This is a genomic window from Rhodococcus sp. 14-2496-1d, assembly GCF_002259365.1.
Taxonomy (GTDB): Bacteria; Actinomycetota; Actinomycetes; order Mycobacteriales; family Mycobacteriaceae; genus Rhodococcoides.
Map to the genome: position 1 here is coordinate 57,672 of NZ_NPFV01000017.1, position 115,343 is coordinate 173,014.

General features: G+C 65.4%; 111 protein-coding genes, 2 tRNA genes and 1 pseudogene (2 of these 114 cut by a window edge). 65 read left to right on the plus strand and 49 right to left on the minus strand.

All coding sequences use genetic code 11. The features are described from left to right. Positions 1–251, plus strand: the 3' portion of a protein-coding gene (locus CH296_RS12435) for a 3-hydroxyacyl-CoA dehydrogenase NAD-binding domain-containing protein (RefSeq protein WP_032395307.1). It extends 1,885 nt beyond the left edge of the window; 251 of the gene's 2,136 nt are visible here — the last part of the coding sequence; its start codon lies beyond the left edge, outside the window; it ends in the stop codon at positions 249–251. A gap of 64 nt (positions 252–315) precedes the next feature. On the opposite strand, the gene CH296_RS12440 is transcribed toward CH296_RS12435, so the two are convergent. From CH296_RS12440 to fadD5, 5 genes are all read right to left on the minus strand, one after another. Then, on the minus strand, positions 316–978 hold the full coding sequence (locus CH296_RS12440; RefSeq protein ID WP_176459422.1) for a GntR family transcriptional regulator: 663 nt from the start codon (positions 976–978) through the stop codon (positions 316–318). Between the two features lie 12 nt (positions 979–990). Continuing rightward, complete coding sequence (locus tag CH296_RS12445; protein WP_094632118.1) at positions 991–2,163, minus strand: cation:proton antiporter; 1,173 nt, start codon at positions 2,161–2,163, stop codon at positions 991–993. Between the two features lie 19 nt (positions 2,164–2,182). Next, on the minus strand, positions 2,183–2,665 hold the full coding sequence (locus CH296_RS12450) for a cation:proton antiporter regulatory subunit (RefSeq protein ID WP_032395305.1): 483 nt from the start codon (positions 2,663–2,665) through the stop codon (positions 2,183–2,185). Positions 2,666–2,733: 68 nt separating this feature from the next. Beyond that, a complete protein-coding gene (mihF, locus tag CH296_RS12455; protein ID WP_008712632.1) occupies positions 2,734–3,048 on the minus strand; it encodes an integration host factor, actinobacterial type in 315 nt (104 codons plus the stop codon). A 246-nt stretch (positions 3,049–3,294) separates the two neighbouring features. After that, positions 3,295–4,851 (minus strand): fatty-acid--CoA ligase FadD5, encoded by a 1,557-nt coding sequence (gene fadD5, locus CH296_RS12460; RefSeq protein WP_094684894.1) that lies wholly within the window; start codon positions 4,849–4,851, stop codon positions 3,295–3,297. A 182-nt stretch (positions 4,852–5,033) separates the two neighbouring features. On the opposite strand from fadD5, the gene CH296_RS12465 reads away from it, so the two are divergent. Then, positions 5,034–6,236: a TetR/AcrR family transcriptional regulator gene (locus tag CH296_RS12465; RefSeq protein ID WP_256980434.1), complete on the plus strand. Its 1,203-nt coding sequence runs from the start codon at positions 5,034–5,036 to the stop codon at positions 6,234–6,236. 11 nt (positions 6,237–6,247) lie between these two features. Here the strand turns inward: CH296_RS12465 and CH296_RS12470 are convergent, their stop codons facing one another. Both CH296_RS12470 and CH296_RS12475 read right to left on the minus strand, forming a co-directional pair. Then, entirely contained in the window at positions 6,248–7,144 is an 897-nt protein-coding gene (locus tag CH296_RS12470) for an oxygenase MpaB family protein (protein WP_094684896.1), read from the minus strand. 2 nt (positions 7,145–7,146) lie between these two features. Continuing rightward, on the minus strand, positions 7,147–8,643 hold the full coding sequence (locus CH296_RS12475) for an aldehyde dehydrogenase family protein (protein WP_094684897.1): 1,497 nt from the start codon (positions 8,641–8,643) through the stop codon (positions 7,147–7,149). 122 nt (positions 8,644–8,765) lie between these two features. Between CH296_RS12475 and CH296_RS12480 the strand changes: the two genes are divergently transcribed. Together CH296_RS12480 and CH296_RS12485 are read left to right on the plus strand one after the other, a co-directional pair. Continuing rightward, positions 8,766–9,908, plus strand: coding sequence for an acyl-CoA dehydrogenase family protein (locus CH296_RS12480; protein WP_094632221.1), 1,143 nt, complete (start codon positions 8,766–8,768; stop codon positions 9,906–9,908). 6 nt (positions 9,909–9,914) lie between these two features. After that, positions 9,915–10,553, plus strand: coding sequence for a GntR family transcriptional regulator (locus CH296_RS12485; RefSeq protein WP_094632128.1), 639 nt, complete (start codon positions 9,915–9,917; stop codon positions 10,551–10,553). Here the strand turns inward: CH296_RS12485 and CH296_RS12490 are convergent. Further along, positions 10,542–11,150 (minus strand): TetR/AcrR family transcriptional regulator, encoded by a 609-nt coding sequence (locus CH296_RS12490; protein WP_094682102.1) that lies wholly within the window; start codon positions 11,148–11,150, stop codon positions 10,542–10,544. The genes CH296_RS12485 and CH296_RS12490 overlap by 12 nt on opposite strands. A 92-nt stretch (positions 11,151–11,242) precedes the next feature. Here CH296_RS12490 and CH296_RS12495 point away from each other — a divergent pair, with 92 nt between their 5' ends. Next, entirely contained in the window at positions 11,243–12,061 is an 819-nt protein-coding gene (locus CH296_RS12495; protein WP_094684898.1) for an oxygenase MpaB family protein, read from the plus strand. Between the two features lie 9 nt (positions 12,062–12,070). On the opposite strand, the gene CH296_RS12500 is transcribed toward CH296_RS12495, so the two are convergent. From CH296_RS12500 to CH296_RS12510, 3 genes are read right to left on the minus strand one after another with little or no spacing between them, the layout of a single operon-like run. Further along, positions 12,071–14,437 carry an FdhF/YdeP family oxidoreductase gene (locus CH296_RS12500; RefSeq protein ID WP_094684899.1) on the minus strand — a complete coding sequence of 789 codons (2,367 nt, stop codon included), beginning with the start codon at positions 14,435–14,437 and terminating at the stop codon, positions 12,071–12,073. A gap of 48 nt (positions 14,438–14,485) precedes the next feature. Continuing rightward, positions 14,486–14,746, minus strand: a complete 261-nt coding sequence (locus CH296_RS12505) for an acyl-CoA-binding protein (protein WP_032395297.1) — start codon at positions 14,744–14,746, stop codon at positions 14,486–14,488. A 16-nt stretch (positions 14,747–14,762) separates the two neighbouring features. After that, on the minus strand, positions 14,763–15,347 hold the full coding sequence (locus tag CH296_RS12510) for a TetR/AcrR family transcriptional regulator (protein ID WP_045198328.1): 585 nt from the start codon (positions 15,345–15,347) through the stop codon (positions 14,763–14,765). Between the two features lie 23 nt (positions 15,348–15,370). Here CH296_RS12510 and CH296_RS12515 point away from each other — a divergent pair, with 23 nt between their 5' ends. Next, on the plus strand, positions 15,371–16,303 hold the full coding sequence (locus CH296_RS12515; RefSeq protein WP_094682080.1) for an oxygenase MpaB family protein: 933 nt from the start codon (positions 15,371–15,373) through the stop codon (positions 16,301–16,303). Positions 16,304–16,332: 29 nt separating this feature from the next. Then, positions 16,333–17,115 carry an alpha/beta fold hydrolase gene (locus CH296_RS12520; RefSeq protein ID WP_094684900.1) on the plus strand — a complete coding sequence of 261 codons (783 nt, stop codon included), beginning with the start codon at positions 16,333–16,335 and terminating at the stop codon, positions 17,113–17,115. A 52-nt stretch (positions 17,116–17,167) separates the two neighbouring features. Here the strand turns inward: CH296_RS12520 and CH296_RS12525 are convergent, their stop codons facing one another. Beyond that, a complete protein-coding gene (locus CH296_RS12525; RefSeq protein WP_094684901.1) occupies positions 17,168–18,484 on the minus strand; it encodes a class I SAM-dependent methyltransferase in 1,317 nt (438 codons plus the stop codon). Further along, entirely contained in the window at positions 18,481–19,926 is a 1,446-nt protein-coding gene (locus CH296_RS12530; RefSeq protein WP_176459423.1) for an FAD-binding oxidoreductase, read from the minus strand. Before CH296_RS12530 ends, CH296_RS12525 begins: the two co-directional genes overlap by 4 nt. A gap of 256 nt (positions 19,927–20,182) precedes the next feature. Between CH296_RS12530 and CH296_RS12535 the strand changes: the two genes are divergently transcribed. Further along, positions 20,183–20,617, plus strand: coding sequence for an SRPBCC family protein (locus CH296_RS12535; protein WP_032395571.1), 435 nt, complete (start codon positions 20,183–20,185; stop codon positions 20,615–20,617). Here CH296_RS12535 and CH296_RS12540 read toward each other — a convergent pair. Then, positions 20,614–21,276: a hypothetical protein gene (locus tag CH296_RS12540; RefSeq protein WP_256980435.1), complete on the minus strand. Its 663-nt coding sequence runs from the start codon at positions 21,274–21,276 to the stop codon at positions 20,614–20,616. The genes CH296_RS12535 and CH296_RS12540 overlap by 4 nt on opposite strands. Before the next feature lie 63 nt (positions 21,277–21,339). On the opposite strand from CH296_RS12540, the gene CH296_RS12545 reads away from it, so the two are divergent. The 4 genes from CH296_RS12545 (at position 21,340) to CH296_RS12560 (ending at position 24,071) form a co-directional block, all read left to right on the plus strand. Next, entirely contained in the window at positions 21,340–21,771 is a 432-nt protein-coding gene (locus CH296_RS12545) for a hypothetical protein (RefSeq protein ID WP_218828365.1), read from the plus strand. A 209-nt stretch (positions 21,772–21,980) separates the two neighbouring features. Further along, on the plus strand, positions 21,981–22,319 hold the full coding sequence (locus tag CH296_RS12550) for a YbaB/EbfC family nucleoid-associated protein (protein ID WP_094684902.1): 339 nt from the start codon (positions 21,981–21,983) through the stop codon (positions 22,317–22,319). A 9-nt stretch (positions 22,320–22,328) separates the two neighbouring features. After that, on the plus strand, positions 22,329–22,937 hold the full coding sequence (gene recR, locus CH296_RS12555; RefSeq protein WP_045198346.1) for a recombination mediator RecR: 609 nt from the start codon (positions 22,329–22,331) through the stop codon (positions 22,935–22,937). A 126-nt stretch (positions 22,938–23,063) separates the two neighbouring features. After that, positions 23,064–24,071: a type IV toxin-antitoxin system AbiEi family antitoxin domain-containing protein gene (locus tag CH296_RS12560; RefSeq protein ID WP_094632145.1), complete on the plus strand. Its 1,008-nt coding sequence runs from the start codon at positions 23,064–23,066 to the stop codon at positions 24,069–24,071. Positions 24,072–24,103: 32 nt separating this feature from the next. On the opposite strand, the gene CH296_RS12565 is transcribed toward CH296_RS12560, so the two are convergent. The 3 genes from CH296_RS12565 to CH296_RS12575 all read right to left on the minus strand — a co-directional run bounded on the left by CH296_RS12565 (position 24,104) and on the right by CH296_RS12575 (position 27,050). Next, the gene (locus tag CH296_RS12565; protein WP_094632147.1) at positions 24,104–24,814 is read right to left on the minus strand and encodes a type 1 glutamine amidotransferase; all 711 of its coding nucleotides are present in this window, start codon (positions 24,812–24,814) and stop codon (positions 24,104–24,106) included. Further along, positions 24,807–26,069, minus strand: coding sequence for a Mur ligase family protein (locus CH296_RS12570; RefSeq protein WP_094684968.1), 1,263 nt, complete (start codon positions 26,067–26,069; stop codon positions 24,807–24,809). The genes CH296_RS12565 and CH296_RS12570 overlap by 8 nt, the downstream gene beginning before the upstream one ends. Positions 26,070–26,153: 84 nt before the next feature. Then, positions 26,154–27,050, minus strand: coding sequence for an EamA family transporter (locus tag CH296_RS12575; RefSeq protein ID WP_045200837.1), 897 nt, complete (start codon positions 27,048–27,050; stop codon positions 26,154–26,156). Between the two features lie 72 nt (positions 27,051–27,122). Here CH296_RS12575 and CH296_RS12580 point away from each other — a divergent pair, with 72 nt between their 5' ends. After that, positions 27,123–28,034: a LysR family transcriptional regulator gene (locus CH296_RS12580; RefSeq protein WP_094646635.1), complete on the plus strand. Its 912-nt coding sequence runs from the start codon at positions 27,123–27,125 to the stop codon at positions 28,032–28,034. Here CH296_RS12580 and CH296_RS12585 read toward each other — a convergent pair. From CH296_RS12585 to CH296_RS12595, 3 genes are all read right to left on the minus strand, one after another. Beyond that, a complete protein-coding gene (locus tag CH296_RS12585; protein ID WP_032395289.1) occupies positions 28,003–28,380 on the minus strand; it encodes an SHOCT domain-containing protein in 378 nt (125 codons plus the stop codon). The two genes, CH296_RS12580 and CH296_RS12585, sit on opposite strands and share 32 nt — an antisense overlap. A 134-nt stretch (positions 28,381–28,514) precedes the next feature. Further along, the gene (leuA, locus tag CH296_RS12590) at positions 28,515–30,326 is read right to left on the minus strand and encodes a 2-isopropylmalate synthase (protein ID WP_032395288.1); all 1,812 of its coding nucleotides are present in this window, start codon (positions 30,324–30,326) and stop codon (positions 28,515–28,517) included. A gap of 151 nt (positions 30,327–30,477) precedes the next feature. Then, positions 30,478–32,154: an FUSC family protein gene (locus tag CH296_RS12595; RefSeq protein ID WP_143546358.1), complete on the minus strand. Its 1,677-nt coding sequence runs from the start codon at positions 32,152–32,154 to the stop codon at positions 30,478–30,480. 149 nt (positions 32,155–32,303) lie between these two features. Between CH296_RS12595 and CH296_RS12600 the strand changes: the two genes are divergently transcribed. Further along, positions 32,304–33,569, plus strand: a complete 1,266-nt coding sequence (locus CH296_RS12600) for an aspartate kinase (RefSeq protein WP_032395287.1) — start codon at positions 32,304–32,306, stop codon at positions 33,567–33,569. A gap of 3 nt (positions 33,570–33,572) precedes the next feature. After that, complete coding sequence (locus tag CH296_RS12605) at positions 33,573–34,595, plus strand: aspartate-semialdehyde dehydrogenase (RefSeq protein ID WP_094684904.1); 1,023 nt, start codon at positions 33,573–33,575, stop codon at positions 34,593–34,595. Positions 34,596–34,649: 54 nt separating this feature from the next. On the opposite strand, the gene CH296_RS12610 is transcribed toward CH296_RS12605, so the two are convergent. Then, on the minus strand, positions 34,650–35,720 hold the full coding sequence (locus CH296_RS12610; protein WP_032395285.1) for an ABC transporter ATP-binding protein: 1,071 nt from the start codon (positions 35,718–35,720) through the stop codon (positions 34,650–34,652). A 117-nt stretch (positions 35,721–35,837) separates the two neighbouring features. On the opposite strand from CH296_RS12610, the gene CH296_RS12615 reads away from it, so the two are divergent. From CH296_RS12615 to CH296_RS29545, 3 genes are all read left to right on the plus strand, one after another. Next, a complete protein-coding gene (locus tag CH296_RS12615; protein ID WP_094684905.1) occupies positions 35,838–37,649 on the plus strand; it encodes a multicopper oxidase family protein in 1,812 nt (603 codons plus the stop codon). A gap of 107 nt (positions 37,650–37,756) precedes the next feature. Then, entirely contained in the window at positions 37,757–38,158 is a 402-nt protein-coding gene (locus CH296_RS12620) for a DUF6855 family protein (RefSeq protein WP_094684969.1), read from the plus strand. A 47-nt stretch (positions 38,159–38,205) separates the two neighbouring features. Then, the gene (locus CH296_RS29545) at positions 38,206–39,921 is read left to right on the plus strand and encodes an HNH endonuclease signature motif containing protein (protein ID WP_256980436.1); all 1,716 of its coding nucleotides are present in this window, start codon (positions 38,206–38,208) and stop codon (positions 39,919–39,921) included. A gap of 30 nt (positions 39,922–39,951) precedes the next feature. Here CH296_RS29545 and CH296_RS12635 read toward each other — a convergent pair whose 3' ends face one another. Both CH296_RS12635 and CH296_RS12640 read right to left on the minus strand, forming a co-directional pair. Next, positions 39,952–40,872 (minus strand): polysaccharide deacetylase family protein, encoded by a 921-nt coding sequence (locus CH296_RS12635; RefSeq protein ID WP_256980437.1) that lies wholly within the window; start codon positions 40,870–40,872, stop codon positions 39,952–39,954. Positions 40,873–41,082: 210 nt separating this feature from the next. Beyond that, positions 41,083–41,649: an ABATE domain-containing protein gene (locus CH296_RS12640; RefSeq protein ID WP_094684971.1), complete on the minus strand. Its 567-nt coding sequence runs from the start codon at positions 41,647–41,649 to the stop codon at positions 41,083–41,085. Positions 41,650–41,728: 79 nt separating this feature from the next. Here CH296_RS12640 and CH296_RS12645 point away from each other — a divergent pair, with 79 nt between their 5' ends. The 12 genes from CH296_RS12645 (at position 41,729) to CH296_RS12700 (ending at position 54,588) form a co-directional block, all read left to right on the plus strand. Then, positions 41,729–42,916, plus strand: a complete 1,188-nt coding sequence (locus CH296_RS12645) for an epoxide hydrolase family protein (RefSeq protein WP_094684906.1) — start codon at positions 41,729–41,731, stop codon at positions 42,914–42,916. A 114-nt stretch (positions 42,917–43,030) separates the two neighbouring features. Further along, positions 43,031–43,636, plus strand: a complete 606-nt coding sequence (locus CH296_RS12650) for a TetR/AcrR family transcriptional regulator (protein WP_373453941.1) — start codon at positions 43,031–43,033, stop codon at positions 43,634–43,636. Further along, a complete protein-coding gene (locus CH296_RS12655; protein WP_094646650.1) occupies positions 43,633–45,141 on the plus strand; it encodes an NAD(P)/FAD-dependent oxidoreductase in 1,509 nt (502 codons plus the stop codon). The genes CH296_RS12650 and CH296_RS12655 overlap by 4 nt, the downstream gene beginning before the upstream one ends. Further along, positions 45,138–46,829, plus strand: coding sequence for a GMC oxidoreductase (locus CH296_RS12660; protein ID WP_094684907.1), 1,692 nt, complete (start codon positions 45,138–45,140; stop codon positions 46,827–46,829). Before CH296_RS12655 ends, CH296_RS12660 begins: the two co-directional genes overlap by 4 nt. Further along, positions 46,829–47,464, plus strand: coding sequence for an acetoacetate decarboxylase family protein (locus CH296_RS12665; protein WP_094646652.1), 636 nt, complete (start codon positions 46,829–46,831; stop codon positions 47,462–47,464). The genes CH296_RS12660 and CH296_RS12665 overlap by 1 nt, the downstream gene beginning before the upstream one ends. A 52-nt stretch (positions 47,465–47,516) precedes the next feature. Next, on the plus strand, positions 47,517–47,951 hold the full coding sequence (locus CH296_RS12670; RefSeq protein ID WP_094628492.1) for a Fur family transcriptional regulator: 435 nt from the start codon (positions 47,517–47,519) through the stop codon (positions 47,949–47,951). 91 nt (positions 47,952–48,042) lie between these two features. Further along, the gene (locus CH296_RS12675; RefSeq protein WP_176459424.1) at positions 48,043–49,575 is read left to right on the plus strand and encodes a catalase; all 1,533 of its coding nucleotides are present in this window, start codon (positions 48,043–48,045) and stop codon (positions 49,573–49,575) included. 144 nt (positions 49,576–49,719) lie between these two features. After that, on the plus strand, positions 49,720–50,193 hold the full coding sequence (locus tag CH296_RS12680; protein ID WP_032380678.1) for a Dps family protein: 474 nt from the start codon (positions 49,720–49,722) through the stop codon (positions 50,191–50,193). Positions 50,194–50,291: 98 nt separating this feature from the next. Beyond that, positions 50,292–50,981 carry an HAD family hydrolase gene (locus CH296_RS12685; protein ID WP_032395277.1) on the plus strand — a complete coding sequence of 230 codons (690 nt, stop codon included), beginning with the start codon at positions 50,292–50,294 and terminating at the stop codon, positions 50,979–50,981. Continuing rightward, complete coding sequence (locus tag CH296_RS12690) at positions 50,978–52,777, plus strand: glycoside hydrolase family 15 protein (protein ID WP_179277713.1); 1,800 nt, start codon at positions 50,978–50,980, stop codon at positions 52,775–52,777. The genes CH296_RS12685 and CH296_RS12690 overlap by 4 nt, the downstream gene beginning before the upstream one ends. 29 nt (positions 52,778–52,806) lie before the next feature. Next, entirely contained in the window at positions 52,807–53,607 is an 801-nt protein-coding gene (locus CH296_RS12695) for an SDR family NAD(P)-dependent oxidoreductase (protein ID WP_032395275.1), read from the plus strand. A 9-nt stretch (positions 53,608–53,616) separates the two neighbouring features. Then, positions 53,617–54,588, plus strand: coding sequence for an LLM class F420-dependent oxidoreductase (locus CH296_RS12700; protein WP_032395274.1), 972 nt, complete (start codon positions 53,617–53,619; stop codon positions 54,586–54,588). 50 nt (positions 54,589–54,638) lie between these two features. Here the strand turns inward: CH296_RS12700 and CH296_RS12705 are convergent, their stop codons facing one another. The 6 genes from CH296_RS12705 to CH296_RS12730 form a co-directional block, all read right to left on the minus strand. After that, on the minus strand, positions 54,639–55,394 hold the full coding sequence (locus tag CH296_RS12705) for an ABC transporter permease (RefSeq protein WP_094684908.1): 756 nt from the start codon (positions 55,392–55,394) through the stop codon (positions 54,639–54,641). Continuing rightward, positions 55,391–56,137, minus strand: coding sequence for an ABC transporter permease (locus CH296_RS12710; RefSeq protein WP_094684909.1), 747 nt, complete (start codon positions 56,135–56,137; stop codon positions 55,391–55,393). Before CH296_RS12710 ends, CH296_RS12705 begins: the two co-directional genes overlap by 4 nt. Next, entirely contained in the window at positions 56,134–57,036 is a 903-nt protein-coding gene (locus CH296_RS12715) for an ABC transporter ATP-binding protein (RefSeq protein WP_094684910.1), read from the minus strand. The genes CH296_RS12710 and CH296_RS12715 overlap by 4 nt, the downstream gene beginning before the upstream one ends. Before the next feature lie 86 nt (positions 57,037–57,122). Next, positions 57,123–57,548 carry an SRPBCC family protein gene (locus CH296_RS12720; protein WP_094684973.1) on the minus strand — a complete coding sequence of 142 codons (426 nt, stop codon included), beginning with the start codon at positions 57,546–57,548 and terminating at the stop codon, positions 57,123–57,125. A 105-nt stretch (positions 57,549–57,653) separates the two neighbouring features. Beyond that, a tRNA-Pro gene (locus tag CH296_RS12725) sits at positions 57,654–57,727 on the minus strand. A 17-nt stretch (positions 57,728–57,744) separates the two neighbouring features. After that, complete coding sequence (locus tag CH296_RS12730; protein WP_032395561.1) at positions 57,745–58,713, minus strand: metallophosphoesterase; 969 nt, start codon at positions 58,711–58,713, stop codon at positions 57,745–57,747. A 155-nt stretch (positions 58,714–58,868) separates the two neighbouring features. Here CH296_RS12730 and CH296_RS12735 point away from each other — a divergent pair, with 155 nt between their 5' ends. Then, a complete protein-coding gene (locus CH296_RS12735) occupies positions 58,869–59,333 on the plus strand; it encodes a GatB/YqeY domain-containing protein (RefSeq protein WP_032395267.1) in 465 nt (154 codons plus the stop codon). 66 nt (positions 59,334–59,399) lie between these two features. Here the strand turns inward: CH296_RS12735 and CH296_RS12740 are convergent, their stop codons facing one another. Further along, a complete protein-coding gene (locus CH296_RS12740) occupies positions 59,400–61,748 on the minus strand; it encodes a penicillin-binding protein (protein ID WP_032395266.1) in 2,349 nt (782 codons plus the stop codon). Between the two features lie 294 nt (positions 61,749–62,042). Between CH296_RS12740 and CH296_RS12745 the strand changes: the two genes are divergently transcribed. After that, on the plus strand, positions 62,043–62,366 hold the full coding sequence (locus CH296_RS12745; protein ID WP_008712729.1) for a WhiB family transcriptional regulator: 324 nt from the start codon (positions 62,043–62,045) through the stop codon (positions 62,364–62,366). Positions 62,367–62,410: 44 nt separating this feature from the next. Here the strand turns inward: CH296_RS12745 and CH296_RS12750 are convergent, their stop codons facing one another. Genes CH296_RS12750 through CH296_RS12760 form a run of 3 tightly spaced genes read right to left on the minus strand, consistent with a single transcriptional unit; the run spans position 62,411 to position 65,946 of the window. Then, a complete protein-coding gene (locus tag CH296_RS12750) occupies positions 62,411–63,541 on the minus strand; it encodes an ArsA family ATPase (protein ID WP_032395265.1) in 1,131 nt (376 codons plus the stop codon). Beyond that, positions 63,538–64,545, minus strand: coding sequence for an ArsA-related P-loop ATPase (locus CH296_RS12755; RefSeq protein ID WP_094684911.1), 1,008 nt, complete (start codon positions 64,543–64,545; stop codon positions 63,538–63,540). The genes CH296_RS12750 and CH296_RS12755 overlap by 4 nt, the downstream gene beginning before the upstream one ends. Positions 64,546–64,590: 45 nt before the next feature. Further along, the gene (locus CH296_RS12760; protein ID WP_094684912.1) at positions 64,591–65,946 is read right to left on the minus strand and encodes a wax ester/triacylglycerol synthase domain-containing protein; all 1,356 of its coding nucleotides are present in this window, start codon (positions 65,944–65,946) and stop codon (positions 64,591–64,593) included. Between the two features lie 47 nt (positions 65,947–65,993). On the opposite strand from CH296_RS12760, the gene CH296_RS12765 reads away from it, so the two are divergent. Both CH296_RS12765 and CH296_RS12770 read left to right on the plus strand, forming a co-directional pair. Further along, positions 65,994–66,161 (plus strand): DUF4177 domain-containing protein, encoded by a 168-nt coding sequence (locus CH296_RS12765; protein ID WP_094609297.1) that lies wholly within the window; start codon positions 65,994–65,996, stop codon positions 66,159–66,161. Between the two features lie 4 nt (positions 66,162–66,165). Further along, positions 66,166–66,624, plus strand: coding sequence for a RidA family protein (locus tag CH296_RS12770; RefSeq protein WP_032395261.1), 459 nt, complete (start codon positions 66,166–66,168; stop codon positions 66,622–66,624). 136 nt (positions 66,625–66,760) lie between these two features. On the opposite strand, the gene CH296_RS12775 is transcribed toward CH296_RS12770, so the two are convergent. Further along, a complete protein-coding gene (locus CH296_RS12775; protein WP_094684913.1) occupies positions 66,761–67,615 on the minus strand; it encodes a Gfo/Idh/MocA family protein in 855 nt (284 codons plus the stop codon). 58 nt (positions 67,616–67,673) lie between these two features. On the opposite strand from CH296_RS12775, the gene CH296_RS12780 reads away from it, so the two are divergent. Next, a complete protein-coding gene (locus CH296_RS12780) occupies positions 67,674–68,465 on the plus strand; it encodes an MBL fold metallo-hydrolase (protein WP_094684914.1) in 792 nt (263 codons plus the stop codon). On the opposite strand, the gene CH296_RS12785 is transcribed toward CH296_RS12780, so the two are convergent. Next, complete coding sequence (locus CH296_RS12785) at positions 68,462–69,136, minus strand: Crp/Fnr family transcriptional regulator (RefSeq protein WP_027494494.1); 675 nt, start codon at positions 69,134–69,136, stop codon at positions 68,462–68,464. The genes CH296_RS12780 and CH296_RS12785 overlap by 4 nt on opposite strands. A 267-nt stretch (positions 69,137–69,403) precedes the next feature. Further along, positions 69,404–69,673 (minus strand): hypothetical protein, encoded by a 270-nt coding sequence (locus tag CH296_RS12790; RefSeq protein WP_032395258.1) that lies wholly within the window; start codon positions 69,671–69,673, stop codon positions 69,404–69,406. 173 nt (positions 69,674–69,846) lie between these two features. Between CH296_RS12790 and nth the strand changes: the two genes are divergently transcribed. The 4 genes from nth to marP are packed head-to-tail and all read left to right on the plus strand — an operon-like array spanning position 69,847 to position 73,089. Continuing rightward, positions 69,847–70,533, plus strand: coding sequence for an endonuclease III (gene nth, locus CH296_RS12795; protein ID WP_256980443.1), 687 nt, complete (start codon positions 69,847–69,849; stop codon positions 70,531–70,533). A 50-nt stretch (positions 70,534–70,583) separates the two neighbouring features. After that, complete coding sequence (locus CH296_RS12800) at positions 70,584–71,192, plus strand: TlpA disulfide reductase family protein (protein ID WP_179277721.1); 609 nt, start codon at positions 70,584–70,586, stop codon at positions 71,190–71,192. Positions 71,193–71,215: 23 nt separating this feature from the next. Next, positions 71,216–71,902 (plus strand): CoA pyrophosphatase, encoded by a 687-nt coding sequence (locus tag CH296_RS12805; protein WP_094684974.1) that lies wholly within the window; start codon positions 71,216–71,218, stop codon positions 71,900–71,902. Next, positions 71,899–73,089 carry an acid resistance serine protease MarP gene (gene marP, locus CH296_RS12810; RefSeq protein WP_094628516.1) on the plus strand — a complete coding sequence of 397 codons (1,191 nt, stop codon included), beginning with the start codon at positions 71,899–71,901 and terminating at the stop codon, positions 73,087–73,089. The genes CH296_RS12805 and marP overlap by 4 nt, the downstream gene beginning before the upstream one ends. Here the strand turns inward: marP and CH296_RS12815 are convergent. Then, positions 73,086–74,018, minus strand: coding sequence for an alpha/beta fold hydrolase (locus CH296_RS12815; RefSeq protein WP_094646660.1), 933 nt, complete (start codon positions 74,016–74,018; stop codon positions 73,086–73,088). The two genes, marP and CH296_RS12815, sit on opposite strands and share 4 nt — an antisense overlap. A 21-nt stretch (positions 74,019–74,039) precedes the next feature. Continuing rightward, positions 74,040–74,534, minus strand: a complete 495-nt coding sequence (locus CH296_RS12820; RefSeq protein WP_032395253.1) for a phage holin family protein — start codon at positions 74,532–74,534, stop codon at positions 74,040–74,042. A gap of 247 nt (positions 74,535–74,781) precedes the next feature. Here CH296_RS12820 and CH296_RS12825 point away from each other — a divergent pair, with 247 nt between their 5' ends. Further along, positions 74,782–76,152 carry an MFS transporter gene (locus tag CH296_RS12825; RefSeq protein WP_176459427.1) on the plus strand — a complete coding sequence of 457 codons (1,371 nt, stop codon included), beginning with the start codon at positions 74,782–74,784 and terminating at the stop codon, positions 76,150–76,152. A gap of 152 nt (positions 76,153–76,304) precedes the next feature. Next, positions 76,305–78,149 carry a glycosyltransferase family 39 protein gene (locus CH296_RS12830; RefSeq protein ID WP_256980438.1) on the plus strand — a complete coding sequence of 615 codons (1,845 nt, stop codon included), beginning with the start codon at positions 76,305–76,307 and terminating at the stop codon, positions 78,147–78,149. Positions 78,150–78,190: 41 nt separating this feature from the next. Here the strand turns inward: CH296_RS12830 and acs are convergent, their stop codons facing one another. Further along, positions 78,191–80,134, minus strand: coding sequence for an acetate--CoA ligase (gene acs, locus CH296_RS12835; protein ID WP_045198427.1), 1,944 nt, complete (start codon positions 80,132–80,134; stop codon positions 78,191–78,193). Positions 80,135–80,578: 444 nt separating this feature from the next. Here acs and CH296_RS12840 point away from each other — a divergent pair, with 444 nt between their 5' ends. The 5 genes from CH296_RS12840 (at position 80,579) to CH296_RS12860 (ending at position 86,665) form a co-directional block, all read left to right on the plus strand. Further along, positions 80,579–82,201 (plus strand): ABC transporter substrate-binding protein, encoded by a 1,623-nt coding sequence (locus CH296_RS12840; protein WP_256980439.1) that lies wholly within the window; start codon positions 80,579–80,581, stop codon positions 82,199–82,201. 147 nt (positions 82,202–82,348) lie between these two features. Beyond that, positions 82,349–83,272, plus strand: coding sequence for an ABC transporter permease (locus CH296_RS12845; protein ID WP_094646661.1), 924 nt, complete (start codon positions 82,349–82,351; stop codon positions 83,270–83,272). After that, positions 83,265–84,203 (plus strand): ABC transporter permease, encoded by a 939-nt coding sequence (locus CH296_RS12850; RefSeq protein WP_094637965.1) that lies wholly within the window; start codon positions 83,265–83,267, stop codon positions 84,201–84,203. Before CH296_RS12845 ends, CH296_RS12850 begins: the two co-directional genes overlap by 8 nt. A gap of 1 nt (position 84,204) precedes the next feature. Further along, the gene (locus CH296_RS12855) at positions 84,205–85,878 is read left to right on the plus strand and encodes an ABC transporter ATP-binding protein (protein ID WP_094684916.1); all 1,674 of its coding nucleotides are present in this window, start codon (positions 84,205–84,207) and stop codon (positions 85,876–85,878) included. Positions 85,879–85,918: 40 nt separating this feature from the next. Next, on the plus strand, positions 85,919–86,665 hold the full coding sequence (locus CH296_RS12860; RefSeq protein WP_032395248.1) for a hypothetical protein: 747 nt from the start codon (positions 85,919–85,921) through the stop codon (positions 86,663–86,665). A 365-nt stretch (positions 86,666–87,030) separates the two neighbouring features. Here the strand turns inward: CH296_RS12860 and CH296_RS12865 are convergent, their stop codons facing one another. Beyond that, positions 87,031–87,876, minus strand: a complete 846-nt coding sequence (locus CH296_RS12865) for an HAD family phosphatase (protein ID WP_230596757.1) — start codon at positions 87,874–87,876, stop codon at positions 87,031–87,033. Positions 87,877–88,210: 334 nt separating this feature from the next. Between CH296_RS12865 and ssd the strand changes: the two genes are divergently transcribed. The 7 genes from ssd (at position 88,211) to CH296_RS12900 (ending at position 92,816) form a co-directional block, all read left to right on the plus strand. Beyond that, on the plus strand, positions 88,211–89,326 hold the full coding sequence (gene ssd, locus CH296_RS12870) for a septum site-determining protein Ssd (protein WP_094684917.1): 1,116 nt from the start codon (positions 88,211–88,213) through the stop codon (positions 89,324–89,326). Continuing rightward, the gene (locus tag CH296_RS12875) at positions 89,323–90,507 is read left to right on the plus strand and encodes a TadA family conjugal transfer-associated ATPase (protein WP_094684918.1); all 1,185 of its coding nucleotides are present in this window, start codon (positions 89,323–89,325) and stop codon (positions 90,505–90,507) included. Before ssd ends, CH296_RS12875 begins: the two co-directional genes overlap by 4 nt. Further along, positions 90,504–91,283 (plus strand): type II secretion system F family protein, encoded by a 780-nt coding sequence (locus tag CH296_RS12880; protein ID WP_094684919.1) that lies wholly within the window; start codon positions 90,504–90,506, stop codon positions 91,281–91,283. Before CH296_RS12875 ends, CH296_RS12880 begins: the two co-directional genes overlap by 4 nt. Continuing rightward, entirely contained in the window at positions 91,280–91,852 is a 573-nt protein-coding gene (locus CH296_RS12885) for a type II secretion system F family protein (protein ID WP_179273254.1), read from the plus strand. Before CH296_RS12880 ends, CH296_RS12885 begins: the two co-directional genes overlap by 4 nt. A 63-nt stretch (positions 91,853–91,915) precedes the next feature. Beyond that, entirely contained in the window at positions 91,916–92,119 is a 204-nt protein-coding gene (locus tag CH296_RS12890) for a DUF4244 domain-containing protein (protein WP_032395244.1), read from the plus strand. Positions 92,120–92,121: 2 nt separating this feature from the next. Further along, on the plus strand, positions 92,122–92,454 hold the full coding sequence (locus CH296_RS12895) for a TadE family type IV pilus minor pilin (protein ID WP_230596755.1): 333 nt from the start codon (positions 92,122–92,124) through the stop codon (positions 92,452–92,454). Further along, a complete protein-coding gene (locus CH296_RS12900) occupies positions 92,451–92,816 on the plus strand; it encodes an Rv3654c family TadE-like protein (RefSeq protein WP_094684920.1) in 366 nt (121 codons plus the stop codon). The genes CH296_RS12895 and CH296_RS12900 overlap by 4 nt, the downstream gene beginning before the upstream one ends. Positions 92,817–93,055: 239 nt before the next feature. Here CH296_RS12900 and CH296_RS12905 read toward each other — a convergent pair whose 3' ends face one another. The 3 genes from CH296_RS12905 to CH296_RS12915 form a co-directional block, all read right to left on the minus strand. Beyond that, positions 93,056–94,318: an alpha-hydroxy acid oxidase gene (locus CH296_RS12905; protein ID WP_094684921.1), complete on the minus strand. Its 1,263-nt coding sequence runs from the start codon at positions 94,316–94,318 to the stop codon at positions 93,056–93,058. An 82-nt stretch (positions 94,319–94,400) separates the two neighbouring features. Next, a complete protein-coding gene (locus CH296_RS12910) occupies positions 94,401–94,937 on the minus strand; it encodes a MaoC family dehydratase N-terminal domain-containing protein (protein ID WP_094646670.1) in 537 nt (178 codons plus the stop codon). 351 nt (positions 94,938–95,288) lie between these two features. Continuing rightward, complete coding sequence (locus tag CH296_RS12915) at positions 95,289–97,658, minus strand: DEAD/DEAH box helicase (RefSeq protein ID WP_179277714.1); 2,370 nt, start codon at positions 97,656–97,658, stop codon at positions 95,289–95,291. 403 nt (positions 97,659–98,061) lie between these two features. On the opposite strand from CH296_RS12915, the gene CH296_RS12920 reads away from it, so the two are divergent. From CH296_RS12920 to CH296_RS12935, 4 genes are all read left to right on the plus strand, one after another. Beyond that, a complete protein-coding gene (locus CH296_RS12920) occupies positions 98,062–98,265 on the plus strand; it encodes a cold-shock protein (RefSeq protein WP_005248460.1) in 204 nt (67 codons plus the stop codon). 147 nt (positions 98,266–98,412) lie between these two features. Continuing rightward, entirely contained in the window at positions 98,413–99,000 is a 588-nt protein-coding gene (locus CH296_RS12925) for a hypothetical protein (RefSeq protein ID WP_032395242.1), read from the plus strand. A 109-nt stretch (positions 99,001–99,109) separates the two neighbouring features. Next, entirely contained in the window at positions 99,110–102,103 is a 2,994-nt protein-coding gene (topA, locus tag CH296_RS12930) for a type I DNA topoisomerase (RefSeq protein WP_032395241.1), read from the plus strand. Between the two features lie 44 nt (positions 102,104–102,147). After that, on the plus strand, positions 102,148–103,335 hold the full coding sequence (locus CH296_RS12935) for a DNA polymerase III subunit delta' (RefSeq protein WP_032395240.1): 1,188 nt from the start codon (positions 102,148–102,150) through the stop codon (positions 103,333–103,335). On the opposite strand, the gene CH296_RS12940 is transcribed toward CH296_RS12935, so the two are convergent. Then, the gene (locus CH296_RS12940) at positions 103,332–103,850 is read right to left on the minus strand and encodes a CGNR zinc finger domain-containing protein (protein ID WP_094684922.1); all 519 of its coding nucleotides are present in this window, start codon (positions 103,848–103,850) and stop codon (positions 103,332–103,334) included. The two genes, CH296_RS12935 and CH296_RS12940, sit on opposite strands and share 4 nt — an antisense overlap. A gap of 88 nt (positions 103,851–103,938) precedes the next feature. Here CH296_RS12940 and CH296_RS12945 point away from each other — a divergent pair. The 4 genes and pseudogenes from CH296_RS12945 (at position 103,939) to CH296_RS12960 (ending at position 106,750) form a co-directional block, all read left to right on the plus strand. After that, a pseudogene (locus tag CH296_RS12945) lies at positions 103,939–104,630 on the plus strand (SDR family oxidoreductase). Between the two features lie 66 nt (positions 104,631–104,696). Next, positions 104,697–104,772 (plus strand) — tRNA-Thr (locus CH296_RS12950). 103 nt (positions 104,773–104,875) lie between these two features. Then, the gene (locus CH296_RS12955) at positions 104,876–105,919 is read left to right on the plus strand and encodes a zinc-binding dehydrogenase (RefSeq protein ID WP_256980440.1); all 1,044 of its coding nucleotides are present in this window, start codon (positions 104,876–104,878) and stop codon (positions 105,917–105,919) included. Positions 105,920–105,940: 21 nt separating this feature from the next. Continuing rightward, entirely contained in the window at positions 105,941–106,750 is an 810-nt protein-coding gene (locus CH296_RS12960) for an alpha/beta fold hydrolase (protein WP_094684923.1), read from the plus strand. On the opposite strand, the gene CH296_RS12965 is transcribed toward CH296_RS12960, so the two are convergent. From CH296_RS12965 to CH296_RS12980, 4 genes are read right to left on the minus strand one after another with little or no spacing between them, the layout of a single operon-like run. Beyond that, entirely contained in the window at positions 106,740–107,552 is an 813-nt protein-coding gene (locus tag CH296_RS12965; RefSeq protein ID WP_032395233.1) for an ABC transporter permease, read from the minus strand. The two genes, CH296_RS12960 and CH296_RS12965, sit on opposite strands and share 11 nt — an antisense overlap. Further along, positions 107,549–108,499 (minus strand): ABC transporter ATP-binding protein, encoded by a 951-nt coding sequence (locus CH296_RS12970; RefSeq protein ID WP_094683084.1) that lies wholly within the window; start codon positions 108,497–108,499, stop codon positions 107,549–107,551. Before CH296_RS12970 ends, CH296_RS12965 begins: the two co-directional genes overlap by 4 nt. Beyond that, a complete protein-coding gene (locus tag CH296_RS12975; RefSeq protein ID WP_094646676.1) occupies positions 108,496–109,623 on the minus strand; it encodes a hypothetical protein in 1,128 nt (375 codons plus the stop codon). Before CH296_RS12975 ends, CH296_RS12970 begins: the two co-directional genes overlap by 4 nt. 21 nt (positions 109,624–109,644) lie before the next feature. After that, the gene (locus tag CH296_RS12980; RefSeq protein ID WP_094684924.1) at positions 109,645–110,742 is read right to left on the minus strand and encodes a DNA alkylation repair protein; all 1,098 of its coding nucleotides are present in this window, start codon (positions 110,740–110,742) and stop codon (positions 109,645–109,647) included. 114 nt (positions 110,743–110,856) lie between these two features. On the opposite strand from CH296_RS12980, the gene CH296_RS12985 reads away from it, so the two are divergent. Then, positions 110,857–111,948, plus strand: a complete 1,092-nt coding sequence (locus CH296_RS12985; protein WP_094684925.1) for a spore photoproduct lyase family protein — start codon at positions 110,857–110,859, stop codon at positions 111,946–111,948. A gap of 55 nt (positions 111,949–112,003) precedes the next feature. On the opposite strand, the gene CH296_RS12990 is transcribed toward CH296_RS12985, so the two are convergent. Continuing rightward, the gene (locus CH296_RS12990; protein ID WP_256980441.1) at positions 112,004–112,357 is read right to left on the minus strand and encodes a manganese catalase family protein; all 354 of its coding nucleotides are present in this window, start codon (positions 112,355–112,357) and stop codon (positions 112,004–112,006) included. 122 nt (positions 112,358–112,479) lie between these two features. Between CH296_RS12990 and CH296_RS12995 the strand changes: the two genes are divergently transcribed. From CH296_RS12995 to CH296_RS13005, 3 genes are all read left to right on the plus strand, one after another. Continuing rightward, complete coding sequence (locus CH296_RS12995) at positions 112,480–113,037, plus strand: dihydrofolate reductase family protein (RefSeq protein ID WP_094684926.1); 558 nt, start codon at positions 112,480–112,482, stop codon at positions 113,035–113,037. Between the two features lie 182 nt (positions 113,038–113,219). Next, complete coding sequence (locus CH296_RS13000; RefSeq protein WP_094684927.1) at positions 113,220–114,950, plus strand: diguanylate cyclase domain-containing protein; 1,731 nt, start codon at positions 113,220–113,222, stop codon at positions 114,948–114,950. A gap of 4 nt (positions 114,951–114,954) precedes the next feature. Continuing rightward, positions 114,955–115,343 carry the start of an AGE family epimerase/isomerase gene (locus tag CH296_RS13005; RefSeq protein WP_094684928.1) on the plus strand. It continues 838 nt past the right edge of the window, so only the first 389 of its 1,227 coding nucleotides appear in the window; it begins with the start codon at positions 114,955–114,957; its stop codon lies off the right edge, out of view.

Sequence of the window (115,343 nt, forward strand, 5' to 3'; positions counted from 1 at the left end):
AGGACCTCAAGGAACGCATGCTGTTCATCGAGGCCATCGAGACGCAGAAGTGCTTCGACGAGGGTGTGCTGAACACCACCGCCGACGCCAACATCGGCTCGATCTTCGGCATCGGCTTCCCCGCCTGGACCGGAGGCGTGCACCAGTACGTCGTCGGCTACCCGGGAGGTCAGGCCGGATTCGTCACTCGTGCAGACGAATTGGCGAAGAAGTACGGCGATCGCTTCCAGGTTCCTGCTTCGCTGCGCTAGTGCCGAGGCAGTGGTGCGATCGAGTGCCCCCGGTGGCACATAACCGCACCACTGCCGAAGGCATCTACCCGCGATGCGCGATCAACCTCTCGGCGCCGTCTGTGAATTGTTGCTTCATCAATTCGCAGGCGGCGTCGATGTCGTTTCGAACGAGTGCCTCGATGAGTTCCTCGTGGTTGCGGACGGCCGCTCGGCCCCAGTCACGATCGGTGGCATAGAGGCGGGTGGGTGTGTAGCGGGTGGCGTTGTTGAGAAACCACGCCAGTTTCGCCGAGTCGGCGAGTCGGTTGAGGACGCGGTGGAACTCGAACTCGCAGTTCTCGACATCCTCCGGCCTGCCGTTCTCGACGGCCGCGGACAGCAGTGCGGTGAGTTCGGCGAGTCGGGCGAGTTCGGCCTCGGTGATCTTCGGTGCTGCGCGGCGCACCAGTTCGACAGCGATTTGGCCCTGCAACCAGAAGATGTCGACGATGTCGTTCGGCGTCAGCGGCGAAACCTTGTAGCCGCGATGCGGGACGAGTTCGACGATGCCCTCACCCCGCAGCGTCAGCAGTGCCTCGCGGACCGGGGTGACGCTGACGCCTAGTTCTGCGGCGGTCTCGTCGAGTCGGATGAAGTCGCCCGGACTCACTTCGCCGGACATGACGAGGTGCCGGACGTGGCTGGCCACCTCCTCCGACAGCTGCGGCCGTCGGCGCAGAACCGATGCTCGACGCTTGTCCACCATTCCGAAAGCCAATCACACGGCGGGCTTCGCGCGAAGGAGGACCTGCGCGACCGGTTCGACGACTCGGGCCGCGATGGGCCCCAGGATTGCCATCAGCAGCACGTATGCCGTCGCCAGAGCCGCGAGTTCGCCCTCCACCGCGCCTGCGGCCACGGCCAGTCCGGCGATGACGATCGAGAACTCGCCCCGCGCCACCAGTGCCGCACCGGTGCGCAACCGGCCAGGTCGTCCGATTCCCTGACGGCCCGCCGCCCACCAGCCGGTCGCGACCTTCGTGGCTGTCGTGGTCACCGCGAGCACGACGGCCCAGCCGAGCACGGGTGGGATGGTCGCCGGGTCGGTGGCGAGTCCGAACACCACGAAGAACATCGCGGCGAAGAGATCGCGCAGTGGCTCGAGCACGCGGGTGGCGTTGTCGGCCGTCGACCCGGATATGGCGATACCGAGCAGGAACGCGCCGACGGCGGCCGAGACCTGCAGTTCCGACGCGATGCCGGCCACCAGCAACGCGGATCCGAGGACCTTGAGCAGCACCACTTCGCGGTCGGGGCTGTCGAGTACTGCGGAGACGAGGTTGCCGTAGCGCAGTGCGACGACCAGCACGACGGTGAGGACGAACAGTGAGATGCCGAGCGCTTCGAGTCCGCCGAGGAAGCTCACGCCGCTGAGGACCGCGGTCAGGATCGGCAGATAGATGGCCATCGCCAGGTCTTCGAACACCAGAATCGACAGCACGACGGGGGTTTCGCGGTTTCCCAGTCGGCCCAGATCGGTGAGGACCTTGGCGATGATGCCCGAGGACGAGATGTACGTGACACCGCCCATCACCAGCGCTCCGACTCCGCCCCAGCCGAGCAGAAACGCGGCCACTGCACCCGGTGCGAAGTTCAGCACGATGTCGACCAGACCGGCCATCCAGGATCGGCGCAGACCGGTGACGAGTTCGGCGGCGGTGTATTCGAGTCCGAGCAGGAGCAGCAGCAGAACGACGCCGATCTCGCTCGCGATCTCGCTGAACTCGTCGATGCCGCTGAGATTGACGATGCCGCCGTTTCCGAACGCGAGACCGCCGAGCAGATAGAACGGGATGGGGGAGACACCTATTCGACCCGCCAGACGAGCGAGTAGTCCGAGAACGAAGAACACTGCACCCAGCTCGGTGAGGGCAAGTGCGCTCTCGGCCACTGTTCAGCCCCGACTGATCTCAGGCATTGCCGAGCAACTTGGCCGCTGCGTCCAGTCCGTCCGCGGTACCGACGGCGACCAGTAGGTCACCTGCGGCCAGCGTGAAGTCGGGGGTGGGGGACGGTTGAACCTGACCGGCGCGCATGACAGCGACGACCGATACCCCGGTTTTGGTGCGCATGGCGGTGTCGCCGAGTGTGCGGCTGACGAACCGTGAGTCGGCGCGAATGGGAAGCCGACGGGTGTTGATTCCGGGAAGGTCACGATGCTCTTCCCCGAGCTGAGCGATGAGTTGCGGCGACCCGAGCAGATTGCCCAGGGCCGCCGCTTCCTCATTGCTCAACGTGATGGATTCCTGCGTCGCATCGGGGTCGTCCTTGCGCGAGACGATCAACTCGTTGACGCCGTCCTTGCGGGTGATGACGCCTATGCGACGCCCGGAAGCGAGTGCGAAATCCTTTCGCACTCCGATTCCCGGCAGCAGGGTCACTTCGACGTTCATGGTCGAAATGCTAGCCCTGCAGGCAGCGCATTATCGAAGGATCGGGCGTGCAGCCCGACCCGTCTCGATCAGGATGCGACGGCAGCCAGGAGGGCTTCGCGCTGGTTTGCGCCGAGGCCACCGATACGGCGGGTATCGGCGATGGACAGCTGCTCGAGCAGCTGTGCGGCGCGCACGGAACCAACACCCGGCAGGGCCTTGATCAGGGCGGACACCTTGGTCTTCTTGACGATCTCGTCGTTCTCCGCCTTGGCGAGAACGTCAGCGACGCTGAGTTCGCCGGACTTGACGGATGCGAGCAGCTTCGACCGCGCAGTGCGTGCCTCGGCCGCCTTGGCCAGCGCCGCGGTGCGCTGTTCCGGTGTCAATACTGGTAAAGCCATGGCCTGTTCTCCTCGATTGTGGTGACCCGTCGCTCGTTGACAGGTCTCGACCCTCTTGCATCGTGCCTGGTGGCTCTTCCAATCTAACCGAACAACACGGCTGTCATTCCGGTCGAGCCACCGAACCTTCCCAGCCAGGCTACGTCCTATCCGATTCGGGGTGTGCCCCGACCAGCACTTCGGCCCCGTGTCGGCTCTCGAAGGGCGTCGTGTACCGGGCATGTCCGACGCCTCCCTGCCGGTCTCTCAGGCAGGTGCAGGCGAGTAGGTCTTCCTGAGTGCGACCTTGACCACCTTGCCGCTCGCGTTGCGCGGGAGGGCGTCGACGACGACCAATTCCTTGGGGTGCTTGAACCGCGCGAGATGGTCGCCGAGCCACACGAGAAGCTCGTCGAGAGTCAGGTCGGGGGTGTCGGGGGAATCGTGCAGTGCCACCACCGCGACGGGCACCTCGCCCCACTTGTCGTCGGGTCGGCCGATCACTGCGGCCTCGAGGATTCGGGGGTGGGAGAACAGGACGTTCTCGACCTCGGCGCAGTAGATGTTCTCACCGCCGGAGATGATCATGTCCTTCTTGCGGTCGACGACGAACACGAAGCCTTCCTCGTCCTGGCGTACGAGGTCGCCGGAGTGGAACCAGCCGCCGTGGAACGCGTCCGCGGTCGCGTCGGGGTTCTCCCAGTATTCGCGCATCAATGTGGGCCCTCGATAGACGATTTCGCCGATCTCGCCCTGCGCCACGTCGTTCATCTCGTCGTCGACGACGCGTGCTGCGACGGTCGGGACGACGCGTCCCACCGAGCCGAGTTTGCGAAGGGCATCGACGCCGTCGAGCACACAGGTGATGGGCGACATCTCGGTCTGCCCGAACACCGCGACGTTCATCGCACCCGGGAACGTGTCCGACATCGCGCGCAGAACGGTGTCCGATGCCGGGGCGGCGCCCCAGGAAATGACCCGCAGGGCAAGTTCTCTCGGGTTGGCCGCCTGCTCGGCGCACATCGCCTGCCACTGCACGGGGACGAGAAACAGATTGGTGACACGTTCGGCGGCGAGTACGTCGAGCAGGGTGCCCGGATCGAATGCCCCGACCGGGTGGACGACGGTGGGAATCCCGAGCAGCAGGCTCGGCGCGAGGCTGCCGAGTGCGGCGATGTGAAACATCGGTGAGGCGCAGAAGCCGACCTCGTCGGTGGCGCTCATCTGCAGTGCCCGGACACAGGTGAACGCCTGCGCCTGCATGTTCGCGTGTGTGAGTACCGCGCCCTTGGGCCTTCCGGTGGTGCCCGAGGTGTACATGATCAGCGCCGGGGCGTCGTCCGGCACGTCGACGGGGTCCGCCGGTTCGGCGGTGGACAGCAGCGCCTCGTACGCGTCTCCGGCGACGATGATTCCGGTCAGTGAATCACTCTGCGCTACAACTGCTTCGGCCAGTGGAGCGAGCGTCTCGTCGGAGATCACCAGGGACGAGCCGCTGTTCTGCGCGAGAAACGTCACCTCAGGCGGAGTCATCCGGAAGTTCACCGGGACAGCGAGTGCGCCGAGCGCGTTGATCGCCAGGACCGCCTCGAGATATTCGGGGCGGTTGAGCATCACGATCAATACCCGGTCACCGAATCCGATTCCGCGGCTCTGCAGCGCGCCCGCGAGCCGCGCGACGCGGTCGTCGAGTTCGCGCCAGCCGATCGATCGCCCCTGAAACCGAAGCGCCACTGCCTCGGGCTGCATGAGGGCGTGCCGTCGAACGTGGTTGTTCCAATTGTTTCGGTTGGACAATCCGGGTTCGTTGGGGTGAGCGGCCATCGCCGGTTCCTCTCGTCAGCCGTATGAGCGGGGATCGAATGTGATGCAGCTTACAGAGTGTTGGCCGCTTTGTCCGGAACTCTGTTGACTGCATTTCGGCAGGTCAGTGACGCATTAAGTTTGTGATCATTCGCATCGATCCCGCTACTATGAGCACTCGAGACGACCGGCGAGGTGAGGCGATGAGCGAGACGAGTGCCACGGAGCCGCGGCGTCGGCCACGGAATCGGAAGTCGCAGATTCTGGTGGCCGCGGCCGAGGCCTTCAGCGAGCGCGGCTATCACCCCGTCGGAATCGAGGACATCGCTGCCACCGTCGGTATTTCCGGGCCCGCGCTGTACCGGCACTTCCCGACCAAGTACTCCCTGTTCGTCGACACCGTCATGCGGATGACCGACTCCTTGGTCGCGGCAACGGATCCGGCCGTCATCGATCCGTCCGTCGACGATGTGGAGGATCCACAGTCCCGGATCGACGCGGTCATCGGTGCCATCATCGCCACCACCATCGACAATCGCCGCACCGGTGGGTTGTATCGATGGGAGGGACGCTATCTCGTCGGTTCGGACCGCGAATACCTACGGCGAGCGTTGCGCACGGTGCACGAGCGAGTGACGGTGCCGTTGCGACAGCTTCGCCCCGATCTGTCCGAGGCGGACGCCGCTCTGCTGGCCACGGCGTCGATCAGTGTGGTCGCCAGCATCACCGCGCACCGATCGGCATTGTCGGCCAAGCAGATCGAGGAGTCGATGCTCGCTGCCGCACGGTCGGTCCTGCGGACCGAACTTCCGCAGCAGGGCAGCGAATCGCCCCACCGCGACTGCGTGCTCGAGCATGCATCGAAACGGGAAGAGCTGCTGCACCATTCGATTCGGCTGTTCTATCTGCACGGGTACCACGAGGTGGGCCTCGACGACATCGGCGCAGCAGCATCCATCACCGCCTCGAGCGTGTACCGCTACTTCCCCAGCAAGGCCGAGCTGCTCGAGGCCGCGTTGCATCGTGCCAACGCCCAGCTCACCGACACCCTCGCCGGCGCGCTGGAGCACTCGAACTCCCCGGTCGATGCGGTGCGGACGTTCGCCAGGCTGTACACCGAATTGACCTTCCGGCAGGGCGAACTGGTGGCCGTGTACTTCGCCGAGATCGGAAATCTACCGGCCGATCGGCGCGCGACACTGCGCCGGATTCAGCGCCACAACGTCGACGGCTGGGCGCAGCTGCTGCGTGAGGCCCGGCCGAACACGAGCGTGGTGGTCTCACGATTTCTGATCCACGCCGCTCTCGGGTTGGTCTTCGACGTGGGTCGGACGGTGCGGTTCGAGCGGTCCGACCGAACAATGGCGCGGGTGCAGCAGACGATGACGGCGGTACTTCTGGGATGAACCCTCCGCGTTCAGGCCGGAGTCGGCACAGCGGAGTACGGGCATGCTTCGGTGCCCAGATCTCGGGGGCGGTAGCCGACGGGATAGCCGGGGTAGGTCCTGTTCGACGCGTCGGCGGTGGCCCGCGATCGCGTTCGCTTGGGCAGGAACCGCTCGACGCGGGCCCTGGCGCGCAGAGCCCGCACGGCCACCCGCTCGACCGTCGGTGAGCCTGCAGGGAACCCGAAGGCACCGGCCATCCGGTCGTCCAACAGTGCGAACACTCCCTGCTTCACTGCGGGGGTCAGTGCAGCGGGGTACCAGGAGCAGTACAGATCCAGGGTGTACGTGCCGATCCGACGATTGTCCTCGGTGAAGCGGAACGTCCGCTCCTCGTAGTCGAGCTTGAACTGCGCGAACTCGGTGTACGACTCGGGAATGTTCTTGATCCCCATTCGCTTTCCCACTTCGCGGTAGAAGTGGAACGTCGCGAGTCGTTCCTTGGGGTGCAGGCGACGCCATCCGTAGGTGTCGATCCATTCGATCGGCTCGTAGACGAACGTCGTCAACACGTAGAGCATGTCGTCGTTGGAGATGTCGTACCGACCGTGCATTCGGTTGACCGTCCGAAGCGATTCACGCCCCCGCTCGGAGTCGTATCCGTGCTCGAGCAGTTCGGCCATCAACAGCGAGGTGTCGTCGTAGCGCTTCTGCGGTCGGTTCTCGAATTCGCCGGTCTCGGCCAACAGTGCCGAGATGGTCGGCACGCAGTAGGTACGGAACAGCGCGAACTCGAGTGAACGCTGGTAGTCCCACGGGAACTCGTAGCCGGCCGTGATGCGGTGGATGGTGTGACAATCCCGCACCGGGTCGAGTTCCTCGATGCGTCGAAGCCAGCCGAAGCGCCCCTTCTTCGGCGTGATGTCCATGGTCAGCCTCTTCCGTGCCGAAGCTTAAGTGCCAGCACGGAGAGCTTCATGTTTCGCGCTTTGCGCTTCATCGTCAGCAGATTGATCGGAGCTGCGAAACTTTGCACGGTCAACGATTTGACGGTGCTGAACTCGCGCAGGCCGTCGGCCCCATGGATGCGGCCGAATCCGGAGTCGCCCGTGCCGCCGAACGGCAGCGCCGGAACGCCGGCGAATCCGAGGACCGAATTGACCGTCACGACACCACAATCGAGCTTCTCGGCGGCGCGTCTGCCCACTGCTCCGTCCTGGGTGAACACCGATGCGCCGAGTCCGTACTTGGACGCGTTGGCCCGCTCGATGGCCTCGTCTAGATCGCGAACCTTGTTGACCACCACGGTCGGACCGAAGGTCTCCTCGGTGATCGCGGTCGAGTCCTCGGGTACGTCGGTGAGAACCACCGGGTCGATGTACGGCCCGTGCAGCGACTCGAGGCCGCCGACGACGGCTTTGCCGCCCTTGGCCAGAGCGTCCTCGATCTGGCCTCGCACGATGTCGCTCTGTTTGCCCAGTGTCATCGGGCCGTAGGACGAGGTCTTCGTTCCTCCGGGCTTCAGCGCTTTCACCGCGGCGGTGAATTCACCGACGAACCGGTCGTACACCGGAGCCGCGACGTAGATGCGTTCGACGCCTGCGCAGGTCTGACCGGCGTTGCCCATCGCCCCGAACGTCGCGAATTCCACTGCGGCAGTGATGTCCGCGTCTGCGTCGACGAGCATCGCGTCCTTGCCGCCGCACTCGGCGACGAGTGGGGTCAGCGACTTCGCGCAGGTTGCCATGACCTTCTTGGCGGTGGCGGTGGAGCCGGTGAACGCGATCTTGTCCACGCCGGATTCGACGAGGGCGGTACCGGTGGATCCGTCGCCGGTGATGGTCTGGAACACCGGGTGCGGAGCGGCCAGTGACTGCCACTTCTCGGCCAACCAGGTGCCGACGCCCGGCGTCAGTTCGCTCGGTTTGAATACGACGGTATTGCCTGCGGCGAGGGCGTACGCGATGGAACCCATCGGTGTGTAGAGCGGGTAGTTCCAGGGGCCGATGACTCCGACGACGCCGAACGGTCGGTATCCGACGTAGGCCTTCTGGTTCACCGCGAGCAGGCCCGATCCGACCTTGCGCTGCCGCAGAATCTTCTCGGCGTTGCGGGCCGCCCAGTCCAGGTGTTCGACGCCGAGCATGACCTCGAGCAGCGAGTCCTCGTCGGGCTTGCCGGTTTCGGCGGCGATGACGGCGGCGAGGCTCGGGGCGTCCCTGGCGATGGCGGACTTGAATTCCAGCAGCCATCGTTTGCGTCCGACGAAGCCCTGTACGTCCCACCAGCGTGCGGCCGACCGGGCTCGAGCGACGGCGATGTCGACCTCTGCGGGGCCCGCGATCGGATACGTGGCGAGTGCGACACCCGTTCGGGGATCGAGGCTTTCGAAGCTGCTCTCGGTCGTTCGTTCGATCTGGTCCGTCATGGGCTCTATCCTCCAGCGGATCGCATCACATATATTTGATGTGATTCAATGTTGTCCAGGACACACTATGCGTCGTGTCCGGTTGCGACAACCCCCGCTGCCTCGACGTGCAGGAGCAATTCATGAGCATCGATCTCACTCGGGAACAGACCGCCTTCGCGCAGGCGGTTGCGTCGTTCTGCGCGAAAGAGGCCGGCACCAGGGCGCAGCGGGACGCGCTCACCGAGCACGGCGCGCACAGTCACAACCAGGCGCTCTACGACAAGATGGCCGAGCTGGGCTGGTTGGGCGCGATCATCTCCGAGGAGCACGGCGGAGCGGGCGGCAGCACCGTCGATCTGTGCATTCTGCTCGAAGAGTCCGCGAAGGCCATGGCGCCCATCGGCGGCATCGGTCCCACCCTGATCACCGGTGCGGCCTACGAGAAGTTCGGCACCCCGGCGCAGAAGGACACAGTTCTCGGTGGCATCGTCGCCGGCCGAAGCTACTCGATCTCCATGTCCGAGCCCGAAGCCGGCTCTGATGTGGGAAATCTGACCTGCCGCGCCGAGAAGACCGACTCCGGCTGGCTGATCAACGGCCAGAAGACCTGGTGTTCCAACGCGCATTTCGCGGACCGAATTCTGCTGGTGGCACGCACCGGCAAAGACGGTGGGAAGCACGACGGGTTGACCATGTTCGACGTCCCGGCCGATATCGAGGGCCTGAACATCGTCGGCATCGACACGATGGGCGGCAAGGAAGTCAACGACCTCTACTTCACCGACTGTGTGCTGCCCGAGGACGCGGTGGTCGGAGTGGAAGGTCAAGGATGGTCGCAGCTGATGACCGGCCTGAACATCGAGCGCCTGATCCTGGCGGCGATGATGCTCGGCACTGCGCAACGAGCGTTCGACGACACACTCGACTTCGTCACCCAGCGAAAGCAATTCGGCAGGCCCGTCGGGACGTTCCAAGCACTGCGACATCGCATCGCCGATCTGGCGACCGAGATCGAATGCGGACGGCTGCTGGTCTACCACGTGGCTCGGTTGGTCGACGAGAACCCGACGAAGCTGTTCCCGCGAGAAGCCTCGATGGCCAAGCTCAAGCTCACCGAGACCGCGAAGAAGGTGGCCCTCGAGGGCATGCAGATGATGGGCGGCTACGGTTACGCCACCGAATTCGACATGGAAAAGCACGTGCGGACGACTCTCGTGTCCTCGATCTACGGCGGTACCAACGAGATTCAGCGTGACATCATCGGCAAGACGTACGGACTCTAGGCAGTCGTGCTGCATCGCCGCCCGCAGCTCTCGGAGGACGTCGCCGCAAGTATTCGCCAGCAGATCGTCACGGGCGTACTGACACCGGGCACCTTCGTGCGCATCGACGATACGGCGGGCGAACTCGGGGTCAGTGCCACTCCCGTGCGAGAAGCATTGGTGGCGTTGCGCGGTGAAGGTCTGGTGGAACTGGTGCCGCGTCGGGGCTACCGGGTCAACGAGTTGACCGAACGCGACATCGAGGACATCTTCTGGTTGCAGGGCACGATCGCGGCAGCGTTGGCCCGCCGCGCCGCGCAGCACATCACGAACGAACAGATCGAGGCGCTTCGCGCCGTGAACGATCGATTATGTGACGCCGTGGCCCGATCCGACTTCGAATCGGTGGAGTCCTGCGAGTTCGAATTCCACAGGTACATCAACAGATTCGCCGGAGGAACCAAGCTGGCCTGGTTTCTCCTCGGTGCCGTGAGATACACACCCTCGCGGCTGTATGCGTCGAACAGGCAGTGGGGTGAGCACGCGGTCCGCCATCACGAACAGTTGATCGAGGCATTCCAGCGGCGAGACGTCGAGCTCGTCGGTGACCTGACGTGCCGGCACTTCCTCTCCGGAGCCGAGCTGGTGACCCGGCTAACGGGGTGATGCGGCCAGTAACAGCTCGGCGCAGCGGACGACCACGGCCTCCTCGTCCATCTCGAGTTCGCCGCCGAGCCACGCAGTGAGCACCTGAGCGAATCCGCCGACGACGAAATAGGTTGTCAGATCGAGATCGTGGTCTCCGGTGGTGCCGTAGAACTCGGTGGCCTGAGTGGCGAGCAGACGGGCGAACATCTTCGTCGACTCGGCCCGTTTCGCCACCACGATGTCGCCGACCGCAGTGGCGGAGAACAGGAGGAACCCACGGCGGGGGTCGTCCGCGACCGCGCGCACGATCGCACGAATTCCGACGTGGACCCGTTCTCGGGCGTCCCTCGGTGCTGCGGCGACCGCGTCGAGCGCGATGGCTGCGACCTCCTCGACGACGTGGTCGTACACGGCCTCCATGAGCGCGCTCCGGTCCGCGAAACTCTCGTAGAAGTAGCGGCTCGCGACGCCGGCCCGGCGGCACACCCCTCGAACCGTCAAGTCGGGCTTGGCAGTTCCGAGCAGATCGAGTCCGGTCTCGATGAGGATGCGTCGACGGTCGGCGACTCGGGCCGAACCGTCCACGCCGCCGTAGGTACGGGGTGAATCGGGCATGAACACATCTTGACACCGCTCGGCACCCGCGCCTAGCTTGATCTGAACACGCACGTACTCAGATTGCCGACAGGGGAGGGCTCGACTGCATCATGACTGTCGACAACGACCTTCTACGCAAGTCCATGACCGGCGTCGGCCTGCTCGCCGGTTCGGCGAACGTCATCATGCAACTCGGGCATCCCGCCGTCGGATACGGGGTTTTCGAAAGCCGCGTGGAATCCGGGCAGATCAACCGGCACCCGATCAAGCGCACCCGAACGACGTTGTCCTACCTGGCGGTTGCGGGTATGGGAGACGATCGGACCAAGGCCGCGTACCGGAAGGCGACCAACAGATCTCATGCCGCTGTGCGCTCGACGGCGGACAGCCCGGTGAAGTACAACGCCTTCGACCCGAACCTGCAGCTGTGGGTCGCGGCGTGCCTCTACCGAGGTTTCGAGGATGTGTATGTCGCCTTGTACGGGCCGCTCGATCCGGACGACGCGGACGAGATGTACCGGTCGTGTCACGTACTCGGATCGACACTGCAGATGCCGCCCGAGATGTGGCCCACCGATCGATCGGCGTTCGAGAAGTACTGGGAAGCAGCACTGGACGACATTCACATCGACCCGACGATCCGGCGCTACCTGCACGGCATTGCCTCGGCAACGTTCGCCCGACCCGCAGTGCTGCACCCGTTGATCGGGCCGTTCTTCCGTTTCGTGACCACTGGATTCTTGCCCCAGCGTTTCCGAGACGAGATGGAACTGCCGTGGGATCCGGTCAAGCAGAGACGGTTTGCGCTTGTTCTGCGCAGCGCGTCCCTGCTCAACCGGATGTTGCCGCCCGCCGTTCGTGCACTCCCGTTCAACCTTCTACTGCACGATGTCCGGCGACGGATGCGCTCGGGCCGGGCGCTGGTCTAGCTCGAGGCCTCAGCTGAGGTGGTGCGGCTGCGGGTGCGACTTGTGCCCCTCGTCCGATCCCTCGTCGTCCTGGTGACCGTTCACCGTGCCTTGCACGCCCGTCCCCGCCGGAACCATCGAGATGATCACAGACTTCGAGGTGGGGCAATTACTCTGCAGCGCAGTCGAATCCAACGGAATCAGCGGATTGGTCTCGGGGTAGTACGCAGCAGCCGACCCACGCGGGGTGTCGTACTCGACGATGCGGAACGACGGCGCACACCGTTCCACGTCGTCGTCGTCCCACTTGGTGACGAGATCGACCATGTCGCCGTTGCGGAAGCCGAGAGACGAGATGTCCTCCCGATGCACGAAGATGACGCGTCGACCGTTCTCGATGCCGCGGTACCGATCGCTGAGGCCGTAGATGGTGGTGTTGAACTGATCGTGGCTGCGCAGCGTCTGCAGGATCAGATGGCGCGGCGGAACCTGCAGCACGTCGATCGGTGAGACCGCGAATTCACCTCGGCCGCTCTTGGTTTCGAACGTCCGACTGTCGCGCGGGGGGTGCGGAAGAACGAAGCCACCGGGGCGTCGAACATTGACCTCGTAGCCCTCGCAACCGGCGACGACGCGGGAGATGTGCTTGCGGATGTTGCGGTAGTCGTCGCGGAAGCCCTTCCAGTCGAGACCGTATCGGTCACCGAGGGTCGCCTCGGCGATACCGCTGACGATGGCGACCTCGGAACGAAGGAATTCGCTCGCGGGCTTCAGCGGTCCGCGTGAGGAGTGCACCGAGCAGGTGGAGTCCTCGACCGAGATCCACTGCTCGCCACTGGCTTGCACGTCCTTCTCGGTGCGGCCCAGGGTCGGCAGAATCAGTGCGGTCTCGCCGCAGACCAGGTGCGAACGGTTGATCTTGGTGGAGATCTGCACCGTCATCCGCATCTTGCGCAGCGCCTCGAAGGTGACGTCACTGTCCGGAGTTGCCTGGACGAAGTTTCCGCCGAGTCCGAGGAAGAAGTGCGCCTTGCCGTCGCGCATGGCCCGGATGGAATCGACGGTGTCCAAGCCGTGCTCGCGCGGCGGCTCGAAGTCGAACTCCGCGGCCATCGCGTCGAGAAACTTCACCGGAGGGCGTTCCCAGATGCCCATCGTGCGGTCGCCCTGCACGTTCGAGTGGCCACGAACCGGCAGCAGACCCGCACCTGCCTTTCCGATGTTGCCTTGCGCGAACGCGAGATTGGTGACTTCCTTGATGGTGGCGACGGCGTTGCGGTGCTGCGTCAGGCCCATCGCCCAGCAGAAGACGGTGGCCTTGGAGTCGCGCAGCATCTCGGCGGCCTCGGTGATCTGCGCTACCGACAATCCGGTCACCTCGGTGACGAGATCCCAGTCGACCTCGGCGACGTGCGCCTTCCACGCGTCGAAACCGACGGTGTAGGTGTCGAGGAACTCGTGATCGAGCGCGTCCCACTTCACCAGCAGCGAGCCGATGGCCTGGAAGAGTGCGAGGTCGCCGTTGAGCTTGATCGGCAGATGCAGATTCGACAGGTCCGTTCCCGGTCCCACCATGCCGCGCGGAGTCTGTGGATTCTTGAAGTTGAGCAGACCCGCTTCGCGAAGTGGGTTGATGGACAGAATCTTTGCGCCGTTCTGCTTCGCCAGCTCGAGGGCCGAGAGCATACGCGGGTGATTGGTGCCGGGGTTCTGGCCCGCCAGGATGATCAGCTCGGCGTTGTGGACGTCGTCGAGCGTGACGCTGGCCTTGCCGATACCGATGGACTCCTGCAGCGCGATGGACGTCGACTCGTGACACATGTTGGAGCAGTCGGGCATGTTGTTGGTGCCGAATGCCCTGGCGAACAGTTGGTAGGTGAACGCGGACTCGTTGGAGGCGCGGCCTGAGGTGTAGAAGATGGCTTCGTCCGGGCTGGCAAGTGACTTCAGCTCGTCGCCGATCAGGCGGAACGCGTCGTCCCACTCGATCGGTTCGTAGTGCGTGCCACCGGGCCGCTTGATCATCGGATGCGTGATCCGGCCCTGCTGGCCGAGCCAGTGCTCAGTGTGACCGTCGAGCTCGGCAATGCTGTGCTGCGCGAAGAACTCCGGGGTTGCCCGGGTCGTCGTCGCCTCCTCGGCAACGGCCTTGGCTCCGTTCTCGCAGAACTCCGCTGCGTGCCGATGGCCCGGATCCGGGTCCGGCCACGCGCAGCTCATGCAGTCGAAACCCTCGGCCTGGTTCAGCTTGAGGAGCGTCTGCGCGGTGCGCTTGGGCCCCATGTGCCCGAGTGCTCGCTTCATCGACACCGCGACAGCGGTGGCACCTGCGGCATGGGTCTTCGGCTTCTCGATATCGAGCTCGGCCTCGTCGACGTCGCTGTCGGTGCGTCTCATGCGGGTCCCTTCGTTGCGTTACCCCCGCACTCGACCATAGCCTTCGGCTCAGCCGGCGAGGAGTTCGGTCACTAGATCCACGTACTGCTGCTTCGCCGAATCCTGGCTCGTGCCTTCGAGCTTCGCCCAGGCATCGAACTTCGCACGGTTCACCATGTCCAGTCGTCCCGGCCGCTTACCCGAGACGTCACCGATCGAACCCTGCTTGTAGAGCGAGTACAGGCGCAGGAGGTCGTCGTTGCTCGGCTTGGACGTGAGCTTCTTGACGTCCACCTGCGCGTCGGCGAACGACTGGTCGAGATCGGACATGGAAGAACTCCTTCTGCTAGAGGTGGTGCCATCCTTGCACGGCAGCATCGGAAACAAGCCGAATGCAGTGCGCCACGAGGGCTTCGCCGGTGACGGCGAGCGTGCCGTCGAGACAGCCGATGAACAGGGCAGTCAGCGCCCCGACGGTTCCGACGGCGATCAGCTGTCGGTCGGCGGAGTCGGGCAGTTGGGCGTGCACCAGTTCGACGAAGCCCGGCAGCAGGTCGAGTCCGCGTCGGCTGAGCGCAGGCTCGGCCAACGGTGCGATGAGCAGAACCCGTCCCGTTCGTGGTTCGTCGATGATCAGTTCGACGAATGCGCGCACGGGCGCGGCGATGGTGTCCTCGGGGGTGGTTGCCGTCGCGACGGCGTCGATCAACGTCTTCTGGGCTCTCGATCCCACCCAGGCGTACACGGCCCGGACGAACGCGTCGCGATCGGAAAAGCTCTCGTAGAAGTACCGCTCGGTCAGCCCGGCGGTACGGCAGACGGCTCGCACGTTCACTGCCGGTCCGTCGGGCGCGCCGAGGAGCTCGACCCCTGCGGCGAGCAGTGCGTCGTACCGCTTGGATCTGCGTTCCTCCAACTGTTGACTACGCATGTTGTCAACTCTAGTGTGACAACATGCGTAGTCAGTCCGATCGACCCGTTCCGCTCGGTCCCGACTCACTCACCTGGAAGTACTTCGGCGACTGGCGGGGCATGCTGCAGGGCATCTGGGCAGGGTCGATGCAGAACATGCACCCAGGCCTCGGTGCCGGGGTGGAGCAGCATTCGACGTTCTTCGACGAGCGTTGGCAGCGTCTCTACCGATCCCTGTATCCCATCGGTGGGGTGGTGTTCGACGGAGACCGCGCCGAGCAGACCGCGCTCGAAGTGCGTGGCTATCACACGAACATCAAGGGAATCGACGCCAAGGGCCGCAAGTACCACGCCCTCGATCCCGACACCTTCTACTGGGCGCACGCCACCTTCTTCATGGGCACGGTGCTCACCGCCGACCACTTCATGGGCGGGCTGACCGAGGAACAGAAAGTGCAACTGTTCGACGAGCACGTGCAGTGGTACCGCCTGTACGGCATGAGCATGCGTCCGGTGCCCGCAACCTGGCCCGAGTTTCAGAAGTACTGGGACCACATGTGCCGAAACGTCCTGGAAGACAACATGGCTGCCCGCGGGGTGCTCGACCTCTCGAAGCTGGGACCACCGCCCTACGCGGCGTGGCTGCCGGAACGAGTGTGGGCGGTGCTGAGGCGTCCGGTCGCGGCGTTGTTCGTGTGGATCACCGTCGGGCTCTACGACCCGCCGGTGCGCGAGCTCCTCGGCTACCGCTGGTCCGCGCGGGACGCGCAACGGTTCGCGTTGTTCGGTAAGGCAGTGAACCTGCTGTTCGGGCTGGTGCCACCGCGCCTCCGCCTGCATCCGCGGGGGCGGGCCGGATGGGATCGCGCCCGGGGTCGGACTCCGGCGACATCACCGCTGGTGCACACGCCGGCCCGAAATCTGCCACCGGTCGAGCGCCGATCGGACCCGTCGCACTACAGCCCCAATGTTTAGATCGACGAGCTCCGGGTACAGCGGGGGGTATGTACAACGTCAGAACCGGAACCGGTAAGCCGCTCGTCCTCGTGCACGGGCTCGGGTCCTCGCACCGTAACTGGGATCCGATCGTCCCCGCCCTGGCCGCACATCGAGAGGTCATCGCCCTCGATCTGCCGGGATTCGGGCAGACCCCGCCGCTGCCCGAGGTCTCCATCGCCTCGCTCACCGACGCTCTGCGCACGTACCTCGACGACGAGGGCCTGTCCGACGCAGATCTCGTCGGCAGCTCGATGGGCGCACGCATGGTCGTCGAGCTCGGCCGCCGTGGTCACCGAGGGTCGATGGTGGCTCTCGATCCCGGTGGGTTCTGGAACGACCGCCAGGTCAAGATCTTCGGAGCCACGATCACCGCGTCGCTGGCCCTGATGAAGAACGTGCAGCCACTGGTGCCGTTCCTGGCCGGCAACCCGGTGACCAGAACGGCTGCGCTGGCTCAGTTCTCGGCTGCGCCGTGGAAGCTGCCGAGTGGATTGGTCGAGCGGGAGCTCAAAGGCTTCTCCACCAAGACATCACCCTCGCTGGACGCCGCCCGGAAAGCCTTGATCAACGGGCCCAAGCAGATCGGTGCGCCGAAGGGGACGTTGCAGGGGTCGCTGCTCATCGGCTGGGGTCGCCAGGACAAGGTGACGCTGCCCAGCCAGGCGAAGGTGGCGCTGGAGCGATTCCCCGACGCCACCCTGCACTGGTTCGAGAAATGCGGACACTTCCCGCACTGGGATCAGCCGACCGAGACAGCGCGGGTCATCCTGCGGGCGACCGGTCGCTAGCTCCCACGTGAGTGGAACTTCGTAGCCTGCTACGAAGTTCCACTCACGAGGCTCAGCCGTTCCACCACGGCCGCAGGGGAACGTTCGCCTGACCCTTCGGCCCGAGTTTGACCGCCAGAACCTGGTGCAGCTGAACCACATTGCGCTCGAATCCCAACCGGGAGCCGGCCATGTACAGGCCCCAGACGCGGGCTGTTCCCTCACCGGCCTCGGCGACGCACGCATCCCAGTTCTCGACGAGGTTCCGGCACCATCCGGCGAGGGTCAGCGCGTAGTGCTCACGTAGGTTCTCCTCGTGACGGACCTCGAGTCCGACGTCCTGGATCTCGGTGATGATGCGGCCCGAGCCGGTGAGCTCGCCGTCGGGAAAGACGTACCGGTCGATGAAGCTGCCGGCCTTGGCATGCGCACGATTGTCCGGACGGGTGATCGAGTGGTTGAGCAGCCGACCGCCGTCCCGCAGCTTGGACTGGATGAACGAGAAATACGACGGGTAGTTGTGCACGCCGATGTGCTCGGTCAGTCCGATCGAAGAGATGGCGTCGAAGTTGGTCTCGGCGACGTCGCGGTAGTCGGAGAAGCGCACCTCGGCCAACTCGGAGAGACCCTCGTCGGCGATGGCCTTCTGTGCCCACGACGCCTGCTCCTGAGAGAGCGTCACGCCGATGACCTTGACGCCCCTGCGCGCGGCGTAGCGCACCATCGAGCCCCAACCGCAGCCGATGTCGAGCAGACGATCACCCGGCTTCAGTCCGAGCTTGTCGAACACCAGACGGTACTTGTTCTCCTGCGCTGCTTCCAACGAGTGATCTGCGCTCTCGAACGCCGCACAGGTGTAGGTCATCGAGGGGCCGAGCACCATCTCGTAGAAGGCATTGGACACGTCGTAGTGGTGGTGGATCGCCTCTGCATCGCGAGTCTTGGAGTGGCGCAGACCTTCCGCGATGCGACGCCACCGCGGAATCGCCTCCTGAGGCGGGGGAGCGATGGGCCGCAACACATCCCAGCCGAGCGAACGGGCGATCGACGTCAGTGTCATCGCCGAGGGGCGACGGAAGTGCAGTTCGTCTCCCATCAGTGCCAGCAACTCGTAGGGATCGCCCGGATGAACGCCCGTTGCTTCCAGATCACCCGAGACGTACGCGCGCGCCATGCCGAGATCGCCGGGAGCGGTTGCGAGATAAGTGGTTCCGCGAGGGCTCTTGAGGTTGAGGCCGATTCTCGCGTCCTCGGGTCCTGCGGTGCTGCCGTCGTATGCGGTGAAACGCAGTGGGATGTTGCCGTCGGAGATCAGTTCCAGAATCTCGGAGATCTTGAGCTTCTGGGCACCGCTCACCGTGCGATTGCCGGAGTCCTTGAACGTCGTCATCTGCGTTGCACCGCCTTCGAGTACAAATCCAACAATCGGGATTCGGGATCGTATTTCTTCTTGAGCTGTGTGTATCTCTCGCCGCCGTACAGCACGGCGAATTCATCCTGGGTGTAGTAAGCATCCGAGTACAGCGATTTATGCCCGTCGAACTCGGTCACCTTCTTCTCGATGGCGCGGTTCGCGGCACCCTCGGGTTCGCCTGCAACGATCGGGACCGACGACCAGAAGCCGATGTTGACGTAGGTGCGTTTCGGTTCGAGTGGATACAGCGGCCACGGCCGGGCCGGATTCGCACCTGGCGCGGCAGGCTCGCGAAGGCGCAACGGGCACAACCACAACGGCTCGATCGGGATGTTGTCGAGGAACCACGCCACGAAGCCGGCGGTGTGTTCGATCGGAACCTCGACGTCCTGTACGACGCGTTCGCGTGGCGGATTTCCCTTGCGCTTCTCGAGTCGATCGGCAATGTCGTACTTGCGATCGAAGCCGATGAGCTTCCAGTAGAAACTACTGCGCCGGTACCTGCGTGGCCAGAAGCGTCGAATTCTCGGGTTCTGTGTTCCGAAGGCCCGGGAGCACCAGAACCAATCGGTGTCCCAGCGCCACAGGTAGTCGTGAACGGTGAGGCGGTCGGTCTTCGGTGTGTCCGACGCGTGCTGGATCGAGCGATAGAAGATGTCGGCACCGGTGTAGTCGCTGACCGGTCCCGGTTCGTCGGTCTGAACGCCGAGGGTGAGGTAGCTTTCGTCGGCGCTGAACACCACACCGTCGAGGTACTGAACCTCGATGCCGTCGTACTCGCGCTGTTCGACGATGGTGTCCATCGTGGACTGGAGGGTGTCGAGATCGTGAAATCTCAGGTGGCGCAACGCGACATACGGCAGCACGGGTTCGAGCTGAATCCGCAGTCGAGTGGAGTAGCCCAGGGTGCCGTACGAGTTGGGAAAGCCCCAGTAGAGATCCGAGTGTTCGCCCTCCGGTGTTGCGGTGACGATCTCGCCGCTGCCGGTGAGTACGTCGATCTCGAGCACCGATTCGTGGGGAAGTCCACTACGAAACGACGTCGACTCGATACCGAGTCCGGTGACGGCTCCACCGAGGGTGATCGTCTTGAGCTGCGGGACGACGAGGGGCGCGAGACCGTAGGGAAGCGTCGCGTCGACCAGGTCCTCGTACGTGCACATGCCGGCGACATCGGCTGTACGCGAGTCGGGATCGACGGAGATGACCTTGCTCAGGCCCGACACGTCGAGCCCCGGCGTGGTGGTGGTCGTCCTGGCCCGGAACAGGTTGGACGTCTTCTTCGCCAGACGCACCGTCGCATCGGTCGGAATCGCGCGGTAGCTGCGAAGCAGCTGCTCGACACCCGACCGGTGCGCTGCGTAACCGCTCTCCCTCGGTTCTGGCCGTCGTCCGAGGAGAGCATTCACTGAAGCCACATTCAGACGCTATATCTCGTACCGCACGGTATCCACCGGCATCGGCGTCCGACCGGTGAAACTTCACGCAACTGTTGCCGAATCCGGGTGAGGAATCGGAGTAAATCGGACAAATGGTTGCGGCATGCATGTGGTTTGCGCGTCCAGAATTGTTCTGTGAAGCGCATCACACATGAGTCGGCGCGATGTCGAACGTGGTCGCGGAGAGAGGCAGGATGGATAGACATCCCGTCCGCTAGAGAAGGAGTACGTCTTCGTGGCTCAGGTCAGTGCATCCAGTTCCGCCACCATCGCTGCCACACCGGATCGGGTGCTCGCCGCGCTCGCCGACTACGAGACGGTGCGCCCACGCATCCTGCCCGAGCAGTACCGCGACTACGAGGTGGTCCAGGGCGGGCAAGGAGACGGAACCGTGGCCACGTGGACCTTGCAGGCCACCGAGAAGCGAGTGCGCAACGTCGCCGCGACAGTCACCGTCGCCGGGTCGACCATCACCGAACGCGACGCCAATTCCTCCATGGTCACCACCTGGTCGGTCGCCCCGGAAGGCGCAGGCACCACGGTCACCACGACGACCGAATGGAAGGGTGCAGGTGGAATCGGCGGATTCTTCGAGAAGACCTTCGCACCTCTGGGACTGAAGAAGATCCAGGCCGCGACGCTGGAGAACCTGCGTCGCGAGTTGATCTAGACCCGCTCGAAGTCGGGAGCCTGGATGAGCGCCAGAGTCCCGACCACGACGGTGCGCATCGACCACAGGAACATCCCGTCGGGCCCACGGTCGACCGTGTCGTAGGCCCCGGGCAGGGTGTCGAGGTCGGTGCGCGCCGCGATCGCGTCGTCGTACTCACGATCGCGTCGGGCATCGTTGTAGACCATCTCCGCCAAGGCCAGAGCGTGCTCGACGACGGTGATGACGGCCCAGGTCGCTTGCTTCGGAGTGAGGTCGTAGCGCAGTCGGTAGCGCGTTTGGACGGCGTCGGCCATACGAAGAGCATCGATCGAGCTGGGAGTCAGGCCGATCAGATACTCCGCGATCCCGGGGTTGGAGTGAACCAACTCGCGCATCGCGGATGCGAGTGTCAGCAACGCGTCGTGCATCGATTCGTCGTCGGCGGGGAGTGGCGGGGACCAGCGGCGCAGAATCTCCTCCGCCACGAGGGCCTTGAGGGCGCAGAGATCGTCGATGTTGTTGTAGATCGCGACGATCGAGACGCCCAGGCTCTCGGCCACGGACTTCACCGTCACCTTGGGCAGAGTCAGCGCAATACCGGCCTCGGCCATGGTCTCGGGCGTCACCCGACGCTTGCGAGGGGACTGGCGTCCTTCGGGGGCCGCCGACTGATCCATTCCACGAGACTACGGGCGCTCAGTACTGACGGATGTTCAGGCGCGGGGCTCTAGAATCGCATCGTGTCCTTCTCGTCCGCACTACCCGCGACTGACGGTGATCGGACGCTGGTCGAACTGGCCAGGCAGACAATCGATTCATCGACGGATGCGGGACCTGATGAGGACGGCATCCACACGATGGGTGCGGCGGTGAGAGTGGCGGACGGCCGAACCTTCGCCGGGGTGAATCTCTATCACTTCACCGGTGGCCCGTGCGCAGAGACCGTCGCGCTTGCAGCGGCTCGGGCCGCCGGTGCGACCGAGCCGACTCACATCGTGGCGGTCGGTAACCACGGGCGCGGAGTGAAGAGCCCGTGCGGCAAGGATCGTCAGATCTTTGCCGACCTCTATCCCCTGATGCGCGTGATCATCGATTCGCCCGACGGCCTCGTCAGCGTTCTCGCCGGCGAACTCCTCCCCGCCGGATACGACCATCGCGCGGAGCAACGCTGATTCTCGTTACCGAGGGCGAACCGTCGTGCGGCATCGCCCGAAGGCACTGCGCTGAGTGTCCACTATTCGTCACCGCAGGCGCGATCCCGTGTCTGCCGCGAAATTGTAGACACTAAGGTCGGTATGTCGATTCGACGCGCAGTGAATCACAGCGATCCACGGTGCGGCTACGCTTGAGTCCGCTTCGACCCACGCGAGAGGACGGCACAGTGCAACCCGGTGAACAGCCCGACATGGCATCGATCCTGCAGCAGGCCCAGCAGATGCAGCAGCAGTTGATGGCGGCGCAGGCCGAGATCGCGGAAACCGAAGTGACCGGCCAGGCGGGCGGCGGACTCGTCGTTGCCACCATCAAGGGAACCGGTGAGGTGGTCGGCCTGACCATCGATCCGAAGGTCGTCGATCCCGACGACGTCGAGACTCTGCAGGATCTGGTGATCGGTGCGATCGCCGATGCGTCGAAGGCAGCTCAGAACGTAGCGAGCGAGAAGCTCGGCCCTCTCGCCGGTGGTCTCGGCGGCGGCTCACTCGGACTACCCGGCTTCTAGGCGAGAAGAGTGTACGAAGGTCCGGTTCAGGATCTGATCGACGAACTCGGCAAGTTCCCCGGGGTCGGTCCGAAAAGCGCTCAGCGCATAGCCTTTCACCTCCTCGGCGTCGAACCTCCCGAGGTGGACCGGTTGATGCGCGCGCTGCAGCGCATTCGTGACGGTGTGCAGTTCTGCGTCGTGTGCGGCACGGTCTCGGACAAGGAACTGTGCCGAATCTGCTCGGACTCGCGGCGTGACCGATCCATGATCTGCGTCGTCGAAGAGCCCAAAGATGTTCAGGCCGTGGAACGTACGCGAGAGTTCAAGGGCCGCTACCACGTGCTCGGTGGGGCGCTCGATCCATTGAACGGAGTGGGACCGGATCAGCTCCGCATCCGAGAATTGTTGACTCGCGTGGGAACGCAGGACGACGGTGTCGACGTCACCGAGGTCATCATCGCCACCGACCCCAACACCGAGGGCGAAGCAACGGCCACGTACCTGGTGCGCATGATGCGTGATTTCCCCGGCCTGGCCATTACCCGCCTCGCCTCGGGCCTGCCGATGGGCGGAGACCTCGAATTTGCCGATGAACTGACGCTGGGCCGCGCTCTGACCGGACGTCGGCGTATGTAGAGCGGCTTCGCCGCACGTGCACGAAACTTCGTAGCAGGGGTCGAATTTCTGCTCACGACCCGGAGTTATGCACAGCCTGTGGATGGATCCTGACGCGGTCATCGCAAACCGGCGATCCTGAGGTCTATGAAGACGAGACCAGCGGGTACCTGGCAACGAATATTGGACGAGCAGCACGGAATCATCACCACGAAGCAGATGTACGAGAACGGCGTCAACAAGGACTCGATCGATCACTGTGTGGAAACAGGTCAGTGGCTGAGGGTGTTTCGTGGAGTCATCTCGGTGACCAACGGGCCGCTGACTCGTGAGATGCAGCTGTCGGCAGCGTTGCTGTACGCGGGCCGCGGCGCACTGCTCAGCCACGCCAGTGCGGCCGAGGAATGGGGGTGGATTCAGCCTGGACCAGGCCCCATTCACGTCACTGTTCCCTACGGATGCTCGGCGACCAGCAGGCCACCGACGATGCGGCACGCGAAGCAGAACTTCACCTCGGAAAGCAATGAACAAATCCATCCCGGGGTCGTCGTCCATCGTTCCCGTGCCATGGGACACATCGGTGTCGAGACGAATCCGGCGCGGACGAGCATCGCCGACACCGTGCTAGACCTGGCCGTCGCAGAGTCATCGTCGAGGCTGGCGACGATCGCGTTGGTCTCGGCCATGTCCTCGGGTGGTGTGAACGTCGCAGCTATGACGCGCAAGATCGAAGCTCGGCGACCGATGCGTTACTCGAAGCCGATTCTGCACACCCTGGCGCTGATGCGCGACGGCGTCCATTCTGCACTCGAGCACCGCTACGTTCTCGACGTCGAGCAGGCGCACGGTCTTCCGGCCGGACAGCGACAAGCTCCGGTATTCGTCGACGGCCGAAAGCTTTTCGAGGACATTCGCTACGAGATCTGCGACCTCATTGTCAGGCTGGACGGCCAGGCCTTCCACTCGGTCAAGCAGCGTCGATTTCGCGATCGCCGACGTGACAATGCAGCGGAGCTACGGAATCTACCCCGCCTGGTATACGGGTGGCACGAAGTGACCCAGGACCCGTGCGGTGTGTACCGGGAGGTTCGTGAGGTGCTGGTCAGAGAGGGGTGGAACGACGCATCATTTCCGTGTGAACGGTGCGCCTTGTGAGTGCAAATTCGTAGTGGGCTACGAATTTTCGTTCACGTGCGGCGGAGCCGCTCCTCGCGCAATCGAGCCACCTCGGGCAACTCGAGTGGAGCGAGAGTCGTACCCAATGCGCGCTCCAGCAGATAGTCCGCCAACTCCGGGTTTCGGGCCAGTACCGGTCCGTGCATGTAGGTGCCGATCACGGACCCTTGCACGACGCCTTCGCGTCCGTCGCCGACACCGTTGCCCACACCGTGGGTGACCTTGGCCAAGGGGGATGCATCCAGGCCGAGAGTCGTTCCGCCGCGATGGTTCTCGAAGCCGGTGAGCTTCTGAGTGAGGCCGTCGAGTGCAGGCTCTGTGACGACCTCACCGATGGACCGAGTTGCCTGCGGTGCTGTGGTCACGTCGAACAGGGAGATACCGTCCACGCGTTCGCCGGCGGAGGTTTCGTACCAGTGACCGAGGACTTGGATCGCGGCACAGATCGCGAGCACCGGCACCCCGCGGGCAGCCGCGTTCTGCAGTCCCGGGTAACGGGTGAGGTGACGGGTCGCGAGGCGTTGGGCCGAATCCTCGGCTCCGCCAAGGGTGTACACGTCGAGTGAATCGGGAACCGGGTCGTTCAACGTGATCTGTACGACCTCGGCGTCGATGTCTCGCATCCGCAGTCGCTGTCGCAGAATGAGCGCGTTGCCGTTGTCGCCGTAGGTGCCCATCACGTCGGGCAGGACGAGGCCGATGCGAACGGTGGACTCAGACATCTTTCACCTCACGTGCCAGCGCTCGCCCGAGATCGCGGAACGCGGTGTAGTTGGCCAGCACTTCGACGCGTCCCGGTGGGCAGGACGCGATGGCCCGCAACGGATCTGCGATGGTGGTGTGCTGCGAACCGGCGTACAGCAGACGCACCCCGAGGTCGGTCGCGCGCTCACCGGCGGCCACGACGGCGACGTTCTCGAAGTGCTCGAAGCGGACGTCCCACAGCCACGACAGGTCTTCGCCGTCGGGTACCTGACCGTTGACGGCGATGACGAGACCGTCACAGGTGGGATCGATCATCGACAGTGCTTCCTGCCAGCCGGCGGGGTTCTTCGCGAGAAGCATTCGGACGGAATGCGATCCGTACTGGACGGTGGAGTAGCGCCCGGCCACCTCGTCGACGCTCGACGCGGCCGCGACCGCATCTTCCGCGCTCGCGCCCAGGGTCACTGCGGCGGCGACGGCTTGGGCTGCGTTGCCGCGGTTGGCTTTTCCGGGCAGAGACAGCTTCATCGGTAGGACGAGTCCATCGGGTCCGTAGAGATTCTCGTCGTCGAGCCACCAATCCGGCGTCGGACGCTTGAGGTCACTACCGGTGCTGTACCAATGCTCGCCGTCCCACACGATGGGTTCGCCGGTACGCGGGCAGCTGACCGAGTCGCCTGCCCATCCACCACCGGCCGCGACCCAGACGACGTTCGGTGCGTCGAACGCGGCGGAGGTGACGAGGACGTCGTCGCAGTTGGCGATGACGACGGTCTCGGGGTGCCGGGACAGGCCCGCGCGCAGTTTGCGTTCGATCATGTTGATCTCGCCCACACGGTCGAGCTGATCGCGACTGAGGTTGAGCAACACGATGGCCGCGGGATCGACGGCGTCGGACACATGGGGGACATGCAGTTCGTCGACCTCGAGAGCGGCCAGCTCGGCATCGAAATTGGCGTGCAGTGCGGCGACGATGCCGGCGTCCATGTTCGCGCCGTCGGCTTGGGTGGCGACGTCACCGAGGGTGGCCAGCGCCGCAGCCGTCATTCGGGTGGTGGTGGACTTGCCGTTGGTTCCGGTGACGATGACGGTGCGTCGACCTCGGCCCAGTCCGCCGAGGATGTCCGGGTCGATCTTGAGTGCGATCAATCCGCCGATCATCGATCCCTTGCCCCGGCCTGCCTTGCGGGACGCCCAGGTCGCCAGCTCCGCCGCACGCAGTGCCACGCGGCCACGCGCGCTGATACGTCTGCGCTCACCCACTTCAACCATCCGCCGAGTCTGGCACAGAAGAGCGTGCAGTTTCACGTCGGCGGTGGCTGCCCCGGGTCGTTCCGCGGGCTCCACTCCTGCCCCTCACACCGGTACTTTCTCCAGCACCTCGACAGGCCGCCGGACGGCCATACCCCAGAGACATCCCCCGATGACGACAACGCCACCGATCAGCGCGAGCACCGATGGGTTCTCGCCCAGGAAGATCCAGGCACCGGCGATGCCGACGACGGGAACGAGCAGCGAGAACGGCGCGACCAGTCCGGCAGGGTTGCGGCTCATCAGAATGCTCCACAGGCCGCTGCCGACGATCGTGGCAGGGATCACGATGTAGGCCAACGCAACCAGGCCGGGCCAACCCTGCGGGCCGAACGAAGCCGCCAACGCCTGCCAGCCGGTGCTCGGACCCTCGACCATCGCCGACAGCGCCAGCATCGGCACCGGCGGCACGACGGTCATCCACAGCATCAGCGTCATCGGCGATTCGGACTTCGCGAGCCGATTCCCCAGGTTGCCGAACGCCCAACCGAGTCCGGCGAGCAGGGTGAGGATCACCGGGAGCAAGGTGGCGTTCTGAGCGCGATCCCACCCGATCAGCACCATGCCGAGCACGGCGATTCCGATACCGATCGCTTGCCTGCGGGTGACGTGTTCGCGGAGCAGGATTGCGCCGAGAACGACCGTGAACGGCGCGGACGACTGCAGCACGAGCGACGCCAATCCGGTGGGCATACCGGCCGCCATCGCCGCGAACAGGAAGGCGAACTGGAGAAACCCGAACCCGAACCCGTAGAGCAGCAACCACTTCAGAGGCACCTTGGGGCGGGGAACGAACAGTACAACGGGGACGGCGATGACCAGGAACCGCAGCGCTGCGAAGAAGAACGGCGGGAAGTGATCGAGTCCGACGCGAATGGCGAGAAAGTTCAGTCCCCACAGCACGACGACGGTCAGTCCGAGGAGGCGGTCGCGGGTGCTCATGCCGTCCATCGTGACGGCGGCAAATGATCAGCACAATCGAATATATCCGCAGTAATAGTTAAGATTCACTATATGAACGTGGAGCGGCTCCGGATCCTCCGAGAACTGGCAGACCGGGGGACCGTCGCTGCCGTCGCCCAGGCGCTGTCCATGACGCCGTCGGCGGTGTCCCAGCAGCTCAAGCTGTTGGTCAAGGAGGCGGGGGTGACGCTCCTCGAACCTGACGGGCGTCGACTTCGGCTCACCGACGCCGGGCGCGCGTTGGTGCTCAGGACAGATGATGTGTTCGCCGCCCTCGCCCGCGCCGCGGCCGAGATGGATCGATACCGGGCGTCCCCGCGGGGACGCGTCCGAGTTGCGCTGTTCCCGTCCGGTGCCGCGCTGCTGCTGCCCGGGTTGCTGACGCGGTTGGCGAACTCGGACGTCGACATCGACGCCCGAGACGAGGACCTGCCCGCGTCCTCGGTGCCGGAACTGTTGGCGGACTACGACGTGGTGCTCACGCACCGCGACGACCGAGCGCCGACGACCGCGGGCCCGCGCATCGAGGTCACGACCCTGATGCGTGAGCCCATCGATCTGGTGTTGCCACCCGGTCATGTTCTCGCGCAACATGAATCGATAGACCTTCGGGATCTGGTCGACGAACGGTGGATCAGTGTTCGCGGCGGATTCCCGGTCGACGACGTACTGCTCTCGGTGGCCGCCGCCACCGGCGTCGAACCGCGAGTGATGCAGCGAGTGAACGACTTCCGCGTCACCGAGACGTTGGTGGCGGCCGGGCACGGCGTCGCGTTGATGCCGCGCTATGCCGTCGTCCATCCGGGTCTGGTACGCCGAGAACTGTCCGGTGTGCGGGCGGGTCGCATCTACGAGCTCGCAACGCGACCCGACGCCCATCGGCTGCCGGCGATCGCGGCTGTGCTCGACGCGTTCAGGGCCGAAGCGACGTTCAGGACAGGGCTTTGGCCTTCAGCGTCCTGAACTCGTCTTGGTCGATGGTTCCGTTGTCCAGCAACACCTTTGCGTGGGCGATCTCTTCCGACGCCGACCTCCCGGCCACTTCCTTGATGTACTCCTCCTGCTGGTCCTTGGCGTGCTGCAGGGCAGCAACTTGCCGCTTGGCCATGTTGCTGCCGTTCACGATGAGATAGACCAGCGCGGTCAGGAACGGCGCAACGATCAGAAAGAACACCCACAGGGCCTTGACGACCCCGGATGTCTTGTGGTCACGGAAAAGGTCTCCGATGATCGAGAACATGACCATCAGGTACGCGACGAACGCGAATCCGACGATGAGAAGCCAAAGAAAATCCCAGAAAGAGTCCATGGCGAAACTTCCATTCCCTCAAGGTGCCCCGACAGCAGAGTTATTGTCCCACGCGCAGTGTCGCCTCGATGCCGATAAACAGCGAAAAGCCGCCCATTCGCAAGGAATGGGCGGCTTTTCGTCGAGCAGGGGATTTATTTCAGCGCGCGGTTCACGGCCGAGACCACGGCGCGCAGTGACGCGGTGGTGATCGACGTCGCGATGCCGACGCCCCATACGGTGGTGGCCACACCGGACGGTGAGGTGACCGAGGCCTCGACGTAGGCCGCGGCCTGAGCGTCGTCGCCGGCGGACATGGCGTGCTCGGAGTAGTCGAGGACGCTGACGTCGTAGCCGATGGTCGACAGCGCATCGACGAACGAGGCGAGTGGACCGTTGCCGGATCCGGAGATCTCCTGCTCGACGCCGTCGACCTTGACCGTTGCGGTGATCGTGTCGGTTCCGCCGTCGACCTCGGCAGCCTGCACCGACTGCTTGATGCGCTCGAGCGGACGGATCGGCGTCAGGTACTCCTCGGCGAAGACGTCCCACATCTCCTTGGGTGAGACCTCGCCGCCCTCACCGTCGGTGATGCGTTGGACGGCCTGGGAGAACTCGATCTGCAGTCGACGCGGCAGGTTCAGTCCGTGATCGGACTTCATGATGTACGCGACGCCGCCCTTGCCGGACTGCGAATTGACACGGATGACGGCCTCGTAGGTGCGACCGACGTCCTTGGGGTCGACGGGCAGGTACGGAACCTGCCAGGTGACGTCACCGATGTCCGAACCCAGTTCGTCCGCAGTGACCTTCATCGCGTCCAGGCCCTTGTTGATGGCGTCCTGGTGGCTGCCGGAGAACGCGGTGTAGACCAGGTCGCCGCCGTAGGGGTGGCGCTCGGCGACGGGAAGTTGGTTGCAGTACTCCACCGTTCGACGGACCTCGTCGATGTTGGAGAAGTCGATCTGCGGATCGACGCCGCGGGTGAACAGGTTCAGGCCCAGCGTCACCAGGCAGACGTTGCCGGTGCGCTCACCGTTGCCGAACAGGCAGCCCTCGATGCGGTCTGCGCCGGCCTGGTAGCCGAGTTCGGCTGCGGCGACACCGGTTCCGCGGTCGTTGTGCGGGTGCAGCGACAGCACGATGCTGTCGCGACGGTCGAGGTTGCGGCTCATCCACTCGATCGAGTCGGCGTAGACGTTGGGTGTCGCCATCTCGACGGTGGCAGGCAGATTCAGGATCAGTGGCTTGTCGGGGGTGGGATCGATGATCGCGGTGACCGCGTCGCACACCTCTTTGGCGTAGGCGAGTTCGGTGCCGGTGTAGGACTCGGGGGAGTACTCGTAGCGCCAGTCGGTATCGGGGAACTTGGCTGCTTCTTCGAGCACCTTGCGGGCACCGTCGGTGGCGATCTTCTTGATGACGTCACGCTCGGCACGGAACACCACGCGGCGCTGCAGGATCGACGTCGAATTGTAGAAGTGAACGATGACGCTGCGCGCGCCCTCGCATGCGACGAACGTGCGCTCGATCAGCTCGGGACGGCACTGCGTGAGTACCTGGATGGTGACGTCGTCGGGGATCGCGCCGTCCTCGATGATCTCGCGGACGAAGTCGAAGTCGGTCTGACTGGCAGACGGGAAGCCGACCTCGATCTGCTTGTAGCCCATGCGCACCAGCAGGTCGAACATGCGGCGCTTGCGGGCCGGGCTCATCGGATCGATCAGCGCCTGGTTGCCGTCGCGCAGATCGACTGCGCACCACTGCGGCGTCCGGTCGATGATCTTGTCCGGCCACGTGCGGTCGGGGAGGGTGATGGGCTCCACTTCCTCGGCGAACGGCCGATAACGGAAGGTGGGCATCGAGGAGTTCTTCTGGGTGTTCCAGGCGGGCTGGTCGCTGGGAGCGGGCCGCGAGGGCGGGGTGATGGTGCGAGATCCCGAGGTGAATGCGTCGGCTGGTGACATGGTCTTCGTCTCTCCGTACAGATCAGAGCAATGTGTTCGACCGGCGCAACGAACCCCGCGACGGGAAGCCAGTCTGGTCTCAGACCCCGTCGCGGCTGTTAAGAAGGAGAGCTCGCAGCATGGGCTGAGTGTACTACCGCCTGCCGACGGCCTACCCCAGGGTTGACGAGTGGAATTCTGTGACCGCCGCGTCGAGTCGACGTTGCCAACGTTCGATGTCATCCGTTCGTCCGACGTCGGTCATCGTCCAGCAGTGCGCGAGGAGTTCGTATCCGAGCCGATCGACCTCGGCATGTTGCGACCACACCCGATGCGTCCAGGTTCGATCGTTGTGCGCGGCCTCGGCCCCGGCCAGAGCGGACCCGACGAGCTCGAACTGGACGTCGCGCCGCATGGCGAGAGCTGCCGGCGCGGCCACGTCCTCGGTCCGCAACACCGTCAGCAGATGCGTGCCGAGCGTCAGAACTCGGCCGTCGGACCACAGCAATGTGCGACGGAATGCCCCGGGGAGCAGCAGCCACAGCGCCGCGAATGCGAAGGCCACGCCCACCGTCGTCTCCACGATCCGGTCGACGACGATGTCCTCCAGCACAGCCCCCGGATGCGTCAGTGTGCCCATCAGCAGAGCGAGCGGGGTGATGAACGTGACGGCCAACCCGTAGTTCCGCGCCACCGACACCTCGATCGCGAACTGCAGCACCATCAACACCAAAATGACGGCCAGGCCGGTCAGCGGTGACAGATAGATAGCCGAGAACAGGGCAACGCCGGCAAGGGTTCCGCCGAGCCGCTGCAGTCCCCGGTAGGTGCCGTGCACCCGATCGGGACCCTGCTGCAGCACCAGGACGGCACCGAGGATCGCCCAGTCCGGTCGGCTCAGGCCCAGTGCGACGCTGACCCCGCCCGCGGCCGCTGCCGCGCAGAACACGCGCACGGCCGTGGACGCCGCATGAGAATCCCGATGCAGCGAGCGCCGCAATCGATACCCGAGGCCGGGCCGAGCCAGCGGCAGCTGATCGGATACGAAGTCGACCGCCCGATCCGGATCCGCCCGCACGGCCGTTGTCGCAGCGAAGGCCCGGTGCGCGTCGAACAATCTTTGAACCAGCGCCGGCCTCGACGACAACCGTGCGGCACCCGCGTCGTACACGGCAGCCCAGGCCGCGTGCAGACGCGCCGCCGCCGCATGACGATCGGCGGCAGACGCCGTCGGCGAACTCGTGTATCTCTCGATCGCGCCCACCGCGGCTCCGACGGCCTCGCGCTCGGGTCCTCGTGGATCCCACAGCACTCCGGACATCGACACCACCAGCGCCGACGCGACACCGACAGCCGCACACACCGCTCCGTGAGCGGCGCTGACGCCGGCTCCGGGAATGTACGACGACACCGCGCACACCAGGACGAAGAAGAACGCCCCCGGCGGTCCCAGTCGCAGCGCGGCGATGACGTAGACCGCGACGAGAGCGAGGAGCGAGAGCAGGGTCACCGGGATCATCCGCGCCCATCCGGTGCTTCCGAGATCGAGCTCCATCTGCCCGGCCGTCGCGCCGAGCCACACCGATGCCACCAGGGCGCCGCCCGCGGTCAGGACGACCCACCATCGTGAACGGTAGGGACGGCCCTCGCCGTAGATGACGGCGAAACTGCCCGAGACCACCAGTAAGGCCTCGGTATGGAACCCGAGAACCCACGCCGCGATCGCGGGGACGCCGAACGCCAGAGCCGAGCGCAGTCCACCCGGCCAGCGACGCCCGACGGCGGGGAGCCCGAAGAGCACCCGCAGACCTCGAGGGGGTGGCGGCGGGCGATGCTCGGGAAGGGTCACCCGACAATGTTAGGACAGGCGTATCCGCAGGCGAGCCCCCCTAAAGTCCCAGCTCGGAGCTACCCGGGCCACCGCTCGGGGTGCCGGATCGGTAGGGTAACCCCGGAACAATCGCCCGATTGTCGGCTATCCAGCGGAGGTAAACACGCGTGGCTCTCATCGTCCAGAAGTACGGTGGATCGTCGGTGGGGACCGCCGAACGCATCCGACGCGTCGCTGAACGGATCGTCGAGACCAAGAAGGCAGGCAACGACGTCGTCGTGGTCGTGTCGGCCATGGGCGACACCACCGACGAACTGCTCGACCTGGCCCAGCAGGTGTGCCCGGCCCCGCCGGCCCGCGAGATGGACATGCTGCTCACCTCGGGTGAACGCATCTCCAACGCGTTGGTCGCGATGGCCATCCACTCACTCGGTGCCGAGGCCCGGTCGTTCACCGGCTCCCAGGCAGGCGTCGTCACCACCAGCGTGCACGGCAACGCCAAGATCATCGACGTCACCCCGGGACGCGTGCGCAGCGCCCTCGACGAGGGTTCGATCGTGCTCGTCGCCGGATTCCAGGGCGTCAGCCAGGACAGCAAGGACGTCACCACGCTCGGTCGCGGAGGTTCGGACACCACCGCCGTTGCGCTCGCCGCAGCCCTGAACGCCGACGTCTGCGAGATCTACACCGACGTCGACGGCATCTTCACCGCAGACCCGAGGATCGTGCCCAACGCCCGGCACCTCGACACCGTCTCGTTCGAGGAGATGCTGGAGATGGCTGCCTGCGGCGCGAAGGTGCTCATGCTGCGCTGCGTCGAATACGCCCGTCGCTACAACGTTCCCGTTCACGTGCGCTCGTCGTACACCACGAAACCCGGAACGATCGTCTCCGGATCTATGGAGGACATTCCAGTGGAAGAAGCAATTCTCACCGGCGTCGCACACGATCGCAGCGAGGCGAAGGTCACCGTCGTCGGCTTGCCCGACACTCCCGGTTACGCCGCCAAGGTCTTTCGCGCCGTGGCGGACTCGGAGATCAACATCGACATGGTGTTGCAGAACGTGTCCAAGATCGACACCGGCAAGACCGACATCACCTTCACCTGCCCCAAGGCCGACGGCCCGACGGCAGTGGAGAAGCTCACCAAGCTGCAGGCCGAGATCGGCTTCGCGCAGGTGCTCTACGACGATCACATCGGCAAGGTCTCCCTCGTCGGTGCCGGCATGAAGAGCCACCCCGGCGTCACCGCGACGTTCTGTGAGGCCCTCGCCGACGCCGGCATCAACATCGACCTGATCAGCACCTCGGAGATCCGTATCTCGGTGCTGTGCAGTGACACTCAGCTCGACGAAGCAGTACGCGCGCTGCACGCCGCCTTCGATCTCGGTGGCGACGAAGAAGCCGTCGTACACGCAGGAACAGGACGATAGAAGATGACCACAGTTGCAGTCGTAGGAGCCACCGGCCAGGTCGGTGCCGTCATGCGAACCCTGTTGGAGGAGCGCAACTTCCCCGCCGACACCGTTCGATTCTTCGCCTCCGCTCGCTCGGCCGGCAAAAAGCTGCCGTTCCGGGGCGAGGAGATCATCGTCGAGGACGCGTCCACCGCCGACCTCACCGGAATCGACATCGCGCTGTTCTCGGCCGGTGCCACGCTCTCTCGCGAGCAGGCCCCGCGATTCGCCGCAGCAGGTGCCACCGTCATCGACAACTCGTCGGCATTCCGCAAGGACTCCGATGTTCCGTTGGTGGTCAGCGAGGTCAACCCCGAGGCAGCGAAGAACCCGCCCCGCGGCATCATCGCCAACCCGAACTGCACCACCATGGCCGCCATGCCGGTGCTCAAGGTCCTGCACGACGAAGCCGGCCTGCAGCGTCTGATCGTCTCGAGCTACCAGGCCGTCTCCGGTAGCGGACTCGCCGGTGTCGAGGAACTCGTCACCCAGGCGCGCGCCGTCATCGGCGACGCCGAGAAGCTGGTGCACGACGGCTCGTCGGTCGAATTCCCGGCCCCGAACAAGTACGTCGCGCCCATCGCCTTCAACGTTCTGCCGCTGGCCGGTGCGCTGGTCGACGACGGATCCGGCGAAACCGACGAGGACCAGAAACTGCGCAACGAATCGCGCAAGATCCTCGGCCTGCCCGACCTGCTCGTCAGCGGCACCTGCGTCCGCGTACCCGTGTTCACCGGACACTCGCTGTCGATCAACGCCGAGTTCGCCAACCCGCTCTCGGTGGAGCGTGCCCGCGAACTGCTCGCATCGGCACCGGGCGTGTCGTTGGTCGACGTGCCGACGCCGCTGCAGGCCGCAGGCAAGGACGACTCTCTGGTGGGTCGTATCCGCCAGGATCCGGGCGTTCCCGACGGCCGCGGACTTGCACTGTTCGTCTCGGGCGACAACCTGCGCAAGGGTGCCGCTCTGAACACCATCCAGATCGCCGAACTGCTGGTCTGACCTCGTGCGCGTCGTGCACAGCCGGAGCTACGCACGACGCGCACGACGGAGTGGTCAGTTCAGGCGACGGCCCTCGGCCGAGGCGTCGAAGATGTGGGCGTGGGCCTCGTCGATGCGGACGTGAACGCGATCGCCCTTCTCGGGCGGGCTGCGCCAATCGGCCCGTGCCACAATGGTTTCGGTCCTACCGTTGATGTCTGCGCGGCCGAACACGAACGCCTCGGAGCCGAGCTCCTCCACCACGTCGATCTCGAGAGCAATTCCGCTGTCGGCAATCTCGATGTGCTCGGGCCGAATACCGAACATCACCTCCGTGGCCGACCCGAGAGTCTGCCGCGGAACCGGAACCACCTGATCGGCCAGGCGGACACCGCCGTCGGTGACCGGAGCGCGGAACAGGTTCATCGACGGCGAGCCCATGAACCCGGCGACGAACGCATTGACCGGGGTTCGGTACAGCTCGCGCGGGGTGGCGCACTGTTGCAGCACACCACCTTTGAGTACCGCGACCCGATCGCCCATCGTCATGGCCTCGACCTGATCGTGGGTGACGTACACCGTCGTCGTCCCGAGCCGGCGCTGCAGCTGAGCGATCTGCGTGCGCGTCTGCACCCGAAGTTTGGCGTCGAGGTTGGACAGCGGCTCGTCCATCAGGAACACCTGGGGTTGGCGAACGATGGCGCGCCCCATGGCAACTCGCTGACGTTGGCCGCCCGAGAGTGCCTTGGGCTTGCGATCGAGGTACGGCTCCAGGTCGAGCAGCTTCGCAGCCTCCTCGACACGAGTACGAATGTCCTCCTTGTTCGCCTTCGCCAGCTTGAGGGCGAACCCCATGTTCTCGGCGACGGTCATATGCGGGTACAGCGCGTAGTTCTGGAACACCATCGCGATGTCGCGATCCTTGGGTTCGGAGTTGGTGACGTCCTTGCCGCCGATGAGGATGCGGCCGGAGTTGACCTCTTCGAGCCCCGCGAGCATCCGGAGCGACGTCGACTTGCCACAGCCGGACGGACCGACCAGAACGAGGAACTCACCGTCCTCGATGTGCAGGTCGAGCTCGTTCACCGCGGGGGCGTCGGAGCCGGGAAACAGCCTGGTCGTACGCTCGAACGTGATAGTTGCCATGACGAAATAGATCCCTCCACCGGCAGGAACGTGCCGGACGATCCGAGTGTGGGGTGACGGCGGGAGCCGACGGGCACATAGTATGGCCCCAATCACAACGAGGAGAGAGGTGGCCGGGTGAGCGGCTCTGTGTCCAGACGAACCGCCCTGCGAGGGCTGGCCGTGGCCGCAGTGGCCGCCGGTGCTGCCGCACTCCCGGTGGCGTCGACGACGCGCCGCGCGCTGGCCGACGACTTCCTCCGGGGCCAGAGCCCCCTGCTGTTCCATTCACCGACGCTGACGCCGTTCCGGGACGAACTACCGCGGTTGCCGCTGATCGGCGGCACGGAGATCTCGCTCGACGCGCACAGCTCCACCCACGCCTTCCACGCCGATCTACGGCCCGCGCCCACCTTCGGATACGGCGAGTGCGACTACCTCGGCCCCACCATCGAGTCGCAGACCGGCCAGCCCTGGACGCTGAAGTACTCCAACACCACCGCAGGTAACCCGCTCGCCGCGGACATCGACACCTCGCTGCACGGGATGAGCGAGATGGACCGCACGATGACGCCGACATCGCTGCACCTGCACGGCAGCATCACCGAACCGGCGAGCGACGGGCACTCCGAGATGCTGGTGCGCCCGGGCGAGTCGATGACGCACAACTTCCCGGGACTCAACGACGCCGCGGGACTGTGGTACCACGACCACGCCATGTCGATGACGCGCATCAACGTCTATGCAGGCCTGCTCGGCATGAACCTCGTCCGGGATCGGTGGGACACCGGCACATCCGACAATGCGCTCGGGCTGCCCTCGGGTGAGTTCGAGCTGCCACTGGTGCTGCAGGAAAAGATCATGAATCCCGACGGCAGCATGAGCATCCGCTCCAATATCACCGTGCCGCAAGGCAAATGGGAAGGCGGCGGCACCGGAGACGTCGGCGTCGTCAACGGCAAGATCTGGCCGACGATGGAAGTCGCCCGGGGTATGTACCGTCTACGCGTCGTCAACGCCGGGTCGTACAGCGTGTGGAACCTGTTCTTCACGAACAGGCTTCGCTTCTGGGTCATCGGAAACGACGGTGGATTGCTCGACGCCCCGGTGGAAGCCACCAGCATCCGGCTCGCGCCTGCCGAGCGCGCCGACATCCTCGTCGACTTCGGTGCCGTCGAACCGGGCGCACTGATCGAGCTGCTCAACGACGAGCCGCCACCGGCGCAGGCCGCGTCCCTCGGAGCGGTGCCGATGCCACTGTTCTGCCAGTTCCGCGTCGCGTCCGCAGCTGGGTTCCGCGGCGGGATGCCGTCGTTGCTGCGCGGCGGGAAGGGACAGCCGGATGTGTTGCCGCCGTTGCCGACCCCCACGTTCACGCGAACGGTCACGGTCAACCAGCCGTCCGGTGGGCTGAACCTGGACATGACGCTGATGAACCTGAACAACCTGCGGTACTCGGACCCGGACATCGAGATGCCCGAGCAGGGGACCGTGGAGATGTGGAACATCGTCAACACGACGGTCGAGCCGCACCCGATTCACCTGCACCTGGCGCACTTTCGGACATTGGGACGCATCCCCATCGACCTCGCCGCGTACCAACGCGACTTCCCCCGGCCGACATTCGGTACGAGATGGGCTCCGCCGGTGGAGAGGTTCCTCACCGGTCCATCGGTGCCGCCGGCGGCGTGGGAAGCCGGGTGGAAGGACACTGTCAATACCTACCCGGGCACCGTCACGCAGATCCTGGTCCGATTCCCGACGGCCGACGAACTCGGCTTCGACCCCGACGCCACCTTCGCGGGACCGGCTGCGCACCACGGCGGTCACGACATGAGCGGTCATGACATGGGTGGGGCGAGCGAGCTTCAGGGCTACATGTGGCACTGCCACATGCTCGATCACGAGGACCACGAAATGATGCTGCGGTACCGCACCGTCGCTCCGTGACGTAGTTTTTCCGAACCTGTCCGGGGCCGGGAGTTGGTTGCGTTCACCGTCCGGTCGGCTCACACTGACCCTGCCGCGCGCACTCGACAATGGAACGGACCTCGGCCATGACCAGCGGAACCAAATCCGAGCCCTGGGCACTCACCACCGCCCCCGGTACTTCCGAATACGCCATGTACCGCGATCCCGACCACGAGCCACCCGCCCTCGTATGTCAGGTGGGGTCGACGACCCTGCGATACCGCATCGAGGCGGTCGAGGATCTGCACGCGTGGCTCACCGAACGTGCCGACTGGGTGTTGCTCGGTGCCGCGGACGAGAAGAAGACGGCTGCTCCTGACACGGTCGAAGCGTGGGGGCGCTCAGAGGACAACCCGGTCGGCGGTTGGTACGGGCTCAGGAACGGATACCGCGGCAGGTTCGGGATGTACCTGCCGCCGCTCTTCGAAGAACTCGGCCTGGCCGAGCTCACCCACAACGCGCGGAACAACAGCATGCGTGCGTTGTAGCGGAGACACCGAGAAACCTGTCGGTGGGTGGGTATAGCTTTCGTGGGATGAAGACATGGGGGGATGTGTTCGAGCTCGGGGATCAGGAATTGGTCTCCGAGCTCGCCGACGTGTCTTCCCACGAAAACGCTTTGGCTGCAGCGAGATTGACGCTGCTCGCCGAGATCGACCGGCGTGGCCTGGCGATGAAACTCGGGCACTCCTCCGTCACCCGCTGGTACGCGAGGTCGGTGCGCATCACCGACGGATCCGCGGCGCGTCAGATGGAACTCGGGCAATGGCTCACCCAGTGGCCGAGCGTGCTCGACGCCCTCGCAGGTGGTGAGATCCATGCTGCGCACGCCTCGGCGATCGCCGACGGCTACGCCACCGTGGTGGTCGCCGACCCCACCCTCGACGAGCAGCGCCGCGACGTCGTCGTCGCGGAACTGCTCGCGCACGCGATGCGCGGCACCGCCGGGCAGGTCAGCTCCCGTGCTCAGGCACTCGCGCATTCTGCGGCGGAGGACGCGCGAGCTCGGCACGAGCAGACCGAGAAGAAACGACTAGAGCAGGAACGAGAGCGCGAGCAAGAGCAGGCGGGCCGAGCCGATGCCGGTGGTTCGAATGATGCCGGTGATGCCGGTGATGCCGGTGGTTCGGGTGGGCCCGAACCTGCTGGGCCCGAGCCTGTTTCGTCGGGTCCGCCGCCGGTACCGATGGCGGAGAACCCGGGCCTGAACCGGTTCGATGTTCACCGGCTGGCCAGTGGCCGCTTCCAGATCGGTGGCGATGTCGACCGGCTCCTCGCCGAGAAGCTGCTCACCGTGTTGTCGCCGTTGACCGCACCGCAACCGGGCCCGGGCGGGGAACGCGACCCGCGGAGTCCGTCGAAACGCCGGGCCGATGCACTCGATCGGATTCTCGACCGGCACCTGCGCGGCAGCACTCGTGGGTCGGCGGGCGGGTCACGGGCGTCGGTGCACTTGATCGTTCCGCTGCGCGACCTGCTCAGCGACCGCGAAGAGAAGCAAAACGACGGCGCAGCAACGGGTTCGGCAACACACAGTGCCGACGGCGCTACCCAATCCGGTGATAACGACGCCGGTGCTGACGGCGGTCGCCGCGTCAGCGAGAGTGCTGTTGGCGACGGTTCACGAACCGATGACACCGACGCCGGTCCCGATCGAGCCACCGGCCGCGGTCAACGCGCCAGAGGGAGTTCTGGTGCCGGCGACCGTTCATGCACCGGTGACTCTCCCGAGAGTCGTGTCGGTCGCAGCACCGACGGTAGTGACGCTGCCGGTGGTAGTGATGCGAGGGAGAAGTCCGTTCCCGAGCCTGGCGATGCGGACTGGCCGTTCCACCTCGACTGGACCGGCCCGATCAGTCGCTCCCTCGCCGAACTTCTCACCTGCGACGCAGACCTCACCCCGGTGATCGTCGACCACCACGGTGTCCCGCTCGCGCTCGGGCGCACCACCAGACTCGCCACCGACGACCAACGCATCGCCCTGACCATCCGCGACCGATGCTGCGTCATGTGCGGCCGCCCCGCACAGTGGTGCCACGCCCACCACGTGAAGTTCTGGGAACACGGCGGCAGAACCGACCTGAACAACCTCGCGCTGGTCTGCGGCGAATGCCACCGCCTCGTCCACCACGGCCACTGGCAACTGCTCATGGGCGACGACGGACACCCCTACGCCATCCCGCCCGAATCCATCGACCCCACACGACAACCCATCCCCAGCTACCACCGACGACAACACCGCGCAGCCTGACCACGCGTCAGCTGCGACCCTTCGACTCGACTATTCGTCTCCGGCCGGCGTCTGCGGGGGTACGAGGCTGCGGTAGTGCGCTGCGATCTCGCCCGGTGTTGTGAACCAGACGCCGTCGCCGTTGTCGGTCATGTGCTGCAGCGCCGCGCGGAACCGTCGAAGTCGATAGGGCTGGCCGGTGAGGAAGGTGTGCAGCGAGACCGCGAGCACCGTTGGTTGGCGCTCCGCGTTCTCCTTCGATTCGTCGAAACTGTCGATGATGTTGCGCTCGAACGTCGTTGCAGTCTGGTGATGGTGGACGAACACCGGTAGGTCGTTCACCTCGTGCGGGTACGGGACACTGAGCAACGGCCCGCCGCGGGTCTTCAGCCACACCGGCTGATCGTCGATGGGCCAGTCCAACGTGTACTCGTAGCCGCGTTCGGCGAGAAGGTCCTCGGTCACGCGGCTGGGGTTGGCACCGGGGCTCATCCAACCCCGAGGCGGGGCACCCTCGTGACGCTCGATCGCGGAGGTGACCTCGTCTATAGAGCGCCGTTCGTCGTCCTCGTTCTGATCGTTGGGCTGTACGGCGTTGGTTCGGCCGTGCGCGACGACCTCGGCATCGAGGGCGCGGAAGGCCTCGATCAGTTGCGGGGCATGCTCGTACACCTCGGTGTTGACGAGCACGGTCGGGCGAATGCCACTCTGCTGCACCGTCTCTGCGATTCGAAACCCACCGACTCGGTTGCCGTACTCACGCCACCCCCAGTTGTAGGTGTTGGGCTGGTCCATCGCGGGCGTGTATCCGAGGCCGGGTTCGCCGTCGTCGTACGGAAAGTGCTCGCAATTGACGGCCACGTACACCGCGAGGCGCGCACCGCCCGGCCAGTCGAACTGTGGTCGATCGCCGATGGGGGAGTAGTCGAAGCGTCCGTGAGAGGCGAGGGGCATGGCCGCAGAATTGCCCACGGTCGTTTCCTGCAAACCAACTGCGTCGATGGCGAATTCGGTGGATGGACATCTCGGGCAGTCCGGTTGCCGCCCGTAGTGGTGCACGTGATTCCAGCGCATCGATCGAACCGCGACGGAGTTCGTTGCCCCGGTTCGGCGTCGTCGAGTGATCGTGCGTTGCCACCGACGCTGCTCGGGTTGCTTGGAGAAGAGCGACTCCGTCGGCGGTCAGTGGGCATGCTTTTGTCGGTTGGCGGCAAATCGGGCTTTCTTCTGACGGTTTCCGCAGGTGTTCATGTCGCACCATTTCCGGCTGCGGCTTTGGCTGGTGTCGAAGAACGCCGCTCGGCAAGTCGGCGATGCGCACAGTGCCAGCTTTCCGTCCCGCTCGCCGGAGATGATGTCGATGGCGTCGTCGGCGATGACGCCCAGGGCGTCTTCGACGGCTGACTCCGAGTTCAACGTCCATCGTCGTGTGCCCTCGGGTGTCAGGACCGCCGACGCATTGCCCCGAACGCTGTGGTCGTTGACGACCTGGACGGCCGACGCGGGCAGAGCCTCGTGGACTGCCGCCGCTGTCGCGGCGAGGTGTATCGCTTCGCGCAGTTCCACGGCCAGGTCCAGTTGTGCCGAGGTGCAGGAATCGACGGAGAGTCCGTTCGATGCCAACCAATCGACGAAACGATGAGGAACCGGAATTCGTTCCACGGGGTCGCCGCGTCGCTCGGTCAACGTCCCGGTGAACGCGGTGCTCAGCACGCTTCCGGGTCGGAACTCGGGGAACTCTGCAGCCATGCGAACCAGCTTAGCCGGTTGCGCATTGATCACCGCGAAAGGTAGAACTGGCTAAGCCGGTTCCATCGAAGGAGATTTCATGACGACACCGAGCTCGACGGATGTGCACGCATTCGAGTTCCGCGCATCGGACGCGGACCTGGACGATCTCCACTCACGGCTGAGGGCCGCACGGCTACCGGAATCGGAGACGGTGTCCCCGAGTGAATCCGGCCGGCGACGATGGAGCCAGGGCGTTCCGTTGGCGGACCTCCAGGAGGTCGTCGGCTATTGGCGTACCGGATACGACTGGCACAAGTTCGAGGACCGTCTCGACGCCGTCGGTCAGTTCCGCACGATCATCGACGGCCTGGGAATTCACTTCATGCACTGTCGATCCGCGCGTGTGGACGCCGTTCCGCTGATCATGACGCACGGCTGGCCGGGCAGTATTGCCGAGTTCGTCGATGTAGTGGACGCTCTGGCGAATCCCGATGACCCCGGCGCGCCTGTGTTCCACGTCGTCGTCCCATCGCTGCCCGGGTTCGGTTTCAGTGGCAGACCGAGCGCCACCGGTTGGGGAACCGAAAAGATCGCGGCCGCGTGGGTCGAGCTGATGCAACGGCTCGGGTACCGAAAGTTCCTGGCCCATGGCGGCGACTGGGGAGGCGTGGTCACCACCATCCTCGGCGGCCGCTTCCCGGAGCATGTCCTCGGGATTCACACCACGCTCGCGCAGGCAACGCCGGGGATGACGACAGAAGGCCTGACCGCTGACGAACGCCGGTGGGCCGAGGACACGAGAGATTTCCGGCTGCATCGCTCGGCATACGCGAAGCAGCAGGCCACCGGTCCGCAGACCGTCGGGTATTCGCTGGTCGACTCCCCGGTCGGTCTGCTTGCCTGGATTCTCGACAAATTCGCGGAGTGGACGGACACCGAGGACAGTCCGTTCGAGACGATCTCGAGGGACCGGCTTCTGGACAATGTCACCCTGTACTGGCTGACCCGCACCGGCGCATCGTCGGCTCGGATCTACTACGAGAGTCACGACTCGCTGGATCCGAATCTGCGGGTCGACGTTCCGGCGGCGATCACGACCTACCCCCACGACATCGAGAAAACTCCTCGCGCGTGGGCTCGGCACCGCTTCCGGCGTATCGCGAGATGGCACGCACCCGAGTCCGGGGGACATTTTCCGTCGCTCGAGAATCCCCAGGGCTTCGTCGGAGATCTGCGGGACGGGCTCGCTGCTGTGATGGCGGAGATCGGAACGCGTAGTACCTGAAAACACGGCTCTGTAGCGCCAGGACCGGCGGGTGGATGCGTTCAGGCACGGCTGCGCCCGCCGATCTCGACCAACTTAAAGTCAGGCTGGACTGTTTGTTGATTTAGCGCTACTGTGCAAAGTGTGACTACCGACACAGGGCTCGACGGCGCAGCGCCTACCGAGCGCCGGACCCAGGCCGAACGCACCGCGGGCACTCGGGCAAAGCTGCTCGACGCCGCGATCGACTGCCTGGTCGAGCTGGGCTTCGCCAAGACCAGCACCCAGGAGATCGCCCGGCGTGCCGGTGTCTCCCGCGGTGCACAGCTGCACCACTTCCCGACCAAGGAATCCCTGCTGATCGCGGCCGTCGAGCACCTGGTCGATCGTCGTCTCTCGGAGATCCTCGAAGCCGAACCGGACCCCGAGCGAGGGCCCGAGATCCTCGCCGACGCATTCTCCGGTCCCCTCTTCCACGCCGCGCTCGAGCTGTGGGTGGCGGCCCGTACCGATCCGGCCCTCCACGAGGCGATGATTCCGCTGGAGCGGCGCGTCGCCGAGGCCATTCAGGGCGGTGCCCAGATCGTCATGGGTAGTCGAATGTCTCCCGAATCCATCGAGCTCAGTGTCGAACTCGCCCGCGGACTGGCCGTCTCGGCGCTGTTCCGCACTCCCGAAGCCGACGCGCAACTGCGCGGGCGGCTCCTTCCGATCTGGTCCGAAAAGGTGATGGACGCGTGAACGCAACACTTCCCGAACAACTCGACGTGTTGGTGGTCGGAGCCGGTTTCGCGGGCTTGGCCGCGGTGGCCAAGATCCTCGCCGCCGACCCGAGCGCCGACGTGACCGTCATCGAACGCGCGTCCGACGTGGGTGGGACGTGGCGCGACAACACCTACCCCGGGTGTGCATGCGACGTGCCGACCTCGCTGTACTCGTTCTCGTTCGCTCCCAGTCCCAAGTGGAGTCACACCTTCGCGCGGCAACCGGAGTTGTTCGACTACCTGCGTTCGGTGGTGGATCGTCTGGACCTCAACGATCGCATCGTCACGAACTGCGAACTTCGGTCCGCGACCTGGGACGAGGCGACCAAGCGATGGTCGGTGCAGACGTCTCGCGGGTCGGCGAGCGCCAGGGTGTTGGTCGCTGCCACCGGGGCACTGTCCACTCCGAAGATCCCGGACGTCCCGGGCATCGACACGTTCGCCGGCACCGTGTTCCACTCCGCCACCTGGAATCACGAGCACGACCTCACCGGTGAGCGGGTCGCCGTGATCGGCACCGGGGCCTCGGCCGTGCAGTTCGTCCCCGAGATCGTCGACCGCGCCGAACGGCTCACCGTCTTCCAGCGCACTCCCGCATGGGTGATTCCGCGCCTGGACCGCACCATCGGCCGGCTCGAAAGAACAGTGTACGAAAAGATTCCCGCGGCCCATCGCGCGGTGCGCGGTGTCATCTACGGCTACCGCGAGGCCTACGTCACGGTGCTGGCGGACAATCCGTGGATGCTGCCCGCGGTGAAGGTGTTCGCCAAGGCCAACTTGAAGCGGCAGGTCAAGGATCCCGCGACGCGGGCCGCTCTCACCCCCGATTACGCACCCGGGTGCAAAAGGCTTCTGCTGTCCAATGATTGGCTGCGGACGTTGGATCGTCCCGATGTCGATCTCGTGACGTCGGGCCTGGCGTCGGTGACCGAGAACGGCGTCGTCGACGCCTCGGGCCGCAACCACGAGGTGGACACGATCATCTTCGCGACCGGGTTCACCCCCACCGAGCCGCCGGTGTCTCATCTGTTGCGCGGCAACGACGGTCGGACGCTGGCGGAGCACTGGGGCGGTAGTCCGCAGGCGCATCTGGGGACCACCGTCGCAGGCTTTCCGAACCTGTTCCTGATGTACGGCCCCAACACCAACCTCGGGCACAGTTCCATCGTCTACATGCTCGAGTCGCAGGCCAATTACGTGGTGTCCGCGCTGAACGAGATGAAGCATCGGAGGGTCGCGGCCGTCGAGGTAAACGAAGCCGCTCAGCGCCAACACAATTCGTGGGTCGACTCCGCGCTCGACGGCACCGTCTGGAATGCCGGTGGCTGCTCGAGCTGGTACCTCGACGCCAACGGCCGCAACTCGACGATGTGGCCCACCTACACGTTCAAGTTTCGCAACAAGACGCGCGAGTTCGACGTCGCGAACTATCGGCTCGCGTCCGACACTCTCGAATCCGACCACGAGGTGGTAACAGCATGAGTGACTACGACGTATTGATCATCGGCTCCGGTTTCGGCGGTAGTGTCGCCGCATTGCGCGCAGTCGAGAAGGGCTACCGGGTGGCGGTTCTCGAGTCCGGTCGCCGATTCGAGGACGACGAACTGCCGAAGACCAGCTGGCGTCTACGAAAGTACCTGTGGGCTCCGGCCCTGGGTTGCTATGGGGTGCAACGCATTCACCTGCTGCCCGATGTGCTGGTGATGGCGGGGGCCGGCGTCGGCGGAGGGTCGCTGAACTACGCGAACACGCTGTACCAACCGCCGGCGAAGTTCTTCGAGGATCCGCAGTGGGGTTCGATCACCGACTGGAAGCGCGAGCTGAACCCGTACTACGACCAGGCCCGCCGGATGCTCGGCGTCGAGACCAACCCGACCATCACCGCCTCGGACAAGGTGATGAAGGAGGTGGCGGAGGACATGGGCGTGGGGGACACGTTCACCTCGACCCCGGTGGGCGTCTACTTCGGTGACCGCGGCAAGACTGCACCCGACCCGTTCTTCGGTGGTGCAGGCCCCGAGCGCACCGGGTGCACCGAGTGCGGAGCGTGCATGACCGGCTGCCGCGTCGGCGCGAAGAACACCCTCGTCAAGAACTACCTGTATCTCGCCGAACACGCAGGCGCTCATGTTCTTCCGTTGACCACGGTCGTGGACGTGCGCCCGAACGGCGCAGGCTACGACGTGGTGACGCGACGGACGGGCGGGAAGCTGCGTCGCAAGGAGAAGACGATCACCGCCGATCAGGTGATCTTCTCGGCCGGGACCTACGGCACCCAGAAGCTGATGCTCGCGGCCAAGGAGAAGGGCTCGTTGCCACGGCTGTCGGAGCGTATCGGCTCGCTCGTGCGCACCAACTCCGAGGCCGTGCTCGCCGCGACCGCCAGGGGCCGCGAGGTCGACTATCACGAGGGTGTTGCGATCACGTCGTCGTTCCATCCCGACGATCACACCCACATCGAGCCGGTGCGATACGGCAAGGGCAGCAACGCCATCGGCCTGCTGCAGACCGTGCTCAGCGACGGCGGCGGCAAGATGCCACGCATCCTCAAGACCCTCGGCGTCGCGTTGCGTCATCCCGGCGCTGCGGCGCGGAGCCTGTCGGTCCATCGGTGGTCGGAGCGCACCGTCATCGCACTGGTGATGCAGACCGACGACAACTCGCTCGAGCTCGGATCCAAGAAGGGGCCGTTCGGGCGGCGCCTCACCAGCAGGCCCGGTGCGGGTGATCCACCGCCGCAGTGGATTCCGCAGGGGCACGAGGCCATTCGTCTGCTCGCGGACAAGATCGGCGGCGACCCGGGCGGATCGATCGCCGAGATCGTCAACATTCCGATGACCGCGCACTTCCTCGGTGGCTGCGCGATCGGTGACTCGCCGCAGACCGGGGTGATCGACGGGTACCAGCGGGTCTACGGCTACGAGGGACTGCACGTGCTCGACGGTTCTGCCGTCAGCGCCAACCTCGGCGTCAATCCGTCCCTGACGATCACGGCCCAGGCCGAGCGCGCAATGGCGTTGTGGCCCAACAAGGGTGAAGCCGATCGGCGACCCGCGGTGGGATCGGGGTATCGGGAGATCGCACCCACGCAGCCGGTGCACCCGGTGGTGCCGGTATCGGCCCCGGGTGCCCTGCGGCTCCCGCTGACCGTCGTGGGGAGGGATCGATGATGTGGAGTGTCACCGAATCCGAGACCGAGCGCACCGATTGGCCGATCAGCCCGGCAGCGCCGTGGCCGGCGAATGTCCGCGCCACCATCTGGTGGCATCGGGCCCGGTCGTCGGAGTTCGCGCCGGCCGGTGCCAAGACTCTGCCGATCACGATGTGCATGATCGTCGACTACACCACCTCGCCGGTCGGCCCGTACCGCGAGATCCTGGCGAGCCCGGCCCTGCGCCGGGACGTCGGACGCGTTCCGCGGATGGCGGTGCCGTTCATCGCCGTGGATTCCGCGACGTCGGTGCACGGCGGCCGGACCAACTGGCACCTGCCCAAGGTGTTGGCCGAATTCGAGGGCGACGTGCTGGGCGAGGCCGGGGCGAGCGGCGACGAATGGTCGGTCCGGACGACGTCCCGCGGCGTCGGACCGCAGTTCCCGATGCTCGGCTCGATCGGTTTCGCGCAGCCGGTGCCCGGCGGATCGGCCGTGGCCGTCGCGAGTCTGAGGGGCAAGGCCAGGGTGGCCCGCGTCGAGGTGGACGCCAAGGGCCCCACGTTGAGTCGCTGGATGCCGTCGGGCACGTATTTCGGGTTGCAGATCGTGTCGGGGTCGATGCGGACCGGTGAAGCGCGCCTGGTCGGATAGCGACGACCCCGCTTTTCTTGACTTAGTCCAGATTAGGGGCATACTGGGGTACATGCAGCTCACCGAACGTGTCGACCCCGCAGCGCAGTTGCGCTCGGTGGGCCTACGCGTCACCGGACCCCGAGTTGCAGTTCTGGATGCGGTCACAGCCCGACCGCATTCGGACGCCGACGACATCGCTGCCGCCGTTCGCGAGAGCGGCGGCTCGGTGTCGACCCAGGCCGTCTACGACGTGCTCAGGGCCTGCGTCGACGTAGGTCTGCTGCGTCGCATCGAACCTGCGGGTTCGGCTGCGCTGTACGAGAGCCGGACGGCGGACAATCATCACCACCTCGTGTGCCGGGAATGCCACGCGGTGGCCGATGTCGACTGCGTTGTCGGAGCAGCGCCGTGTCTCGTACCAGAGGACACGCGCGGATTCGTCGTCGACGAAGCCGAAATCGTCTTCTGGGGTTTGTGCGGCGACTGCACGAGGCATTCCGTCTAGTACTGCGGTCCAGCGTACGGCCGCTCGGTTTCACCGATTTTCGAGAAGCAGCCCCTTCTCGAACCCGATTCAGCCCTTCAGGAGGCTTCGTATGACCAAGCCGATCACCAACAAACCGACTACCAGCAACTCGGGAATCCCCGTGCCCAGCGACGATCAGTCGCTGACCGCCGGAACGCAGGGTCCGATTCTTCTGCACGATCACTACCTCATCGAGAAGATGGCGCAGTTCAATCGTGAGCGGGTCCCGGAGCGCGTCGTGCACGCCAAGGGCGCAGGCGCGTTCGGTGAACTCGAGATCACCGGAGACATCAGCAAGTACACCAAGGCGAAGGCGCTGCAGCCCGGTGCCAAGACCGAGATGCTGGCGCGCTTCTCCACCGTCGCCGGCGAGCAGGGCAGCCCCGACACCTGGCGCGACCCGCGTGGCTTCTCGCTCAAGTTCTACACCGAGGAAGGCAACTGGGACCTGGTCGGCAACAACACCCCGATCTTCTTCGTCAAGGACCCGATCAAGTTCCAGGACTTCATCCGCAGCCAGAAGCGCATGCCCGACTCCGGTCTGCGCGACAACAACATGCAGTGGGACTTCTGGACCCTTTCGCCCGAGTCGGCACACCAGGTGACATGGCTCATGGGTGACCGCGGCATCCCCAAGTCGTTCCGCCACATGGACGGGTTCGGCTCGCACACCTACCAGCTCATCGCCGAGGACGGCACGAAGACCTGGGTGAAGTTCCACTTCAAGACCGACCAGGGGATCGACTACCTGACGCAGGACAAGGCGGACGAGGTTGCGGGCACGTCGCCCGACCATCACCGTCAGGACCTGTTCGGATCCATCAAGAACGGCGACTTCCCCAGCTGGACCCTCAAGGTGCAGCTCATGCCGTACGACGAGGCCGAGAACTACAAGTACAACCCGTTCGACCTCACCAAGGTCTGGTCGCAGAAGGACTACCCGCTGATCGAGGTCGGCAAGATGACCTTGAACCGCAACCCGGAGAACTTCTTCGCGCAGATCGAGCAGAGCTCGTTCGAGCCGTCCAACACCGTGCCCGGCATCGGCTTCAGCCCCGACAAGATGCTGCTCGGACGCGTCTTCTCCTACGCCGACGCGCACCGGTACCGCATCGGAGCGAACTACGCGCAGCTGCCGGTCAACGCCCCGAAGTCCGAGGTCAACTCGTACTCCAAGGACGGCAACATGCGGTACTCGTTCAACTCTCCGGAGACGCCCGTCTACGCGCCGAACTCGTTCGGCGGCCCGTCGGCGGACACGAACAAGTACGGCGACGACGGAGCGTGGGACTTCGAGCCTCGTTTCGTGCGCACCGGGTACATCGAGCACCCCGAAGACGGCGACTTCGTGCAGGCCGGAGCCTTGGTCCGCGAGGTCATGGACGACGCGCAGCGTGAGCGTCTCGTCGGGAACATCGTCGGACACGTCCTCAACGGCGTGAGCGAGCCCGTTCTGAGCCGGGTGTTCGAGTACTGGACCAATGTCGATGCCGACCTCGGCAAGAAGGTCGAGGAAGGCGTTCGGTCGCAGCAGAACGAGACCGCACCGACCACCGGTGCAGGCGCAGTCGACGATCCTGCCGACGAGGCCGCCAAGGTCTGATCCGACCGGTTCTGGGATCGGCGTCACATCGACGGTGGTGCCGATCCGGAACAATGCACGTCGACCTGCCGTTGTGCAGTACAGACGAAAGCACAATAATGGCGTGCGATGCACACCGTCGTCCAACGGCAGGGAGGCCACATCATGACGAACCCCATCACCAGTACCCTCGACGCAGGTCAGCAGAAGATCGCCGGCGACGCACTCCAGGGAACCGTGGTCGATCTCATCGACCTCTCGCTGATCGCGAAGCAGGCGCACTGGAACGTGATCGGTAAGAACTTCCGGTCGGTGCACCTCGAACTCGACGAGTTGGTCACGGCCGCACGTGAATTCACCGATCAGGCCGCCGAGCGCGCCACCGCCATCGGGGTCAGCCCCGACGGCCGTGCAGCCACCGTCTCCTCGACGGCGGGCACCAAGGGCTTCGGTGCCGGGTGGACTCAGGACAGCGAGGTCGTCCCCGCGGTCGTCGACAACATCGCCGCGGTCGTCGAGCGTCTTCGCGGACGCATCGCCGACACCGGCGAAGCCGATCCGGTGACCCAGGACCTGCTCATCGGCATCACAGCTCGGCTCGAGCAGCTGCACTGGATGTGGCAGGCCCAGGCCAGCTGACGTTTCTTCTCCACGACAGGCCCCTCGCGTACTGCGGGGGGCCTGTTGCTTTCGTCCGACGATTGTTTGCCCGCACCACCCCCGGGTATCCGACGCTCATGCCTGTCCCCACACCGACTGTCGGTGCAGTTCTGCTCGACATCGACGGCACCCTCGTCGATTCCAACTACGTACACGTCGACGCCTGGTCGCGTGCGTTTCGTGAGGCGGGCCACGAAGTGCCGTCGTGGCGTGTTCATCGAAGCATCGGCATGGACGGGTCGAAGTTGCTGGAGACACTCGTCGGCTCGTCCGACAGTGCACTGGCGCAGGAAGCGAAGAAGCTGCACGGCGAGTACTACGCCGAGGCCTCGTCCGATCTCGAAGTGCTACCGGGTGCTCGGGAACTGTTGGCGGACTTGAGTACCCGTGGAGTGACCGTCGTGCTCGCAACATCGGCTCCCGAGAGCGAACTGTCGACGTTGCGAGATCTGTTGGACGTCGAGGATTCGGTTGCTGTCGTCACGTCCGGTGAGGACGCAGAGGTCGCCAAGCCGGAGCCCGACATCATCGCGGTGGCTCTGGAACGGGCAGGCGTCGAGGCTGTCGACGCGGTGATGGTTGGCGACAGTGTGTGGGACATCGAGTCGGCCGGGCGCGCGGGCGTACGCGCCATCGGCGTGTTGAGCGGCGGAATCTCGCGCAGCGAATTGCTCGACGCGGGCGCGGCAGCGGTGTTCGACGACCCGGCCGATCTGCTCGAGCACGTCGAGAGCAGCCCGATCTTCGCTGGAAAGGCACGTGCTTGAACGACTTCCGAAAGCCGTACCCCCGGGTGGACGGTTATGTCGCCATCGAAAGTTACGGAGCCATCGGCGACGGCCGAACCGTGGCTATGATCGCCGACGACGGCCGCATCGACTGGTTTCCGGTGCCCAACCTCGACTCGCCGCCGCCGTTCGCAGCCTTGCTCGACGCGCCACACGGCGGCTACATCGAACTGACGCCCGTGGAAGAGTTCACCGTCCAACGCGAGTTCGTCCCAGGGACAAACGTTCTGAGTACCACGTTCCGCACCGACTCCGGTTCCGTGCGCATCACCGACTCGTTGAACACCGGGGTCGCCGGCCGGCTCCCGTGGGTGGAGTTGGCCCGTCGCGTCGAGGGTCTCGACGGCACCGTCGAGCTGAGGTGGTCCGTCGCGCCGGGCACCATGCTCGGCATCGCGTCGCCGTGGGCGTACGACACCGAGCACGGCACCGTCCTGCGGGTCGACGGATTGACCTTGGCGGTGCGGACTCTGGGCATCGAGAACGTGCGCGTGGCCGACCGCGACATCGGTGGGGTCGTCTGCACGCAACCGGGTTCTCGGCATGTGCTGGGTGTGGTGGGCACGGAGAACGAGCCGCTGCCGTTGCCCGATCCGCAGCATCTCGACGAGGGGATCGATCGGACCATCGACAACTGGCGCGTGTGGTCCGACGAGTTCTCGTACGAGGGTCCGTGGGCAAAGCATGTGGCTCGCAGCGCGCTGGCCCTGAAACTGTTGCTGCACAGTCCGTCCGGTGCCATCGCCGCCGCCGCGACAACCTCGCTACCCGAGAACCGGACCGGTGGCAAGAACTGGGACTACCGCTACGCCTGGGTTCGCGACGCCGCGTACACCATTCGCGCTCTGCAACGGTTCGGTCTCCGTGAGGAGATCCACGCCGCGGTGGCGTGGCTGCTGAGGGTCATCCGTGTCAACGATCCGTTGGTCAACGTCTTCTACACCCTCGGCGGTGAATTGCCCGGTGGGACCGAACAACCCGACGTTCCCGGTTGGCGGGGCATCGGGCCGGTGGTCAACGGAAACGCCGCGGCGGACCAGCTGCAGTTGATGATCTTCGGTGACCTGTTCTCGATCATCCGGCAGTACGTCGACGCAGGAAACATCCTCGATGCGCAGACCGGTCGGCTGCTCGCGACCATCGCCGACGAGGCGTGCGATTCGTGGCAGCGCAAGGACGCCGGGATCTGGGAGCTCGAGGACGAGCAGCACTACACCAGTTCCAAACTGGGCTGTTGGCAAGCGCTGGACTGTGCGGTGCACCTGGCCGAAGCCGGGGAGATCCCAGGCATACCCGATCGATGGAAGGCGGAGAGAGAACGCATCCGCCACTACGTCGAATCCGAATGCTGGTCGGACGAGCGCCAGGCCTATCTCGCGTACCCGGGTGCGGACGGGCTCGACGCGTCGGTGCTTCTGGCAGCCGAGATGGATTTCGATCGTGGAGAACGTCTTTCGTTCACCATCGATGCGCTCGTCGAAGAACTCGGTGCCGGACCGCTGATGTATCGATACAGCGGGGTGTCCGAGGAAGAAGTGACCTTCGTGGCCTGCGCCTTCTGGCGGGTGTCGGCGCTCTCCTGCGTCGGTCGAGACGACGAAGCCACAGCCCTGATGGACCAGCTGGTCGAGCTCTCGAACGACGTGGGGTTGTACAGCGAAATGATCGATGCTTCGGATGGATCGTTTCTGGGTAACTTCCCGCAGGGCTTGAGCCACCTGGCCCTGGTGAATGCGGCGCTGACGATCGCGCGCTCGCACGACGCCACAGCCTGACATCAACCTCTAGCGCAAAGTGGGATCGTATGGATCTGGGAATCGACGGCAGAACAGCGCTGGTGACCGGGGCCGACTCCGGCATCGGTTGGCACACGGCGAAAATGCTGTTGGCCGAGGGCGTTCGGGTCGTCATCAGCGACAAGGATCAGGACTCGCTCGACGCCGCCGCGGCCGAACTCGCAGCAGCGGAGGGCCGGTTGTTCGCGTTCGCTGCGGACGTGACCGACACCGAGGCCGTCGAGAAATTGGCAGTACAGACGCAGAAGGCAGTGGGCGACATCGACATTCTCGTTCAGTCCTCGGGCGTGACCGGAGCGCAGGGACTGTTCCACGAGATCGACGAGGAAGGGTGGCGGTCCACCCTCGACATCGACCTGATGGGCCCGGTCCGCCTGCTGCGGGCATTTCTGCCTGCACTACGCCGCGGCGGTTGGGGACGCATCGTGCTGTTGACGTCGGAGGATGCCGTGCAGCCCTACGACGACGAATTACCTTATTGCTCGGCCAAAGCCGGGGTTCTGGCCCTGGCCAAGGGCCTCTCGCGCAGCTACGCGTCGGAGGGACTACTGGTCAACGCCGTCTCTCCCGCGTTCATCCACACCCCGATGACCGACGCGATGATGGACAAACGCGCCGAGGAGAAGGGCACCGACCGCGACGGTGCCGTCGAGAGCTTCCTCGACGAGGAGCGTCCGTACATGGAACTCGGACGTCGAGGCGAGCCCGAGGAAGTCGCCTCGGTGATCACCTTCCTGTGCTCGGACCGCGCCAGCTTCGTCAACGGATCCAACTACCGAGTCGACGCCGGCTCCGTCGCAACTATCTAGGAGACACATATGACCAATTTCGGATACACCTTGATGACCGAGCAGAGCGGCCCGAAAGAGTTGGTGCAGTACGCCGTCGGTGCCGAGAAAGTCGGCTTCGACTTCGAGGTCAGCAGCGATCACTACTCACCGTGGCTCTCGTCCATGGGCCACTCGCCGTACGCCTGGACGACTCTGGGCGCGGTGGCTCAGGCCACCGAACGCGTCGAGCTGATGACGTACGTGACGTGCCCGATCATCCGGTACCACCCCGCCGTCGTCGCGCAGAAGGCTGCGACGTTGCAGATCCTGGCCGACGGACGCTTCACCCTCGGACTCGGCAGTGGTGAGAACCTGAACGAGCACGTCGTCGGCGAGGGTTGGCCGTCCATCGACAAGCGTCAGGACATGTTCGTCGAGGCGCTCGAGATCATCCGCGCATTGCACGCCGGCGGCTTGGTCACGTACGAGGGCAAGCACTTTCGCGTCGACTCCGCCCGGATCTGGGACCTGCCCGAGGGAGGCGTGCCGATCGGTATCGCCGCCGGTGGTGAGAAGGCGGTGGCGCGGTTCGCCGAGTACGGCGATCACCTCATCGCCACCGAGCCGGATGCCGGTCTCGTCAAGGCGTGGTCCGATAACCACGAAGGTCCGGCGCGGTCCATCGGCCAGATCCCCATCTCCTGGGACCCGGACAAGGACGCTGCCATCGATCGCGCACACGATCGATTCCGCTGGTTCGCCGGTGGCTGGGCCGTGAACGCCGATCTTCCGACGACGGCGGGATTCGCCGGAGCCACCAAGTTCGTGCGGAAAGAAGATGTGGCCGACACGATTCCGTGCGGACCGGACCTCGATGCCATCGTCGAGGCCGTGAAGCCGTACTGGGAGGCCGGTTACACCGACATCGCACTCGTGCAGGTCGGCGACGAAACCCAAGAACGGTTCCTCGCCGAGGCCGCAGGCCCACTGTTGGAGAAGCTGCGCGCTGCATCCAGCTGAGCACAAGCGACGAGACCCCGATCGAGACCGTCGATCGGGGTCTCGCGCTGTCACCGAACCTGAATGTCTCTGCGGTCGAGTGCCTTGCCGGACACTGCGACGACTACGACAGTGAGCAGTGCCGTGGCCGTCAGGACCGACAGTGCGGAGCCGGTCGTGAGCGAACCCGAGTCACCGAAAGTGCCGGAGGCCAGTTGGGTTGCGCGAGTTGCCAGGGCATAGGGCAACACGAAGATTGCCTCGGTCACCTCGGCGGTGAGGAGGAACACCGATATACCGGCCCCGACGAGAGCGATGGCAATCGGCACCGCGAACGACCTGATCGCCATCGACAGACCGGATTGCAGAGCCGCCACCGGAAGCGAGCCCACCACGACGAGTGCACTGGTCACGAAGAGCTCGGAAGGAAGCATGCCGTCGAGCGAGAAGACGACCTTGCCGACAACGACGACGGTTGCCAGCATGACGACGTTCATGGCCGCAGTCAGTGTTGCCACCACCGCCGTCTTGGCGATCACGATGCGTAACGACGGTACCGGCCCACTCATCAGGGCATTCCAGTTCCCTCCTCGGTGTTCGGATTTCCACGCCAGCGAGGCCAGTACGGCAACGCCGAGTGCGAGTGGGAACAGGCCGTAGAACACGACTGTGCGCAACCACAACGTGCGCCACCCCTCTGCCAACTCTGTGCCCGACGCGATCGTGTTGAACGTTCCGACCCCCGCGATGATCAGAGGGAGGAGAACGACGACAGCCCATGCCTGCGAGCGCCTGAGCTTGATCATCTCTGCCGAAAACGCATTCATGCTCGTACCTCCTGTCGATCGAGTCGAACGGTCATGAGCCAGAACAACATTGCCCCGACAACTCCGAGGGCGACGATGCTGACGTAGGACGGGCTCAGTGTCACCACCTGCTCGCCTCGGTAGTCGGCGGCGGACGCCGAGGAGTAGTACCCCCACGGCGTCAGGTGTGCTGCCCAGGAGGGGAATCCGGAGGCGCAGATCGCGATGACGGTACCCACGATGCCGATTCCCAGCGCGACCAGTTGGTTGTCCACTCGCGCCGAAATCAGCAGGTGGAGTGCAAGTATTACGATGTTCACCGTCACCGCCGCCGCCGTGTAGCCCAACCACAGACCGGCAGGCAACGGTTGAGTCACCCCGATGGCGGTCCCCAGAAATACACCTGCAGCGCTGGCCGCCACCGTCGCGCCACCGACGACGAGGCCCGTCGAGACGAGCTTCGCCCGCACGAGGGCTCCGCGGTCGGCTCCAGTGGTCTGGTTCAGTAACCAGCCGTTGCACTGGTGCTCGACTTCCACTGTGCGGCTTGCCATCACTGCGATCAGCAGTGGCGACGCGATGGGGACGGCAAGGGACAGCCCGGCCAGTGGCAGTGCCCAGGAGACCGCGGTCGAATCGTTCGACGTCGCCGCGGTGAGAGCGCCGACGAAGGTCAACCCTACGATCGCGGCGACCAACAGTGCGGCGATCGCGCCGATGTGCAGGTGCCTGAGTTTGGCGAATTCGTTGCGTACGGTCGTCACAGTCGGCCGCCCTTCGTCAGGTTCATGAATACGTCCTCGAGCGACTGATCGTCGCGTCGAACGCCGTAGACGCCTGCGTTTGCGCCGACGAGCTCCGCCACCACCTGCGCGATACCACGATCGTCGATGCCGGACAGCCTCAACGTGTGGTCGTCGACCTGCACCGGGATCTTCTGTTGCAGAATCGAACTCGCGCGGCTGGGATCGATCGCGTCGATGAGCACGTCCGGAGTGGAGGCGGCGAACAGCTCGTCGCGGGTGCCTTGGAAAATCAGGCGGCCCTGGCTCAGGATTCCGAGCATGTTCGCCGTCTTGTCGATCTCGCCGAGCAAATGGCTCGAGACCATCACTGTCACACCGTGTTCGGCGAGATGACGGAGCAAACCTCGGATCTCTTCGGTGCCTGCCGGGTCCAAGCCGTTGGTGGGCTCGTCCAGGATCAGAAGTCGTGGTTCGCGCGCGAGTGCCATCGCAATGCCCAGGCGCTGTTTCATTCCCAGCGAGTAGTTCTTCACCTTCTTGTCGAGGTGTTCCTGCAGACGGACGGTGGCTACTGCCCGCTCGATCTGCTCGGCGTGCAGCCCGAGAGAGCGTTGCACGATACGAAGGTTCTCCGCACCCGTGAGATGTCCGTATCCTGGCGGAGCTTCGATCAGTGATCCGATGTGCGAGAGCACTTCGCGGCGGGTGCCGTGATTCATCGGCCTACCCAGGATCTCCACCTCACCCGAGGTCGGTCGAATCAGGGACAGCAGCATTTTCATGGTCGTCGATTTGCCCGATCCGTTCGGACCGAGAAAGCCGTAGACGCAGCCCTCAGGAATGCGAAGGTTCACGTCGTCGACGACGGTATGCGTGTCGTAGCGCTTGCCGAGGCTGTGAGTTCTGACGATGTCCATGCCTCGACTCTGGCGCGTCGATCATGGAGAGTCGTCGCACCGGAGTATCGACATGGTCATACTCGAGGATGATGCCGAGCGCACCCCTACGGAGCCAGGCGCGAGAGGTTCTTCGAGATGGTCGACGTCAGTGCCTTACCGACGATCGCAGCGAGTCCGGGGACCGGCGCGTCGAAACCGATCGTGTAATCGAGTTCGGTGCCGCCGTCGGCGGTGGGGGTGAACTTCTGCACGCCCCAGTGGCCGCGTAGCGGGCCGCCTTTGGTGATGCGGTACTCGATCAGCGAGTTCGGCTCGCAGGTGACCGTCGTTTCCTCGAACGCCGGTAGCGGGCCGAGTTTCAGGCTGCGGGTGGAGCCGACTCCATTGCGCGAGGTGTCACCGTCCCGAACGCGGCCGATTTTGGCCATGAAGAGCGGCCCGAGGCTCTCGTGTTCGGACAGTGCCGCGAACACGACCTCGGGCGGAGAGACGAAACGGTGCTTGACGTGTACGCGGGTGGGTGTCGGCATGTCGAGAAGTCCGTTCGCTGGCTCCGGCAAGGTGGACTCACAGTACGTGAGCACTGCACAACTGAAAATGGACCCGCTCGAGTGAATCGAGCGAGTCCATCTGTGTCGGGGTGGCGGGATTCGAACCCACGACCTCTTCGTCCCGAACGAAGCGCGCTACCAAGCTGCGCCACACCCCGTGTACCGCTGCAGAAGTCTAACTCACGACTGCCTCGGAACGCGAAACGCCCTCGTCGGAGACGTTTTTCGGACCCATTCTCGGGGCCGGAGTCAGGGTGATGAGGGTGGCCTCGGGCCTGCAGCAGAACCGTGCAGGCGCGTACGGTGACGTGCCGATGCCCGCGGAGACGTGCAGTTGGGTGTGTGCGCCCCACTTGGACGGCCCCTTGACGCGCGAACGGTCGATCTCGCAGTTGGTCACCAGGGCACCGTAGAACGGCAGGCACAGCTGGCCGCCGTGGGTGTGACCGGCGAGGACGAGGTCGTAGCCGTCCTGGGCGAACTTGTCCAGCACGCGTGGCTCCGGCGAATGGGTGATGCCCAGGCGCAGGTCTGCCAGCGGGTTCGGCTGGCCGGCGATGGTGTCGTAGCGGTCGCGCTTCAGATGCGGATCGTCGACGCCCGCCGACGCGATCCGCACCCCGGCAACCTCCAGTTCGCGGCGTACGTGCGTCACGTCCAGCCAACCCCGCTCGGAGAACGCGGCGCGCAGATCGCGCCAGGGCAACGAGTCGCCGGTGGTGCGCTTGTGGTTCTTGTCGAAGTACTTGAACGGGTTCTTCGGCTTGGGCGCGAAGTAGTCGTTGCTGCCGAACACGAACAGACCCGGCCGGGCCAGCAGTGGCCCCAGTGCCTGAACGACGCTGGGCACTGCGCGCTGGTGCGAGAGGTTGTCTCCGGTGTTGACGACCAGATCGGGGTCGAGGCGGTCCAGCTCACGCAGCCAGTTCTGCTTCATCCGCTGGCCGGGCATCATGTGCAGATCGCTGATGTGCAGCACGCGCAGCGTCGCCGAACCCGGCTCGAGCACCGCCATGGACGTCTCGCGCAGCGTGAACGCATTGCGCTCGATGAGTGTGGCGTATCCGACCCCGAGCGCGGCGGCTCCTGCCGTCCCGATCACCGAACTCTTCAGCGGTGACGCCCTGACGGCATCTCGCGCCAGCTCTGCGGCAGAGCGCAGTTGTGTGGAGGCACTGCGCAGTTGCGTCGAGGTGCGGAGAAACGAGGGACTGAATTGTGCGGACACCTCATCCACGATACGGCAGCAACCGGATATGGACGTGCGAGCCGACGACTGCGCCGCGTAGCGTTTCCGCCATGTCCGAACTCAAGGCCCGCCTCCGTACCGACCTCACCGCAGCGATGAAGGCGAAGGACAAACTCCGCCTGGCAACGCTGCGCATGATTCTCGCCGCCATCCAGACCGAGGAGGTCTCCGGCAAGGAGGCCCACGACCTGACCGACGACGACGTTCTCAAAGTGCTTGCCAAGGAAGCGAAGAAGCGCGGCGAGTCGGCCGAGATCTACACGCAGAACGGCCGCGGCGAACTCGCTGCGAACGAGCGCGCCGAGGCGCAGATCATCGACGAGTACCTGCCCACGCCGTTGACCGACGAGGAACTGGCGAACATCGTCGACACCGCCATCGCGCAGGTCGCCGAGGATCTCGGGGAGCGACCGGCGATGAAGCAGATGGGTCAGGTCATGAAGATCGCGTCGGGACTCGCCGCGGGCAAGGCCGACGGATCGCGCCTGTCGAAGGCCGTCAAAGACCGCTTGTAGTGCGCTCCGCGCAGTGGTGCGGTTATGTGCCCCAGGGGGCACGCAACCGCACCACTGCCGTAGGCACTACCGAGGAACGGTGATACCGGGGATCGCCGGGATCTGGATTCCCGGCGGCAGATCCGGAATCTGAATGTTCGGCAACGAGGGCGTCGGGGCCGGGGCAGGCCGAACCGAACCGTCACTGACGTAGATCGTGATGTTCGACCCGGGGACCGCCGAGCCCGACGGCGACGTCGACACCACGGTGCCGCGGGCCGCCTGGTCGGCCGTGGTGGCCACCGTCACCTGGAAGCCCGCACCCTGCAGGGTCGCGGTTGCCGACGACTGGCTCTGGCCGGTGACGTCGGGTACCTGGCCGTTGGCCGAGCCGCGGACGTATTTCTGGTCGACGGGTGGCAACGAGACGGGTCCGAAATTGTTGGCGATCGGGCTCATCGCGTCGAACCACGTCCTGGCCGGTTCGTTACCGCCGTACAGGTTTCCGGACCCGCAGGGCCGCAGCGGGAACGAGCAGATCTCGCTGGGTGTCGGCGAGTCGCCGTAGGTGTAGACGGCCGCGGCGTAGTTGTTGGTGAAGCCGAGGAAGCCGGACGACCGGTGCGACTCGGTGGTGCCGGTCTTGCCGGACATCGGCAACGTCCAGCCGACCGATCCTGCGGCGGATGCGGACGTGCCGCCTGCCTGGTCGTCCTTGCTCATCGCGTTGGCGAGAGTGTTGGCCAGTCCGGGCTCGACGACCTGCTCACAGGCCTGCTGGGTGACGGGAACGGGCTTGCCCTCGCGATCGAAGACCGAGTCGATCGGGGTGGGCGGGCACCACTTGCCGCCGGAGGCCAGCGTGGCCGCAACGTTGGAGAGCTCGAGGGGGTTCACCCAGGTGGGTCCGAGGGTGAACGAGCCGAGGTTCTGGTCCTTCTGGAAATCGGCCATGGACTGGTCGGTTCCCGAGGAACCGGGGTTCGTGTACGAGCGCAGGCCGAGGCGGACGGCCATGTCGACCGTCGGGGTGACCCCGACCGACTCGATCAGCTTGACGAACGCCGTGTTGGGGGACTGGGCCAAGGCGTCGGTGATGGAGAGGGCGGGCGGGTAGTTGCCGGCGTTCTCGACGCAGTACGTCGCTGCCGGGCAGTTCCGTGCTCCGCCGTCACCGACGCCCTTGACCTCGACACGACGCGGAACCTGCAGCGTTGCGCTGGTGCCGAGTCCGCGTTCCATCGCCGCGGCGGTGGTGAAGATCTTGAAGATCGAGCCCGCGCCGTTGCCGATCAACGAGTACGGCTGCGGCTGAACGGTTTCGTCGGCATCGGCGTCGAGTCCATAGGTTCGGCTGCTGCCCATCGCGAGGATGCGGTGTTGATCCTGTCCCGGTGCGACGACGTTCATCACCGTGGCGACACCGTCGAGCGAGGGGCTGGTGTTGCCGACCAGGGCGGCCTTGGTGGAGTTCTGCACCGAGGGATCGAGCGTCGTGCGGATGAGGTAGCCGCCCTTGTCGATCTGCTCCCGGCTGATGCCTGCGTCGGCGAGGTACTGCAGTGCGTAGTCGCAGAAGAATCCGCGGTCACCTGCTGCGATGCATCCGCGGGGCAGGGTCTGGGGGACCGGAAGTACACCGAGCGGCTCGGACTTGAGGGCGGCGAGCTCGTCGGCGCGTTCGGGGAGGTTCTGGATCATCGTGTCGAGCACGGTGTTCCGCCGCTCGATCACGCCCTCCTCGTTGGTGTACGGGTTGAGCGCCGAGCTGGACTGCACCATGCCCGCGAGCATCGCGGCCTGGACGGCGCTGAGCTGGCTGGCGTCGATGCCGAAGTAGGTCTGGGCCGCGTCCTGGATGCCGAAGGACGCGTTGCCGAACGGCACCAGATTGAGGTATCGGGTGAGGATCTCGTCCTTGGTCAGTTCCTTGTCGAGCGTCAACGCCATGCGGATCTCGCGGATCTTGCGAGCGGGCGTCGTCTCGATGGCCGCGCGGCGCTCGGCGTCGGTCTTGGCCACCACCAGCAGCTGATAGTTCTTCACGTACTGCTGGTCGATGGTGGATGCGCCCTGCTCGACCTGCCCACTGGTGGTGTTGGTCAGGAACGCTCGGAGCGTGCCCTGCCAGTCCACACCCTGGTGCTCGGCGAAGCGGCGGTCCTCGATCGAGACGATGGCGAGCTTCATCTCGTTGGAGATCTGGTCGCTCGGCACCTCGAATCGACGCTGCTCGTACAGCCAGGCGATGGGCGTGCCGTTGACGTCCGTCATCGTCGAGACGGCAGGCACTGCGCCTTCCACCAACTCGGCCGAGACGTTGTCGACGGTATCGGCGGCGCGGTTGGAGGCGTACCCGAACCCGCCGGCCAAGGGGAACATCACGCCGGCGAGCAATGCACCGGCGAGTGCTGAACATCCGGCGAGCTTCGCCACGGTTTTTCCAACTGACACAGAGCACAGCGTACGTGGGTACCGCTCGGACCGGCAGAGGCCTGCATGCGCTGTGTGCTGCGCCCCTGCTCGGGACGGCCGTACCAGAAATGTGACCTCGCCGTCTTGCATTCGGGGCTCGCGTTACCTAAATTATGAACACGGTGTGATTCGCATAACACTTGATAATGAATGTGGGGCAGCTCCTAGAATTTGTGCTTCGACCGACGAGGTACAAACCGCTTCGAGCCTCCGGGACGTCCAGTGAGGACGTCCGCAACGCAAAGGGGTATCCGCATGCACACGACAACAGCGCCGACGCGACTCGATGTAGAAGAAGCCGAGGCACGCATCGCCTGGGTGTCGCACGCCCGTTGCAAGGGCACTGACCCGGACCAGCTCTTCGTCCGGGGTGCAGCGCAGCGCAAGGCCGCCACCATCTGCCGGCACTGCCCGGTGCTGATGCAGTGCGGTGCGGATGCATTGGACAACCGCGTCGAGTTCGGTGTCTGGGGTGGCATGACCGAACGCCAACGCCGGGCGCTGCTCAAGCAGCACCCCGAGGTCGACTCCTGGTCCGAGTTCTTCGAGACCCAGCGTCAGCAGCAAGCAGCTATCTAGGCAGTGCCGGGCACGGCTGACCCGGCCCGTGCGGGTCAGCCGATCTAGCCCTTGCGGGTCAGCTGATCGGCCACTGCGCGCAGCGCGGCGAGGTCGGAGACCTCGAACGGCAGCGACGGCACACCGACGATGGGCACCCGGGGGTGCGCACCGGTGAAGCGTCGAAGCAACCTCACCTCCCGCGCTGCCGTGACCGCGCGCTGGGCGTGGATTCGGAGGACTGCAGCGGTCAGGTCCGCGCCGGGGTCCTCGATTCGATCGAGCAGATCTGCGGCCGTCGCTGCGTGATCGGCCTGCACCGTCGACAACGTCGGGTGCGTCCGGTTCACCACCAAGCCGGCCAGCGGCATCTTCTCCGCGGACAACCGCTCCACGAAGAACGCTGCCTCGCGAAGTGCATCCGGCTCTGCGGCAGCGACGACGAGGAAGCTGGTGCCGTCCTCGCGTAGCAACTGGTAGGTACGCGTCGCCCGCTCGCGGAAGCCACCGAACATCGAATCAAGCGACTGAACGAAAGCCGATGCGTCGGAAAGCATTTGGCTACCGATCACGGTGGAGACGCCGCGCATGGCCAAGCTCATCGCGCTGGTGACCACGCGGGTGATGCCGCGACCCGGAGCGGTGAGCAGTCGGATGAAACGGCCGTCGAGGAACGAGCCGAGTCGCTGCGGCGCATCGAGGAAGTCCAGTGCGTTGCGCGACGGCGGAGTGTCCACCACGATCAGATCCCACGACGAGTCGAGGGACAGCTGCCCCAACTTCTCCATCGCCATGTACTCCTGCGTGCCCGAAAACGACGACGCCACAGTCTGATAGAACGGATTGGCCAACACCTGCTCGGCCTTCTCCGGCGTCGAGTGCTCGATGACCATCTCGTCGAACGTGCGTCGCATGTTCAGCATCATCGCGTGCAGTTCACCCTTGGCACCGGCACCCAACTTCACCGGCTGTGGGCTGTTGTCGAGATCGCCGAGACCGAGTGCCTGAGCCAAGCGGCGGGCCGGATCGATCGTCAGCACCACCACGCGCCTGCCCTGCTCGGCGGCGCGCAGCGCCATCGCTGCCGCGGTGGTCGTCTTGCCGACACCGCCCGCCCCACAGACGACGACGATTCGTGACGTGGGATCGGTCAGAATGCGGTCGACATCGAGTTCGGTTGCTACTGGTCGCGTCATCGGACACCCTGTTCTGCGAGCTTGGCGGCGAGCTCGTACAAGCCGCCGAGATCGACACCGTCGGCCAACATCGGCAGCGACATCCGCGCGACGTCGAGTTCGTCGAGCGTGGTTGCGCTCTCCACCTGAGCCGAGAGCGTCGCCGCATGCTCGATCGATTCGGTGAGCAGCCCCGCGAAGTCCGCCTCGGACAACGTGATTCCGGTCTTGGCGAGACCGTCCTGGATGGCGACGGCATCGATCTCGCCCCCGGCGATGGCGTCGAGGGACTCGGCAGGCAGGTACGTCGGTTCGGTGCGATTGACGATCACCGTGCCGAGCCGAAGATCGGCCGCCTCCAGCTCACTCACAGCGTCGGCGGTCTCCTGGACCGGCAGCGCCTCGAGCAGCGTCACCAGGTGCACGACGGTGTCGGCCGAGTGCAGCAACCGCACCACGCCCTCGCTCTGTGAACGAACCGGACCGCCCTTGGCGAGATCTGCCATGGCCTTGGTGACGTCCAGAAAGTTTCCGATGCGGCCGGTCGGCGGCGAGTCGACGACGACCTCGTCGTAGATGCGGTTGCCCTTCTTGTCGGTCCGCACCACACATTCCTTGACCTTGCCGGTGAGCAGTACATCGCGCAGACCGGGTGCGATGGTCGTCGCGAACTCGATGGCACCGATCTTGCGCATCGCGCGGCCGGCGAAGCCGAGGTTGTAGAACATCTCGAGGTATTCGAGGAACGCGGTCTCGATGTCGATCGCCAGTGCGTAGACCTCACCGCCGCCGTCTGCCGAGGCGACCCGCGTCTCCTGCGGCGGAAGCTGGGGCACGTCGAAGAGCTGCGCGATGCCCTGTCGGCCCTCGACCTCGACCAGCAACACCCGTCGACCGCCTGCCGCGAGCGCGAGCGCCAATGCGGCAGCGACCGTCGTCTTGCCGGTGCCACCCTTACCGGACACGAAATGCAGCCGCGCGGCATCTGCCTTCGCCGGCCATCCGTCTTCGTTCGCTATACCCACACCCCGACCATATAGAGGTCGTCCCCGGGCGTCCGACCGAAGTCTCTAACTCTGCCCCGAGTGTCGGCGGAGTCGGTCGACCAATTGCCGGGTGTAGCCGTCGAGATCCGGAACTGCGTCGGGACAGGCGACCATGGCAACCGTGACCACGCCGGAGAACCCGAAGAAGCCGTGAGCGAGACATCTGCCGTCTTCGAGAAACCCGAAACCCGCCGAGAAACGCGCGACCGCACCATACAGCTCGAGATCCGCGCGGCCACGGTCGACACTGACCACGGTTGTCTGAGCCCCGACGCGCGACGGAGAGCGGTCGCGTTTTCGGAATCGACGTCCCTGGACGAATCGGACGATCGGCGCGGGCACCCGCTCGTCCGCTCGCGCGATGCGAAGCAGTGGCGCGGCCGTCACTCTGGCTCGTTCGACTGCGAGCGACCGAGTGATCAGCTCGGCCCGCTTCTCGAGATCGGGTTCGCCGACGTGGAGATCGACCGTTCCGACCACCGCGCGATTCGCTGCAGGCCACTCCGTATCGCGAGGCAGGACCATCGGGACGAACGCCGACACGATGCCTCCGGTCTCGGACAGTGCCCCGTGACCGTCACCGAGATACCGATCGAGGCACGGGCCGACGGCGCAGAGAGCGGACACCGTCAACGACGCGGCACCCACGCGGACCTCCGTCGCCTGCATCGGCACTATCCGGACGACTCGATACGGCCCCACGGCCCGGTTGATCGACGTGGCGGGCACCGCAGGCGGACCGGGCGTCGTACCCCGGTAGGCGCGAATCGCACGGCGGGCCTCCCACCGCGATCGCGCGAGATCCACCGGTGCCCGGACCACCGCACTCAACACGCCGGCAAGGGGGTGCTCCCGCTCGGGTTCGGTCTGCGGAGACGGTGCCGCGCCCGCCGAGGACTGTGCCTCGAACAGTGCGCGAACCATCTTCGAGACGCCGAGGCCATCGGTCAGGGCGTGTCCGACCTGCAGTATCACCACCGTGACCGCTCCCTGTATCAGCGGAGCAGAACCGACTCCGCGCACCACGTGCACGTGCCAGGAGTGGTCTCTCGGATCGAGACGGGTGCGGAGCAGGTCGCCCATCAAGGCCTCGAAATCGGCCCAGGGAGCACCGCCGAGATCGTGATCGGACATCCGTTCGGACACCGGGGACGTGTCGGGTACCCATCGCGGGTAGTCCAGGTTCAGCGGCGCCTCCCGAAGCCGTAGCCCCAGGCCGGGAACGAGGGGCACACGGGTCTCCATGTGCGCGACGACCTCCTCGAACGAGGGCGCGGCGCGATCGACCGAGTCGAACACCGTCAGAGAGAACTGGTCTCGAGAATCACCGAGGTTGCGCGCGAAGTGATAGATGGCGTCCTTGATATCGAGCCGATCCATGCGACGACTGTAGTTCCGGCACCGCGTGGGCGATAGGCTCGACAGTCATGAGCGAAAAGATCATCTGGGAGTACTTCACCGCACCGGTTCTGATTCATGCCACCAAGCAGATTCTCGACAACTACGGCTCCGAGGGCTGGGAGCTCGTCACGATCATGGCGGGGCCCAACGGCGGCGACACGTTGGTCGCGTACTTCAAGCGTCCGAAGGCCTGAGCGCGTGGCGAACTGGAGCGAACGACTGTCCGAGCTGGGCATCGAGCTGCCCGACGTCGTCCCGCCGCTGGCCGCCTACGTCCCGGCGGTGCAGGTGGGCTCGCTCGTCCACACCTCCGGCCAGTTGCCGATCGTGGACGGAAACCTGACGTCCGTGGGCAAGGTCGGTGCCGACGTCACCGCTGAGGACGCCACCGCTGCGGCACGCATCTGTGCCCTGAACGCGCTCGCCGCCGTGCACGCGCTCGTCGGCATCGATTCGGTGGCCCGGGTGATCAAGGCGGTCGGGTTCGTCGCGTCCGCGCCGGGATTCACCGGTCAGCCCGGGGTGATCAACGGGGCGTCGAACGTCATCGGTGAGATCTTCGGCGATGCGGGCAAGCACGCGCGCTCGGCTGTGGGTGTCGCCGAACTGCCCCTCGGTGCTTCGGTGGAAGTGGAGCTCATCGTCGAACTGCGCTGACGCGCAGTGGTGTGTTCGTGTGCTCTCTGGGGCACTCGACCACGCCACTGCGGCGTAGCTGCACATGTCACTGCGGCGCAGCCGCACATGTCACTGGGGCGTAGCCGCACATGTCACTGCGGCGTAGCTGCACATGTCACTGGGGCGTAGCCGCACTGATCACCTTCTGTAGGTGCAGGCCGCGGTGTACCGAGCATTCGTGATCGACACCCTTGTCGACCGACTCGAGGAATTCGTCCAGCAGGACGGCGAAGCAGTCGGTCGACGAGGTCGATCGATCGGTGAGTGTCTCGACTCCGTCGGTGCCGCTGAGTTCTATCCGCATCAGAGACGGCATGATCGGCGTCCGCAGGGACAACTGCACCGTGCTGCGGGCTCCGCCTTCGTGTTCGAGCAGCACCGTCCAACTGTCCGACGCCACCTCTCGGTGCGAGTAGGCAACGCGCGCAATGGTTCCCAGCGCTGCATCGAGCAGATCGAACACGTGTGGTCCGATGTCGAGGATTGCCCCGTCGTCGTGTCGCCACTGGGAGTTCGCATACGCCCCGCCGAGGACGGCACCGGAAAACCAGGTTCCCGAGCCCGCGGCCCACGCTCGACCGGCGGCCGCGTCGAGGAATCGCCTTGTCTCCGGGGCGAACCGGAGTGTCAGCGTCACCATCGAGCGCACGCCCGCTGCCGTCACCGCCGAGGCCAGTTCCTCGGCCTCGGCCACTGTTGCGGCAATCGGCTTGTCCAACAACACATGTTTGCCTGCCTGGACCGCGCGGAGCGCGTACCCGGCTTGCACGGCCGGTGGTACCGCGAAGGCCACCGCGTCGACCTCGCCCAGCAGGGCATCGAACGATTCGAAGACCGGTGCCCCCATCTCGGCCGCCGCCTCGGACCGTCGGGCCCACACTCCGGCGAAGTCGACGGCGGGATGAGCGAGCAACGAGGGGGCTTGAGTCTTGCGAGCCCAGGGGCCCGCTCCGACGAGTCCGATCTTCATAGGTGTCGACGGTAGTCCGCGTGGACACGAGCTGGGGTCGGCGACCTACAGTGTTTCAATGGCCGTTTCGAATCCCCAGCATCCCGCGTACGGACTACGCCGTCAGGTGACGCCGACCGCGTCGGTTCTGCTCGCCGACAACCCGGGCAAGATGACCCTCGACGGAACCAACACCTGGATTCTCCAGGCACCGGGGTCCGAGGAATGCATCGTCGTCGATCCGGGGCCGAAGGACCGAGCCCACCTCGACGCCGTCGCCGCGTCGGGCACGGTGGTGCTGACCCTGGTGACCCATCGCCACGCCGATCACACCGGTGGGCTGAAGCGTTTTCACCGAAAGACGGCGGCTCCGGTGCGCGCGGTCGGGGAGAAGTTCCTGCACGGGGACGGTGCTGCTCTGGCCCACGGCGAGGTCATCGAGGCCGCGGGGCTTCGGATCGAGGTTCTGCACACGCCCGGTCACACCGCGGATTCGGTGAGTTTCGTGCTCGACGACGCGGTCCTGACGGGAGATACCGTCCTCGGCCGCGGCACCACGGTGCTCGACCCGAAGGACGGCTCGCTCGCGGATTATCTGCAGTCGTTGGACCGGCTCGAAGCGGCCGGTGCGGGAAAGACCGTGCTTCCCGGTCACGGGCCGGAGTTGCCGGACACCGCCGAGGTGGCGCGGGCGTATCGCGCTCACCGTCGGCAGCGGCTGGATCAGGTTCGCTCGGCGCTCGCCGAACTAGGCGAGAACGCGAAACCGATGCAGGTGGTACGCCACGTCTATGCGGACGTGGACAAGAAGTTGTGGCCTGCTGCGCGGATGTCGGTCAAGACGCAGCTGGCCTACCTCCGCAAGAGCTAGCGAGCTCGGCGTGCCAGACGCTCGGAGTCCGAGATCAGCACGGACTTGCCTTCGAGGCGCAGCCATCCGCGGTGTGCGAAGTCGGCCAGTGCCTTGTTGACGGTCTCGCGAGAGGCACCGACGAGCTGAGCGATCTCTTCCTGCGTCAGGTCGTGGGTGACGCGCAGCGAGCCCGCTTCCTGGGTGCCGAAGCGCTGGGCCAGCTGCAGCAGCGCCTTCGCGACGCGTCCGGGAACGTCGGTGAAGATGAGGTCGGCCAGGTTGTTGTTGGTGCGACGCAACCGGCGGGCCAGCACGCGCAGCAACTGCTCGGCGATCTCGGGGCGCTGATCGATCCAGTCCTTGAGCGCAGCTCGATCCATGCTGACCGCGCGCACCTCGGTGACCGTGGTGGCCGAGGACGTACGGGGGCCGGGGTCGAAGATCGACAGCTCGCCGAACATGTCCGACGGTCCCATGATCGTCAGCAGGTTCTCGCGACCGTCGGGGGAGCGTCGCCCGAGCTTGATCTTGCCGGAGACGATGATGTAGAGCCGGTCTCCGGGCTCGCCCTCGTTGAACACGACGTGTCCGCGGGGGAAATCGACAGGCTGCAGCTGCTTCGTCAGTGCCGCAACCGCAGAGGGTTCGACTCCTTGGAAGATGCCGGCCCGTGCCAGGACGTCGTCCACTTGCGCTCCTTTTGGGATGTCGGTGACGCGGCAACCCGCACCACCGAAAGCGTTTGTACACAGTTCGTGCCATGCACCGAACTGCGGTGCAGTTCAGGCGTCGACGCCGACCAGATGATCAAACACAACAATTACCTCAGGGGAGTCTACTTCGAGTCGGTGGAAACCGAGTGATCGACGCCACCACAGGTTGCCAGAGGTCTCGGGTGTGTGTTCCCGTTCACCTGAAATTCATCCAAATTACGACCAATGGGACGAAACGTGCGCTCAGCTGGCTCGTTGGTCGACCATGCCGTCGCGCGTGTCGACGGTCCGCGGCGGGGTCTGGCGGCGTTTGCGGGTGTTGAATCGGGCCAGTGCGTGCGGGAAGCCCTCGTTCGCCAGAGTGGCGACCTCGGACGTGCTCGCCTGATCGAGGAACTCCTGTACTTCCTGCTCTCGGACGCCGAGCTTGCTGAGCCGGAACTCGACGCGTTCCATCGCGAGTGCGAAGAGCATGAGTAGTACCGGAAAGAGCACCACGGCGAGTCCTTGCATACCGGCCAGTTAACACCGAAAAGGTCTCGATACAAACACAGCCCACTCCTGCCGCGAGGAACGTTACGCATTCTTGTCCGTACAGTTGTGGAGTGGATTCGACAGCTCCGAAACGCCCCGACGTGCGCAAACGTGAGGAGACGCACCTCGGGCTCGTGCGTCGAGCTCGGCGGATGAATCGGACGCTCGGGGTCGCCTTCCCGCATGTGTACTGCGAACTGGACTTCACCACGCCCCTCGAACTCGCCGTCGCGACCATCCTGTCCGCGCAGTGCACCGACAAGCGCGTCAACATGGTCACCCCGGCTCTGTTCGTGAAATACCGCACAGCCCGCGACTACGCCGAGGCGGACCGCACCGAGCTCGAGGAGTACATCCGCACCACGGGGTTCTACCGAAACAAGGCGAACTCACTGATCGGACTCGGACAGAAGTTGCTGGAGAACTTCGACGGCGAGGTGCCCGCGACGTTGAAGGATCTCGTCACGCTTCCCGGGATCGGCCGCAAGACGGCCAACGTCGTGCTCGGCAATGCCTTCGATGTTCCGGGAATCACCGTCGACACCCATTTCGGACGGCTCGTGCGGCGGTGGCAGTGGACCGAGGAGGAGGACCCGGTCAAGGTCGAGCACGCCGTCGGCGCACTCATCGAACGCAAGGAGTGGACGCTGCTCTCGCATCGAGTCATTTTTCACGGTCGACGCGTCTGCCACGCTCGTACACCCGCATGTGGGGTGTGCGTCCTCGCCAAGGACTGCCCGTCCTTCGGCACCGGTCCGACCGACCCCGCCGCTGCGGCCGCGTTGGTGAAGGGCCCGGAAACCGACCACCTCCTCGCCCTTGCCGGAATCGTGCCGTGAACAGATCTGCTCTGCGGTGGTCACTGGTCGCTCTGATCCTGGTGGTCGGGATGGTCTACGCGCTGTGGCCCCGAAGCGACGCGCCGACCGCCCAACCCACGGACTCTCCCGGCCTCGGGCAGCGGGCACCGGGCACGGACGAGCGTCGCGCAGCCGACACCGCCGAGGCCCTCGCCCCGCTGCGGCGCAACGCAGGGCTGGCCGCATGTCCGACGCCGTCGGGTGCTGCATCCGGTCCGCTGACCGGCATCACCCTCGAATGCATCGGCGACGGCTCGTACGTCGACCTCGGCCAGGTACTCGCGGGCCGACCGGCGCTGCTCAACATCTGGGCGTACTGGTGCGGGCCCTGCGCCGAAGAGCTGCCCTACCTGCAGCAGTACGCCGAACGGGCGGGCGAGAAGATCGAGGTCCTGACGGTGCACAACGACGCCAACGAAGCCAACGGCCTGACTCGGCTCACCGACTACGGCGTCACTCTGCCCGGCGTTCAGGACGGTGCGGGCAGAGTCGCCGCCGCCGTCGGAGCGCCCAATGTGCTGCCCGTTTCCGTTTTGATATCTGCGGATGGCACTGTCGCCAAGGTGCTGCCACAACCCTTCCGGAGCGTCGACGACATCGCCGACGCCGTCCGCGTCAACCTCGGAGTCGACTCGTGACCGCACCCGACTGGCTCGGGCGCATGATCGACGTCGCAGGCAGGGCGGGCGGACTCACCGACACCACCGGCACCAACCCCGTGCTGCAGCGTCAAGCGCCGTCGTCCGACCGGCCGCGGTCCGCCGCCGTGCTGGTGCTGTTCGGCGGCACACCCGTCGCCGATCCCGGTGCGCCCGGCGGACTGCCTGCCGACGCCGACGTCCTGCTGACCCAGCGTGCATCGACACTGCGAGATCACAGCGGGCAGATCGCCTTTCCCGGCGGAGCCACCGACCCGGGCGACGACGGCCCGATCGGCACGGCACTGCGGGAGGCGCAGGAGGAGACCGGGCTCGACCCGGCAGGCGTCGTCCCGTTGGCGACGATGCCAGGAATCTACGTTCCGCCCTCGCGCTTCGACGTGGTTCCGGTGCTCTCGTACTGGGAGCGGCCGACCCCGGTTCGCGTCGTCGATCCAGGCGAGACCGAGAGAGTGGTGCGAGTTCCGTTGCGCGAGTTGCTCGATCCGAACAACAGATTCCAGGTACGCCACCCTGCGGGGTACCAGGGTCCCGCGTTCGCTGTGCAGGGCATGCTGGTGTGGGGCTTCACGGGCGGTATCCTGGCGGGTCTGCTGGCTGTATCGGGCTGGGAGCCCGAGTGGGACACGGGGGACATACGCGATCTGGAGGCCAGCTTGACTGCGGTAGGAGCGAGGCTCGATCGGTGACAGGTTCAGGGTGGGTCGATATCGCGGTGGTTGCCATCGCACTGCTGGCGGCGACGTCGGGATGGCGGCAGGGGGCGGTGGCGTCGGCGCTGGCGTTTCTCGGTGTCGTGCTCGGGGCCGTCGCCGGCATTCTGGTGGCACCGCACGTGCTCGAACACGTCGACGGTTCGCGGACGCGGGTGTTCGTCGGAATCGCGCTGATCGTGGTGTTGGTGATCGTCGGTGAGGTGGCCGGCATGGTTCTCGGTCGGGCATTGCGCAGCGGAATCCATTCGCGCGCAGCACGATCGGTCGACAGCACCATCGGTGCCGGGTTGCAGGCCGCAGCCGTTCTCGCGGCCGCGTGGCTGCTCGCCATTCCACTGACGTCGTCCTCGCAGCCCGAGGTCGCCAGCGCTGTACGCGGCTCGACGGTTCTGGGCAAAGTCGACGAGGTGGCTCCAGACTGGTTGCGTCAGGTGCCCAAGGAATTCTCGGCGCTGCTCGATACGTCCGGGCTTCCCGACGTCATCGGACCGTTCGGACGCACTCCGGTCGCGAACGTCGCCGCACCCGATTCCGGGATCGCAGCGGGACCGATTCCGGTGCAACTGCAATCGAGCGTCATCAAGATCAACGGCATCGCGCCGAGCTGCCAAAAGGCGTTGGAAGGTTCGGGTTTCGTCGTCGGATCGGATCTGGTGATGACCAATGCACACGTCGTCGCAGGCACGTCCGAGGTGACGGTCGATTCGCCCAACGGACCGCTCGACGCCGACGTCGTGTTGTTCGACCCGGAAGAAGACGTTGCCGTGCTTCGGGTTTCGGAGCTCGCGGCCCCGGTCTTGCCGTTCGCGCCGGCACCTGCCGAATCCGGAACCGACGCCATCGTGCTCGGCTACCCCGGGGGCGGGCCGTACACGGCGAGCCCGGCGCGCATCCGCGAGATCATCAACCTCAGCGGACCGGACATCTACCGCACCGGCACCGTCCAACGCGAGGTCTACACCGTCCGCGGATCGGTGCGGCAGGGCAATTCCGGTGGACCGCTGGTCAACTCGTCCGGTGAGGTACTCGGTGTGGTGTTCGGCGCAGCGGTCGACGACCCCGACACCGGATTCGTGCTGACCGCATCGGAGATCGCGGACGAGCTCGCGCAGAGTTTCGATGCCCCGGTGCCGGTGGGCACGGGCGACTGCATCGTCTAGCGCTCGCGCACGACCCGCAGGATCTCTTCCGACACCACGTCGGGGGATTCCTGGTGCACGTAATGCCCCACGTCTCGCACTGTTCGACGCGTCAGCCCCGGAGCCCAGTGCCGATCTCTGTCGAGGGTGGTGGGCAGGACGTACGGGTCCAGGTCGCCGCTGATCTGCGCGACGCGAATCGAGGTGCGGACGTCCACGGCGTCCATGAAGCGGCGGCCGTCGGAACGGAACTGACTGCGGAACGCCCAGCGCTGATATTCCAGCGCGCAGTGCGCAGCACCCGGAATACGGATGGCCGACCGCATCTTGGCCGTGGTGTCCGCGAAATCCTCGGTGCGCTGCCACGCGTTCCCGGCGCGGCTGCTCATCAGTTCTTCCACCGCGACACCGCCTCGACGCGTCAGCAGTCTCTCGGGGCGTAGCGGAACCTGGTAGCGAACGAAGTGGGGCAGCAGGGCGGCGCGTTGGGCTGAGTCCTTCAACACGGAGCGACGCAGAGAGATGGGATGCGGCGCGTTGACGAGCACCATCGAGTTCACCAGGCGGGGGTGCAGCGCTGCACTGGCCCAGCAGACGAGACCGCCGTCGGCGTGGCCGACGAAGGTGGCGTTCGGGTAACCGAGTGCTCGAACCAGGCCGACGATGTCGCCTGCCAGGGTCCACCCGTCGTAGCCGCGTGGAGGCTTGTCGGAGTCACCGTATCCGCGCAGGTCGACGGCAATGGCACGAACACCCGACCGCGACAGTGCCTCGAGTTGGTGTCGCCAGGAGTACCAGAAGTCGGCGAAGCCGTGCAGCAGAACCACCAACGGTGCGTCCGGTGCGTGTTCGCCGACCTCCACGACATGGAACCGAATTCCGTTGGCGTGGATGTCGCGGTGAATCCACTGTCCCGGATATCGGACCGTGGACGGATCGGGCTGATTCATACTGCTCGACTCGCCGGGCTACTACTTCTTGTAGCCGGGAACTCCGGGGATGGAATCGTGCTGGTTCGGCAGCACCGTCGACGCCTGCTTGAGCGAGTCGATGGTCTTCTCGGGCTTGCGCAACTTCTTGACCCTGCGGTATCCGAGGAATCCGAACAGCGCCGCCGCCAACACCATGACGGCGAACACGATCAGGAATGCCGCCCAGCGGTAGAGCCACACGTCCAGCAGTTCGGCGGCGAAGAAGAAGAAGAAGAACGAGCTGAACAGCAACACTGTCAACGCGATGATGAAGAAGACGCTGCCCTGCAGTCCCTTCTTGACCTCGCCGGTGACCTCGGCCTTGGCGAGGGCGACTTCGGCGCGTACGAGCGTCGAGACCTGAGTGGTGGCGTCCTTGACGAGGTTTCCGATGCTGGCGCTACCAGGGGTGCGGGCATCGACATCGGTCAGAGGTATCGACGAAATCGTGTTCGGGACGCCGTTGCCGTATCCCTTGTCATTGCTGACGCTCAACTCTCGACCCCTTGTAATTGCTCTGCTCGGTGTTGTGCGGAAGATCGTATCGACAGTAGTGCCTAGGTAGCAGATTAACTGTTTCCCGCTAGTCGAGCGACGCTCGGCTGTCGTGGCCGGGTACCTCCGCGTCCGCGAGGGCAAACACGACAATGTTGCACGAACCGGCAACGAACAGCCCCGGGGCGTGAAATTCTCAGGTGTTCATCAGGTAATTTGCAGGGAACTTCCCCCTTCAGGAGCATTCGTGAGTTCAGCACACGCCGTCACCGCCGACGGCGCCATTCCCGCACCCCAGGTGCCGCGGTCGCGCATCGTGATCGCCTCGATGGTCGGCACGTCCATCGAGTTCTTCGACTTCTACATCTATGCCACCGCCGCAGTGCTCGTCTTCCCGCGTCTGTTCTTCCCCGCGGGCAACGACACCACCGCTCTGCTGGCGTCGTTCGCGACCTTCGGCTTGGCGTTCATCGCGCGGCCCGTCGGGTCGATTCTGTTCGGCCACTTCGGCGATCGCATCGGACGCAAGGCGACGCTCGTCGGCTCCCTGCTGACGATGGGTGTCGCGACGTTCGCGATCGGACTGTTGCCGACGTACGCCGCGGTCGGCCTGTGGGCTCCGGCTCTGCTGGCGATCATGCGCTTCACCCAGGGCGTCGGTCTCGGCGGGGAGTGGAGCGGTGCAGCGTTGCTGGCCACCGAAACCGCCAAGCCGGGCAAGCGAGCGTGGGCGGCGATGTACCCGCAGCTGGGCGCGCCGATCGGCTTCTTCTTCGCCAACGGCATCTTCCTGCTCATCGTCATCGCGACGGGCTACGACTCCGTGAACTCGGGCACCGATCACGCGTTCCTCACGTGGGGTTGGCGAATCCCGTTCCTGCTCAGCGCCGTCATGGTCATCATCGGCCTGTACGTGCGGCTCAAGCTGGAGGAGACGCCGGTGTTCAAGCTGGCCGTCGAGCGTGGCCAGAAGGTCAAGACCCCGCTGGCGCAGGTGTTCAAGAGCAGTTGGCGTCAGCTGATCATCGGAACGTTCGTCATGCTCGCCACCTACACGCTGTTCTACATCATGACCACGTGGGTGGTCAGCTACGGAACGGGCAAGGTGGCCGACGTCAACGGCCCCAAGCTGGCCATCCCGTACACCGACTTCCTCGAGCTTCAGCTGATCGCGGTGCTGTTCTTCGCGGCGCTGATTCCGGTGGCCGGACTGCTGGCCGACAAGTACGGCCGTCGCCCCACTCTGATCGTCATCACGTCGGCGATCGTGCTGTTCGGTCTGTCGTTCCACTGGTTCGCAGATCCGGCGTCCGCCTCGGCAGGCAAGATGCTGGTGTTCATGTGCGTCGGCCTCGGGCTGATGGGCCTGACCTTCGGACCGATGAGTGCCGTTCTGCCCGAACTGTTTCCGACGAACGTTCGGTACACGGGCTCGGGAATCTCGTACAACACCGCGTCGATCCTCGGTGCCGCAGTGGCACCGTTCATCGCCACCTGGCTGGTGAGCAGCTACGGCGTCGGCTGGGTGGGCGTGTACCTCGCCATCGCCGCAGCGTTGACGCTGATCTCGCTGATCATCATGAAGGAAACACGAGATCAGTCGCTCGACAGCGTGTAGAGCGGCTGCGCCGCAGGTGAGCGGAAATTCGTAGCAGGGGTCGAATTTCCGCTCACGTGGGTCCGCTCGTTTTCGTCCGCTGCGACGATTGACGGGCGATTGTCAGCAACTTGATCGCACATCCTCAGGATCGGGGGCAACAGTGATCGACTGTGACCGTCCTCGAACGCGACATCGCTCGCCCGCGCTGGGCAATGCCCACTCTCGCCGCCCTTCTCGTTGCGACCGCAGGGGCCTACGCCCTCGATCTGAACCGCGAGCACTGGGGTAATTCCTTCTACGCAGCTGCCGTTCAAGCCGGCTCGGTGAGCTGGAAGGCCTTCCTCTTCGGTTCGTCCGACGCCGCGAACTCCATCACGGTGGACAAGCCGCCTGCGTCGCTGTGGATCATGGAACTGTCCGTGCGGATCTTCGGTCTCAACTCGTGGTCGCTGCTGCTACCGCAGGTGCTGATGGCGGTGCTGAGCGTGGGAATCATGTACGCGATCGTCGCCCGTCGATTCGGCTACGGGGCCGCATCGATCGCGGGCGCAGTACTGGCGACGACGCCGACCTTCGCCCTGATGTTCCGCTACGACAATCCCGACGCCCTTCTCACCCTCACCCTGTTGGGGGCAGCGTGGGCGATGCTTCACGCGCTCGAGGACGGGCGAATTCGATGGTTGGTGCTCACCGGAGCTGTTGTCGGCCTGGGGTTTCTGACGAAGCAACTCCAGGCGTTCCTCGTCGTGCCGGCTCTTGCCGTGACGTACGCGGCGTTCGGTCCACCGAGGCTCGGCGTTCGACTTCTTCAGCTATTGGCGGCCGGTGCGGCGGTGCTCGTGACGGCCGGGTGGTGGGTCGCGATCGTCCAGTTGGTTCCGGCTGCCGACCGGCCGTGGGTCGGTGGGTCGAAGATCGACAGCATTCTGGACCTGACGTTCGGCTACAACGGCCTGGGCCGACTGACGGGAAACGAACACGGCGGCGTCGCGGAGTCGTTTTCGGGCAGTGCAGGCCCGGCCGGGCACGGCGCGCAGACGGGTATCACCCGCTTGTTCGCGGCCGCCCAGGGCGGTCAGATCTCGTGGCTGATTCCCGCTGCGCTGGTGCTCGTGGTGGCGGGAATCATCATGCGTGGCACAGCTCCTCGACGGGACTTCGCTCGCGCCTGGTTCGTGATGTGGGGATTGTGGCTCGTCGGGTGCTCGCTTGTGTTCAGCTTCATGTCGGGCACCTTCCACTCGTACTACACGATCGTGATCGCGCCGGCGATCGCCGCGATCGTCGGCGCTGCCCTGCGTGAACTGTGGGTGCGACGCGAGAAGCTCTGGGGGCGTGTGATTCTCGCGCTCACTTCCGCTGTCACCACGGCAACGTCGTTCGTCTTTCTCGCCCGCACCCCCGACTTCGTGCCGTGGCTGCGGTGGGTCGTGTTGGCAGCGGGAGTGATCGTGGCCGTCGCGCTGCTGTTCCGGGGATCTCGGCAGGCATCGATGGCGTTGGGAGCAGTCGCTCTGGCTGTCGCGTTGGCGGGGCCGGTCGCGTATGTCGCCGACACTGTCGTCACCCCGCACAGTGGGGGAGGTCCATCGGCGGGCCCCTCGATTCCGTCCGAGGCGGCAGGGTCCAGAACCGGAGTGCGCGACGACAGTGCCGGGCACTCGGCGCACTTCACTGCCCAGGCACCGGACGACGAACTGACCGGGCTGCTCGAATCCGGTGCACAGCACTACACCTGGGTGGCGGCGACGATCGGATCCAACGCCGCCGCGGGCCTACAGCTCGCGACCGACGACCCGGTGATGCCGGTGGGCGGGTTCTCGGGAACCGACCCGTCGCCCACGCTCGACCAGTTCCGGGCCGACGTGGCAGCCGGGAAAATCCACTACTTCATCGCCGGCAACGACAAGAACCGACCGTCGGCGATCGCTGATTGGGTGACAGCGACCTTCACACCCGAAACCGTCGGCGACTACACGGTGTTCGATCTGAGCGGCTGCGCCGCATGTGAGTGAAACTTCGTAGCAGGCTACGAAGTTTCACTCACATGGGAGCGCTAGCGACCCTTCGTGATCGCCTCGAACACCTTCGGGTCGACGAGGGTGGACACGTCGCCGAGTTCGCGGCCCTCGGCCACGTCGCGCAGCAGGCGACGCATGATCTTGCCCGATCGGGTCTTCGGCAGCTCGGGAACGATGGAGATCTCCCGCGGCTTGGCGATCGGCGAAATCTCTTTGGAGACCTGAGCTTTGAGTTCGGCGATCAACGCATCGCCGGTGTTCTCCTCGCCGCCGCGCAGGATGACGAACGCGACGATGCCCTGCCCGGTGGTCTCGTCGGCGGCACCGACCACTGCGGCCTCGGCGACACTGTGATGGCTGACCAGGGCCGACTCCACCTCGGAGGTGGAGATGCGGTGGCCGGAGACGTTCATGACGTCGTCGACGCGGCCGAGGACCCACAGGGCACCGTCCTCGTCGTACTTGGCGCCGTCACCGGCGAAGTACCAGCCCTCCTCGGCGTAGCGCGACCAGTACGTTTCCTTGTAGCGGTCCATGTCGCCCCAGATGCCGCGCAGCATCGACGGCCACGGCTCGTCGAGGACGAGATAACCGTTGCCGCCGTTGCCCAGTGGCTTGGCGTCGTCGTCGACGATCTTGGCGGAGATACCGGGCAGCGGGGCCATCGCGGAGCCCGGCTTGGTGGCGGTGACGCCGGGCAGCGGGGAGATCATGATCGCGCCGGTCTCGGTCTGCCACCAGGTATCGACGATCGGTGCGCTGCCGCCACCGACGACGTCGCGGAACCAGCGCCACGCCTCGGGGTTGATCGGCTCGCCGACGGAACCGAGCAGACGGATCGAGGACAGATCGTGGGCCTCGGGGATTTCCTTGCCCCACTTCATGAACGTGCGCACGAGGGTGGGAGAGGTGTAGTAGATCGAGACCTTGTACTTCTCGATGACGTTCCAATGCCGGTGCTCGTCGGGCGAATTGGGCGTTCCCTCGTAGACGACCTGCGTGGCGCGGTTGGAGAGCGGGCCGTAGACGATGTAGGAGTGTCCGGTGACCCAGCCGATGTCGGCGGTGCACCAGTAGACGTCCTTGCCTGCCTTGTGGTCGAAGACGTTGTGGTGGGTGTACGAAGTCTGCGTCAGGTAGCCGCCGGAGGTGTGAATGATGCCCTTGGGCTTACCCGTCGTACCCGAGGTGTAGAGGATGAACAGCGGATGCTCGGCCGGGAAAGGCTGTGCCTCATGCTCTTTCGATGCCTTCGCGACGGTCTCGTGCCACCACAGATCGCGTCCGTCGGTCCAGGCGACGTCGGAGTCGGTGCGCTTGACGACGAGGACGTGTTCGATCGAAGCCGCCCCGTCGACGGCCTCGTCGACGGTGTCCTTGATGGGGGCGGGCTTGCCGCGTCGCCACTGGCCGTCGGTGGTGATGACGAGCTTGGCTTCGGCGTCGTCGATGCGTGAGCGCAGTGCGGTGGCCGAGAAGCCGGCGAAGACGACCGAGTGGGTCAGGCCCAGGCGTGCGCACGCGAGGATCGAGACGATGGCCTCGGGGATCATGGGCATGTAGATCGCGACGCGGTCGCCGGAGACGAGGCCGAGTTCGGTCAGGGTGTTGGCGGCCTGGCTGACGTCTGCGAGCAGATCGGAGTAGGTGACGTCGCGGCTGTCGCCTGGCTCGCCTTCCCAGTGGATGGCCACCTGGTCGCCGTGTCCGTCGAGGACGTGGCGGTCGACGCAGTTGTAGGCGACGTTGAGCTCGCCGTCGGCGAACCACTTGGCTACGGGGGCGTCGGACCAGTCGAGTACTTCGGTGAACGGGGTGTGCCAGTGGAGTCGGCGAGCCTGTTCGGCCCAGAAGCCGAGTCGGTCCTCCTCGGCGGCGGCGTAGAGCTCGGCCCCGGCGTTCGCCGTAGCCGTGAACTCGGCCGACGGCGCGTAGGAGGCAACCGCGGTCTCGTCGGTTCCGGAGGTACTGGTCGTCATCTCGAATAGCTCACTTTCGTCCGGTGCATTTCGCTCATGAAACTGCACTCCCGTGCCTGTCTCGAGCCCCTTGTGAGGGTAGTCACATGTGATGGCGATCGCACCGTTGCAATCGCCTGCAACCCCCTGATCTGCGGTGATCGGTAGTTTCTGCACGCTGGGCGGTCATCGGGGCCGTCGGCGTGGACCCGTGGCGACGAGGATGTCCGAACTGTGAGAAATCGACTTGCCGAAACGTTTCGATCATGTTTCCGGCTTACTCACGGGTCAGCAAAAGTTGGGGGAGTTCACATGTTCGTTTCAGGATGTGTCTAAAGTCCATCCCATCAGATCGTTGGAACGGCCCACCTGCCGTGCCATGCGGTCGCCCACGAATCCCCGGGCGTCGCGCCCGAGGAACTGAGCACGGATGACCCCGTGTTCACATCTGGATGGAGGATTTTCTTGCGTATCAAACGTGCCGTGGTCGTCACCACGGCTGTGCTGATGAGTGCGAGCCTGCTCGCCGCCTGTGGCGGTGGAGGCTCGAGCTCCGGTGGCAGTTCTGACGGGATCTACAGCATCTACATCGGTGAGCCGGAGAACCCGTTGGTTCCCGGAAACACCACCGAGAGCGAAGGCAGCCAGGTCCTCGAGGCCCTCTTCACTCCGCTGGTCACGTTCAACGACGAGGACAACAGCGTCGAGTACAACGGCGTTGCCGAGTCCGTCGAATCCGAGGACAACACCACCTGGACCATCAAGCTCAAGGACGGCTGGACGTTCCACGACGGCACCCCCGTCACGGCCGAGTCCTACACCAAGGCATGGAGCTACAACGCGTTGAGCACCAACGCATTCGGTGCCTCGTACTTCTTCGAGAACATCGAAGGCTACGCGGATCTGCAGGGTAGCGACACCGCCGAGCCCGTCGCAACCGAACTGAGCGGTCTGAACGTCGTCGACGAGACGACCTTCACCGTCAAGCTCACCGGACCGTTCGCCATCTTCCCGCTCACGCTGGGATACACGGCATTCGACCCGCTGCCCGAGGCGTTCTACGCCGACCCCGATGCATACGGTGCCCGCCCGATCGGTAACGGCCCGTTCAAGGCCGACTCGGACTTCGTTCCGGGACAGGGCTTCACCGTCACCAAGTACGACGACTACAAGGGCGACAACCCGGCTCAGTCCGCAGGCGTCAACTTCAAGGTCTACACCGAGCTGAACACCGGCTACAACGATGTTCAGGGCGGCGGACTCGACGTCATGCTCGATCTGCCCGAGGATGCGTGGGCCACGGCTCGTGACCAGTTCGGTGACCGCTACGGCGAGCGTGCGCGTCCCGACATCACGTCCCTCGGTTTCCCCACCTACGACCCGCGCTTCCAGGATCCGAGGGTGCGCAAGGCATTCTCGATGGCCATCGATCGTCAGGCCATCGCCACCGCGATCTTCACCGATACCCGTACCCCGGCAGGATCTTTCGCCTCGCCCGTCGTCGACGGATACCGCGAGGACGCCTGCGGTGCGAACTGTGAGCTCAACCCGGACGAGGCCAACCGTCTGCTCGACGAGGCCGGGTTCGACCGCAGCCAGCCGGTGGACCTGTGGTTCAACGCCGGTGCGGGCCACGATTCGTGGATGACCGCCGTGGGCAACCAGTTGCGTGACAACCTGGGCGTGAACTACGCACTGCGCGGCGATCTGCAGTTCGCGCAGTACCTGCCGCTGCAGGACGCCAAGGGAATGACCGGCCCGTTCCGCTCGGGTTGGATCATGGACTACCCGTCGATCTACAACTTCCTCTCCCCGTTGTACTCGGCAGCCGCAACCCCGCCGGCAGGTAGCAACTACGTCTTCTTCAACGACCCGGCATTCGACGCCGCGTTGGCCGAAGGCAACAACGCTGCAGATATCGACGCGGCAACGGCGGACTACCAGAAGGCAGAGGACATCCTGATCGACCAGATGCCCGCTACCCCGCTGTTCTACGGCCTGAACCAGGCTGTGTGGTCCGATCGCGTCTCCGACGTCAAGATCGACAACCGTGGCAACATCGTTCTCGAGGACGTCGTAGTCAGCTGACGACGCACCCAGGTGGGTGGCAGCCGAGCATGATCGGTTGCCACCCACCGGGTTTCGTTCATCCGTGGGTCGCATCTGCCCCACACCGACCTGCGCCGGCAAGACCCGAGGCGCAGGTTCGTCCCTTGTTCAAGGAGAAGACACACAGTGGGTCGCTACATCACTCGCCGATTACTGCTGACGATTCCCGTCCTGATCGGCTCCTCGTTCTTGATCTTCGCGATGGTCTACGCGCTACCGGGTGATCCCATCCGCGCCCTCGCTGGAGATCGTCCCCTCGCCCCCGGCGTCGTCGCCCAGCTGCGAGACGAGTTCAACCTCGACGACAATCTGTTCGTCCAGTACTTCAAGTACATCGGCGGCTTCTTCCAGGGCGACTTCGGTACCGATTTCTCCGGACGCCCCGTCCTCGACACCATCGAGCGGGCACTTCCGGTCACGGTCCGATTGACCATCGTGGCCGTCGTCATCGAGACCGTCATGGGCATCGCCGCAGGCGTGCTCGCCGCCCTCAAGCGCGGATCGTTCTTCGACAACCTGGTGCTCATCTCGACGACGCTGCTGGTGTCGGTGCCGGTGTTCGTTCTCGGCTTCATCGCCCAGTTCACCCTCGGCCTGAAGTTGGGGCTCTTCCCGATCTCCGGCATCAACGACGGCTGGTCGAGCTTCCTGCTGCCCGGCCTCGTGCTCGCATCGCTGTCGATGGCCTACGTCGCGCGGTTGACCAGGACATCGGTCGCCGAGTCGATGGCGGCGGACTACATCCGCACCGCGAAGTCGAAGGGAATCAGCAACCGTCGCATCATCGTTCGGCACGCGCTGCGCAACTCGTTGATTCCCGTCGTCACCTTCATCGGTGCCGACGTCGGTGGACTGCTGGGCGGTGCCATCGTGACCGAAACGGTGTTCAACCTGCCCGGTCTCGGCCGCGCGATCTACGACGGTCTCGCCCGTCAGGAAGGTGCCGTCGTCGTCGGCATCGTGACGCTCTTCGTGTTCTTCTACATCTTCTTCAACCTCGTGGTGGACGTTCTCTACGCGGTTCTCGATCCAAGGATTCGCTATGAATAAAGAAGATTCGAGCGCAGCTCAGCACGCCGCAGACGAGGGCCTGCCCGGCAACGTCATCACCGGCGAGGCCGTCGAGTTGGTCGGTCAGGCCAGCCTGTGGGGCAATGCGTGGAAGTTCCTGCGGAAGAGCCCGTTCTTCATCATCGGCACGTTCCTGCTGTTGGTGCTGTTGGTGATGGCGGTGTTCCCGCAGCTGTTCGCCCGCGGCATCGATCCGCGCGTGTGCTCGCTGTCCGATTCCCGTCAGAGTCCCAGCGCTGCACACTGGTTCGGCACCGACGTCCAGGGCTGCGACTACTACGCCAACGTCATCTACGGTGCGCGGATCTCGCTGTCGATCGGTGTGCTCTCGGTCATCGGTGTGCTCATCATCGGCGTCCTGATCGGTGCTCTCGCCGGGTACTTCGGCGGAATCACCGACAGCATCCTGGCTCGCTTCACCGACGTGTTCTTCGGAATCCCGCTGCTGCTCGGTGCCCTGATCCTGCTCACCGTCACGGCCCAGCGCACCATCTTCACCGTCTCGCTCGCCCTGGTGGCCTTCGGCTGGATGACGGCGATGCGACTGGTTCGATCATCGGTGATCTCGATCAAGAACAGTGAATACGTCCAGGCTGCACAGGCATTGGGGGCGTCGACCTACCGCATATTGGTGCGACACATCCTGCCCAACGCTCTGGCTCCGGTGATCATCTACGCGACCATCTCGGTCGGTACGTTCATCGCGGCCGAGGCGACGCTGACCTTCCTCGGAATCGGATTGCAGGCTCCCGAGATCTCCTGGGGCCTGCAGATCAACCTCGGTCAGAACGTGTTCCTGACGGCACCGCACCTGGTGCTGTTCCCGGCCGCGTTCCTCTCCGTCACGGTGCTGGCGTTCATCATGCTCGGCGACGCACTCCGTGACGCACTCGATCCGAAACGGAACTGACATGAGTACTGCGAAGGACACCGTTCTGAGTGTCACCGATCTGACGGTCGAGTTCGAGGTCGACAAGGTCTGGCGCAAGGCGGTCGACACCGTCTCGTTCACCGTCGCCTCCGGCGAGGTGCTGGCCATCGTCGGTGAATCCGGATCCGGCAAGTCGACGACGGCCATGGCCGTCCCGGGCCTGCTGGCCGATAATTCGCGGGTGTCGGGCAGCATCAAGCTGGGCGAGAAAGAACTGGTCGGGCTACCCGAGAAGCAGCTCGCACCCATCCGCGGCAAGAACGTCGCGGTGATCTTCCAGGAACCGATGACGGCGCTCAATCCGGTGTACTCGATCGGCTGGCAGATCACCGAGGCCATCCGCGCGCACACCTCGCTGTCGAAGAAGGAAGCCAAGGCGCGGGCCGTCGAACTCCTGAAGCTCGTCGAGATGCCGGATCCGGAGACGCGGGTCGACTTCTACCCGCACCAGCTCTCCGGTGGTCAGCGTCAGCGCGCCATGATCGCCCAGGCGCTGTCCTCGGATCCGTCGTTGCTGATCGCGGACGAGCCGACCACGGCTCTGGACGTGACGGTGCAGGCCGAGATCCTCGACCTGATGCGAGACCTGCGTAACCGAATCGATGCGTCGATCGTGCTGATCACCCACGACATGGGCGTGGTGGCCGACATGGCCGATCGCATCGCGGTGATGAAGGACGGCGTCATCGTCGAAACCGATGCTGCGCAAACTATTTTCAAGAACGCGTCGCATCCGTACACGCAGCAGTTGCTCGCCTCGGTTCCGCACCTGGGCAGCAGCATCGAGGCCGTGACCGCCGGGAGGATCGCCGAGCCGAGTGCCGTCGAGGAGACCCGGGCACTGAGCATCGTCGACGGTGTCATCGAGTATCCGGGCCGGACCGTGTTCCGAGCCGTCGACGGGGTCAGCCTCGATATCGAGATGGGTGAGGTCGTCGGTCTCGTCGGTGAATCCGGCTCGGGTAAGTCCACGATCGGCAAGGCCGTGGTGGGGCTGAACAAGCTCACCGGCGGCTCGTTGTCGATCGCAGGGGTCGACATCACCAACCTGTCGAATCGTGAACTGCGGTCGGTGCGCAGCAAGGTCGGCATCGTGTTCCAGGATCCGGGTTCGTCGCTGAACCCACGCTGGCCGATCGGACAGTCGATTGCCGAGCCGATGCTGCTGCACACCGAGCACAGCGCTGCAGATCGAAATCGAAAGGTCGAGGAACTGCTCGACCGGGTCCACCTGTCGCGGACCATGCGCAACCGCTACCCGCACCAGTTGTCGGGTGGGCAGCGTCAGCGCGTCGGTATCGCTCGGGCACTCGCCCTGGAGCCGACGCTGCTGGTGGCCGACGAACCGACGTCTGCGCTCGACGTGTCGGTGCAGGCCAAGGTGCTTGAGCTGTTCAAGGAACTCCAGCACGAGTACGGGTTCGCATGCCTGTTCATCAGTCACGACCTCGCTGTCGTGGAGGTGCTGGCCAAGCGCATCGCGGTGTTGAACAAGGGCAAGCTGGCCGAGTTCGGTACGACGGATCAGATTCTGCGTCGGCCGACCAACGAGTACACCAAGCGGTTGCTCGCGGCCGTTCCGGTGCCGGACCCGGCCGAACAGGCCAAGCGTCGTCAGGCGCGCGCCGAGCTGTTGGCGGCCGGAGCGAAGTAGGCGACAACGCCGAGTGGGGGAGGGGGTACCGTCGTCTGTCGTGACGGACCCCCTCGCCCCACTGCTGGAACTACCTGGAGTTCTCGACTCCGCCGAACGTGCGCGCGACGCTCTGGGCGCGGTGCATCGGCACAAGGCCAATCGTCGGGGATGGCCGGCCACCGCCGCCGAGGCCGCGGTCCGTGCGGCTCGCTCGTCGTCGACGCTCGAGGGCGGTTCGATGGATTTCCCCCGCGAGGGCGAAGAAGGCGACCCCATTCTGGCGGGTGCGCTGCGAGTCGCGGCCGCCCTCGACGGTGATGCGCTGCAGAACACGGTCTCGACGTGGAAGCGCGCACCGCTTCAGACCCTCGCACGACTGCACCTGTTGGCCGCAGCCGACCTCGTCGACGACGCCTCCGAGCTCGGCCGTCCCCGCAGCGATGCAGGTGTCGGCGAGCGACTCGACCTCCTCGCTCAGCTGGTGACCGGTGGAACGTCGGCACCGGCCCCGGTGATCGCGGCGGTGGTGCACGGTGAACTGTTGACGCTCAAAGCTTTCGGATCGGCCGACGGCATCGTTGCGCGGGCTGCATCGCGACTGGTGGCAGCGTCGTCGGGATTCGACCCCCACAACCTGGGAGTGCCGGAGGTGAGCTGGATGCGTCGGGCGAATGCCTACCGAGACGGCGCGACGGGGTTCGCGGAGGGTACGGCAACCGGCGTCGGGAGTTGGGTGATCCTGTGCTGCGGGGCATTCGAAGCCGGTGCGGCAGAAGCGACTTCGATTGCCGAGGCTGCTCAGTAGGAGTTGTGCGCACATAAAAGGGCGGCGATGCCGACTTGCGTCGACGTCGCCGCCCGTTAGCACGGAGCGCCTGGTTACCAAGCGTGCACAGGTGGGCTGTGATGGACTACCACGTGGCCTCGGCGAGAATTCGACGGTGATGAGGTCATCCCTGCAACCGGTGCAGGGTTCTTGCTGATCACTGACGAATGTCGCAGGCCCACAGCGCTTCTGCCATTAGGTGGCAAGCTCCGCGTGGGTGCCGGTGTCCGTGCTGGGAATCCCGGTCGGGAGAGCGAATCTTCTCTTCCGATTCGTTCTTGGCCTTCCGTTCTTCCGTACGTCATTTGTACCCCGTGACGCTCCTCACATCAAGGGGTTGGACGTCATCTTTTTCTTCGGAGCAGTCCGTAGGTGATCGCGCCGGCCGCGAGAGCGCTGAAACCTGCTGCGGCGCTTGCTGCTACGGTCTTGCCCGACGGGGTCTGGATTCGTGATCGCAGCGAGACCGGGTTGGAGAAGGTGAGAATCGGCCATCCGCGGGAGGCCGCTTCCTTGCGCAGTGCACGATCGGGGTTGACGGCCGTGGGATGCCCGACTGCGCGCAGCATCGGCACGTCGGTGATCGAATCCGAGTACGCGTAGCTCGACGCCAAGTCGTAATCATGTTGCGCGGCCAGGGAGTTCATGGCGTCGACCTTGCCCTCGCCGTAGCAGTAGAAGTCGACCTCGCCGATGTACTTGCCCTCCACGGTCACCATCGTTGTCGCCATGCTGTGATCGGCCCCCAGCAGCTCGGCGATGGGGCGCACGATCTCGTCACCGGACGCCGAGACGACCACGACGTCGTGTCCACGGAGCTTGTGGTCGGCGATGAGATCGGCGGCTTCGGCGAACACGAGGGGGTCGACGATGTTGTGCAGCGTTTCGGCGACGATTGCTCGCACCTGTTCGACGTCCCAGCCTGCGGTCATGCTCGCGATGTGTGCGCGCATGCGCTCCATCTGGTCGTGATCGGCTCCGGACAGCAGAAACAGAAATTGCGCGTAGCTGCTCTTGAGAACGGCGCGCCGGTTGATGAGTCCTTGGTCGAAGAACGGCTTGCTGAATGCCAAAGTGCTGGACTTGGCGATGATCGTCTTGTCGAGGTCGAAGAATGCCGCGACGCGCGCTGTGCGTCGGCCGGCCGGGACGTCGTCGTTGCTCGCGCTCTGGGTCACGTTTGTCACCATAGTGGCCGGTGGTGACCGTTGGATGTTGCGCGGTGCCACTGGCGGACTCGGTTCGACGCGGTCGAGAAAAGCCGACGGTTGAACTTGCAAACAAGGACGTCCACGGGTGTAGTATTTTCTACGAGCCCGGTTCATTCCGGGCGGTGTTCAGCCCGACCCCCCGGGGCTGAACCAGACGACCCTCGCCTCCTCCCCCCCTGGCGAGGGTCGTCCTCTTTTCCGGGGTAGGTCGAAAACTGGTACAGCAGTACCGGTATTCATCCACAGGCCCGAATCTATCCACATTTCCCCAAGTCGCGCGCATCTCGAGCAGATTCTCACGCACGCTTGGCGCATGAAAACGGACTCGCGGCAGCGGACCACGCACCCGGCAGTGACGATGTCGATCGAACTTCGCGGACTGCGCGAGGATGTCTACCGAATCGCCGCGGCCGCGGATTGTGTTGCGGAAGAGCAGAACTTACTGGTCGGTATCGGCTCGACACGTTCGATGTGGGACCGTTGCGGAATTATTCTGGTCGACTTCGCGTCCGCAGAGACGGCACTGTCGACGGGATTTCCGAGACGTGCGGGCGTCATTCTGGTCACGGCCGCACCGCCGACGCTCGACGATTGGCGAATCGCCACATCGCTCGGTGCCGAGCATGTGATCGCCTTGCCGTGGGACGAGGACGCACTCGTGCGGATACTCGGCGAACCCGCGTCGGCACCATCCGGAGACGGCGGCGTGATCGCTGTGGTCGGCGCTCGCGGTGGCGCGGGCGCATCCACTTTCGCGGCCGCACTCGGACTGTGCAGCAGCCGTTCGGGTCGACGTGCCCTCGTGGTCGAGGGCGACCGGTACGGCAGCGGCCTGGACCTGCTGCTCGGTTGGGAGAACGCTCCAGGTCTGCGGTGGTCCGGCTTGGTCGTCGAGGGCGGCCGAGTCTCCGCCGACGCTCTGCACGGGGCCCTGCCCTCCCGCTCCGGAATGTCGGTGCTGGCACTGGGCCGAGCCGACGACCGAGGTATCGGACTCTCTGCCGTCGCAGTGGCGGCTGTACTCGATGCAGGACGCGCAGCGGGCGATCTCGTGGTGTGCGACGCCCCGCGTCATCCCAGCGACGTCTCCGACGCTCTGTACGCCGCGGCGGACCTCGTCACGCTGGTACTTCCGGCCGAACTGCGAGCCGTGACGTCGGCCGAGGCGGTGGCCGCGCACGTGGTGGATCGAAATGCCAATGTCGGACTGGTCGTTCGTGGGCCGGCTCCGGGTGGGCTGAGGGCCGACGACATCGCCGTCGCCCTCGAACTTCCACTGTTGACGTCGATGCGTGCCGAGCCTGCACTGGCCGAGCGCCTCGAACGAGGAGGTCTGGTGCTGGGTCGACGTTCGCCGCTGGCCGCAGCAGCCAACGCCGTGCTCGATACGTTCGCGCACAAGCCCGGTGGGCAGCGGAGGGCGGCATGAGCGCCGTCGTCACCGCGGATCTGCTCGACCGCGTCCGCGATCGCTTGGCGGCATCGGCCGATGCTCCAGTTCCCGCCACCGTCGCCGCAGCCATCCGAGCGGAAGCCGGGGGAGTAATCGGCGACACCGATATGCTTGCGGCCCTTCGTGTTCTGCAAACCGAACTGACCGGCGCGGGTCCGTTGGAACCGCTGTTGTCCGAGCCCGGAGTGACCGATGTACTGGTCACCGCACCGGATCAGGTGTGGATCGATCGTGGTCGCGGACTCGAGCGCACCGGAGTTCGCTTCGTCGACGAGGCTGCCGTTCGCCGGCTCGCGCAACGGCTCGCCCTCTCTGCCGGCCGTCGACTCGACGACGCGCAGCCCTGGGTCGACGGGCGACTGCCGGGCGTCGGGCAGGGGGCGTTCGGCGTCCGCCTGCACGCTGTGCTGGCACCGGTGGCGAGCGGGGGAACGTGTGTCTCGCTTCGAGTTCTGCGACCCGCGACGCAGGGACTCGCCGCGCTCCGTGCATCGGGAGCCGTGACCGAAGACGGGTACGAGCTGCTGCGTCGAATCGTGTTCGGCCGCTTGGCTTTCTTGGTCGTCGGCGGCACCGGGGCAGGGAAGACGACCCTTCTTGCTGCGCTGCTGGGCGAAGTGAATCCGTCCGAACGGATCGTCTGTGTCGAGGACGCGGCCGAGTTGGCACCGGCCCATCCGCACGTTGTTCGTCTCGTGGCCCGCGCACCCAACGTCGAAGGTGTCGGCGAGGTGTCGGTGCGGCAGCTGGTGCGTCAGGCCTTGCGAATGCGACCCGATCGTCTCGTGGTCGGTGAGGTGCGCGGGGCCGAGGTGATCGACCTGATGACGGCGCTCAACACAGGTCACGACGGCGGAGCCGGAACCATCCACGCGAACTCCCCGGCGGAGGTGCCCGCCCGGCTCGAAGCCCTTGCCGCACTGGGCGGAATGGGTCGAGACGCGCTGCACAGCCAACTCGCCGCGGCGGTCCAGGTGGTGTTGCACGTCCACCGCAGCGCCGACGGTACCCGACGACTACGTGAGATCGGAGTGGTCGACGTCGATCCCACCGGGCGTGTGCACATCGCTCCGGCCTGGTCGGTGGCTGCCGACGCGACGCCGGGTCGAGGTCGACTCCTCGAACTGCTCGATCGCCGCTGCGGTGACAACCGATGACGGCCGCGCTCGTGGTCCTCGCTGCAGCAGTCGTACTGTGGCCGAGCAGCTTTCGTCGGCTGCCCCGGGAGGCACGAACGGCGTCGAGCGCGCCGCGATGGCTGATGCCGACCGGCTGCGCTCTCGTCGTGGCAGGGACGGTGTGGTGGTTCGGCGGGTTCTGGGCCGTGAGCGCGGCGGCGGTGGCGGGTGGCACCGGATGGCGGCGTTATCGTCGGAGACTCGAACGCGATCGGCGGGCCGAGGAATTGAACTGGCTCGCAACCGGAGTCGAGGTGGTCATCGGCGAGCTCCGCGTCGGATCCCATCCCGCCACGGCCAGCGCGGTTGCGGCGGACGAGTGCGGCGGCATCGCGTCGACGGCATTGCGCGGCGCGGCGTCGCGGGCCCGGCTGGGCGGCATCGCTGCCGACGGCATCGCTGCGTCCGATTCGTTGCTGGACGCGGAGCTGGCCCGATTGGCCGCAGCGTGGCGGGTGGCGGATGAGTACGGACTCGCGCTCGCCGAACTGCTCGACGCCACCCGTGAGGACATGCTGGGGCGTAGACGGTTTCGCGAACGAACGGACGCAGCGCCCGCCGGAGCCCGCGCCACCGCGCTGGTCCTGGCCGGTCTACCGATCCTCGGAGTCGCGCTCGGTCAGCTGATGGGAGCGAATCCACTGCAGCTCCTGCTCGGCGGCGGGCTCGGCGGAATGCTGCTGGTCATCGGCACGGCCCTGGGCTGCGCGGGACTGCTGTGGACCGACGCGATCACCGGCAAGGTGACGACGTGATGTGGGCGACGGTGCTCTGTCTGGCATCGGCACTGATCACGCTGCCCACGGTCGCGAGCGGATTGCACAGGCTGGCACCCGACGGTCGTGCGAATGCCGACGCCGACGATGCGCCGGCCCCCGACCCGCTCGCGGTGGCCACGACCTTCGATCTGCTCGCAGCGTGCCTACGTTCGGGCCTTCCCGTGGCGACTGCCGCTGCGGCAGCGGCACATTCCGCTCCGATCTCGTTCGGTGTCGCGTTGCGCAAGGCCGCCGATCTGCTCGAACTCGGAGCCGACGCCACCACAGCGTGGGACGCCGTCGCACAGGATCCGGAGACCGAGGCTCTGGCGAGGATGGCACGGCGATCTGCCCGAGCCGGGTCGTCCATGGCGTCGGCGATGACGGAACTCGCTGCGACCCAACGAACCCGGGCCGAAGACGCATCGGCTGCTGCCGCCGAGCGTGCCGGTGTGCTGATCAGCGGGCCGTTGGGGCTGTGCTTTCTGCCTGCCTTCATCTGCCTCGGCATCATCCCCGTGGTGATCGGACTGGCGGGCAACGTACTGGGCGGCGGTCTGCTGTGACCGCCGCGTACTCGAGTGTCCGATGCGGAGATGCTGCATCGGAGAACAGGGAGGGGAATCGAGATGATCGAGAATGCACTGCAGGAGTTGAAGACTCGAATCATGCTGTTCGGCGTGGAGGACGACGGCATGTCGACCGCGGAATACGCCATCGGTACCATCGCGGCCGCGGCGTTCGGGGCGGTGTTGTACACGGTGGTGACCGGCAACAGCATCGTGACGGCGTTGACGGGGATCATCGATCGAGCGTTGAACACTGCCGTCTGATCTTGGGCGATGATGACGGGGCCGTGACGGTGGAGGCGGCGTTCGCGATCGCGTCCATCGTCGCGGTGATCGTGGTGTGTATCGGGGCGATCGTGTCGGTGACGATGCACATCGGGTGCGTCGATGCCGCCAGAGAAGCTGCTCGGTTGGCGGCCAGAGGTGATGGTGCGCAGGCTGTCTCGGTGGGGCAACGGGTCGGGCCCGACGGTGCTCGGGTGACGGTGACCGAGGACGGTGAGTTCTTCGTCGCGCGGGTGGAGGTGGAGAGTCCGCTGCCGGGGTTGACATTGTCGGCTGAGGCGGTTGCTGCTGCGGAACCGGTTGCAGCGGAATGAGGCCCGCTTTCGGGAGGGCGCTACAAGACGACGAGGGCGGGGCGACGGTGTTGGCGGCGCTGGCGATGTCGGCGTTGATCGCCGTCGTTGTGATGGTGATTCATGTGGGCTCGGCGGTGGGTGCTCGTCATCAGGCGCAGTCGGCGGCCGATCTCGCGGCGCTGGCTGGTGCGGGGGCTCTCGATCGTGGGGTGGCCGATGCGTGCGAGACGGCGCGGGGGTTGGCGGTGCGCATGGGTACCCAGTTGCGGGAGTGCACGATCAACGAGTGGGACGTGATCGTCACGATGGGCCAGCCGGTGTTTCTGGGTCGCTTCGGAATGTCCGACGCCATCGCCTCGGCGCGGGCGGGTCCGGGGTGACCGGACGTCCGCCGGGGACCCGTCTGGATCCGCCCTGGTTCGCAAACGCGCGCGCGTTTGTCAGGCGCGCCCGCCTTGGTTCGCAAACGCGCGCGCGTTTGTCAGGTGCGGGCGGAATCGCCCCGTTCGAGCCGGCTATTCCGCGCGCGTTCAGCGAATGCGCGCGCATTTGCGCCGAACCGGGACCTCCAACCCGGCCCCGACGGGCCCCACGGGCCTCGACGGTCCGACTTTTGCAATCAGTGTGGCGTGACGGTGCGGTCCCCGGACTGCAGTGGGGCCAACCGAGTCAGTTGAGTCACGTGCTCCGGGGTGAGCTCGGCGATCGAATTGACCTGCAGCAGTTGCATGGTGCGCACGATGTCTTCGCGCAGGATCTCGATCATGCGGTCGACGCCGGCGCGACCTCCGGCCATCAGGCCGTAGAGATAGGCCCGGCCGACGAGTGTGAACGACGCCCCCATCGCGATGGAGGCGACGATATCGGCACCGTGCATGATGCCCGTGTCGACGGCGACCTCGAAGTCGGAGCCGACTTCGCGCACGACCTGCGGCAGCAGGTGGAAGGGGACAGGAGCGCGATCGAGTTGTCGGCCTCCGTGGTTCGACAGGATGATGCCGTCGACTCCCAGTTCGGCGAGACGGGCCGAATCGGCCACCGACTGAACACCTTTGACGACCAGCTTGCCGGGCCAGATCTCCCGGATGACGTCGAGATCCTCGAACGAGATGGACGGATCCATCGCCGAATTGAGCAGCTCGCCGACCGTGCCGCCAGTGGAAGACAGTGACGCGAACTCGAGCTTGGCCGTGGTGAGGAAGTCCCACCACCACCATGGACGCGGAATGGCGTTGGCGATCGTCGACGCGGTCAACTGCGGCGGGATGGAGAACCCGTTGCGCTTGTCGCGCAGGCGAGCTCCTGCAACCGGTGTGTCGACCGTGAACAGCAGTGTGTCGAAGCCTGCCTTCGCGGCGCGTTCGACCAGCCCGAACGAGATGTCGCGGTCGCGCATGACGTAGAGCTGGAACCAGTTGCGCCCATTCGGGTTGGTGGCCTTGACGTCCTCGATCGACGTGGTGCCCAGGGTCGAGAGGCAGAACGGAATTCCAGCCGCTCCGGCTGCGGCAGACCCGGCGTACTCACCCTCGGTCTGCATCAGGCGGGTGAATCCCGTCGGCGCGATGCCGAACGGGAGCGCGGACGGCCCACCGAACACTGTCGTCGAGGTGTCGACGTGGGAGACGTCCCGCAGGATCGAGGGATGGAATTCGACGTCGCGGAAGGCCTGACGAGCTCGCGAGAGTGAGATCTCGGCGTCGGCGGCACCGTCGGTGTAGTCGAACGCCGCGCGCGGGGTGCGTCGACGGGCGATGGTGCGGAGATCGTCGATGGTGAGTGCCGCGCTCAGGCGTCGGCGGCGCAGGTTCAGATCAGGCTTCTTGAACGAGAGGACCTCGCGCAGGTCGGTAGCTTTGGGAATCTGCCGGGTGATGGGCATGTCATGGTCTCGATTCTGTGGGCGGATCTCCTCCCACCACACCACCCGAGGTCCCGGCAGCGACGCGCAGGGTGGTGCCCCGTCAGCTCCGCATCAGAGTGCGGAGCGCCGTGGCCATCGCGGGTTCGGTGTATCCACCGGTCCTGGCCACGAATGTGGTTCGACAGGTGATCACTTCGATTCCCGACCCGTCGGTGAGGGTGTTGCTGGTGACCATCACGTCGCTGCCCGAGGATTGTCGAAACGATTCCAGACACAGGTCGGAGTTGATCCGGTCGCCCACCTGCAACGGTCGTCGGAGCACGATCTGCTGATCGGTGTGCAGCACGTCGCTCACGGAGTAGCCGATCAGCAGGTGCTCGAACAGTTCGGGCAACAGCCGCGTGCCGATGACGCTGACGAACGTGACGGGGGCGATCAACGAGTCGTAGCCGAGAATGGCTGCGGCACGTTCGAGGTGATGCGATGGATGGTCGTCCTGGACGGACCGGGCGAACTCTCGAATCTGTTCACGCCCGATCTCGTAGTCCTGCGGCGGGAGATAGTGACAACCCACCTTTTCCACGATGGCCGGAACAGCCGCTGCATACCGGCCCGTCACGCGATCGGTCACAGGCATGTCGGACCTCCACAAGTCCTCCGGCTTTGTCGAGTCATCGACATTGGAACAGACTCAGAACTGACAGGTCGTCAGAGTTGCGCATATTTGCGAACGATCACAGTGGAGTCGGCGGTGTGCTGGAGATTCGCCAGGGCGCGGCTCGCCGCAGGTTCGCAAACGCGCGCGCTTTTGCCAGGTGCGCGCAGATCTGCCCCGATCCGGCAGCAACTTCGCTCGCGTTCAGCGAATGCGCGCGCGTTTGCGGCCGAACTGGGGCACCGCTGCGCGCAGATCCGCCCCGATGCGGCAACAACTTCGCTCGCGTTCAGCGAATGCGCGCGCGTTTGCGGCCGAACTGGGGCGGCCGGCTCACCCCTCCCGAGTGATGGCCGACAACACCGCCGTCAACACTCGAACAGCTCCGTCTTTGTCCAGTGGATCGTTGCCGTTTCCGCATTTGGGTGATTGCACACACGAGGGACATCCGGTCTGACATTCGCACGAGACGATGGCGTCTTTCGTGGCGGTGAGCCAGTCTGCGATGGCGACGTGTCCTCGGTCGGCGAAGCCTGCTCCGCCGTCGTATCCGTCGTAGACGAACACCGTCGGCAGGCCGGTGTCGGGGTGCAGTGCCGTCGACACTCCGCCGATGTCCCAGCGATCGCAGGTCGCCACCAGTGGCAGCAATCCGATCGCGGCGTGTTCTGCGGCGTGCAGTGATCCGGGGAATCGTTCGTACGGAACTCCGCTGTGCTCGAGCAACTCCGGAGTGATGGTGTACATGACGGCTCGGGTGTCGAGAGTCTGTGCGGGCATGTCGAGTTCGATGGAATCGAGTACCTCGCCGGAGAGCAGGCGTCGCAGATATCCGACGACTTGATGTGTGACGTTCACCTGAACCAGCGCGACGCGTACCTCGCCGTAGTCGACGGATTCGTGCACCGCGGTGATCGAGATGTCGGTGATCTCGCGCGCCGAGGTGTTCCATTCGGGCTGCTCGGCGTGCACCAGTGCGAGACCGGCATCGAGATCGAGTTCGTCGACGACGAAGGACTCGCCCTGGTGGATGTGGACGGCACCGGGGTGGGCGGTGGCGGGCGCTCTTCCCCCGTCGACTGTGCCGAGCATGCGGCCCGACTCGCCGTCGACGATGGCCACCTGCACCCCGGTGCCGCCGCGAATGTTGACCGCGCCGTGCGGCGAGAGTTGCTGTCCTTCGGGGGTGATGAACCACCCGTGCGGACGCTTGCGTACGTAGCCTTTCAGTTCGAGTTCCTCTAGCACCGATTCCGCGTTCAGCGCCTCGGCTTCGACGAGGGTGATCGGTAGTTCGACTGCAGCGCAGAGCAATTGCGGAGCCAGGATGTACGGGTTGGTGGGATCGGTGACGGTGGCCTCGACAGGCTTGTCCAGCAGGGCCGCCGGGTGATGCACCAGATACGTGTCGAGGGGATCGTCACGCGCCACCAGTACCAGCAGCGAGCCTTCCCCGCGTCGTCCGGCCCGGCCGCCCTGCTGCCAGAACGACGCGACGGTGCCGGGAAAGCCGGCGACGATCACCGCGTCCAAACCGGCGATGTCCACGCCCAATTCGAGCGCATTGGTGGTGGCCACGCCGAGCAGGGTGCCGTCGGACAGATCGGATTCGAGCTTGCGCCGGTCCTCGGCCAAATACCCTGCGCGATAGGCGGCGACGCGTCGTACTAGCTGCGGATCGACGTCGGCGAGAATTCGCTGGGTACCCAGAGCGGTCACTTCGGCTCCGCGTCTGGACCGCACGAATGCCAGGGTTCGCGCGCCCTCCACCAACAGGTCGGCCATGATGCGCGACGCCTCGGCCCCGGCCGACTTGCGAACCGGCGCACCGTTCTCGCCGGTGATCTCCTCGAGCAGCGGCGGTTCCCACAATGCGACGGTGCGTGCTCCGTGCGGGGATCCGTCCTCGGTGATCTCCTCGCACGGCGCTCCGATGAGCCGACTGGCTGCTCGCCCCGGTTCGGACGTCGTCGCACTGGCCAGAACGAATACCGGCGATGCGCCGTACCGTGCGCACAGGCGTCGTAGCCGGCGTAGCACCAAAGCGACGTTGGATCCGAAAACGCCTCGGTAGTAATGGCATTCGTCCACCACCACGTAGCGCAGATTGCGCAGGAACCGCGACCATCGCTCGTGCGAGCCGAGGATGCCGAGATGCAACATGTCGGGATTGGTGAAGATCCACCGCGCATTGGCGCGTGCCCACTGGCGAATCTCGATCGGCGTGTCACCGTCGTACGCGCTGGGGAACACTTCGGCGAGTTCGTCTGAGCACGAACGTAACTCGTCGGTGATCGAGATAGTGGTGCGTAGCTGGTCGGCACCGAGGGCCTTGGTGGGAGCCAGGTACAGCGCGGTCGCCCGGGCATCGGCGGACAGCGTCGTCAGAATCGGGAGTTGATATGCCAGCGATTTGCCCGACGCCGTGCTGGTCGAGAGCACCACGTGACTGCCTTCGGCCGCGAGAGTCGCCGCACGTGCCTGATGCGTCCACGGTTGTGTGATCCCACGAGAGGTGATCACCTGCACCACTTCCGGGCCGACCCACGACGGCCAGGAGGCGAACTGCGAGGCCCGTGCCGGCAGCTCCGCGACGTGGGTCAGCGGGCTCTTGTTCGCGGGCGAGCCCGCCAGCACCCGATCCAGCAACCGCTGCCCGTAAGTCTCCACATCCGCACCGCCCAGCGGATGCTTGTCGCTCACTGCCGGTCTCCATGCATTCGTTCGATCTACTGGCCACCCGTTCGAGCTCGATGCGACCTGGGGTCCTCATGCTATCGCGGACGCGAAACGGGCCGCTCGAGCCCTGGTGAGAGTGGTATTTCGCCCGTCCGGCGGTGTGTGCTCCCCCGACGCGGGCAATTTGTTCGAAAAGGGTCGGTTTTCGACTGTTGCGAACGCGGAGTTCATGGTTCACTTGACGCGGTCGCAGCTTCTGTGTTCGTTCTACGCTTCGCAGGATCTTATGTTGCGGGCGCGGTACTGGGAGAGCTCGTCCATCAGGGGGAATCCTGAGGGGGATTCGTACAAGTGCAGCGGTCGGAACCGGCCCGATGGATCGAAAGTGCGCTCCATCGAATCCGGTGTTAGAAAGAGAAGGAAAAGCATGGCACAGGGAACTGTGAAGTGGTTCAACGCCGAAAAGGGCTTTGGATTCATCGCACCAGAAGACGGCTCCGCTGACGTTTTCGTTCACTACTCCGAGATCCAGGGCAGCGGCTTCCGCACCCTCGAGGAGAACCAGCGCGTCGAGTTCGAGGTCGGACAGGGCACCAAGGGTCCTCAGGCCACGGGCGTTCGCGCAGTCTGATTCTCTTCTCTTCGGAGTCGAGATACTCATCCCCCTTTCCCATCGGCCTACTACAGGCGATGGGAAAGGGGGATGTTTCGTTCGGGCGAACCACCGGGGAGCGTCGAAAGCCGTGAGCGCGGACGCCGATGTCCTAATGTCCATGCTGTGAACCAGCTGTCCTTCTTCTCTGCCGAGTCGTTACCGCCCGCGGTGACCGATCTCAGCGGGCTGCTGGCTGCCACCGGGCATGTCGTCACCTCCTCGGGTTCGGCCCGTATCTCCGTCGTGGTCGACGCGCAGTGGCGCGCGGATGCCATCGCCGAACTCATCGAGCAATGCGGTCTGACGCCGGAGCTCGGTCGGTCGGAAGAGGACAGACCACTGGTGCGTACCGCGTCGGTGCCCGAACTGTCTGCATTGGCGTCTCTGTGGACTAAGGGCGCTGTCAAGGCCGTCCCGCCCGGTTGGGTACCGGGTTCCCGTGAACTGCGCGCCTGGGTGCTCGCATCGGGTCGTCCCGAGGCCGAGGGGGAGCGTTACGTGCTCGGCCTCGATCCCCATGCGCCGGAGACGCACGCCGTCCTGGCTCAGTCACTGATGCGCGCGGGTATCGCGCCGACGCTCATCGGCACGCGCGGATCCAATCCTGGCCTCCGAATCACCGGTCGACGTCGGCTGTTGCGACTGACCGAGAACGTCGGCGAGGCTCCACAGAACGTGGACGCACGTACCAATTGGCCCCACGCCGAGTAGAACGATCTGTGACTGATCTGCGAGTATTTGGCCGACGTATGTCAGTCTGTTAGTAGTGGGACAGGCAAATCTGCCTGTGAAAACGCACTAGGGAAGGTTCGGCAGCAAGGTGGCAGCACGTAACAACGGCACGGGGGACAGCTCCGCCGAGCCACGTCGTCTGGTCATCGTCGAGTCTCCGACCAAGGCAAAGAAGATCGCCCCGTACCTCGGGAGCAACTACGTCGTCGAGGCCTCCGTCGGCCATATTCGCGACCTTCCCCGCGGTGCCGCGGATGTTCCCGCGAAGTACAAGGGTGAGCCCTGGGCGCGTCTCGGCGTGGACGTCGACCACGACTTCGAGGCCCTCTACGTCGTCTCGCCGGAGAAGAAGGGCAAGGTCGCCGAGCTCAAGAGCCTGCTCAAGGATGCCGACGAGCTCTATCTCGCCACTGACCCCGACCGCGAGGGTGAGGCCATCGCCTGGCATCTCCTCGAGACCCTGAACCCCAAGATCCCCGTTCGACGCATGGTGTTCCACGAGATCACCAAGCCGGCCATCCTCGCCGCAGCGGCCGATACCCGCGACCTGGACCAAGACCTGGTCGACGCCCAGGAGACGCGTCGTATCCTCGACCGTCTCTACGGCTACGAGGTCAGCCCGGTGCTGTGGAAGAAGGTCATGCCGAAGCTCTCGGCAGGCCGAGTGCAGTCCGTCGCCACCCGCATCGTCGTCCAGCGTGAGCGCGAGCGGATGGCTTTCCGCAGCGCCGAGTACTGGGACATCTCCGCCACGCTCGACGCCGGAGCCGAGGCAACGCCGCGCAGTTTCGGTGCCCGTCTGGTCAATGTCGACGGCAATCGTGTCGCCGCCGGTCGCGACTTCGGGGCCGACGGCAAGCTCAAGTCCGACGCAGTGACCGTCCTCGACGAACCCCGTGCCCGACGCCTCGCCGAGGCTCTCGAGGGCGTCGATCTGACGGTCGCGTCCGCCGAGGACAAGCCCTACACCCGCAAGCCTTACCCGCCGTTCATGACGTCGACGCTGCAGCAGGAAGCCGCCCGCAAGTTGCGCTTCAGCTCCGAGCGCACCATGCGGGTCGCGCAGCGGCTGTACGAGAACGGCTACATCACCTACATGCGTACCGACTCGACGACGCTGTCGGCGTCGGCGATCTCCGCGGCACGCACACAGGCGACCGAGCTCTACGGGCCGGAGTACGTCCATCCCTCGCCGCGGCAGTACACCCGCAAGGTCAAGAACGCGCAGGAGGCCCACGAGGCCATCCGCCCGTCCGGTGACGTCTTCCAGACGCCCGGTCAGTTGCACTCGGCCCTGCAGACCGACGAATTCCGGCTCTACGAGTTGATCTGGCAGCGCACGGTCGCGTCGCAGATGGCCGATGTTCGCGGCACCACGCTGACTTTGCGCATCACCGGAACGGCCGGAACCGGCGAGGAGTGTACGTTCTCCGCATCCGGTCGCACCATCACGTTCGCCGGCTTCCTCAAGGCCTACGTGGAGAGCGTCGACGATCAGGCAGGCGGACAGTCCGACGACGCCGAATCCCGTTTGCCTGCCCTGGTTCAGGGCCAGGCCGTCACCGCCACCCAGCTCGATCCCGACGGCCACACCACGAACCCGCCCGCACGATTCACCGAGGCGTCGCTCATCAAGACGCTAGAGGAGCTGGGCATCGGTCGGCCGTCGACGTATTCGTCGATCATCAAGACCATCCTCGACCGCGGGTACGTCTACAAGCGCGGCAGTGCACTGGTGCCGTCGTGGGTGGCGTTCTCGGTGGTTGCCTTGCTTGAGGCGCACTTCGGGCGTCTGGTGGACTTCGACTTCACCGCAGGGATGGAGGACGACCTCGACGCCATCGCGGGAGGCCGTGAGCGACGCGGCAATTGGCTGCAGAGCTTCTACTTCGGCGGCGACACCGGTGCCGAGGGTTCGGTGGCCCGCTCCGGTGGTCTGAAGAAGATGGTGGGCCAGAATCTCGAAGAGATCGATGCGCGCACCATCAACTCCATTCGCTTGTTCGACGACTCCGAGGGTCGCGAAATCCATGTGCGCGTAGGCCGTTACGGCCCGTACCTCGAGCGCATGGTGCGCAACGACGACGATCCCGACGGCGATCCGATCAGCCAGCGCGCCAACCTGCCCGACGATCTTCCGCCGGACGAGTTGACGATCGACTTCGCCGAAAAGCTGTTCGCCACACCGCAAGAGGGCCGCAAGCTCGGTGTCGATCCGCTGACCGGTCACGACATCGTCGCCAAGGAAGGTCGTTTCGGGCCCTACGTCACCGAGATCCTGCCCGAGCCGGAGCCCGAACCGACGCCCCCCGAGCCCGACATCGTCCCGGTGCCGTCCGGCAACGACAGTGATGGCGGCGGCGGGGTCAAGACCGCGGTGAAGAAGGCCGCGGCCAAGAAAGCACCGGCCAAGAAGGCGGCTGCGAAGAAGGCGACCGGCCCCAAGCCGCGCACCGGTTCTCTGCTCAAGTCCATGGATCTGGCGACCATCACGCTCGACGATGCACTCAAGCTGCTGTCGCTGCCGCGTGTCGTCGGAGTCGATCCGGAGTCCAAGGAAGAGATCCTCGCGCAGAACGGTCGCTACGGCCCGTATCTGAAGAAGGGCACCGACTCTCGCTCGCTCGCCGACGAGGATCAGATGTTCACCGTCACGCTGGAAGAGGCGCTCAAGATCTACGCCGAGCCCAAGCGTCGCGGTCGTCAGGGTGAAGCCAAGCCGCCGCTACGCGAGATGGGCGTCGACCCGATCAGTGAGAAGCCGATGGTGATCAAGGACGGTCGCTTTGGGCCTTACGTCACCGACGGTGAGACAAACGCCAGCCTGCGCAAGGACGATGACGTGGAGTCGATCACCGACGATCGCGCGTCGGAGTTGTTGGCGGACAGGCGCGCTCGCGGACCGGTGAAGAAGAAGGCACCGGCGAAGAAGGCGGCGGCCAAGAAGGCACCGGCGAAGAAGGCCGCTGCGAAGAAGGCTCCGGCCAAGAAAGCTGCTGCGAAGAAGACGGCCACCAAGACCACTGCCGCGAAGAAGGCACCGGTCAAGAAGGCTCCGGCCAAGAAGACCGACAGCGAATAGCTCGCGGGTTCGGGTTGTCGGCCCCAACCACTAGGGTTGCGTGCATGGCGGGTGTGTTCGATCGATTGGTCGGTCAGGAAGATGTCGAGGCCGATCTGACGGCGGCAGCGGTGGCGGCTCGCACCGGTGTCGACTCGTCGGCGATGACGCATTCCTGGCTGTTCACCGGCCCGCCCGGGTCCGGTCGTTCCATCGCCGCCCTGTGCTTCGCCGCGGCATTGCAGTGCACCACCGAGGGCGTTCCGGGGTGCGGGCACTGCCAGGCCTGTTCGACGACGATGGCCGGAACCCACGGCGATGTGCGACGCGTCGTGCCCGAGGGCTTGAGCATCAGCACCAAGGAGATGCGAGACATCGTCTCCATCGCCTCGCGTCGGCCGAGCACAGGTCTGTGGCAGGTGGTCGTCGTGGAGGACGCCGACCGACTCACCGAAGGTGCCGGAAACGTGTTGCTGAAGGTGGTCGAGGAGCCGCCGGCGCGGACGGTGTTCCTGCTGTGTGCGCCGTCGGTCGATCCGCAGGACATCTCGGTGACCCTGCGCTCGCGCTGCCGGCACGTCTCGCTGGTCACGCCCACGGTGCCGGCGATCGCGCAGGTGCTGCAGACGCGCGACAAGCTCGACGCCGAGACGGCGGAGTGGGCCGCATCGATCAGCGGCGGCCACGTGGGCAGAGCGCGTCGACTCGCCACCGACGAGGACGCGCGGGCGCGTCGCAAACGTGCGCTGGCTCTGGCGTCGGCTGCGGCTCGGCCCAATCAGGCGTATCTCGCGGCCGAGGAGTTGGTGAAGGCCGCCGAGGACGAGGCCAAGGAGATGAGTGCCTCCCGCGACGAGGCCGAAACCGAGGAGCTGCGGACGGCTCTGGGTGCGGGCGGTACCGGTAAGGGTGCGGCGGGTGCGCTGCGCGGCTCGGCCGGGGTGCTCAAGGATCTGGAGAAGCGGCAGAAGTCGCGTGCCACCAGAACCGGTCGCGATTCACTCGATCGCGCGCTGATGGATCTGGTGGGCCTGTATCGAGATGCCCTTGCTCGCTCGTACGGATCGACCGCCACGGCGACGCACCCCGACATGGCCGAGCAGGTTGAGCGCATGGCAAAAGCGGTGCCGCCCGAGGCGCTGCTGAAGAGCATCGAAGCGATCCTAGAATGCCGAGAGTCGTTGGCGGTCAACGCGAAACCGAAGTTCGCGATCTATGCGATGGTCGCGACGCTGGGCGACGTACTGCGCTAGTTCTGCGTCTTCTTGCGGGCCCGCGAGGCCCGAAGATTGGCAATGTTGCCGCAGGTCTTCACGTCGTGCCAGACGCCGCTGTTGTTGCGGGAGCGGTCGTAGAAGGCGGATCCGCACGCCTCGTTCTTGCAACGCTTGAGTCGACGCCACGTGTCCGCCTGTTGGGCGAGAAGCACTTCCGACCAGATCTGCGACGCGATCCAGTCGGACCCGGTGCCGGTGGGGGAGAGCCGGACGGTGCCGTCGGTACCCGGAACGAGCTCGACTCGCACTGCCGGCTGCGCAGCCATATCGCCTGCAATGGCCGCTTCCACATCGGATCTCAGTATCCGTAGAGCGGCTGCGTCTGCGTCCGACAAAGACGTCCCCCAGGTAGCGGATGCTGACCTGCCGTCTGCGATGAGGTCGGGCAGGTCGTAGGCATCGATGGCCCGCGTGTTGAGCAGATCCTGAACCACCTGCAAGCCGTCGGGTGCCGGCGCGAGTCGGAAGCGCTCCGTCGGAGACAGTGACATAACTGAACTGTATTTGACTATGTCGTATCGGTCAACTATGAATGACAGAATCAAAAGTATTTTACCTCTGTCTCGAAGGGTGACGACCATGGTGTCGATTCAAGGAGCAACGGTGTTGGTGACCGGCGGTCAGCGCGGTCTGGGCAAGGCGACGGTCGACGCGTTGCTCGAGCGTGGGGCCGCGAAGGTCTACGCGACAGCCAGAAATCCGCGAGAGGACACCGATCCTCGGGTGGTGCCGGTTGCCCTCGATGTCGCCGACGCCAATTCCGTTGCAGCGCTTGGTGATATCGCGTCCGACGTGTCGATCGTCTTCAACAATGCCGGTGCGCCGGGTACTACTCCGCTGCTGACGACGTCGATCGACGACATTCGCGCGGTGTTCGAGACCAACGTCTTCGGTGCCCTGCGAATCGCGCAGGAATTCGCCCCGATCCTGAAGGCCAACGGAGGCGGCGCGCTCGTCGACATCCACTCGGTGCTGTCCTGGCTCGGCGGCGCGGGTGCCTACGGTGCATCCAAAGCGGCGATCTGGTCGGCCACCAACTCACTGAGGCTCGAGCTCGCACCGCGGGGAACCCTCGTCGTCGGGGTGCATCTCGGACCGACACCGACATGATCGCCGATCTCGACGTCCCGAAGAACGACCCACGCGACGTGGTGCGCCAGGTGCTCGACGCCGTCGAGGCCGGCGAGACCGAAGTGCTCGCCGACGACGTGACCAGGCACGTCAAGTCGATCCTGAGCGGGCCGGCGGAAGGACTCGGCCTCGCAGGCTGATCGCACGAGGAGGCGATTTTCGTTTCGACGTGATGCTCCGTTAGACTCACCAACGCCGAAAGGCACGCCGCCTTAGCTCAGTCGGTAGAGCATTTCACTCGTAATGAAAAGGTCAAGAGTTCGATTCTCTTAGGCGGCTCCACCAGCAGGCCCCTGACACGCATCAGCGTGTCGGGGGCCTTTGTGGTTGTTCGATTCAGTGCCGGATCGACCCCTTCGCCCCGTCGGTCCTGCAAGATCAGTTCATGCATACCGACAGCGCCCGCGGTGACCTGATGACAGCGATCGTCACCACCGGCACCGGGGGATACGACAAGCTCGTCGTGTCAGAGGTGCCGAGACCCGTGCCGGGTCCGAGTGAGGTGCTCGTTCGCGTGTTGGCGGCGGGGATGAACAACACCGAGATCAACACACGCGTGGGCTGGTACCCCGACGGCGGATGGAACGACGCGACGCCGTTTCCGTTGATTCAGGGCACCGACTGCTGCGGGGTCGTGTGCGCGAGTCCCGGTATCGACGAGTCCATCGTCGGTCGCCGGGTCCTGGTTCGATCGTGCATGCGCGTCGACGGTTTTTCGTCGGGCGAGACGCGCTGGTTGGGTTCGGACATGGACGGCGCGTTCGCCCAGTTCGTCGTCGTTCCGGCGAGCGAGGTTTTCGTGGTCGATTGCGGGTGGACCGACGCGGAGCTGGCGACGATCCCGTGTGCGTACGGCACGGCGGAGAACATGATCGCTCGCGCGGGAGTCCGCCCGGAGTCGACGGTGCTGATCACCGGCGCGTCGGGTGGAGTAGGTTCTGCCGCAGTGCAACTCGCCGTTCGGCGCGGCGCGCGCGTGATCGGCGTCGCGAGCCGCGCCAAACACGACCAGCTCCGCGAACTCGGCGTGGACGAGGTCCACGGGCGCGATGAGGACCTGGCGACCGCCCTCGGCAAGCACCGCGTCGATGTGGTGATCGACAACGTCGCAGGCGACGGTTTCGGCCCTCTGCTCGACCTCCTCGTTCGCGGGGGAACCTACGTCTCCTCCGGCGCGATCGCAGGACCCGTCGTCGAGCTGGACCTACGCACGATGTACCTGAACGATCTGACGCTCCTCGGGTGCACGGCGTGGGACGAGGATGTATTTCCGAACCTCGTGTCGTACATCGAGGCCGGTGAGATTCGTCCGTTGCTGGCCGAATCGTTTCCCCTCGAACAGATCGCTGCGGCGCAGCAGCGCTTCCTGGAGAAGAACCACGTCGGAAAGTTCGTGCTCGTTCCGCCGGTGGTCCGCGAGCAGGACTGATTCCCAGGCACACTGGATGAAGTGTTCGTCTCCCTCGCCCCCGCGCGCCGTCGTCTCGTGTTCGTCGTTCTCGCTCTCGTGCTGGTCGGAGTCGTCGCGGCCGTGGCGGCCTTCGTCGCATCACGCCCCACGAGCGACGTCGTCGCGAGCGTCGACCAGTCCGTTCCCGGCCCGGTGCTGCTGGTCCCCGGATTCGGCGGGTCCACCGATGCGTTGGAGGTGCTCGCGGCCGAACTACGAGAGAACGGCCGCGACGCGACCGTCGTGGCCCTGCCCGACGGCGGCGTCGGCGACCTGACCGTACAGGCGCAGACCCTGCGCGACGCCGTCGACGCAGCCCTTACTCGGACGGCGGCGACGTCGGTCGACGTCGTCGGGTATTCCGCGGGCGGGGTGGTGGCCCGGATCTGGGCTTCCGATCTGGGCGGCGTCGAGCAGGCTCGACGCATCGTGACCCTCGGCTCCCCACATCACGGCACCCAGGTGGCCGCTCTGGCGTCCCAGGTCCTGCCCGACCAATGCCCGACGGCCTGTCAGCAGCTCGTCCCCGACAGTTCCGTGCTCACCGCCCTGAACTCCGGCGACGAGACGCCGGAGGGGCCGCAGTGGGTGTCGGTGTGGACCGAACTGGACCAGGTGGTGACCCCACCGTCCTCGGCCCGACTCGACGGCGCGATCGACATCCCCGTGCAGAGCGTGTGTGCGGACTCCACCGTCGATCACGGGAACCTGCCCCGCGATCCTCTCGTCGGCGCAATCGTGTCCGCCCAGTTGGACGGCGATTCCACCACCCAGCTCGGCGCAGCCGATTGCAGCCGTCTCAGCTCGTGATGTCCTTGGTCGTGAAGTTCGCCCACGCCGCACCCAGAAGCACGACGACGTAGACGCCCTGCAACCCGACCCCGCGCACCAGGTCCCGCGTGGGCACCGGGTCGCGGAAGAGGTCTACGAAAGCCAACCAGTATCGCGTCGGGAGGTACGGCGCGATGGCGTCGGCGGCGTCCAACGTCAGCAGCAGCGAGCTGGCGATGAGGAACGCCAGTGCGCCGAGCGTCGCGGCGAGCGGGGAGTCGGTCAGGGTCGAGAGGAACAGGCCCATGGCCGCCACTCCGAGCATCGAGAGCGTCACGTAGAGCACGGCGATGACGGTCCGCACGGCGACCTGTTGATCGGTCAGCACCGTGCCGGACACGCTGGCGACGCCCCCAACAGTCGAGACGTCGAACAGCGTCGTGCCGACGAAGTACGCGACAGCAGCCACGATGACCACCGCCAGCAGCACGAAGGCGGCCACCGAGATCAGCTTCGCCACCAGTAGCTTGGTGCGTCCCACCGGGCGCGCGAGCAGGTAGCGCAGGGTGCCGGCCTGGGCCTCCCCGGCAACGGCATCGCCTGCGATGACCGATACAGCGACAGGAAGAAACAACGGAAGCACGATGGCGAGCGCGGCGAGCGGGAAGAGCTGACCGTTGGTGAGCACCGCCGACAGGAAGGCGGGGCCTTCGCCGGGCCGCGGACCGACATCGGTGAGGGCCAACAGACCCGCGACGACGGTGGGCAGCAGATTGAGCAGGAGAATGACGACCCACGTGCGGGGTCGGCTCAGCATTGCGCGCAGCTCGACGCCGATCATGCGGTCACCTCCATCTCGGTGGAGCGGACGGGACCGTCGACGCGGTCGGCACTGGCACCGGTGACGGCCAGCACGGACTGCTCCAGACTCATCTGCTGCGGGCTCAGCTCGCTCACCCGGACGCCGCCTTCGACGAGCAGCCGATTGAGCAGGGCCGAGTCCGGGTGTTCGATCACCAGCTGCTGCCCTTCACGGTGGAACACGGTGGCGTTCTGGATTCCGGAGAGCACGGTGACGGCCTCGGCCGGGTCCGGGGTGGTCACGAGCACCCGACCGGTCGGCTGCTGGAACGCGGAGAGCTGATCCTGCAGAACGAGGCGACCTCGATCGAGAACTCCCACGCGGTCGCACAACTGCTCCACCTCGGCCAGCAGGTGGCTCGAGAGGAACACGGTGGTGCCCTTCGCATGCAGGCCCAGGAGCAACTCCCGAATCTCGAGGATTCCCTGTGGGTCGAGACCGTTGGTCGGCTCGTCGAGGATCAGCAGCTCGGGGGTGCGCATCAGTGCCGCAGCCAATCCGAGACGCTGCCGCATTCCGAGCGAGTACTGCTTGACCGGCCTCCGTCCCACCCCGCCGAGTCCCACCTGTTCGAGGGCCTCGCCGACGCGGGCGGTCCTGGTGCGCCGGGAACCTCCCGGCCCGGCTGCGTCGAGCAAGGTGAGATTCCGTCGTCCGGAGAGGTTGGGGTAGGCGGCGGGGTTCTCGATCAGCGCCCCCACCCGCGGCAGCACGCTCCTGCGTCGACGCGGCATCTCCTCGCCGAGCACCTGCATCTGCCCGGAGGTCGCCAGGACGAGCCCGAGCAGCATCCGCACGGTCGTCGTCTTACCGGATCCGTTCGCACCCACGAAGCCGTAGATGTCGCCGGCGCGCACGTCGAGGTCGACGCCGTCGACTGCCCGCACCGATCCGTAACTCTTGGTCAGGCCGGTCGTGCGGATCATGTGGCTGCTCCTTCGAGCTGCTGGGCGGCGGTGGCAAGGGTTTGCGCGGTGACGGTGCCGGAGAGCAGGTAGCGACGCCGGTCGGCGCTGGGCTCGGTGATCAGGACGTTGAGGGGGCCGATCGTCAGTGCGACGCTGCTACCGGTGACGACCGCCCCCGGCGCTGCCCGCAGCTGATCGACGAGCCCCCGCGCGGCGCGACGCGGTAGCGGAGCAGCGATCAACTCCGTCACCCCGCGGCCGTAGATTCCCACCGCACCCTGGACTCCGCGGTCCCTCAGATCGAGTCCCGACAGTGTCGAAGGGAGACCGGCAGAGTCGATCCCGTCGGCGAACGAGGCGATGTCGAGACCGTCCTGCTGCTGCACATCGGTACCCGGCGGCGGGACGAATCGGACGGTGTCCGCGTCCGGGGTCGCGGAGGAGAAGTCGAGGAACGCGGTGCTGACGATGGGGCGAGTGACCCCGTCGCCCAGCACGTCTACCTGCAGTGGAAGCCCGCTGTCGGGGTCGGCCCACACGTCGACCTCGGTGATCGTGCTCTGCGGTTCGCTGGGGATCAGCCGCAGGCCGGGGGCGTCGCGGCCGGCAATCCGACGGGCGGGCAGCCGGCTGACCTCATCGGCGGTCGCCTCGCTGAGCAACCGCTGCCCGAGCTCCGGGGGTAGCAGGTCGGCTTGGCGAGGCAGGCGGAGACTCGGCTCGGGGACGGGGGTCACCACGGCCGTGTTCTGTTCGTAGTCCCAGCTCCACAGCCGAGCCGGGCTCCGATAGAGACCGCGCTCACCGGCGAGGCGCACGGTGTCGACGCGCCAGCTGTCCGGGGCGCGATACCAAGCGCGCAGAGTCGTGGTGTCGCCCAGCAGATCCGGAAGTCCGCCGAGCCCGTCGGTGACGGGGAGGGTGACACCGCCGACGGCCTGGGCGTAGCCCGAGTACGGGGTGTCGGTCGAGGACTGGACGCGGGAGAGCAGTTCGGCCGCACTGATGTCCGACGCGTCGACGGGCCAGCGCTCGATCACCGCGGGCGTGGTGACGAGCACGGCGATGCCGAGCACCACCGCCAGCCACCGCCACTTCTTGTGCACCTCATCGACCGTACGGACGTACCCGTTGTGCTGCATGTGGGTAGTACAAAGCCCGCGTCAGTCGACGAGCACGAAATTCGCGAGACCGTAACTCACACCGTTGATCTGGAGCTCGATCGAGTGCGGGCCGGGGTAGTACTTCCGTGTGGTCAACGCTCGAAAGGAGTGTTGCCGCGCAACGTCGACGCCCTCACCGGGCGCGATCGTTTTCGTCGTCAGTTTGAACGTCTTACCCGTCACTCCACCGTTGGTTTTGGTGTGGTGGACGATGTAGTCGATCGCGACCTTGGCCGGTTCGGTGCCGACATTGTGGATCGACGCATCGAAGCGCACGCTGCCGCCGATCCGTAGCTCCGCGACATCGAGGGTGGGGCCTGTCACCTCCAAGTCGGCGGGCGCGAACCCCAGCAGGGCGAGTGCGTCGGTGTCGCCGTTCTTGATCACCGTCCGAAGTGCGTGTCGTACGAGCCGGTCGGTGTGCGCGTCCGGGTCGTCGAGCCACCGCGCCGCGGTCCGAACGACCAAGTCCGGGACGTCCCGGCTGAAGTCGTTGAGGTGGTTGGCGACCGACCGCCGAACGTAGTCACTGTCGTCCCGGTAGAGCTCGTCGAGGATCGCTACCGTGACGCCGGGCCGCGCGAGAATCTCGGGGACACGCACCGACCACGGCAGATACGGGCGTGTGCCTTCCGATGCCAGACGCCGCACGTGCTCGTCCGATGATCGAGTCCATTCCGCCGCGATGGCGAGAGCCCGATCCAGATCGGCTCGTAGGAACGTGCGGATGGCGAACTCGGAGCTGAGTCTGCCGGTGAGTTCGGCCAGCAGCGACATTCCGTCGTCGAACGCGGCCGAGGTCTGCTCCTCGACGGCCTTCGTCGCCACGGCGCTCGTGACCGGCCAGATCGACCAGCCCTGAAAATCCGGATCCTCGGCGGCCCGTCGGATGGTCCGAGCGAACTCTGCGTAATCGCCGGGCAATCCCACGAGAAGCGCGTCGCGCAGTAGATCGGCGCGCGCCCGCAGCGCGAGCGGTCCCAACTGATCGACCGATCCTGTCAGCAGCGACAGATCTGCACTCGGTGCGGCGTTGCGGATGGTCCGAAGCAGCGTGCGAGCAGCGTCCGGGCCGATGAGTTCGTCGGCGAAGGGCATGAGAGCTTCTTACCGGAGATCCATGAGCCGCGGAATCACCGGAGCCGAGTCGGGCAGCGTCCGAGCTGCCGTTGGCGGGAAGGATCGACAGTCCCCGGACGTTGAGAAGAGGTAATGGACAACGTTCTCTCTGCCCCCACTCGACTGTGGACGCCCTCACGTGTCCTGGTCACCCGGTCTGCGTCCGAGCTTCCCCATACCGCGGAGATCATCCGTCGATGCGAAGCAGCCGGAGTGACCGAGATCGATGTGTTGCAGGGGGACCGTCTGACCGGCCTGCGCGGTGAGTCCGAGCGGGAGACCTATGCGCGTGCCAAGACGACGATGGCGGTGGTGGTGGCACCACCGAGTGTGCTGAAGCCACAACCGATTCCGCCGAGTGCAGATTGGCGTATCGATCTGGCGAAGGGGTGCCCGGCGCACTGTCAGTACTGCTATCTGGCGGGCTCGTTGTCCGGGCCTCCGATCACCAGGGTGTTCGCCAACATCGACGACGTCCTGGCCGGTATCGGCACCCATGCCGGCCGCGGCACCATCACCTCGGGGACCGAGGAGCGTGGACACGAGGGCACCACCTTCGAACTGTCCTGCTACACCGATCCTCTGGGGATCGAGCACGTGACGGGATCACTCGCCGAGGCCGTACGCAGGGTGGGTGCAGGAACCTACGGCGACGACGTGTCGCTGCGTTTCACCACCAAGTTCGACGACGTCACCGAGTTGGTGACGCTCGATCACGGGCGACGAACCCGAGTTCGACTGTCGGTCAACGCCGATGACATCGCCCACCGATTCGAGGGTGGAACCGCGAGGATGCCCGCTCGGATCGAGGCGCTGAGACGGTTGGCTCTCGCCGGATATCGAGTGGGGCTGACGATCGCTCCGATCATGCCGATACCGCAGTGGCGCGAACAATACGGTCGACTGCTCTCGAACGTCGCCGACGCGGTGCGCGATGTCCCTGATCTCGACCTGACTGCCGAGATCATCACCCATCGATTCACGCCGGCCAGCAAGGACGTGCTGTTGAGTTGGTACCCGGGGACCAAGCTCGAGATGGACGAAAGTGCCCGCACAGCAAAGAGAAACAAGTTCGGCGGCGTGAAGTACGTCTACCCCAAGGACACGATGACCGAGATGCGCACATGGTTCGTCGAAGAACTGGGGTCCGTGCTCCCCGACGCGCAGCTTCTCTATTGGACGTGACAAAGCCCGGCCTCCACCGGTGTGCGGTGGAGGCCGGGCTGCGAAAGAGGATGATTTACTTCATCTTTCCGAACGTGGCGTCGATGTCGGCCATCGCCATCTCGGCGGTCTGCTGAATCAGCTCCATGAGGTCGGTGTCCAGTCCCGGGGCGAACTCCTCCAGCCGTTCCGGTGAGATTTCCATCGGAACGCCTTCGGGTGCCTGCTCGCGCACGATCCGGTACGAAATGGTCGATCGCGCAGCCTTGTTGGCGGTCATCTCGTACATGCGGCACTTCTGCAGGCAACCGGTCGACTCGAGCATGAGGTTGTACATCAGGTCGAGGACCAGGTTGCCGGAGTTGTAGACGTAGCCACCGCTCCACGGGTTGCCGACGGAATCGACCGGCAGTGCCCCCTCTGCCTGCACTCGAACCCTGGGCCCCCTCTGCATGGCCGTCGTGCAGGCGATCTATTCCTTGCCGAGCGCCCGGTGACAAAGCGGGCTCGTCGAGGTCAGTACCCACGACCCCATCGGATTTCAGGAGTGACATGGCAATTCTGACGTACAACATGCACGTTTCTCTCGACGGCTTCATCGAGAATTCCGCAGGCAGTCTCGACTTCTCCGTGCCTGACGAGGAGTCCCATCGATTCTCGAACCGGCAGACGGAGGCCACTACTGCCTTTCTGTTCGGGCGTCGACTGTACGAGGCCATGGAGGACTACTGGACGGATCCGCTACGGGCGGAGGGTGACGACGTCGAGGCGGAGTTCGCGCGACTGTATGTGGACACCCCGCGGATCGTCTTCTCCGACACTCTCGATTCGGTGGCCGTCGGGTGCCGGTTGGTGCGCAGTGCCGACGCTGTCGCCGAGGTCAAGCGGCTGAAACGCGAGACCGAGGGGACATTGGCCGTGGGCGGTGCCGCATTGGCGGAGTCGCTGGTCGACGAGATCGATCAGTTCGAGGTCATCCTTCTGCCGACCATCCTGGGCGGTGGCAAACCGTACTTTCCGGTCGGTCACCATCTCGACCTGACACTCGCGGAGCAGAAGGTGTTCGCCGAGTCGGGGTGGCTGTATCTGCGTTACAGCGTGTCTCGCTGACATCTCGCAGGTACGGGCCGGATTGAGATACCCTCGCGGCACGACACCGGCGGGTGGTTCGTCCGCTTTGGTCGGTCCGGCCCACACCCAGCAGTTCAGACCCCGCGGAGGTCATCGATGCCGCACATGCCGCACTCCCACTCCGACGCGGACCCGGACGCGACCGACAGAGAGTCCGTCGCATGAGCGGTTGGCTCTGGGTCGTGATCCTGAACGCGATCACTGCGTCGGCGTATCTCGGGATCGTGCTGTTCATCGTTCGTGGGCTGCGTCGCACCGCCCAGCTTCGGAAGAATCGATTGGCGCTGGCAACCGCCGCCATCTTCACCACCTGCGCGGCTCACCATGTGTTGCATGCGGTTCACCTGCTCGCGGGGGCCGGGCACAGCGAACATGCAGGCGGCGGAACGATCGCGATCATGCGGGAGTCCATGGGCGGCGATCTGGATGTCGCAGTGACCCTGTCGACCGCGTTGGCGGGTGTTGTGTATCTCGGAATGCGCCGCTCCTACGGTCCACTGCTTCGCTCGCCGGCGATGTTCGACGATGCCAGTGAGGCTCGGTACCGTCAGCTCGCCGCGAATCTGCCCCACACGACGGTGTTCATCGTCGACCGTGACCTTCGATTCGTCCTGGTCGAAGGTGCCGATCTGGTCGCGGAGGGCTACGACCCGCGCCGGATGGAAGGGAAGTTGCTCGAGGACACGGTGCCAACGGAGGTCTTCGCGCACGTCGCTCCGTACTACCGGGCAGCTGTCGCAGGGGAGGAATCCTCCTTCGATTCCGTCAGCGCCGGGACCGGAAGAGTCTTCCAGGTTCGAGCCCGGCCGCTGCGCGACGAGGCCGATGCCATCGTCGGTGCCATGGTGCTGTCGGAGGACGTGACGGCCGAGCGTGAGGCGCGGGCGGAGCTGGATCGTGCGCGAGCATTCCGGGACGCCGTGTTGACCGCGTCGCCGGATATCGCGACGGTCGTCGACGTCGACACGGGGCACCTGACGTGGGCGTCGCGCAGCCTCCGCTCGTTGATCGGTACCACGACCGCCGGTGATCCGGAGGGGCGGCCCGACGGAGATTCGACGGTCGACGGTGCCGAGGATTCGTCCGACATCGAGGTGCTTGTGGAGGACCTCGACATCGTTGCGGCGGCCGACCGGGCCGCTGCATCGTTGGCAGACGGGGAAAGCCTCACGACTCAGTACCGAGTGCGTGGCCTCGGCGGTGAGACCCGGTGGTTGTCGCGTCGAACCACGCCCTTTCGCCGGGGGCCGTCGGGTGAGGTGCTGCAGGTGCTTTCGGTCCTCCGAGAGGTGACCGACGTCGTCGAGGCCGAGCGTGCTCTCGAACGTGCGGCGCTGCAGGATCCGTTGACGGGACTGCCCAATCGCATGCTGCTGTTGGACCGGATCGGCTCTGCGATCGATCGGGGCGCGCGCACCGGCATCGCGGCGGTGGTGCTGTTCTGCGACCTGGACGGTTTCAAGAGCGTGAACGACAGCGGCGGACATGCTGCGGGCGACGCGGTGCTGGTCGAGGTGGCACGGCGTCTGCGCGCGATACTGCGAAGCGACGACTTCATCGCCAGGGTGGGCGGTGACGAATTCGTCCTGGTCCTCGACGCCCAGATGGACGACCCGGCCTCGGACGCGGACGGACTCGCAGGCAGCGTGGCTGCGCGGATCAAGGCCGCGCTGGCCTCGGCCATCGAGTTCGAGGGACGGCAGTACGAGGTGTCGGCGAGCATCGGAATGGTGGTGGCCCGCAGGGGTGCCACAGCTCAGGATGTGCTTCGGGACGCGGATTCCGCGATGTACCGGGCCAAGCAGAGCGGCAAGGATCGGATCGAATTGTTCGACGATTCGGAGGAAACTGTCGCGTCCGGCGAACAGGCGATCGCGGGCACCGCACAATGAACGAATGACTCCAGCAGACCCCGGCAACTGGTGGACACTGCCCTCTCATCGATCGTGGCTCGACACCGAGTCGTCTCGACTTCTGGATTTCGGAACCACACTCGACCACCCGGCCGGAGGCGCGGCGTGGCTGGACGATCGCGGTAACCCCGACCTCGACCATCCGGCGCATACGTACATCACCGCTCGGATGGCGCATGTGCACTTTCTCGGGTCCGTGCAGGGCCGACCGGGTTCCCGCAGGAGAGCCGATCGCGTCTTCGACGGACTGTCGACCACGTTGCAAGACAGCACGAACGGCGGCTGGTTCGAGTCCAGTGCCGACGCGGCCTCGCCCGATGCAGTGAAATCGGCGTACACGCATGCCTTCGTGGTGCTCGCCGCGTCGGCTGC

Bases quoted from the DNA above. Each gene is read 5' to 3' on its own strand.
- CH296_RS12495 (WP_094684898.1), top strand. From the start codon at position 11,243: ATGACTGTCGACAACGACCTTCTACGCAAGTCCATGACCGGCGTCGGC.
- CH296_RS12610 (WP_032395285.1), bottom strand. From the start codon at position 35,720: ATGGCAACTATCACGTTCGAGCGTACGACCAGGCTGTTTCCCGGCTCC.
- CH296_RS12985 (WP_094684925.1), top strand. From the start codon at position 110,857: ATGGACAACGTTCTCTCTGCCCCCACTCGACTGTGGACGCCCTCACGT.
- CH296_RS12745 (WP_008712729.1), top strand. From the start codon at position 62,043: ATGCACACGACAACAGCGCCGACGCGACTCGATGTAGAAGAAGCCGAG.
- CH296_RS12605 (WP_094684904.1), top strand. From the start codon at position 33,573: ATGACCACAGTTGCAGTCGTAGGAGCCACCGGCCAGGTCGGTGCCGTC.
- CH296_RS12510 (WP_045198328.1), bottom strand. From the start codon at position 15,347: ATGCGTAGTCAACAGTTGGAGGAACGCAGATCCAAGCGGTACGACGCA.
- CH296_RS12720 (WP_094684973.1), bottom strand. From the start codon at position 57,548: ATGCCGACACCCACCCGCGTACACGTCAAGCACCGTTTCGTCTCTCCG.
- CH296_RS12450 (WP_032395305.1), bottom strand. From the start codon at position 2,665: ATGAACGTCGAAGTGACCCTGCTGCCGGGAATCGGAGTGCGAAAGGAT.
- CH296_RS12980 (WP_094684924.1), bottom strand. From the start codon at position 110,742: ATGCCCTTCGCCGACGAACTCATCGGCCCGGACGCTGCTCGCACGCTG.
- ssd (WP_094684917.1), top strand. From the start codon at position 88,211: ATGAAAACGGACTCGCGGCAGCGGACCACGCACCCGGCAGTGACGATG.
- CH296_RS12875 (WP_094684918.1), top strand. From the start codon at position 89,323: ATGAGCGCCGTCGTCACCGCGGATCTGCTCGACCGCGTCCGCGATCGC.
- CH296_RS12940 (WP_094684922.1), bottom strand. From the start codon at position 103,850: ATGTCACTGTCTCCGACGGAGCGCTTCCGACTCGCGCCGGCACCCGAC.
- CH296_RS12695 (WP_032395275.1), top strand. From the start codon at position 52,807: ATGGATCTGGGAATCGACGGCAGAACAGCGCTGGTGACCGGGGCCGAC.
- CH296_RS12975 (WP_094646676.1), bottom strand. From the start codon at position 109,623: ATGCAGCACAACGGGTACGTCCGTACGGTCGATGAGGTGCACAAGAAG.
- CH296_RS12790 (WP_032395258.1), bottom strand. From the start codon at position 69,673: ATGCAAGGACTCGCCGTGGTGCTCTTTCCGGTACTACTCATGCTCTTC.
- CH296_RS12565 (WP_094632147.1), bottom strand. From the start codon at position 24,814: ATGTCTGAGTCCACCGTTCGCATCGGCCTCGTCCTGCCCGACGTGATG.
- CH296_RS12580 (WP_094646635.1), top strand. From the start codon at position 27,123: ATGAACGTGGAGCGGCTCCGGATCCTCCGAGAACTGGCAGACCGGGGG.
- CH296_RS12800 (WP_179277721.1), top strand. From the start codon at position 70,584: ATGGTCTACGCGCTGTGGCCCCGAAGCGACGCGCCGACCGCCCAACCC.
- CH296_RS12560 (WP_094632145.1), top strand. From the start codon at position 23,064: ATGAAGACGAGACCAGCGGGTACCTGGCAACGAATATTGGACGAGCAG.
- CH296_RS12470 (WP_094684896.1), bottom strand. From the start codon at position 7,144: ATGGACATCACGCCGAAGAAGGGGCGCTTCGGCTGGCTTCGACGCATC.
- CH296_RS12490 (WP_094682102.1), bottom strand. From the start codon at position 11,150: ATGCCCGATTCACCCCGTACCTACGGCGGCGTGGACGGTTCGGCCCGA.
- CH296_RS12775 (WP_094684913.1), bottom strand. From the start codon at position 67,615: ATGAAGATCGGACTCGTCGGAGCGGGCCCCTGGGCTCGCAAGACTCAA.
- CH296_RS12880 (WP_094684919.1), top strand. From the start codon at position 90,504: ATGACGGCCGCGCTCGTGGTCCTCGCTGCAGCAGTCGTACTGTGGCCG.
- CH296_RS12855 (WP_094684916.1), top strand. From the start codon at position 84,205: ATGAGTACTGCGAAGGACACCGTTCTGAGTGTCACCGATCTGACGGTC.
- leuA (WP_032395288.1), bottom strand. From the start codon at position 30,326: ATGTCACCAGCCGACGCATTCACCTCGGGATCTCGCACCATCACCCCG.
- CH296_RS12850 (WP_094637965.1), top strand. From the start codon at position 83,265: ATGAATAAAGAAGATTCGAGCGCAGCTCAGCACGCCGCAGACGAGGGC.
- CH296_RS12905 (WP_094684921.1), bottom strand. From the start codon at position 94,318: ATGCCCATCACCCGGCAGATTCCCAAAGCTACCGACCTGCGCGAGGTC.
- CH296_RS12700 (WP_032395274.1), top strand. From the start codon at position 53,617: ATGACCAATTTCGGATACACCTTGATGACCGAGCAGAGCGGCCCGAAA.
- CH296_RS12570 (WP_094684968.1), bottom strand. From the start codon at position 26,069: ATGGTTGAAGTGGGTGAGCGCAGACGTATCAGCGCGCGTGGCCGCGTG.
- CH296_RS12765 (WP_094609297.1), top strand. From the start codon at position 65,994: ATGAGCGAAAAGATCATCTGGGAGTACTTCACCGCACCGGTTCTGATT.
- CH296_RS12920 (WP_005248460.1), top strand. From the start codon at position 98,062: ATGGCACAGGGAACTGTGAAGTGGTTCAACGCCGAAAAGGGCTTTGGA.
- CH296_RS12735 (WP_032395267.1), top strand. From the start codon at position 58,869: ATGTCCGAACTCAAGGCCCGCCTCCGTACCGACCTCACCGCAGCGATG.
- CH296_RS12685 (WP_032395277.1), top strand. From the start codon at position 50,292: ATGCCTGTCCCCACACCGACTGTCGGTGCAGTTCTGCTCGACATCGAC.
- CH296_RS12680 (WP_032380678.1), top strand. From the start codon at position 49,720: ATGACGAACCCCATCACCAGTACCCTCGACGCAGGTCAGCAGAAGATC.
- CH296_RS12760 (WP_094684912.1), bottom strand. From the start codon at position 65,946: ATGGATCGGCTCGATATCAAGGACGCCATCTATCACTTCGCGCGCAAC.
- CH296_RS12675 (WP_176459424.1), top strand. From the start codon at position 48,043: ATGACCAAGCCGATCACCAACAAACCGACTACCAGCAACTCGGGAATC.
- CH296_RS12995 (WP_094684926.1), top strand. From the start codon at position 112,480: ATGGCAATTCTGACGTACAACATGCACGTTTCTCTCGACGGCTTCATC.
- CH296_RS12525 (WP_094684901.1), bottom strand. From the start codon at position 18,484: ATGACGACGTTCAAGGACTCCGGCAATCGCACGGTGAGCGGTGCCCAG.
- nth (WP_256980443.1), top strand. From the start codon at position 69,847: ATGAATCGGACGCTCGGGGTCGCCTTCCCGCATGTGTACTGCGAACTG.
- CH296_RS12715 (WP_094684910.1), bottom strand. From the start codon at position 57,036: ATGGACATCGTCAGAACTCACAGCCTCGGCAAGCGCTACGACACGCAT.
- CH296_RS12750 (WP_032395265.1), bottom strand. From the start codon at position 63,541: ATGACGCGACCAGTAGCAACCGAACTCGATGTCGACCGCATTCTGACC.
- CH296_RS12575 (WP_045200837.1), bottom strand. From the start codon at position 27,050: ATGAGCACCCGCGACCGCCTCCTCGGACTGACCGTCGTCGTGCTGTGG.
- CH296_RS12500 (WP_094684899.1), bottom strand. From the start codon at position 14,437: ATGAGACGCACCGACAGCGACGTCGACGAGGCCGAGCTCGATATCGAG.
- CH296_RS12645 (WP_094684906.1), top strand. From the start codon at position 41,729: ATGACGACACCGAGCTCGACGGATGTGCACGCATTCGAGTTCCGCGCA.
- CH296_RS12965 (WP_032395233.1), bottom strand. From the start codon at position 107,552: ATGATCGGCGTCGAGCTGCGCGCAATGCTGAGCCGACCCCGCACGTGG.
- CH296_RS12955 (WP_256980440.1), top strand. From the start codon at position 104,876: ATGCATACCGACAGCGCCCGCGGTGACCTGATGACAGCGATCGTCACC.
- CH296_RS12935 (WP_032395240.1), top strand. From the start codon at position 102,148: ATGGCGGGTGTGTTCGATCGATTGGTCGGTCAGGAAGATGTCGAGGCC.
- CH296_RS12475 (WP_094684897.1), bottom strand. From the start codon at position 8,643: ATGACGGACCAGATCGAACGAACGACCGAGAGCAGCTTCGAAAGCCTC.
- CH296_RS12910 (WP_094646670.1), bottom strand. From the start codon at position 94,937: ATGCCTGTGACCGATCGCGTGACGGGCCGGTATGCAGCGGCTGTTCCG.
- CH296_RS12515 (WP_094682080.1), top strand. From the start codon at position 15,371: ATGCGTAGTCAGTCCGATCGACCCGTTCCGCTCGGTCCCGACTCACTC.
- CH296_RS29545 (WP_256980436.1), top strand. From the start codon at position 38,206: ATGAAGACATGGGGGGATGTGTTCGAGCTCGGGGATCAGGAATTGGTC.
- CH296_RS12780 (WP_094684914.1), top strand. From the start codon at position 67,674: ATGGCCGTTTCGAATCCCCAGCATCCCGCGTACGGACTACGCCGTCAG.
- CH296_RS12505 (WP_032395297.1), bottom strand. From the start codon at position 14,746: ATGTCCGATCTCGACCAGTCGTTCGCCGACGCGCAGGTGGACGTCAAG.
- CH296_RS12440 (WP_176459422.1), bottom strand. From the start codon at position 978: ATGGTGGACAAGCGTCGAGCATCGGTTCTGCGCCGACGGCCGCAGCTG.
- CH296_RS12900 (WP_094684920.1), top strand. From the start codon at position 92,451: ATGAGGCCCGCTTTCGGGAGGGCGCTACAAGACGACGAGGGCGGGGCG.
- mihF (WP_008712632.1), bottom strand. From the start codon at position 3,048: ATGGCTTTACCAGTATTGACACCGGAACAGCGCACCGCGGCGCTGGCC.
- CH296_RS12640 (WP_094684971.1), bottom strand. From the start codon at position 41,649: ATGGCTGCAGAGTTCCCCGAGTTCCGACCCGGAAGCGTGCTGAGCACC.
- CH296_RS12585 (WP_032395289.1), bottom strand. From the start codon at position 28,380: ATGGACTCTTTCTGGGATTTTCTTTGGCTTCTCATCGTCGGATTCGCG.
- CH296_RS13000 (WP_094684927.1), top strand. From the start codon at position 113,220: ATGAGCGGTTGGCTCTGGGTCGTGATCCTGAACGCGATCACTGCGTCG.
- CH296_RS12865 (WP_230596757.1), bottom strand. From the start codon at position 87,876: ATGGTGACAAACGTGACCCAGAGCGCGAGCAACGACGACGTCCCGGCC.
- CH296_RS12670 (WP_094628492.1), top strand. From the start codon at position 47,517: ATGCAGCTCACCGAACGTGTCGACCCCGCAGCGCAGTTGCGCTCGGTG.
- CH296_RS12660 (WP_094684907.1), top strand. From the start codon at position 45,138: ATGAGTGACTACGACGTATTGATCATCGGCTCCGGTTTCGGCGGTAGT.
- acs (WP_045198427.1), bottom strand. From the start codon at position 80,134: ATGACGACCAGTACCTCCGGAACCGACGAGACCGCGGTTGCCTCCTAC.
- CH296_RS12815 (WP_094646660.1), bottom strand. From the start codon at position 74,018: ATGAATCAGCCCGATCCGTCCACGGTCCGATATCCGGGACAGTGGATT.
- CH296_RS12620 (WP_094684969.1), top strand. From the start codon at position 37,757: ATGACCAGCGGAACCAAATCCGAGCCCTGGGCACTCACCACCGCCCCC.
- fadD5 (WP_094684894.1), bottom strand. From the start codon at position 4,851: ATGGCCGCTCACCCCAACGAACCCGGATTGTCCAACCGAAACAATTGG.
- CH296_RS12540 (WP_256980435.1), bottom strand. From the start codon at position 21,276: ATGGATCAGTCGGCGGCCCCCGAAGGACGCCAGTCCCCTCGCAAGCGT.
- CH296_RS12705 (WP_094684908.1), bottom strand. From the start codon at position 55,394: ATGAATGCGTTTTCGGCAGAGATGATCAAGCTCAGGCGCTCGCAGGCA.
- CH296_RS12480 (WP_094632221.1), top strand. From the start codon at position 8,766: ATGAGCATCGATCTCACTCGGGAACAGACCGCCTTCGCGCAGGCGGTT.
- CH296_RS12970 (WP_094683084.1), bottom strand. From the start codon at position 108,499: ATGATCCGCACGACCGGCCTGACCAAGAGTTACGGATCGGTGCGGGCA.
- CH296_RS12665 (WP_094646652.1), top strand. From the start codon at position 46,829: ATGTGGAGTGTCACCGAATCCGAGACCGAGCGCACCGATTGGCCGATC.
- CH296_RS12465 (WP_256980434.1), top strand. From the start codon at position 5,034: ATGAGCGAGACGAGTGCCACGGAGCCGCGGCGTCGGCCACGGAATCGG.
- CH296_RS12890 (WP_032395244.1), top strand. From the start codon at position 91,916: ATGATCGAGAATGCACTGCAGGAGTTGAAGACTCGAATCATGCTGTTC.
- CH296_RS12805 (WP_094684974.1), top strand. From the start codon at position 71,216: ATGATCGACGTCGCAGGCAGGGCGGGCGGACTCACCGACACCACCGGC.
- CH296_RS12520 (WP_094684900.1), top strand. From the start codon at position 16,333: ATGTACAACGTCAGAACCGGAACCGGTAAGCCGCTCGTCCTCGTGCAC.